Below are 115343 nucleotides of genomic sequence, written 5' to 3'. Positions count from 1 at the left end.
TACGTTCAACACTTTCTAAACTTGCGCCACCAAACTTGAAAACCTTCATATGATAGTTTATCTTCTATTAAAAAATTATTTGGCAAAGTAAGACAAGTTTAGAATTGTTTTAAAATCTGTTTACGGATAAATGACATTCCCGTTAAAATAGTGGCAATTCCTTTAATTTCGTCCGTACAACCTAACGTTATGAATCTTAAGCAAAAAGTAATGACCCTGGATGAATTCACCATTCAGGAGTTGCGGAATTATCCGGGAGCCACCGGACAGCTATCCGGTTTGCTGCGCGATATAGGGCTGGCAGCGAAAAGGGTAAATGTGGAGGTAAATAAGGCTGGTATTGCGGATATCCTGGGAGAAGCCGGCAGAACCAACGTGCAGGGCGAATCCGTGAAAAAGTTAGATGAATTTGCCAACGACCAGTTTATCAGTTCCCTGGAAACCAGCATCTATTGCTGCGGGGTAGCCTCTGAGGAAAATGAAAACTTTATCCCTTTCCATGATGAGCACTCCAAAAAATCAAAGTATGTGGTACTCCTGGACCCATTAGATGGTTCCAGTAACATAGATGTCAATGTATCTATTGGTACCATCTTCTCTGTATATCGCCGCCTCAGCCCGGAAGGAGAGGAATGTGAGCTGGAAGATTTCCTGCAGCAGGGGATCTATCAGATTGCAGCCGGCTATATCATTTATGGCTCTTCTACCATGATGGTATATGYTACCCGCCGCAGTGTGCAGGGCTTCACGCTGGACCCTTCCATCGGAGAATTCTGCTTGTCGCATCCTAACCTGAAATGTCCGCCGGATAGCGATATTTTCTCCGTTAACGTTGGCTACTACCACTTATATGAAGAAAAGATCCGCAAGTCCATCGATCATTTCATGGCCCGTACCGAAAACGACCGGATTTATCGCCATCGTTTCGTTGGATGTATGGTAGCGGAAATACACCGTACGCTGATCCAGGGAGGTATTTTTATGTACCCTGCCTTCGGCAAATATTCCTCCGGACGTCTAAGACTTTGCTACGAGTGTAATCCGATGTCCTTTATCATGGAGAAAGCCGGTGGCGTGGCTATGGCCAATAGTAAGCAACGCCTGCTGGAACTCAAGCCTGCGCAGCTGCACCAGCGCATGCCTATTTTCATCGGGTCCAAAACCATGATGGATACCTGGCAGCATATCATCAACGACTAACATCAAAAAAACACATAAAAAAACGGTGTACCCGGAATACAAAATATTCCAGGTACACCGTTTTTAATTTCTGGTACAACAGTTGTTAAACATGAGGCTGTTTTAATAGTCTTTATATTAACCATTATTTATTTTTAATTATTAACCATTTTTATCTATGTTGATTTTGAAGAACCAACGGATCTTAACGTTACTGGTTGCCATGTTTGCTTTTTTCCAGGCCAGCGCGTGTTCACGTGCCACCACCCGTTCGGCAGACAGCAGTAACACCGGCGGTAGTATGACCGACCAAATCCTCTACTACACCAATAAGTTCCGTCAGTCCAAAGGGTTGAAGCCTTTACAGCTGGATGCCACCATCAGCCAGCAGGCACTCCGGCATAGCCGCGACATGGCCAATGGCAGCACCGGCTTCGGACACGAAGGATTTGAAGAACGGGTAGCCAACGTCTCTAAAAAAATGGGTCGCGTTTCCAGCGCCGCTGAAAACGTAGCCTATGGCACATTGGACGCGGAAGCAGTGGTCAACGGCTGGATTAAAAGCCCCGGCCACCGCAAAAACATGTTGGGTGACTATACCCTGATAGGCATCGGCACCGCCGACAAAGGCAGAATCACTTTCTTTACGCAGGTTTTTATAAAGCAATAATTATAGAGCAGAAAGCATAAAGCCTAAAGCAAAAAGCCATCGAAGCGAATATTAAGTGCGGAAATTTAATTTATAACCGCCAGGGTCATTCGCTTCGGTGGCTTTTTGCTTTAGGCTTTATGCTTTCTGCTCCACTTTTACTAATTTGCCCCCATGGAAAAGAAAAAGATCATTGAGGTAAGTAACCTGGTTAAAAAATACGGGGACTTTACCGCGGTAAAAGGAATCAGCTTTGAGGTGTATGAAGGGGAGATCTTTGGCCTGTTAGGCCCAAATGGTGCGGGTAAATCAACTACCCTGGAAATTATTGAAACACTTCGGGATAAGACGGAAGGAAAGGTAATTGTTGGTGGCTATGACCTCGACAAAGATCCCAATGATATAAAGAAAATCATCGGTGTACAGCTGCAAAGCTCCGGTTATTACCCCGGACTGAATCTGGTGGAACTGATTGAAATGTTCGGTGGCCTCTATAACCAGCCGGTATCGCCCATGGAACTCCTGGGAATGTTTAACCTGGAAGATAAGGCCAAAGCGAAATTCAAAGAGCTTTCCGGTGGTCAGAAGCAACGTTTTTCCATTGCTACCACCCTGATCAACAAGCCTCAGATCATTTTCCTGGATGAACCTACTACAGGACTGGACCCCCAGGCCAGACGCAACCTTTGGGATCTGATCCAACAGGTACGCAGCCAGGGTACTACCGTAGTCATCACCACCCACTACATGGATGAAGCTGAATTCCTCTGCGATCGCTGCGCAATCGTTGACAGCGGACGTATCATTGCCATCAACTCTCCGGATGCACTCATCGATCAACTGGTATCTTCTGGCTTCGAAAGACAAAAAGAAGTGAAGAAAGCCAACCTGGAAGATGTGTTCATTCATTTGACAGGTAAGGATCTGCGCGAAGAATAAAAATCAATTTCCGATGGAAGCATTGAAATATCCTATTGGCCGTTTTGTAGCACTGCCGGAATATACCTCCGCTATGCTACAGGGGTTTATTAAAGACATCCACTATTTACCCCAGCTGATAGAAATAGCAGTGCAACAACTGGATGAATACCAGCTGCAAACACCTTATCGCCCTGAAGGCTGGACCGTAGCTCAGGTAGTGCATCACCTGGCCGACAGTCACATGAACGGGTATATCCGTATGAAGCTGGCTCTCACAGAAGAACAACCTATCATTAAACCATACGAGGAGGCCGCCTGGGCGCTATTGCCGGATGTGAAATTTACCCCCATTAATATGTCCATCACGCTGTTACATGCATTGCATGCCCGCTGGACTTCCCTGATGGAACATTTAACGGCAACGGAGTGGGAGCGGACGTTTATTCATCCGGCCAACGGCACGCAACATAATTTAAAGACCCATGCCGCCAATTACGCCTGGCATGGAAAGCACCATCTGGAGCACATACTGCGCCTGAAGGAAAGAATGGATTGGTAAAAGCATTGATATCATGAATATGGATTGGAAATTATTGTCCTCAGAATACCTGTTTAAAGACGCCTGGCTCACTGCCCGTAAGGACAAATGTGAAACACCCTCAGGTAAAATCATAACGCCTTATTATGTACTGGAATATAATAATTGGGTAAATGCTTTTGGGTTACGGGAAGACGGACAGGTAATTATGATTCGTCAATACAGGCATGGAGTGGGCAAAACTTTGCTGGAAATTCCAGGCGGTACCATGGACCCCAGTGATCCATCTCCGCTGTTTGCCATGCAACGTGAAATGCTGGAAGAAACCGGTTACGAATTTAAAGAATGGATACCATTAGGTACTATTGCGCCCAATCCTGCGTCCAGCAACAACTATACATATATGTTCCTGGCTACCGGCGGTGTAAAGGTGCAGGAGCAACAGCTGGACCACAACGAAGAAATTGAAATTGTAACGATGCCGCTGGGAGAATTGCAGCAACTGGTATTGGATAACAAGATCGAACAGAGTCTGCACACTACCTGTATCTTCTACGCGTTGCTGCATCTGGGAAAAATGGGCATGAAGTAGTTTACATCACTTCTGCCACTACAAAAAAGCTTCCACATACCAAGATCAGATCATCCCGCTGGGCATGTTGCCTGGCCGCCTGCAGGGCTGCCTGCACAGAAGCATGGGCGTGCCCGTGTAATCCACTGGTAGCAGCCATTTCTGCCAGCGCCACTTCATCGAGGGCACGGGGAATTTGCGCCTTACAAAAATAATAATGAGCAGTAGTGGGAAATAAAGGGAGTACTTTTTCTACTTCCTTATCTTTTACAAAACCTACTACAATATGCAGCTGTTGATAGTTGACATGTCCCAGTTGCTCCATGATTTCACGGATACCAGCTTCGTTATGTCCTACGTCGAGTACTGTAAGTGGATGCTGCTGAATGACATCCCAACGGCCTCTTAAGCCCGTGAGCTTTTTTACATGCGATAGGGCAGCACCTACCTGTTCCCAGGTAATATGCCATCCGTTTAGTTGTAACACTTTAACGGCAGATAATACCCCCATCACATTTTTCTCCTGATACTGACCATTCAGGTCCAGTTGTAACTGCCGCATTTGCTGCTGGCGTGTATCCAATAACGTTATATTCAGGTGACTACCGTCAATCGCACTGGACGACTCCATCCACTCCTGGTCTGCAAAGTGGATAGGCGCATTCAGGGCCGCAGCGGTATCAATAAAAACATCAGCTACTTCTGACTGTGTTTCACTGATGACTACCGGTACACCCGTTTTGATAATGCCCGCTTTCTCTTTGGCAATCAGTGGGAGGGTATCTCCTAAAATATTTTTATGGTCAAAGCTGATATTTGTGATCAGCGACAATTCCGGTGTAATGACATTAGTACTATCCAAACGGCCGCCCAATCCCACTTCTATKATGGCAATATCCACTGCCTGTTCCTGGAAATACCGGAAGGCCATGGCTACTGTTAACTCAAAAAAAGAAGGTTGTATGTCGCCAATATGTGACCGCATTTGTTCTGTAAAACGGATCACAAATTCTTCTGGTACTACCTGCCCATTGATACGGATACGCTCTCTGAAATCCAGCAGGTGGGGAGAGGTGTACAAACCAGTTTTGTAGCCTGCCTGCTGAAAAATGGCTGCCAGCATATGACTGGAAGACCCCTTTCCATTGGTACCGGCAACATGTATGGTTTTGAAGTGGTGTTGCGGATGATCCAGTATCTCCAGCAACGCCAGGGTATTATGTAAATCTGATTTAAATGCACTGGCGCCAACCCTGGTGAACATGGGCAGCTGCGCGAAAAGATAGTCCAGCGTTTCTTTGTAAGAGGCCATATTGCTAATAATTAACCGGGCAACCCAGCTGGCCTTTGCCACCTTTGCTATCGCCCCGTTTGAACATGCTTGAATTTAATCGCAAAGCTACGAAAGCCGCCGCATGATCGATACGCTTTTCAAAAAGGTTGGTAAAAAGCGTGGAAGAGCCCAGCAGTAATGGTCCTATACGAAACGCTGCGCCAATATCGGCCTGGCCGTTATGGTTGATGGTCATCGGCAGGTAGGCGCCGAAGATGCGGGTTTCATAGCGAGGAGTAATATTCAACTGGGTGAGTGCATAAGTTTTACTGATATCCGTATGACCACCAGTTAACGCAATTACTACTTGTGTGCTTACAAAAAAGCGTCCGTCGATATTGTAGTCACCCATCAGATTCAGGGCTGTAGGCAACGTCATGTTGAAAGTTGAATCAGTAGGCAACGGGGTAAAATATTTGTTCAGCCGGCGTGCATATTGTTGCAAACTTTCCTTTTTCCGGTATTCAATATCTTTTGGTACTACATGGTCTTTCACCAGGCTAAGATCCGTATTAATGGCTCCTTTGGTGTACTTGATGGCGCCAATGTCTGTAATGGAAACGCCTATACGAAATTTGTAATCGTCGGCATCCGAGTCCTCGTAAGCGCCAAAGCCGCCATTGTCCGGGCGGTATTCGTATATAACACCGATATCAGCGCCTACACTGGCATTGTTAAACAGACTCAGGTTGTTTTGCGGAGATGATTCCCAGTGGTCCAGTTCTTTGCTATAGCCATAGTGTAGCGTTCCGCTGGTAATAGAGGCGTCCTGGTTATTGTTGAGGCGGAATTCGGCATTTTTCACAGAAGCATAACCCGCTGCCACGCCACTCAGCAATTTTACGGTAATACCAGCTTTCCAGCGGCCATTATAAGTTTCTTTCAGCACCCTGGCATAGCTGAGTCCCAGTTCATGCCAGAGATGGGCGCTGACGCCTGTTTGCGGAATACTTAAGGTGGCGCCACGAAAGCTGGGGTTCGGATAATCTACCCCGAAGAAATTAGCAATAGGGGTCGTTAAATTTCCGATATTACCACTGCTACGCATGCGCCATACAAATGACACCGATTGCTTTTCGTCGATGGCATATAATACAGAGGGCAGCATTACTTCAGCCATTGCCCAGCCATTTTGTTTTCTGTTGGCGCCTTGATCCAGGAAATAGTCGCGGTTGCGACGGAGCGTATCCGGCATACTGAACAACACCGATTTGGGTATGCTCACATAAGTGTTACCGGCATTCACGTCTACCCCCACAATATTAACATCCCATTTATAACGATAACCTGCGGCGCTGGCAGGATTGGAAAGTACGCCGTAAATACCCGCGTGGTTGCTGTTGTTGTACCCGGGGAAAGTTTGTGCCATAGCGGCATAAGTCAGTAGTAGCAGTACCGACGTGCTGAAAAAGATACGGTTAAGTCTTACAATCATCGCTGGCGATAAAAAATAGGTTTCTCGAAATGACACGAAAATCTTGCAATTATTTGCTCTTGACATAGGTAGAGTTATAGGAAATCCTGATCCGGTTCTTAATACGGCGATAGCATAAATAGTTGGCTACACAATACCTAAAACGCGGTAATTATTACTCAGCTTTAAAATAGAAACGTATGGTCCCGAACTGTTCTTCAGGAGCATCCGGGTTAGCATTATATTTCAGTTGTCCGCTTCTGGCCGCTTTTTTCGCAATTTCTATCAGCTGAGGATTGCTGATGGTGGAACCTTTCATACTAAAAGTGGCAGAGGTCACATTTCCTTGTTGGTCTACTTTTATATTGATCGCTACATAGCCGGTTTCTGTACCATCATAGGTTACTTGTGGTCTTCCAATGAGGCTTCTTCCGTTGAGATGGAAATCGGAACGTCCGCCACCGAGGCCGCCTCCCGTATATCCACCGCCGTTAGGGTTGCCGCCCAGTTGGCCACGATCGCCGGGTTTGCCGGTATTTCCTTCTCCGGTAGCATTGTTGGAGCCGTTGGCATTGTTACCACTGTTGGCATTGTTGCCGGTACCGCCGCCAAATACCGCTTTAGGTTTAGGTGCAGGTGGCGCCGGCTTTGGAGGTGCTTCTGTTGGCTTTTTGGCAGGTTTCACAACAGGCTTGGGTTCCAGTTTTTTAGGAAGTTCTTTGGGCTTTTCAACTGGTTTTTCCGGTTTTTTTACTTCCGGTGCATCTTCCTCATCCTGTGTGGCTATATCCTGTGGAGGTTCGCTGGCATCTTTAGGAGCAGTAACAGGGCTTTCGGCAGGTGCTGGTTCTGGCGCTGCTGCGCTGGGAGGATTGGGATTCAGTGGTTGTTCCGCTCCCATTCCTTCGTCAGAGGTACCCAGATTTACTTCCATACCCAAATCCTGGTCGGGCAGGGGCGGAGGAGCAGAAAAGCCGGTAAATACAAGCGCTACTAACAGCAACGCATGAACGCCGATAGTAATGCCCAGTGCCTGAATATTTTTTTTACCGTTTTTTTCCTCCATGATAACCTTATTGAGCGCCTGTTTAGACCAAAGTTAATGTTTTGATCCAGAAAAAATAATCACTCATCAAAAGATGAATTCCGGATCTTTGCAAAAACTGTGCTGTTAATCTGGTTTTTGCTATTATTTTTTCGCCAATTTTATGAACCTCGCAAAGCAAACTATCCGTCTTTATCAGAATGCCTATACCGGCCTTTCTCCCGCTACCTGGTGGTTATCACTCGTGTTGCTGATCAACCGCAGTGGTACTATGGTCATTCCTTTTATGACCGTATATCTCACAGAACATCTACATTTCTCTATTGCTCAGGCAGGCCTTGTGATGGCTTGCTTCGGTTGCGGTGCTATTGTGGGCGCCCTGTTGGGTGGCTGGCTTTCTGATAAAATTGGCTTTTACCAGGTACAATTCTGGAGCCTCTTCTCTAACGGATTATTGTTCCTTTTATTGGGTCAGATGCGCACGTTTGAGCAAATATGTATCTGCGTATTTGTGATGAGCTCCGTAGGTGATGCTTTCCGGCCGGCCAACAGTATTGCGGTAGCGGCATATAGTGTACCTGAAAATCGTACCCGTTCTTATGCCTTGAACCGGTTGGCCGTGAACCTGGGTTGGTCGGTAGGTCCTGCTGTAGGCGGTATTCTGGCCAGCTTCAGTTACCAGTTACTTTTTTGGGTAGATGGATTTACCTGTATGGCTGCCGCTATATTAATGCGTATTTTTCTGCCGCCGGTGCCTGCACCGGCTAAAGCGGAAAAAGCAAAGGTGATAAAGGAAGATAAAGTCTGGAAAGACGCCATTTATCTATGGTTCCTGCTGTTTGCTACCGTAAATGCCATTTGCCTGTTCCAGTTCAGCAGCATCGTTCCGTTATATTTTAAAGACGTGATGCACATGGAAGAATGGCAGATTGGGCTGAACATGTCTATCAACGGTATTCTCATTGCGTTGGTAGAAATGATCATGGTATACCGGCTGGAGGGCACCAGACCTAACCTCCTCTTCGTCACCAGAGGTGCCATGATGGTGTGTATCTCCTACCTGCTGCTGAGCGTATTGCCACCATTCTGGGCCGTGGCAGGCCTGTTTATGCTTGTGATTACCTTCGGGGAAATGTTCTGTCTTCCTTTCATGAATAGCTTCTGGATTGCCAGAAGCAAGGACCATAACCGTGGCCAGTATGCTGCGCTGTATACCATCTCCTATTCGCTGGCCAATATCGTATCGCCTACCACCGGTGCGTTTGTGGTGCAACACCTGGGATTCAGGCCCTGGTGGGCGCTTACCGCTCTGGGTTGTGTGCTGTCGGGGACTGGCTTCTGGTGGCTGCAAAAGAAGGTATCCGCCCGCAAAGCGGTAACAACAGCCTCCAGCCTGGCATAGCACGGGGAAGAAGCGCGATTTATAGCCGGGCATATGGTTAAAATTGTTAAAGACTTTACAATTATTGTCCTCAAAAGGCTAATTTTGCGTAAAAAGTAGTAAAATTGGTTAATGAAAGTAATTCAATTTACTGTTCCCGTAGCCGAGCAAGGAGCGGTAGTAATACAGGAAGATATTCTCCCATACTTCTATAATTACCTGCATCGTCATAAGGAGGCACAGGTGACCCTCATCATTAAGGGAGAGGGTACACTCATCGCCGGCAACTACACCCAGCCATTTAAAGCCGGGGAAATTTATGTGATTGGTGCAAACCAACCGCATATGTTTAAAGGAGATGCCCGATATTTTGAAAATTTACAGGAGAAGAATATTCACGCCATCCATATTTTCTTCGATCATGAACAGGCGTTGCAGGGATTGTTTTCCTTGAAGGAAATGGAAACCGTTCGCAAGTTTTTACAACTCACGGCCAACAGTCTCCAGCTACCTGCGGAACACGCTGAAAAAATAGGGGCAGATATTTTAAAAATCTCCCGGCTGAGTGGCGCAGAACGACTCCTGGCATTTGTAGGTATGCTGGTGTATTTCTCCAAACAGGTAAAGGAATGGAAGTCTTTATCCACGGGCTTTTCCAGGCACTCCTACAGTGAGTCGGAAGGATTGCGCATGAACGATATTTACCAATATACACTGGAACATTACGCAGAAAATATCTCACTCGGACAAATTGCAGGAGTAGCACATCTGACTACCTATGCCTTTTGTAAATACTTTAAGAAACATACCCGCAAAACCTATCTTGAATTTTTGAATGAAATCAGGATTAATGTGGCTTGTAAGAAAATCATTAATGGAGATTTCGATAGCATTGCTGCGGTAGCCTATGCAACCGGCTACAACAATCCCATCACTTTCAATCGGGTATTTCGTAAGGTAACAGGTATGTCGCCCTCGGCGTATGCAAGGCAGTATCGGTTTGAGGAAGTAGAAAGTTGATGTAGGAGCGAAAAGGATAAAGCCGAAAGCAAAAAGCTATTAAAGCGAATGACCAGAGCGTATGAGTAATTTAAATACTCGCTCTGGTCATTCGCTTTAATAGCTTTTTGCTTTCGGCTTTATGCTTTTCGCTTTCCTAATGTGCGAAATCCTGCATATAATCGCCGGTAATACGCTCCATTGGCGGATTGAAATAACCGAATTTAAGATCCGGGAATTCTTCATGAATCAGTTCCTGTAATTGTTTCACGCCTAAACATTCCCCGGTTTCTGTAACACCCAGTTTACCCAGGTACCAATCCGGATCAATGTTGAAGTTACGCCACTGAATCATGTTCAAACCGGTTTCGCGGATCAGTTTACGCAGCGCTTCGTATTCATCTGCGCTATCGGTCATCCCCGGAAATACAAAGTAATTGATCGATGTCCAGCCACCAAATTCATGTACTACTTTCAGGCTTTCGATAATGTCTTCAAAAGCATAGTTGTTAGGACGATAATAAGGCGTATAATATTTTTCCTGAGCAGAATTCAGACTTACGCGGATGCTGTTCAAACCTGCTTCACACAAGGCTCTTACCGCATCAGGCTTGCTACCATTGGTATTGATATTAATACTGCCTTTAGGTGTATGTTTACGTATTTCAATAATAGACTCGCGGATGGTTTCCCACATCAGTAAAGGCTCACCTTCGCAACCCTGGCCAAAGCTCACGATAGGGAAGGGCGCAGTTTCCAGGTGTGGTACTGTGTATTCTACGATTTCTGCTGCTGTTGGTTTAAAACGTAAGCGATCTTGTGTAGAAACAATGCTTTCTTCTTCCGGTTGGAATGAAATGCAGCCAACGCAATTGGCATTACACGCAGGGGAGGAAGGAATCGGGCATTCCCATCTGCCCATAAAATAATTACGCGCAGCAGGGCACTCATAAGTCAGGGCGCAATTCTCCGCCAGATGTTGTACCAGTCGGTTATGCGGATAGGCTTCTACCAGCGTTTTTACACCCTGTTTCACCTTTTTATCATCGAATCCGGCGCATTCCTGGCGGATATCGGCTTCAATACGGGTAGCAGGTACATAGAACTTACCATCCAGCCAACCCACTGCTGTGTAGCAAAACAGCGGTAACGTAGGCGCATCAGGCATGGTTTCGTAAGCTGCCAGGTAAAAACCGGTATGTGCCGGCGGAATGAAGGCTGCTACCGCCCATCMTTTATCACAAAGCTGCATATCGCCGGTGGTGGCATTGATGCCAATACCACGGCGTCCTGGCAACTCATACAAATTGCCTCCTTCCGGTAATTCGATCCACTCATCTGCTTCCACCGGCCATGCATCCCAGCCACTGCGGCCAGTTACATGCATGCTGGTATCTTCAAAAATATTCCCTTCACCGTCAGAATATAATATGTAAGGTGTCTGTTTTAACATTTTGTGATTTTATGGTCTGTAGACGGAAACAGCTACTGAACCCTGGTCTGAAAGAAGGTATTTAACGCCGTTCTTTGCTCCTGGCCTGGTTCATCCAATATTTCCAGCTGCAGAATCTTGTTATTTTTAAAGTCTATTGTCAGTAGGTCGTTCCGCAAAATTACGTTATTCAGCTCGTTCCAGCCAACCAGCTTTTTAGAGAAGGTGGTGGGGAGTGTAATACCTGTCGTATCCATTTTTACGTAGGAGGGCTGGAAAATTTTATATTCCATCCAGCCTACATAGGCCAAACCAACGCCTGTCAGGAATAAGAACAAGCTGCTCAGCGGCTGCAGGTGCGACAAAAAGTACAAACTACCTGTGAAACAAATCAACGCTTCTATCATCCGCGCTACGATATTGGCTTCTGAAAACTGCTTAAACCGCTTCATGGTAAATGGAAACGCAATGGCCAAAAAGCCTACTACCAAGAAAAAGACGACCAGGAACCAGTTAGGCTGCGGACTGCGGTATACGCCAATCGCATTAATCAGAAACAGGATACCTACCAAACCGTGCATCACCGGTAATAACCGGATTCTGCTGCTGGTGTTGGGATGCAGGATACGCAAACTATGCATGTACTGGAATGTAAGATTAGGAATTAGAACTGATCAACAGATTACACAACTTGAACAATATGCGGGAACCTACGTTCGCATCCCATTCGTCGTGTGAAGCGCTCACCTCGTTCAGGTCAAACCCAATCAGCTTGCGGCCACTGGCCAACACCCGCTTAAACAGGTAGTATATCTGTTCTACTTCAAAACCACCCGCTACCGGTGTACCGGTATGCGGACACAATTTAGGGTCCAGTCCGTCAATATCAAAGCTGATATATACCTGCTGTGGCAGTGTAGCTACAATGCTGTCGCAGATCGACTGCCAGGTTTCCCCTTCAAATTGTCTTTCTTTGATTTGTTTATCGAAGAAGGTCACTACGCGGCCTTCGCTGTTATTAATATAATCTACTTCTTCTTCACAATAGTCGCGGATACCCACCTGTACCAGCTTCGACAGTTGTGGTACTTCTGCCAGGGCATTGTACATAATGGAAGCATGCGAGTAGGTAAATCCTTCGTAAGCATCACGTAAATCGCAGTGTGCATCGATCTGCAGGATACCAAAGTCGCCGGCATGTTCACCCATCGCTTTGAAGAAGCCCAGCGGCGTGCTGTGGTCACCGCCTACCAGTCCTACCAGCTTGCCTTTTTCCAGCAATGCTTTGGTTTGGTTGTATACCCACTCGTTCATGGCACGGGTACCGTTACCAACGTCTACCAGTGTTTTCTTCAGAAATTCATTTTCAGAAATATCACCCCCTTCAGTCAGGAATTTCAGGTACAGCTCCGCTTCTTTACGCAGGTAATCACTGCGCAGCAACAGGTGCTTATCTGGTTCACGCATGTAGAAACCTTGTTTCCAGCCATCTTTTACATCAGCGTCATAAAGATCGATCTGGAAGGAGGCCCTGAACATACGTTCTGGTCCACGGGCAGTACCATTATTATAGGATACCGTTACTTCCCAGGGCACAGGTAATAATACCAGCCGGGCTTCTTCCTCAGAAAAAGGTAAGCCAAAAACGTTGTTGGATAAAAGACCAACTGAGTTAGGGTCAAATTGTGATAAATCTGCCATGATAAAATCGTACTTTTCTAAATTCCGCGCAAAGATAGGATTATGTTTACTTACAGGCGCCCTTCTGATAAAAAGAATTGCCTTTTATATAAAATTTGTCCGAAGAAGGTCATTTTGACTTAATTTTGCCGATTAATCGGAAACAATTAGAGGATAGGAAAAAGCAATAGAGGTAAGGTGCGCACTGATAAAGGGTTTTGCTGTTTGAATCAAATCAATAGGGAAGATAATTTTCATATGAAAAAAACAAATATTATTCTGCTGGTGGTAATTGCGGTAGCAATTGGAGTGATAGTAACAATGGTGGGGGATTTCAGTACCTATGAAACTTTCGCAACAGCCCGTGAAAAGGAAGGAAAGGAGTTTCACGTGATCGGGAAACTCGATACCCTGAAAGCCATGAACTACGATCCCATCAAGGATGCTAACTTATTTAGCTTCTATGTACACGATAAAACCGGGGAATCACATAAAGTAGTATTCTACGGAGCCAAGCCAACAGACTTCGAGAAAGCAGAATCCATTGTACTCACTGGTAAAATGGAAGGAGGCGAGTTTCATTGCAGCAAAATACTGATGAAATGCCCTTCTAAATATAAAGACGACCAGGTGGTTGTCGGTAACAAACAACTTTAAAGTAATTATTTGCACCTTTTGAAAGTTGCCCGGTTTACACTGGCATCAACAAGTATTTCAAAATGGGCAATGCCGGAATATTCACATCTCAGAGGAATTTTATGAAGTTTGTAGGGGAACATTTATTGCCAGGCCAGATCGGCCACTTCTTTGCCATACTGGCATTTGTAGCATCTATAGTAGCCACCGTGGCTTATTATAATGCCGTTAAATTAAAAGAACCTTCTTTACAGGAATCCTGGAAACGACTGGCCCGCTGGTCTTTCGTGATCCAGTCAGCCGCCGTAATCGGTGTTTTCTCCTGCCTGTACTATATTCTGTATAATCACTTTTTTGAATATAAATACGCATGGCGCAATACCTCCCGCGACCTGCCTATCCAATATCTTTTATCCAGCCTCTGGTCCGACCAGGAAGGTAGCTTCCTGCTCTGGAGTATCTGGAACAGTATACTGGGGATTGTCCTGATCCGTACTTCCAAAAAATGGGAAGCACCGGTAATGACCATCTTCTCACTTGCTCAGCTGATTATGGCCAGCATGCTGCTGGGTATATTCATCCTGGGGTACAAAGTAGGTAGCAATCCGTTTATGCTCCTGCGTCAGGCGCCGGAAAACCAACTGGCACCTATTTTCCAGACCGCTGATTATATGCAGCATATTCATGATGGGAATGGCCTGAACGTAACCCTCCAGAACTACTGGATGGTGATTCACCCGCCTATCCTGTTCCTGGGTTTTGCATCCATGATTATTCCTTTTGCCTTCGCTTTTGCCGGAGTTTGGACCCGCGATTACACCGGTTGGGTAAAACCAGTACAGCCATGGGGCCTGTTTGCCATCGCTTTGTTAGGCACTGGTATTATGATGGGCGCCGCCTGGGCTTACGAATCCCTGAACTTCGGTGGTTACTGGGCCTGGGACCCGGTAGAGAATGCGTCTCTGGTGCCCTGGATCACCATGGTAGCCGGCGTACACACCCTGCTGGCTTATAAAGCTACCGGGCACTCGCTGAAGTCTACCATCTTCTTCTTCTTCATTTCTTATGTAATGATCCTCTATTCCTCCTTCCTTACCAAAAGTGGTGTGTTAGGAGATACTTCTGTACACTCCTTTACGGATATGGGGATGACAGCACAATTGCTGTTTGCGATGCTGGTATTTACGGTACCATCTATTACATTGCTGATCATACGCAGAAAGGAAATTCCATCTGTGAAGAAAGAGGAAAACAGCTACTCCCGCGAGTTCTGGCTGTTTGTGGGTTCCCTGATTATGCTGATTGCCGCTATCCAGGTAACATTCACTACCTCTATCCCGGTATGGAATAAGCTGATGAGCTTCACCGGCCTCAAAGGACTGTTTAACACAACCGATATTGCGCCGCCATCAGATGTTATTTTCCATTATAACAAAATTCAAATCTGGATTGCTATTGTACTGGGCATATTAACCGCCATTGTACAATTTATGAGATATAAGGATACCCCACGTGGAGAGATTACCAAAAAACTGGCGATTCCTACACTGGTGGCTTTACTGTTGACGGGCCTGATCGCCTGGAAAGGTACCATCACCTTCGATAAATACGGCGCCGGATTTCTCACCGCTATTTACATGATGCTGTTTGCCAGCATTTATGCCATCGTGGGCAACATCGTTTATATTTTCTCCGGCCTGAAAGGCAAGTTGAAAAATGCGGGTGCTTCCGTAGCACATATCGGTTTCGGTATGGTGCTGCTGGGTATACTCATTTCTTCCGCCAAAATGGAAGTAATATCATACGACCGGATGAAGATGCTGAATGACGGCTTCTTCAGAAAAGAAAGCAAGCAAAATCCGCGTGAAAACATCATGCTGCCAAGAGATGTACCGGTACAAATGGGCGACTACCACGTTACCTACGCCGGCGACTCTATTGCAAAGGGCGATGCGAAAACTTATTATAAAGTAAATTATGAGAAGAAGGATAAAGCAACCGGTAATATCGTAGAAAAATTCACTCTTTATCCGGATGCGTTTGTGAACAGGAAAGAGAACTCTATCTCCTCCAATCCTGCTTCCAGACACTATCTGACAAAGGATATTTATACCTACGTATCTGCTGCACCTAACAAGGAAGAAGAAGCGAAAGCGGATACTACACCGTATGTATCACACCTGATGAAACAAGGAGATTCCGTATTCTTCTCCAAAGGATTTATTGTACTGAAAGGATTGAACACCAAACCGCAAAGCCGCAATTATGTTCCGCAGAACGGCGACCTGGCAGTAGGCGCAGAGCTGGAAGTGTATACGCAAACAGACGACCACTTTAAATTACAGCCTATCTACTTTATCCGCGACAGCAGCTACCAGTACAGCGTTGAAGATACACTGGCGCCGCTGGGACTGAATGTAAGGTTCGCTAAGATTATGCCCGCAGAGAACAGAATTGAACTGAAGGTAAAGGAAGCCGCCGGTTTCAGCGATTATATTGTGATGAAAGCCCTGATATTCCCTTATATCAACGTTTTGTGGCTGGGTATCATCATTACCGTGATAGGTACCTTTATGAGTATTTATCAGAAAGTAAGAAGAAGATAGGCACTGCTTATATTTTATAAGAAGAAATCCTCCGGTGGCGATGCTGTCGGAGGATTTTTTCTTTATTAAAATTCAGACCCGGTGTGCGCCATTTCAGAATTCTTATCTACATTTAATTATTAAATGTCCTTATGATGCGTAGGTGGTTGCGTATAGCCCTCATCGTTATAGCCACGCTTGCAGTGGTATACTTGCTCGGCCCCAAACCGGCTGATCCGGTATATAACCACGTGTTACCACCCGTACCTTCCGCCGGCCCTGCGCTGGAAGCTTATATTCACAACAAGGAAGCACAACACCGGCTGAAACCGGATAATGAAGCACGTATTGTCTGGTATGATTCCCTGCATCGTAAAACACCGTATGCCGTGGTTTACCTGCATGGCTTTTCCGCCAGCCAGGAAGAGGGGAATCCCGTGCATCGCGATTTTGCCAAACGTTTCGGTTGTAATTTGTATTTATCACGACTCGATGGGCACGGCATAGATACTTCTGATCCATTGTTACACATGACTGCAGCAGGATTATGGGAAGATGCAGAAGAAGCATTGAGTATAGGCAAAGCACTGGGCGACACGGTGATCCTGATGGGCACCTCCACCGGCGGAACACTGGCGCTGCAACTGGCTGCCGCCTATCCTCACGACGTATATGCGCTGCTGAATATGTCGCCCAACATTGCTATCAATGATAAGCTGGCGTTTCTGGCCAATCATCCATGGGGACTACAGCTGGCCAGGTGGGTAAGTAAGGGGGATTTTCGCCGCGGCACAGATACGGACACCACCCGCGCGAAGTACTGGAATAACAGCTATCGCCTGGAAGCCGTGGTACAACTGCAAAATCTGCTGGCATCCACGATGACACGCGCCACATTTGAAAAAATACAGCAGCCCGTATTGAATCTCTATTATTATAAAGATGAAACCCACCAGGACCCAACCGTAAAAGTATCTGCTATCCTGCAGATGGAACAGGAGCTGGGAACGCCCCCTGCTATGAAAGCAGCCATTCCTATTCCGGGCGCCGGCGCTCATGTAATGGGCTCTGCACTCACTGGAAAAGATCTGCCTGCAGTAGAGAAAACAATCAGTGACTTCGCCATCAATAAGTTAAGAATGACGCCGGTTCAGTAACACTATTTAGTTAGGTGCAAATCTGAAATCTTTTATAACTTGTGGTAACATTCTATATTTAAGCAACGTTAAGTAAACTATGCGCCTTCGTTTCAAACAAATCATCGTTTCTGTTTTCCTGGTACTGGGGATATCCCTTTGCCATACAGGTGCGATGGCTCAGGAGGCACATGGCGCGGATGTTATCCCGTTGCACGCCATCGTAGTAGGGAAAGATACCATCCCGGTGATCACCCTGGCCATATTCGATGTGGTGGAAAAAATGCCCAAAGCCCTCCGTAAAGAACGCGAACGCTGGAGCCGTTTACGGAATGCCGTATATGTTACCTACCCTTACGCCAGATCTGCTGCCAAAGTGCTGAAAGACGTGAACGCCAGCATGACCAACATGAATAAAAGAGAACGCAAGGCTTTCCTGGCTACCAAAGAAAAGGAGCTGAAAGCCCAGTTTGGTGATAAACTGGAGAATCTCTCTGTGTACCAGGGTAAAGTACTCATGAAACTGATCGACCGTGAAACAGGTCAGAACTGCTATGAGATTATCAAAGAATTGAAAGGTGGATTTAATGCCCGTGTGTGGCAAACCGTTGCTTTCTTCTTTGGTGGAAATCTCAAAAGTGATTACGACAAACAGGAAGATAAAGACATTGAAATCATAGTACAGGAGCTGGAAATGTACCAGCACTACCGCGCCTATAATTAATTCATCTACCTTCGTAAGATTCGCCTTTAACCCAACCGTTTTTATTATGATGAAAGTATGGATCTTACTTATTAGCTCACTTTTTATGTTCACAGGTGCTATGGCGCAGGCCGTGGCAGACGATGATCCGGTATATGTGCTGGACAGCGTGGTGGTGACGCAGGCGGCCATTGGCCAGGTATCTCCGGATCGCATTGGTGTGATTACTATTGCCAAAGGGTCTAAAGCGGTACTGAAATATGGCAGCCAGGCGGAGAATGGGGTGGTATATATAGAAACCAAACCTTTTGCCCGTAAAAGAGTACAGGTGCTGTTAAGYGGCAAATCTCCCCAATACGATAGTTTGCTGCACAAATACGGGAACGACAGTTCATTTTTATATGTCGTAAATGGTCATCCCATGGAGCCAGCCAATGAAACGCTCTTCATGACATTGGATCAGAAAACCTTCCGCTCCATAAATATTATTACCAAGGACAATGAGTTGATGAAGACGCATGGGAAACACGAGGCCGTTATCGTGATTACCAGCTCAGAAGAGTAATTTATTTCCCATCTTTGCACCTCAATTTACAGCATATGAAACTAGATATACTGGCCATAGCCGTGCACCCGGACGATGTAGAGCTGGGCTGCGCAGGCACATTGATGATGCATGCGCAACAGGGGATGAAAGTTGGGGTAGTAGATTTGACCCGTGGTGAACTGGGTACCCGTGGTACACCAGAGCTGCGCATACAGGAAGCAGCAGCAGCGGCAGAAATTATGGGACTGGAGGTAAGAGAGAATCTTGGCCTGGCAGATGGATTTTTCAGAAATGATACCATGGAGCAAATGGCGGTGATTACAGCCATCCGTAAGTATCGCCCCGATATTATACTGGCTAATGCCATAGATGATCGTCATCCGGATCATGGCCGCGCCGCCAAACTGATATCTGACAGCGCTTTCATGGCAGGGTTACGGAAAATCGAAACTACCTTGGACGGACAACCACAGGAAGCATGGCGTCCTAAGCAGGTGTTCCACTTCATACAGGATCGCTATCACGAGCCTGATTTTGTGATAGATATTAGCCCGGTAATAGACCGGAAGCTGGCTGCTATCAAGGCTTTTACTTCTCAATTTCTGGCAGCGAAAGATAATGAGCCGCAAACCTATATTTCCGGCTCCGGCTTTTTTGATAGTGTGGTATACCGTGCTAAAATGTTCGGTAAAATGGTAGGGGTGGAGTATGCAGAAGGCTATACCTCCGCTAAAAAGATTGGTGTCCGTAGTTTTTCAGACCTGATTAACATTACCACCTGATAAGGTGGAAGACATAAAGCTCCTGGGTTTGGAGCAGAAGCGGAAAGTAAAAACAATGGTTTTTGCTTTCCGCTTTCTTTTTTCCGCATTTACTTTTAGCTTTATAGAAGGTGAGAAGAGCGGCTTTTGCTCCCGTCATCCAGTCAACCGCTTTGTTTACAGGTGCTATAGCACTTATGCTTTCCGCTTTATGAGAAAACTATCCATCCTGGCAGTACTGCTGATTGTTGTCTTTACCGCCAATGCCCAGAAAACAGACAAGGCGCTTACCGCCATTTTAACGCCTCTTTTAAAGGACTTTCACGGACAGGTGGGTGTTTATGTACATCACCTGAAAAAAGACCGTACGGTGGCTATAAATGCGGATACCACGTTTCCTACTGCCAGTATGATTAAAACCACCATTCAGGTGGGTATTTTTAACAAGCTGGCCAAGGGTGAGCTGCAATACCATCAAAACCTGGTGTATCGCGATTCATTGTTGTACAAGGGAGAGGATATCCTGGGTTCATTCCGTGATAGTGAGCAGATAGCGTTGGATAAGGTGGTGATGTTGATGTTGACGATGAGCGATAATACGGCCAGTTTGTGGCTGCAGTCGTTGGCCGGTGGCGGATTAACGATCAACCAGTGGCTGGAGGAGCATGGGTTTGAGCATTTGCGGGTCAATTCCCGGACCAAGGGACGGGAGGCTGCCCGGCAGGAATATGGATGGGGGCAAACCAGTCCGCGTGAAATGGCGCGGCTGATGGAGATGGTATACAAAGGGGAGGTGATCAGCCCTGTTGCGAGTGAGCGGATGTACCGGAATCTTACGCGCAACTATTGGGATACGCAGGGATTGACACAGGTACCCCCAAACGTTCGCACCGCGTCGAAAAATGGCGCGGTGGACGAATCTCGTTCTGAGGTGATTATGGTGAATGCACCTCACGGCGACTATGTATATTGCATTATTACCAAAAATAACCAGGATCAGCGTTGGACTCCTGATAATGAGGCGTGGCAATTGTTGCGGAAGGTGGGTTTTGCGATTTGGCAGCACTATGAACCGGACAGCCAATGGAAACCCGACCCCGCGTTGGGGCAGTTTTAGATACGGTCAATGCGACCCGCTAAACACTAAATGAACAGATCTCGTGTAGCATCAAATTCATCGTGTTTAATGATACTGTTTTTAATAAACGGAATCAAAGCAAGTCCAATCGTTATAACCACCAGTAAAAAGTATTTTTTCTTCATTTCCATGCTAATTGTGTTAAAAAAGTTCCACTTATATAACTAAATAACGTGCCAAAATGTTACAGAAATACCATGAAAATGTTAACTCCAGGATATTTTTTTTGAGTATATAAGCGGAAATTGTTTGATTGCCCCGACCACGCCCGCGGAAAACAGATATATAGAGAAATTCAATGCCACATTTTTAAAATCTATTTGATTACTAATGAATGTAATGTGATCTTTGCGCCGTCAAAAAGCATAAAATCATTAGTCTGTAAATCAAAAAGAGAATAGTTATTATGAAAAATGTTATCTTATCCGTAGGGTCAGAGTTTCCCGAATTCAAAAAAACGGCAGTTGTATCTATCGAAAAAGGTAAAGAATTCTATGAATTGTCTTCTGAAGAACTGAAAAACTCCGGCAAATGGATGGTGATGTTCTGGTGGCCTAAAGACTTTACTTTCGTATGTCCTACTGAAATCGCTGAATTCAACAAACACGCACAGGATTTCGCTGACCGTGATGCAGTATTGATCGGTGCTTCTACTGACAGTGAGTTTGTACATGCTGCCTGGAGAAGAGATCATGAAGATCTGCGTGGTCTGCAGTTCCCAATGCTGGCAGATACTTCCAAATCCCTCGCCACTGAACTGGGTATCCTGGAAGCAAACGAAAAAGTTGCTTACCGTGCTACTTATATTGTAGATCCTCAAGGTATTGTACGTTGGGTTTCCCTGTACGACCTGTCTGTAGGCCGTAGCGTAAAAGAAGTGTTACGTGTACTGGATGCACTGCAAACAGATGAGCTGTGCCCTTGCAACTGGACTAAGGGAGAAGCTACCCTGGCTGTTTAATCATTAAGACATTTTTTATTTTACTGATGGAATATTTTGCAGGAATCCGTTCCTGCAAAATATTCAACCGGTAAAATCATGAAATAAAAAAAATACATATTATGTTTGCAACTACGAATCAGGATACGGCAGTACAATTACTGGAAGCGGTGGGTTTGACAAGTGAGCAGGTATCCGGTAAATTGCAGTCACTCGCAAATGTGGATGCGCGTTACTTGAAGGATCTGAAGATCAATGTGTCTAACTCTCTTGCGGCAGCAACGCTGACGAAGAAAGAGGCTTATATGATCGGTGTAGCGGTTGCGGTGAATGAGAAACATGCGGTGTTGCAGGCAGCTTTTGAAAAGCTGGCTACCCAGGAAGGAGCAACGGATAAAGAAATCGCAGAAGTAATTAGTTGTACTTCCCTCATGAATGCCAATAACGTATTTTATCGTTTCCGGCATTTTGTGAATAAGGAGTATTATACCAATACCCCTGCCGGTATCCGGATGAGCATCATGGCTAACCCGGTATTAGGTAAAGAATTTTTTGAGTTGTTGAGCCTGATGGTTTCTGCCCTGAATGGTTGTGAAATGTKCGTGACTTCCCACGAAGAAGCGTTGTTAAAACATGGAACGGATCAACAGCGGATTTTGGAGTCGGTAAGATTAGGTGCTGTTTTACGTAGCCTTGTTGTATTATTGTAAATTATTTTTTTTCGGCAAAAGACAGATGAAAATTTGCCTGATAATCATTGATTATCAATCTTTTGCATTGTGTTCACATCTTAGGTAAAAGCCTTTTATAAGGGGCTTTTAATGTACTTGTGAATAAATTCATTTAATAATATTTGCAAAATCCATAAAAAATTTGGACTTTTGCATTCCTAAATTTTTAGATCATGGCAAGAGTATGTCAGGTGACAGGAAAGAAGCCGATCACGGGTCACCATGTTTCCTTCTCCAACATTAAGACAAACAGAAGGTTTCTTCCTAACCTGCAAAAGAAACGTTTTTTCCTGGCAGAAGAGGACAAATGGATATCATTGAAAGTATCTGCTGACGGTTTAAGAACCATCAACAAGAGAGGTTTGTATGCAGTTGTGAAGGAATTGCGTGCAGCTGGTCAGGAAATCTAATTCTAAGACTCACTTAATTTGTAATACACAATGGCAAAAAAAGGTAATAGAGTACAGGTAATTCTGGAGTGCACTGAGCACAAGACTTCTGGTCAACCAGGAACTTCCCGTTATATCTCTAACAAGAATAAGAAGAATACTCCTGAGCGTCTGGAGTTAAAGAAGTACAATCCTATTTTAAGGAAAGTTACTGTACACAAAGAAATTAAATAAGTAATTGTTGATGGCGACTGGCTGTATTTACATACCAGCCAATGAGCCATTTAACTATAAAAACAATAGAATACAATGGCAAAAGTAGCTTCAAAAAACTCGAAGGTTAAAGATGCTAAAGCAGCAGCTGAGTCTAAAGTATGGACCAAGGTAATCAGAGCTGTACGCTCTCCTAAAACCGGCGCTTATACTTTTAAAGACGCAATCGTACACAAGGACAAAGTTCTGGAGTACATGAATCAAAAGTAATTCGGCTTTACTAATAATACTGAAAGGCTGTCCCGTTATACGGACAGCTTTTTGTATTTGGTCCAACTGTTAGCTTTTAGGCTAATGCAGCGAAAGAAGGAGCGCTGAAAGATGACTTATGCTTATCTTTGCAGCTATCACTAACAGCTGACTGCTAAAAGCTAACAGCTATTACTTATCTTCGCAGCATTAACTAACTGCTAAAAGCTAAAAGCCAAAAGCTGTTTCGACCCAACTAAACTAAACTATGAGCTTTTTCAATAAACTATTTTCCAGGGAGAAGAAGGAAAATCTGGATCAGGGTTTACAAAAAACCAAAGAGAGCTTCCTGAGTAAAATAGGACGCGCCATTGCAGGAAAGTCAACGGTAGATACCGAGGTATTGGATAATCTGGAGGATGCCCTTATTTCTGCAGATGTTGGCGTAGATACCACCGTAAAAATCATTGACCGCATTGAACAGCGTGTAGCTAAAGATAAATATCTGGGAACCAGTGAGTTAAACAGGTTGTTGCAGGAAGAGATTGCAGCTATCCTGGTAGATGCCCCGGATAGTGGATTTCGCGATTTTGATGTACCCGCCGGTAAAAAGCCTTATGTGATCATGGTAGTAGGCGTAAATGGCGTTGGTAAAACCACCACCATCGGTAAGCTGGCCTATAACTTCAAGAAAGCTGGTAAATCAGTGATGCTGGGCGCCGCGGATACTTTCCGCGCAGCTGCCGTAGATCAGCTGACTATCTGGAGTGAAAGGGCAGGAGTACCTATCGTGAAGCAGCAAATGGGTTCAGATCCCGGAGCCGTAGCTTTTGACACCGTGCAGAGCGGCGTCTCAAAAGAAGTAGATGTAATTATTATCGATACCGCAGGTCGTTTACATAACAAACTCCATTTGATGGATGAGTTGGGTAAAATCAAGCGGGTAATGAAGAAGGTGATTCCTGATGCCCCACATGAAGTATTGCTGGTATTAGATGGATCTACCGGTCAGAATGCACTGGAGCAGGCCAAACAATTTACGGCCACTACAGAAGTAACCGCGCTGGCTATTACCAAACTGGACGGTACCGCCAAAGGTGGGGTAGTATTGGCCATAGCCAATCAGTTCAAAATACCGGTAAAATACATCGGTATTGGTGAAAAAATGGAAGATTTACAGGTGTTTAATAAAGAATCTTTCGTGGATTCACTCTTTAGTGTAAATTCTTGATTTTGTGATGTTTGTGAATGTTATCTCCCAATTGGCATAAATCCTGCCTGCTATTTACTTTACATAAATCATCGTTCGGGCTCCGTTACAGGAGCCCGGCATTTTCGTTAACTTTCAACCAGATTCTTTGTTTAATAAATAACACTGCTTTCCTTAAATTTGGATAATTGTTCCCTTTTTGTACCCTTTTTAACAATTCGTAAGTATGATAGTACAGCACATAGATCGAGTTGAAGATATTACACCAGCGGAATTCAAGAAGAACTACTACACTCCACGTAAACCTGTTATTATCTCAGCAGGGGGCCTTAGTAAAAACTGGCCGGCTTATACAAAGTGGACATGGGATTATTTCAAATCAATTGTGGGAGACAAGACAGTGGGGGTATATAACAATGAACGCGCCGGCGAAAATACCCTGGTGAACGGAGCGGATGATTACATTTCTTTTGGTGAATACCTGAATATGGTGGAACGGGGACCGGTCGCCCTCCGCATTTTTCTCTTTAATATTTTTCAACACGCCCCTCAGCTGGTGGAAGATTTTCCCTGGCCAGACCATTTATCTTCCGGCTTTTTGAAGAAGTACCCCATGCTGTTTGTAGGAGGCGCTGGTTCAGTGGCACATATGCATTATGACATTGACCTGTCGCACATCTTCCATACCCAGTTTCTGGGCCGGAAACGGGTACTGTTGCTGGAAAACAATCAGGCGCCCTTTATTTACCGCATGCCCTTTACGGTAGAAAGCGCTGCGAACTTCGTAAACTGGCATGAAAAGCTGGATATGGAGCAGTTCCCCGCGCTGGAACATGCCCGTGGTTATACCACCATTCTCAACCATGGTGATACCATGTTCATGCCGGCTGGTTACTGGCATCATATGGAGTACCTCGATGGCGGCTTTGCCATGAGTTTACGCGCACTGGACCCCACTCTTTTAGGTAAGTTAAACGGGCTTTACCATATAGTTGGGCTGAGAGGAATGAACAACCTGATGATTAAGATGGCCCCCAAATGGTGGTATCATTATAAAAGGAAACTGGCCAGAGCACGTGCCGACAAGGCGTTGCAGGCCATGGGTTAGTAAGCATTATCTCTTATGCTAAGTGACTAAACAGCAGTTACTTAGCATAAATTTCTAATTGTCAATTCTTTTCGCTACCTTTGCACCTTCCTTATTTCAACCCCCACTAAGACTCAAGTCACGTACAGTAAGTCTGCTGTTAAATTCAATTAGTGTCTGTGTGTCTTCGTGGCGGTAGCGGCGCAGAGAATGCCTGTCCGCTTGTTAAAAACAATTCGCGCTTGAAGACAAAAACTTTAAAGAAAGACAAGGTTAATATTATTACGCTTGGTTGTTCCAAGAATATGGTGGATTCGGAGGTATTGAGCGGACAGCTCGTTGCCAACGATATCGACGTAGTGCATGAAAGTGCCAAACGTGACCACAATATTGTGGTAGTGAACACCTGTGGTTTTATTGACAAGGCCAAAGAAGAATCGATTAACACTATTCTGGAGCAGGTAGAACTGAAACAGCGAGGCAAACTCGATAAGGTATATGTTACCGGATGTTTGAGTGAGCGTTATCGCGGTGATCTGGAATCGGAAATTGCCGGTGTAGACGCCTGGTTCGGTACCATGGAATTGCCCCTGATCCTCAAAAAATTTGATGCAGATTATAAAGCAGAGCTGGTAGGAGAAAGATTATTGAGTACCCCATCTCACTATGCTTACCTGAAAATAGCAGAAGGTTGTAACAGAACCTGTTCTTTTTGTGCTATTCCACTGATGCGTGGTTCCCATGTTTCCAAACCTATTGAAGAGTTGGTATTGGAAGCAGAAAAACTGGTGAAATCAGGTGTAAAAGAAATTATGCTGATTGCACAGGAACTGACTTATTATGGTCTGGATCTGTATAAGCAACGTCGCCTGGGTGACCTGATGCGTGCGTTGGCAGGCGTACAAGGGCTGGAGTGGATTCGTCTCCACTATGCTTATCCCACCAAGTTCCCGATGGAAATTCTGGATGTGATGAACGAGTTCCCCAATATCTGCAACTATATTGATATGCCATTGCAACATGCCTCCAATGCCATGTTAAAAGCAATGAAGCGTCAGATTACACGCGAAGAAATAGAAGAACTGGTACATAATATCCGTGCAAAAGTACCTGGCATCTGTTTACGTACCACCCTGATTGCTGGTTTCCCCGGCGAAACAGAAGACGACGTAGAAGAACTGAAAGGCTTCCTGGAAAGAATGCGTTTTGACCGTGTTGGGGTATTTACCTACAGCCACGAAGAAGGCACCAGCGCCTATGCACTGGAGGATAATATTCCGGCAGAAGAAAAGGAGAGAAGAGCGCAGGAAATTATGGAAGTACAGCAGGAAATCTCTCTGGAAAAAAATCAGGAGAAAGTAGGGAAGATCTTTAAAGTAGTAATAGACAAAAAAGAAGCGGGCAGATATCTGGCCCGTACCGAGTTTGATTCGGTGGAAGTAGATAATGAAGTGATCATCGACACGAACAAGCGCCTGAAACCAGGTGATTTCGTGGAGGTTCGTATCACCAAAGCATTCGACTACGACCTCGAAGGAKAGCTGGTGTAAGAGCATTTAGGGGTTAGCATTTAGCTATTAGGTGCGCGATTTATATAGCTAATTTTAACTGCTAAGCGTTCATGTGAGTAGCCAATAGTAAACTGCTAGGGGCTAAAAAAATATTTCTAACAGCTGATAGCTAACTGCTAAAAGCTATATCCACAGCTCCCGACGGAGCTTGATTAATGCAAATCAATGACAACATTTGAATCACTGGGCTTACAAGAGCCTATTTTGAAGGGAATTACGGACCTGGGCTTCGTTTCCCCAACTCCCATCCAGGAACAGGCAATACCGGTATTGTTAGGAGGTGACCGCGATTTCGTAGGTCTGGCCCAGACGGGCACCGGTAAGACAGCAGCTTTTGGCCTGCCTTTACTGCAACAACTGGATCTGAAAATAAATAAACCTCAGGGCCTGATTTTATGCCCTACCCGTGAACTCTGTCTCCAGATCACCAATGATCTGAAAAATTTTAGTAAATATCTCGGCGATGTAAGCATCGTAGCGGTATATGGCGGTTCCAGCATTGTACAACAATTGCGCGAACTGAAAAGAGGTGTACACATCGTAGTGGCCACTCCAGGTCGTTTACTGGATATTATAGACCGTGGCGCCGTTAATTTTGATAACGTTCGTTACGCAGTACTGGATGAAGCAGATGAGATGCTGAACATGGGATTCCAGGAAGATATCAACAGCATCCTGTCCAACACACCAGAAGGTAAAACTACCTGGTTGTTTTCGGCTACCATGCCACAGGAAGTTCGCCGTATCGCCAAAAAATACATGGAAGATCCGTTTGAACTGACCGTAGGTAGCAAAAACAGCGGTAACGTTAATATAGAACACGAATACTATGTAGTGCGTCCGCGTGAAAAATATGCGGCCCTGAAACGTATCGTGGATTTCAACCCTGAAATTTTTGGTATCATCTTTACCCGTACCAAAATTGAATCACAGGAAATTGCTGAGTCGCTGATTAAAGATGGCTACAACGCAGATGCACTGCACGGCGATCTGACCCAGCAACAACGTGATAAAGTAATGAAACGTTTCCGCGAAAGAGCACTGCAGGTGCTGGTAGCTACTGACGTAGCCGCCCGTGGTATCGACGTGGACAACGTTACGCACGTAATTAACTACGATTTACCGGATGACGTAGAAAACTACACCCACAGAAGTGGTCGTACCGGTAGAGCAGGAAAATCAGGTATCTCTATTGCTATCATCAGCAGCCGTGATACTGGTAAAATCCGCCAGATCGAAAGAGTTATCCAGAAGAAATTTGTAAAAGCTGAAGTACCAGATGGTTTCGCAGTATGTGAAAAACAACTGTTTGGCCTGGTACATAAAGTACATAACGTAGTAGTAAACGAAGAGCAGATTGAACCTTACATGGAACGCATCAACGAAGAGTTTGCATCCATGACCAAGGAAGATCTGATCAAACGTTTTGCTTCCCTCGAGTTCAACCAGTTCCTGGAATACTACCAGGATGCGCCTGATCTGAATGCAAAAGACGACAGACGTAGCACTACTTTCGGTGAAGAAAGAGGTCCACGCAGAAGCGATGGCAAATTCACCCGCCTGTTCATCAACCTGGGTTCAGTAGATGATTTCAACCGCGGCGATATGCTCCGTTATCTGTGTGATAACACCGGCTTACGTGGCAACAAAATTGGTCGTATCGATCTGAAAGGTGTTTATTCCTTTTTCGAAGTAGAGAACGAAGAGTTATCTAAAGTAACAGAAGCGTTCAAGAAAGTGGAATACAATGGCCGCAGTGTAAGAATTGAAATGTCGCAGGATGGCGACAGACGTCCACGCACAGGTGGTGGCGATCGTGGTCCGCGCAGAGAAGATGGTCCGCGTAAAAGAAGCTGGAGCTCTGAAGGTGGCAGCCGCCCAGGTGGTAGCCGTCCAGGTGGCGACAGACGCGAATCTTTCGGTGGCAGCAAGCCTCCGTACAAGAAGAAATACTAATCCGGTTAACGGAGTAGCGATATAATAAAAGGTCATCTCACACGGGATGGCCTTTTTTATTAGTACCTCCGCAACCTGTTTATCATGTTGCTCAAAAAAATATTTCCCCCAATCATTTTTTAATTATTTTAGAGAACGTATTGTATAGCAGCACCTGTATTTTTCCGACCCTGTAAAGCACCCTTTTATTGCTGAATAGCGAACACGATATGGAATGGAGCCGTTTGAAAAACGGTGATGTAATGGCGTTAGAAGCCATTTATCGGGCGCATGTCCAGGCAATGATACGATTTGGGCTGAAAATAACGGATGATATAGATCTGATCCGCGACAGCATACAGGATCTGTTTCTTGAAATCTGGAAGCACCGGCAAAATCTGGCTGATACCGCACAGCCCCGCTTCTATTTATTCCGGGCGTTACGTAATAAGTTGGTTAAAGTGCAGGGAAAACAGTCGTACGTAAGTGAAAGTGAAATGCAGCTGGCTTTCGACAACTTAAGCGCAGAACATATTGAGTTGGAAATCATGAGCAGGGAAGGTGCTTTGCAAACCGCCCAAACATTGAAACAATTGCTGGAAAAGCTCCCCCAACGCCAGCAGGAAGCCGTTTTCCTCCGCTTCTATCAGAATATCCCTTACGAAAAGATGGCCGAGATCATGAACATGAATTACCAATCGGTGCTTAACCTGATGCAGCGCGCATTACAATCTCTCAAAAAAGGATATCCGCACTTTTCTTCCAAAAAATAAAAAAAAAGTTGCCGAAAGGTGAGTATATAAATCTAATTACAGACATTACTGTATAGACACCGCTATTGCTATGGATCAATCCGAAGAAAAGATACAGGCACTTTTGCTCGACAACCGGTTTGTTGATTGGGTAGCCAATCCCAACAGCCCTTATGCGGGATATTGGCAGGAATGGCTGGCGGCTGATCCTGAGCATGTATTGCATGCTGCCGCGGCCAGAAAATTTCTCCTCGATCTCCAGCTGGCAGAGGAGGAGACAGGGGCTCCTGTTAACGAGGAAGGAATTGAGCAAATGCTGGATCACATCAAAGCAGGCATCGTAACAACACCAGTAAAAAAAACGTATACTATCTACAAATACATTGCCGTGGCGGCCGCAGTAGCCGGACTACTACTATTAGTGAAGCTGGTAAAGTATCCGGAGCATACTGTTGCAGTAGAAACGGAAAAGCCCATGGCCTATAATGGAGAAGTGATTCGCTACAATGGTAATAAAAAAGATGAATTACTTTTTCTGCCGGATGGCTCTAAAGTAGTGCTGGCCAGTGGCGCCAGAATAACCTATAACCTGTTGATGAATGGAGACAAGCGGGAAGTAACGCTGTCCGGAGAGGCATTTTTTGATATTGCGAAAAATCCCCAACAACCTTTTTATATATACACAGATAAGGTAGTAGTAAAGGTGCTGGGCACCAGCTTCCGTATCACCAGTTCGGGCCAACAGGAATCAGTAGCCGTGGCGTCTGGCAAGGTATCCGTATACCTAAAAGGGCAAGACCTGGAGCAGTTAGCCGCCAAAATTGTGTTGCCGCAACAGATCTGTACTTATTCTAAAGAGCAGTCGGGACTGGTAACCACGACCAATACCCATCCTATGGAAGCCACCAATGTTCTGGAACAAAACAGCACATTGAATTTTGAAGATGCCCGGTTGGACACCGTTATTAAAACGCTCGAGAAAATGTATGCTATCCCTATCAGATACAATGCAGAGGCATTTGCCAATTGCTATCTGACTATTTCATTAGGGAATGAAAGTCTGGAAGATATGCTGAAAGTCATTACAAAAACTGTAGACGCATCCTATACAATCAGTAACTATGGTATCATCATAAAAGGAAATGGCTGCCATTAGTGAGGGCTGACAGAGACAAATGCACGTTTAAAATTTAGCAGGAGCAATCACTTCGTTATTAAATAATCTGTAAAAAAAACTGACAACCAGGATCAGGCGGACTTCCCATGGATATACTCCGCTGAATCGCTATGCACATATACATCTTCAACCACATTCATGATCGCTTAATCGTTTTAGTTATGAAAAAATTTCACTTTTATTGTAGCACGATGTCTTTCTTTATGAAGGCAGCCCTGATACCTTATTTTCTGACACTGGCCTTTCCCGCGGGTGCGGCTTCAAAACCATTGTCAGAGCAGGGGATCTTAGAAAAAAGAATTTCACTTTCAGTGAATAATGAAGCCTTTCGTTTGGTATTAAATAAAATAAGTACGCTGGCCAATGTAAAGTTTTCTTATACCCGTAATACGATACCTGAAAAAGAAAAAGTTTCTCTGTCGGCAAAGGAAGAAAAACTGGGAAAAGTATTTACAGACTTATTCAGTCCGTTTGACATACGCTTTGAAGCCATCCGTAATCAGATTGTATTAAAGAGAGACCGGTCGGACGATGCAGAGATAGCAGTATTCTTATCGGAAAGTATGGATGCAGTTAACACGCGACCCATAAAAGGTACAGTGAAAGATGCTACGGGCAGTACTATTCCCGGTGTCACCATTGCTATTAAAGGCACCTCCAAAGGCACTACCTCCGATGCGAATGGTAACTTCTCGCTGGAAGTGAATGAAGGGGATGTGCTGGTGATCACGGGAATCGGATTTAAGCGGAAAGAAATACCGATTACAACAGCATCTGCCTATGGTGTTATACTGGAAACAGATCAGCAGGCATTGGGAGAAGTGATGGTAACAGCGATGGGCATAAAACGCACTCCCCGCTCCCTGGGATATGCTGTACAAAAAGTAACCGGCAATGATATTACAGTGGCCCAGGCGCCTACTATTGCCCAGGGTTTGATGGGTAAGGTGGCCGGGTTAAATATCAGCCAGGCATCCGGTGGCGTAGAAGGAGGTTCTTCCCGTTTAGTGATCCGCGGTAATACCACGCTTACCGGCGATAACAGAGCACTGATTATTGTTGATGGCGTTGCGTTGAACAATGACCCGATTAACAATAATAAAAATAATGGCGGCGGTGGCGCCGTTGGTACGGAACAGGGCGCTGATGTTTCTTCTTACAACGACTGGGGAACAGGACTGAATTTCATTAATCCGGAAGATATTGAAGACGTAACCGTGCTGAAAGGCCCTGCAGCGGCTGCATTATACGGCGCCAGAGGTGCCAATGGGGTGATCCTGGTGACCCGCAAAAAAGGAGAGAAGCGGAAAGGCTTAGGAGTTGACTACTCTTATTCCAATCGTTTCACAAAAGCATACGAGTACCTGGATTTCCAGAATAAATACGGTTCAGGATTAGTAGGTTCCCTGTGGACAGCTAATCAGGAAAAACAATTTCCGATAAAAAATGGCAAACGCACACAGATTGGTACCTATACCGGTAGTTATGCTGCCGGAGATTATCAAACCGGTGCTTATGGCATGTTACCCTATAATAACAGCACACAGGCCTGGGATCTGTTTTCCTTCCCCAGTGGACTTTCCTGGGGCCCTCGCTTTGATGATAAAGATATTTTATGGTATGATGGCGTTACCCGTTCTTATTCTGCGCAGCCGGATAACTGGAAAGCATTTTTCCCCAATGGGAATGTAAGTCAGCATAACGTATCTGTTTCTGGTGGCGGCGATGTGGGTACCGTACGTTTTTCTTATACAAGAGATGACAGTAAGGCAAATATTCTTAACAGTAATTACAAGAACAATACGTTCAACATTGGTTCCAGCCTGAAGATCAGTAAGAAATTGTCGGCAGATATCACAGGTAGTTATATAAATTATCAACGTTTGAACACCCCACCCGTAGGCGCCGGCGCTTTTATGGCCGGTTTTTCCTACGCGGCCACGCGTGATTATCGTTCCGATGTAGAAATGTTAAATGACTTCGGATTGAATGGTACCCAACGGGATGTTACTAACAGCAGCAACTTTCCTGCAGGTGCGCCGGCGTATCCTTATTATTCTTACATGGCGAATTCCTTCTGGAATATTTATAAAAACAATACCGTATTTAACCGGAATCAGTTAATCGGTGGTATACGGTTGACATCTGAACTGACCGACTGGTTAACGCTAACCGCACAGGGAAGTGTTGATAATTCCAGTGACGGAACAGAGATCCGGGAATATCCTAAAAACATACAAGGTACTACAGGTGCTTACAAGGAAGCCATGGCCCGTAATTTAAGCCGCAACCTGAATGGAATGGCCAGAATATACAAGGATGGACTATTTACCAAAATGTTCAATGCCAGCTTCACCGTGGGAGGGGAATCTTACTACCGGAAAGATTATATCGTGAGCAACAAAACCAATGGGGACTTCATTAATCCTTTCGTTTTTGCTTTGAATAATGGTGCAGATGCACCTGGTGCCGCGGAAGAAACACGATTTGCGAAAAAGATTAATTCTGTTTTTGGCTTCCTGGATCTGTCTTATCAGAACTACCTCTTTTTGCAGGTAACGGGAAGAAATGACTGGTCATCCACATTGGTTAAAGGAAACAATGCTTATTTCTATCCGTCTGCTAATTTAAGTTATGTATTTACGGATGGTATTGCAGCGATGCATAACATCTCCTGGCTGAACTTTGGAAAGCTGACGTTGTCTTATGCCGAAACCGGTAGTGACACAGATCCGTATTCTGTTTTTAATGTGCTGAATACTGCCGCCTTTAATAAGCAGGCCGCTCAAACGTATCCTTCTATGCTGAAGTTCCAGGGGATACAACCACAGCGGAGTCGCCAATACGAAATTGGATTAAGTACAGCTATGTTCAACAGCCGTTTGAATGTGGAGATCACTGCTTACTCCATGAAAACCTTTAACCAGATATTGACCAATCCGTTACCTATTTCGTCCGGATTCAACAATATTCAATTGAACAGAGGTTCCCTGGGTAACAAAGGAATTGAGTTTGTGATCAGTGCGTCACCGGTGCGTACCAGGGATTTTTCCTGGAATGTATCTGTGAATGGTGCGCATGCCCAGAATAAAATATTGGCTCTCGACAATGGTATTGAAGAGTTGACACTGGGTACTTTTTTTGGCGGTAGTGGTATTTCCCAACGGGTGAGGGTAGGCGATAATTATGGTACCCTCTACGGTAAAGACTATACGTATAAGAATGGCGAAAAAGTAGTAAAGCGTGCTGTGAATCCTCAAACCGGCGCATTATTGAGCTATGATGTAAATGGTAAAAACTATGTTGCCGGTACGCAGTGGGTACTTACCGACAAAGAAGTGCCTATTGGTAATTCACAACCATTTTTAACTGGTGGTATTGCGAATACTTTCAGGTATAAAAACCTGTCTCTATACGTGATGATGGACGGTAAATTTGGAGGGGATACTTATTTCGGAACCTATGCGGCCGCAATGGGTAACGGCCTGCTCAATGAAACCGTGAAAGAACGCGATGGCGGCGGTTTACCATTGGTGTATCCTGATGGTACGAGTGCCAATACCGGCGTGAATTTCGGAGGCGTATTTGCAGATGGAAAGCCCAATACGGATGTGGTGAGTTATCAATGGTATTATCTCGGTACTTATTCCTCCTGGAATCACCTGGGTGTACCCCGCTCTGCTGCTGTATTTCAGAATAGCTGGATGAAGTTGCGTGAGCTGGCATTAACTTATCAGCTACCACAAGCATGGGTAAAGAAAACCAGGTTGCTTCAACAGATGAGCGTTTCCCTCATAGGCAGAGATTTGTTCTATCTCTTTACCACCATTCCAAAAGGATTGAATCCGGAGGGCGTAAACGGTATTGGTAACGTGCAGGGTATCGAGTATTCCTCTATGCCACGTATCCGTTCCTTTGGTTTTACAGTGAAAGCATCTTTATAATACCAAAAACATTCCATGATGAAGAATATACAACGATCTATATACAGTATGTTGATAGGCGCTGCCCTCGTAGGAACAGGGTCCTGTACAAAAGACTTTGACGAAATCAACAAGCCTTACAAGCAGGCAGACGAACAAACCGCTTCTATTCCCGGTTTATTTAACGGTTTGGTGTCTTCACTCGGCAAATATGGAGATGATGCATTGAATGTAAGTCTTCTTTATCCGATTACGAATCAGCAGGCGCGTCAGAATACAGTGGCGCCTTATATTAACTATAGCGGTACTTTCTGGAGCCAGTATTACCCGGATTTGCTGAATTATAAAGCGCTGCTGAAAAAGATTGCGGAACAACCTTCTCCGGGGGCGTTTGATAATGTACGGCATATGGCCACTGTACTGCTGGCATCGAAAACGTTGCGTATGCTGGATTATTATGGAGATATTCCCTATTCGCAGGCTTCCAGTTCACGTGATGGCGTTGCGTATTATCGTCCTGCTTATGATGCACAGCAGGATGTATATAAGAGTGTGCTACAGGGTTTGAAAAATGCGGCAGATAGTATTACGGCAGATCCTTCGCAAACCAGCATTGGCGCTTCAGAGAGTTACCTGAAAAATGACTTTACGGCCTGGAAGAAGTTTGCGAATGCATTACGTTTACGCTATGCCGTTAGACTTTACAATAAAGAGAATGCCTTTTCTTCCGCCATTATTAAAGAGATTCTGGAGGGGAATAAGCCATTGCCAGCCAATCAGTCGGCCACTGCTTTGCAGAATGATAATTTCGGGTTATGGCCCAACCTGATTGCCGGCGCCAGTGGCGCCATATTGGACAGATTAAGCAGCAAATGGGATTCTTACCGGGAGCTGTCTATTTCCAATATCCGGATGAGCAGTAATGTATGGAACCAGATGTCTTCTTCGAATGATGCTTCTGGTAAAGACATTTATGATCCGCGGTGTGTGATATTCTTTATGACCAATAACGATGATAAGTGGGTACCGCAACCCCAGGATGGTTCTGTGGCAGACGGCGGGCGTCCGTTTGATAATGGAACAGAAAGAAAGGCGATTGGCAGTGATCCGCAAAACAAATTTGCTACGTTTAACTATTTCATCGCCTACGATCGTCTTTATTACCCTATCCTCGTGATCACCGAAGCTGATGTACATTTCCTGAAAGCGGAAATTTACCAGCGTGGGATGGGTGTGACAAAAAATACGGCGTTAGCCAAAACGGAATATGAAGCGGGGTTAAAGGCTTCCGTTGATTTCTGGTACGCTTATACGCAGCAATCGCAAATCTGGCTGCAAAAACCGCCGGTACCGAATGCTGCAAAGATAAATGCATTTATTAATCATCCTGCGGTGGCTTACAATGGTGCCAATGACGCTGATGCCCTGACAAAAATTGCCACGCAGGCCTGGCTGGCTGCCATGTTCCAGCCGGCAGAGTCCTGGGCTATTGTGAGAAGAACCGGGCTGACGCCTAAAGATCCGCATTACAATCCGGGTGTCTTTAACAAGCTGCCTTATCCCGACGATGAAAACGTGAATAACCACGAAAACTGGCAAAAAGCCACCAAAGGGGCGACCCCGGCAGAGCAGGTAGCCACAAAAGTTTATTGGATGCAATAATTGCAAAATCAGGATTGTGACCAATTAAAGAGGCTGCCAGAGAATATGGCAGCCTCTTTTCTTTTAAAAATAACTGTTTCCCGGGATCTTCCATTTTCCCAAATTTTACCTACCTTGTTTAGAACACATCCAATTCACACGTTACTATGATCGGAGATACTAATCGCGCTTTACAGTATGTTGAACCGTTTACCCTATTTTCTTCCACGGACATTACCCTGTTTCAGGCCGGGTCACATTACCGGCTATACGAAAAATTTGGCGCGCACCCTATGGAGGTGGAGGGAGCCAATGGCACCTATTTCGCAGTATGGGCGCCGGATGCTGCTTTCGTTGCCGTAATGGGCGATTTCAACGAATGGGACCATTACACGCATACCCTGCTTCCCCGTTGGGATAGTTCCGGTATCTGGGAAGGGTTTGTTCCGGGTGTAAAAGCGGGATCGCTTTATAAGTATTTTATCAGATCACACAGTGGAGAGGAGTTAATTAAGGGAGATCCTTACGCCAATTATTGGGAAGTACGTCCTAAAACGGCTTCCGTAGTATATCCGCTGGATTATGAATGGGATGATAAGAAATGGATGACACAGCGGGCGCAGCGCAATTCACTCAATAGTCCTTTTGCAGTATATGAGGTTCACCTGGGTTCCTGGCGTCGTCCGGACCCGACTGATCCGGAGCGGGTATATTCTTACCAGGAAATAGCGGAGATGCTGGTGCCATATGTGAAGGAAATGGGTTTTACCCATGTGGAGTTGATGCCGGTGATGGAGCATCCATTCGACGGTTCCTGGGGATATCAGCTCACGGGTTATTTTGCGCCTACCTCCAGGTATGGCACGCCGCAGGACTTCATGGAAATGGTGGAAGCCTTTCACCTGGCCGATATCGGCGTGATCCTGGATTGGGTACCTTCTCATTTTCCGTATGATGCGCATGGATTGTACCGTTTCGATGGGTCTCATGTGTATGAATATGCGGATATGCGTAAGGGTTATCATCCGGATTGGAACAGTTATATCTTCAATTATGCACGGAATGAGGTGAGGTCTTTCCTGCTGAGTAATGCGGTGTTCTGGTTCGACCGGTTCCATGCGGATGGCTTGCGGGTAGATGCTGTTGCGTCTATGATTCACCTGGATTATTCCCGGCAGCGCGATGCCTGGGTACCTAATGAGCTGGGGGGCAATGAAAATCTGGAAGCAATTAGTTTCCTGAAGAAGCTGAATGAAACGGTGTATGCCTTGTTTCCGGATGTTCAAACCATTGCAGAAGATTCCACTTCTCACTATGGTGTTTCGCGGCCTACATTTATGGGGGGATTGGGTTTTGGGATGAAATGGATGATGGGCTGGATGAATGATACCCTGGATTATTTTAAGAAAGATCCTATTCATCGCAAGTGGTATCAGAATGATCTGACCTTTAGTTTGGTATATGCTTTTGGAGAGAATTTCATGTTGCCGTTGAGCCATGATGAAGTAGTACATGGGAAGTCGCCGATGCTGTATAAAATGCCGGGAGATGACTGGCAGAAGTTTGCCAATCTCCGTTTGCTGTATGGTTATATGTATACGCATCCGGGTACCAAGTTATTGTTTATGGGGGATGAGTTTGGGCAAACGTCGGAGTGGAATTATAAAGGGGAGTTAGATTGGCACCTGATGAAACATGCGACCCACAAGGGGTTGAAAGCATTTGTAAAAGATCTGAATCAGTTATATATCAGCGCTACTGCCTTATACGAACAGCAGTTTGATCCGGCCGGATTTGAATGGATAACCGTAAATGATTATGATAATTGCGTGTTGGCATATGTTAGAAAAGGAGTACAGCCGGGAGATATATTACTGGTAGTGTTGAATATGACACCGGTAGTGAGAGAGAACTATCTGATCGGCCTGCCGGTAGCGGGAGCCTGGGAGGAAGTGTTGAACAGCGATGCGGCGGTGTATTATGGAAGTGGGGTAGTTAATACCGGCGTGTTAAACACCGTCAAACAAACTTATAACGGTAGAGACTATACGCTTTCTTTGCGTTTGCCTCCATTGGGTGTAACGATATTGAAGTTGCAGTAGGGGGGAAGGTCATCCAGGTATACCATTCCCGGTTAAAAATAATTTAATAGTGCTAAAGGCTTGTCTTGCAAGAGACAAGCCTTTTTTTTCGGCTAAATTTTTGTTCCGGTTAAACCTTCTGATCTTAATCTCATCTATTATCAGGCTGCTCCGGAGCAGCAATAATGCCAAGGGATGGAACGTTTGATACAATGCGTAATCGTTCAGCCAAATCAATACAAACCATATATTTTTATTAGACACTAAAAACCATTCATTTATGAAAAACTTTCTCCGTAAGCCGGGGCTTGGTTTAGCATTGGCAATTGTGATTGCCTTTTCCATTATGGAGTCCTGTTCAAAGGACAATTCGGCTTCCACCCCCAATACGCCTGCGAATCAGCAAAAAGTAAGCTTATTCCTTTCTGATGATCCAGGTCTTTTTGATAAGGTATTATTGGATATCCGGAAAGTAGAAGTGTTGGTAGATACGTGTGGAAAAACAGATGATGACGGATGGAACGATAGAGACAGATGCTGGTGGGATGAAGATGGAGATCATGATAGAAAGCCTAAGCCAGACAGTTGCCAGGTGTGGGATTCATTGGGTATTCACCCCGGTATCTATGATCTGCTGACCCTGCGTAACGGTTCAGATACGCTGCTGGCGGGTGGTCATGTTCATAAAGGCACTATGGAACGTATCCGTATTACTATTGGCGATCAGAATTCCCTTGTGAAAAATGGTGTTACTTATCCGCTGAAATCTGTATCTGGTCAATCAAAGATTATTGTAAGAGTACGTCATGATGAATGGGATCAGCTGAGTTCTGATGACCTGCAGCTGTGGTTAGACTTTGACATACAACGCTCTATTATTGATGTAAGAAACGGCCGTTTCATCCTCAGACCCTACATTAATGTATTCACTATTCTGAAAATGGGTAGCCTCTCTGGTCGTGTAACGCCATGGGATGCGTATCCGGTGGTTTCTGTGTACAACAGCAACAACGATACTTTGTATGCGTTGCCATGGAGAGATGGTAATTACAAGGTACGTGGCCTGAAAGTAGGCAACTGGAATGTATTTGTGAATGCTTCCAATGGTTACAAAGACACTACCATTACCAATGTGAGCATACAACGTGGTAAAGACACCAGGGTCGGCGATATTAAGCTGCACAAATAATTGAGATAAACCCTATCATATCCTGCTGTTGGCGATCCTTCGCCGGCAGCAGGATATTTTTTATATGTGGAAAATATCTAACTTGTGCAAAACATTTCCAGATGATACAAAAAGCGTTTTTATATCTATTGCTGCAGATAATAGTGATCGGCAGCTGTTTAGCACAGGTGAAAACCAACCAGCGCGATGCGCAGGGACGTAGGCAGGGACGTTGGGTGGAAGAAGTAGGGGAAGTCAGAGGTGAGCCAGGCTACAGCTGGGAAGGGACTTATAAGAACGACCGTAAAGAAGGCGTGTGGAAGAAAACGACATCTATCGGGAATTTAATAGCAGAAGAAACATTTAAGAATAATGTGCTGGATGGCTATTGCCGGTATTTTTATTCCAATGGAAAACCAAGTGAGGAGGGCGCCTATATTTCTACGGAAGTAGAAGGGCAGCGGGATACGATCATGATCATTGATCCGGTTACCAATGTGGAAACACCTACAGAAATCATCAGGAAGGGCAACTCTGTGCGTAATGGTGTATGGAAACTGTATGATGAAGAAACCGGGAAAATAGCAAAGGAATATTACAAACGTGGTGAAACCGTTACTGCTGGCGAGTTGGGAGATAGTACTATTGAAGCGCCGGCGCCGGTTAAAAAGGCGGTGTTGCAGCTGCCGCACGAAAATGAAGGCAAACATAAAAAGAAAGGATAAACAGATTATTTAAAAATGAACAGCGGAAAAGCTAAAATGAACAAAAAGATTTGTCCATTTTAGCTTTTTTTCTGTAATTTCATTTTAAGGATGTTGATCTTCTGGAACCCCAAGTCCACGAATTCTTTTTATTGCTTAATCCTTTTAATTTGTTTGTATGAAAAGCCTAAGTATCAACCAAGTGGAAAATCCACAGGAATTGCACGGAATTGACTATAACGCGACTGACAAAATGGAAATCCTTTTCAGGGCCATATTTATCTTTTTAGTGTTTTGTGCATTGACATCGATTATCTTTCTATCTTTTTTATATTAATCAAAATATTTAAAAAGTGTTGTCATCAGCAACACGTATAAATTCAACGGCGCCATCCGGATTATCCGCATGGCGCCGTTAGTTTGGATACCTGTCATCAGCAATTGCTAAATTGATTTTCTTTGCTGCAACTCCCTGTGGTAAGGAGTTTGAGGCGAATTTATTTTTAAATGTTTGTTTGACATTCTTAATTCAATGTTAACAACCTATTCATTTTGTTCATTGTGACTTTCAAGGCCGCAGACATTTTGTACAGTCAGATTTAGCATCTACTTTCGTATCTCTAAAGTTGGCATAGGTTATGAAACCGGCGCGAGATCTCTATCTGAAGTGCCTTTTCTTTTTTCACTTTAGTAGCCCATCAACTCATTGTAATCTCTTCAAAATTTCTAGGTACCACAAAAGAAACCGTATTATTTGCCTGCAGATTTTCCGGCAGTAATGCTAACGGTTGTCCATCTACCATCAGTAAAGAAGGTTGAAACGGTAAGCCACGCACCGTAATGCGGTGATGCGTATAAGACGTTTCATAATTCACGTAAAACTGTTTCTTCAGATGGAAGCGTTGCGGAGTAGATTGCTGCCGGAAGCGGATAATATTGTATTGCCCGTTTTTATAACCATAGTGATCACCTGCATCTTCATACAATACACTCTTCACTTCCTGGTCGCTATAATATACCTGTAGCAGCATTTCTGTTACCGGTTTTTCCTGCGTGTATTGCATATCCGGGTACTGGGGCAATACAGCGCCTGCCTTCACAAACAGCGGCATTTCATCGAGTGGCGTAGGGACCGTTACTGCCTGCGCGCCGGTATACAGGCGGTCATTCCAGAAGTAGTACCAGTTGCCAGCCGGCAGGTAAACAGACTTTTCTTTCATGCCTTTTTCACTGACATGACTCAGCAACAAGGCATCGCCAAACATAAATTCGTGCGAGCAGTTATAAGTAGCCGGATCATGTTGTGCCACAAAGGCCAGCGGGCGCAACATCGGCGTACCATGTGTGGCATACTGCCAGAAGGTAGTATATAAGTACGGTTGCAACCGGTATCTTAACTGAATAAACTTAGTCACTACTTTTTCATAATCCGGTCCAAAGCTCCACGGCTCCTGATTAAAACCAGTTTCATTACTGGCAGAGTGTGTTCGCATCAACGGATGGAATACTGCCAGCTGAATCCAGCGGGTATAAAGTTCGCCGTCCGGTTCGCCAATGAAACCACCAATATCACTACCGGTAAAAGAGATACCGGAAACGGATAAACGCTGACACTGTACGCTGGCCAACCACAGGTGTTCCCAGCTGGATACATTGTCGCCGGTCCATACAGACGACCAACGCTGTGCACCGGAATAACAGGAACGGGTAATGAGGAAAGAGCGGTGCGGCATCAGGTATTTTTTCATACCAGCGGCAGTCGCCTTACTCATCAGGTGACCATAAATATTATGTGCTTTCCGGTGACTTACTTCTTCGCCATCATAGTCGTGCCGTACATCTTCCGGGAAGGAGCCCATTTCAAACACCGCCGGTTCGTTCATATCGTTCCACACGCCGCGTACACCGGTTTCAGCCAGACTTTTAAACAGGCTGCTCCACCATTCGCGAACTTCAGGATTGGTATAATCCGGGAACACACATTTACCAGGCCACACATCTCCCTCCATCAGGGCGCCATCGGCCCGCTTACAGAAGTAGTTATTTTTGATGCCTTCTTTATATACGCTGTACTCCGGATCTACTTTGATGCCGGGATCAATGATCACTACCACCTTAAATCCTTCTGCTGCCAGTTCTTTAATGAGGCCTGCCGGATCAGGAAAATATTCCTTACTCCAGGTAAAACAGCGGAAGCCATCCATATAGTCGATGTCCAGGTAGATCACGTCACAAGGGATGTTGCGTGTTCGGAATTCTTTGGCAATCTCTTTCACCCGGGTATCCGGATAGTAGCTCCAGCGGCATTGGTGATATCCCAATGCCCACAGGGGCGGCAGCTCTGGTGTACCGGTAATTTTTGTATAGGATTCGGCCACTTCCAGCAGGTCGGGACCGTAAATAAAGTAGTAGTTCATTTCTCCACCACGCGCCCAAAAGCTGCAGGCATCTTCTCTTTCCTTACCAAAATCGAAAATGGTGCGGAAGGTGTTGTCGAAGAAAATACCATAACCAATGCCATGGTGTAAACCATAGTAGAAGGGAATATTGCGGTAAAGCGGATCGGTGTCTTTCTGGTAGCCATATGCATCGGTACCATAATTTTCCAGCCGTTTGCCCCGGAGATTCAACTCTGTAGGCTTATCTCCCAAACCATAAAAACATTCGCCTTCCTGTACCAGTTTACTACAATACTGGATTTTACCACCTTTGAGCAGGTAATGCTGCCAGTGGTAGCCCATTTCATCCTGGTTGATCACTTTTCCTTCTTTGTCGGAAATGGTGATGCGCAGGTTATCACGGGCAATAAATACCCGGAGGACATCGGTATATATCTCAAAAGTTTCTTCCCATTCTTTTATCCCAAAAGAAATGGGTGATTCTTCGAGTGTGTCACTGGTAGCGTAGGAAAAATCTCTTTGGAAAGTGCCGTCTGCAGCATATCTGAAGCGAATAATTTTGTCGGCAATAACCCTTATTTCCAGTATGGTTTCGGTCGTATAAAAGCAAAAATAATTTCCTTCTTTTTTCCATTCCCTGATACTATCGGGATAGTGCTTGGCACCGTATTTACTTGACGAGGTTTCAACTTGCATAATCTCTTTTTCTGGATCTAACAGGTCTTAAATTACATAAAAAATCAAAGTAGTTATAGTCAATTCGCGTTCGATGCTGATATTTCTGCGTTTACCCTTTAAATTGTATGGTTGGCAAAAAATACTGTGCAATGAATAAATTACTTATTAACTTCATATTAATAAATATACTTTTTGCTTTAACCTATTTTAATGGGTGCACCTTTCCAGGAGCACCTTTTTGTTAATAACTCAACGGGTACTGCTTAATTGTGCAATATCCTTTCCTGCCAGGAACACCCTGGTTCCTTTTCTGGCCCTGGCCACCACATTAAAATTACCTCCCACGCTTTTCCAGTTACGGCCGCCATCTGCTGAAATGTCGGTACCGGAAGTACCGGTAGCAATTAATATTTTTGGTGAGATGTAAGTCACACCGGAGCGAAATCCGCCTGGAGCAGTAACAGGTGCATACCAGTTGCGACCGCCATCATTGGTGAGCATACAATTGTTTTTACGGGCAGTATCCAATTTATAATCACCGCCTACTGCGACCCCTGTTTTGTTATTCAGAAAGGCAATGGAGAATGCGCCTGTAGTTGGCGTACCCTGCACCACCGGAATCGTATAGGCCTGCCAGTTATCATCCAAAACGAAAAGACGCGCTACACTGCCACCGGTGGCAAAATACACTTTCTTTCCGGGAAAGGTAACCATACTGGTACCGCTGGCAGCAAAAATAGATTCGCCGGGAGTAGCGGCAGGGGCGGCGGAAGGAGCATCCGCTTCCCAGGATTGTCCGCCATTATGTGTGCGGATGACAGCAAATCTATCTCCCAAAGGATCTCCGATGGCGATGCCTTCCTGGTCGTTAAAAAACTGTATGGCGTCAAAGAAAATGCCCGGGCGATCATCGAAGTATACGCGTTTCCACGACGTACCTCCATCTTCCGTTAAAAAAATATGCGCAGGAGCACCGGCATTCAAAACAATGGCCTTACGGGCATCAAAGGCATACAAGGAGCGCCAGTCGCAGCTATCACAGCCAGGTACCACCGTCCAGCTCCAATGGGCGCCACCGTCCGTACTTTTTCCTACCTGGCCCCCCGTACCAGAAGCCCATACAATATTGTCCGTCACCACACTCAGGCCCCGGATACTTTTCACAGGAGGATGTGCAATGACGTTTATCTGGTAATTGACCGCCGGCTTTTGTGCTACCGCCGGTAAGCCGGTACTCCCGAAATAAAACATTGCCAGGAGAACACGGTAAGCCATGCGCCAGCGCTTGTCAGCGGTAATTGGCCACGGTAAGGTATTTAAGGTGATTAAGCGGGCATAGCGGCTGCTTGTCTTCATAAAGTATATCATTTATTTCCAATCTGTTATCAGGAAGAAAATTACAAAATTGCTACAAAGTGTGGTACAGATTTATATATTTGCAAATTACCTAACCTGCTTACTCAATAAATAACTATAGTGCATCAACCGCATCGTTTAAAAATGTTCATCCTATGCTGTATTTGGGGACTTTTCTCCGGGCAACTGCATGCACAGGATAAACCGTACATTTTCGACAGCTACAGCGTCAACGATGGACTTTCACAAAGCACCGTATTCGATATTACACGGGATGATCAGGGATTTATGTGGATTGCCACCAGGGATGGTATTAACCGTTTTGATGGCTATACTTTCAATGAATACCGGTACAAACCGAGTACCCTCTATAAAGCCGGGGAAGGCAAAGGTGAACTGGTGCCCAGGGGCTCTACCGGCAACCGGGCGGTGATCAACCGGTTTGATCTTAAAGGATATAAAGGATTCTCTTTTTATAAAGATAGCCGTCAACAGCTGCTGCTGGCACATAACAACGGTATCAGCGTGTATGATAAGTATCGTAACAGTTTCCGGACCTTGCTGGAAGATACCTCCAATGTAAATGCCCGGGAGCGCGACAATAACGTGAAGTTTGCGATACTGGGAGAAGATACGGCCAGCAACTCCTTATGGGTATGGCGCCCCATGAAAGGGCTCTACGTACTGGACAATACTACCTACGCTATTCGCCGTATTATTCTGTATCCGCCTCAGTTCCGCCAGCGGGGAATATTGCCGTCAACGGTGATAAAAGATGGCAATACCATCTGGATGAATGGGGAACCGGGCGAATTGCTGTCGCTTAATATCAAAAATCTGCGGCTGGCCACTTACTGTTTGCCCGGGATAGGGGCGCAGCCGGTGATGCGGAATCTGAATAAGGATTCGATGATTATTGTGAGCGCCGGGCATGTTACCATCTTCAATAAACAACGGAATAAATTCAGTGACCTCGCTTTCGACATGAGCAACGAAAAAGGGGAGCCCTTTATTCCGGCCGTCACGGAAGTAGATCAGTTTGGGAATGTATGGATCGGGGGAAATAACGGCGTGTTGATTTACAGTATTACCCGCAATGAAATTTTGCGGCATATTGTGAGCTTTAATACGTTTGAAACGCGTTCATTTAATGATGTTTCCTACCTGTATCGTGATATTTCTGATAATATGTGGGTAGGCACGGACGGCGACGGACTGAAAAAATATTCTCCTCATAAAAAAGTATTCAATCTTTACCGGTCGCCCTTCATTACGCATAACATGGTGCAGGCCGTGTATAAGCATGACGACGGCAAACTCTATGTGGGCCTGATGCGCGATGGAATGAATGTTTATGAAGATGGGGGAAAATTCCTGGAGCGTATTTCCAATGAATTATATCCCGGGAAATTTCCGGCGAACGACCTGGGGGCTATCTGCCGGGAAAATGCAGACCATTTGTGGTTACATTTTGCGGGCATGCACATCGGGTTGTTTAACGTACAAACCAAATCGTTCCAGGACCTCACAGGGAAAGTAACCGCACTGGGACTGCCGGCGCAACGTGCTCCGTTCCCATTTTTGTTCAAGCGCACCAATGGTGAAATATACTTTAATTACGGCGGTTACCTGCTGATGTTCGACAATAACGTCAAAGGCTATGAAGTGTCAGTAGTGCACAATTTCGCAGATGAAATGCTGACTACTTACTATGAAGATTTCATGGGTAACCAGTACGTGGGTACGAAATCGGCCCTGTACGTTAAAAATGCAGTGGATTCCCGCTGGAGATCTATCCCATTGCCGTCAGGTACTTCTGTAAAATCAATTAATAAGAATGCGCACAAAGAGTTGCTGGTAGCCACTAACAAAGGACTCTTTATCATCGACGAAGCCGGTCGCATCAAGCAACATTACAATAGTTATGATAACCCGAAACTGATCAATGACTACATGTATGGGGTGTTATTGGACGATAAAGATAGAATTTGGGTGAGTCACAATAAGGGGTTATCGCAGATTAATCCGTTAACAGGAGAGATCACTACCTATAATTATGAAGATGGGCTGCAGTCGAACGAGTTTAATACCGGAGCATTTTACAAATCTATAGACGGAGAGCTGTTTTTCGGGGGAATTCGCGGGGTAAATGGATTTTATCCAAAGAATTTCCGGGACAACCTGTCCAATTCAAAAGTAATTATCCGGCGCATGGAAGTGCTGGATAAACCTTATGAGTCGGATACGGCGGTTTCCTTGCTGAAGAAAGTAGAGTTGCCGTATAATCAGAATACGATTGCCATTGAGTTTGTGCCGCTGGAATATACTAATCCGTTGAAAAACAAGGTGCAGTATAAACTGGAGGGAGCGGATGAGGATTGGGTGCAGGCAGGTACATTCAGGATGGCGCGTTATACCAATCTGCATCCGGGCAGTTATATTTTTAAAGTAAGAGGATCGAATAATGATGATATCTGGAGTACGATTCCTACCACGTTGGAAATTGTAATTAAGATTCCGTTTTGGCAGTCGCTGTGGTTCCGCTTCCTACTATTACTGTTGCTGCTGGGTATTGCCTATTATTTTTCCACCCTTTACCTGGATTATAAAATACGGCACGAGAAGTTGAAACTGGAGAAGGAACAGGCGGTAGATCAGGAGCGGGCGCGTATTTCCAGTGATATGCATGATGATCTTGGCTCCGGGTTATCCACCATTCGGTTGTTGAGTGAGGTAGCCAAACGGAAAATACAAGATCCGGCGCAAACACGGGAGGTAGAACGTATTTCTGAAACGGCCGGGGAGATGGTGGATAAAATGAGTGAGATCATCTGGGCCATGAGTTCTTCTAATGATTCGCTGGCTAACCTGATCGCCTATATGAGAAGTTTTGCGGCAGAGTTCCTGGAGCATGCGCATATTACACATCAGTTTTACATACCGGAAAGCATTCCGAATATCAAGCTGAGCGGAGGTACCAGGCGAAATATTTATCTGGCAGTGAAAGAATCATTGCATAATGTAGTGAAGCATGCGAAGGCAACAGAGGTGATTGTAGAAGTGAAAGTGCACAAAAATATGACGATCATGATCAAGGATAACGGGAAAGGATTTGATCAGGAAAAGGTGAGGTTATTCGGTAATGGTTTAAAAAATATTCAGAAGAGAATGATATCTGTAGGGGGTAATGCGGATATTTCCTCGAACAATGGAACAATAGTTTTTCTCGATATCCCACTAAATTAACATACATTTGTTTTTAATAACATTTAAGTGTTATAATTCCTTAAAACATGACGGTATACTCAAAGAAGAAGTCCCAGGATAACATGGACACTATCACTATTGCGATAGTAGAAGATAATCATGATATCCGCACGGCTATGGAATTGCTGATTAATGGTTCTGACGGTTATGCCTGTGTAGGGACTTTTAATAATGCAGAAACCGCAGTAGAACAGATCCCTCAATTGATGCCAAATGTAGTACTGATGGATTTCAATCTGCCAGGTGGTATGAATGGTATTGAATGTATTGCGCAGTTGAAGCGGGAGCATCCCGATATGCAATTTATGATGCTGACAGTATATGAAGATGACGATAAGATCTTCATGGCGCTGGAGGCTGGTGCGAGTGGATATATTCTCAAGAAAACATCGCCGGGCGAATTACTGGAAGCCATTCGTGATTTATATGATGGTGGTTCTCCTATGAGTTCGCAGATCGCCAGAAGGGTGGTAGCGTTTTTCCAGAAGCAGGCCAAACCGAATCCTGCGTTGGAAGCACTCACTACGCGTGAAAAAGAAATCCTGGACCAGTTGTCCAAAGGATATCTGTACAAGGAAATTGCCAGCAACCTGTTTATCAGTATTGAAACGGTAAGACGCCATGTACACAACATCTACGAAAAACTGCACGTAAGAAGCCGTACAGATGCGGTGAATAAATATTACAACCGATAAGGCGGAAAGCATAAAGCTTAAAGCAAAAAGCTATTGTAGCGAGTTATTAATGTACTTTGATTATTCGCTACAATAGCTTTTTGCTTTAAGCTTTATGCTTTTTGCTTCAGCATCATGCTTCTCTTCAGCAAATGCACCGTTAGTACTACTGCTGCAATCAATAAACAAGCAAGTTTAAATACTAAACCAGTTTTCATAGGATAGGGATTATACGGTTAATAGGTTTAATACCTTAAATATTAGACATAACACTCCCTGATGGCTATTGCCAGACTGATGTAACTTGTTGCGGATATTGTAAAAAGCCGGTGATAAATTGTAATGACAGTATTAGCGCATCATTTGCCAGGAATCAAATTTCCGGATCAAACGGAGGAATTTGTTACCAATGCTATTTTCTTGCTCTTTTTTGATGAAATAGGTAGCTACAAACGCTACTAAAACTACTACGGTGAGTAGGGTAAGGAATAGTATTTTCATAAGGACTAGGTTAGGTTTTCTCTGTAAAGTTGACTTACGTAAATATAGATAATATTTTGATATAACAATTATTTCAAATAAATTTTTTTCATACCATTTTCATGTGATCTACTTTTAAAATACCCTGAAAAGAGGATTATCTCCCGAAAATATAAAAATTATAAGTCTTAATCAGCTGGTTATTAATAGCGTAAGCATAGTGCATAACTTATACTTGGGATGATTCAATGAATCCTTTATTTTTGCCAGCAATCTGATTTTGCTAAAAGATTTAGTATCCTTGCAGATTATTAATGAACCCTTGAAACAGTAATATTTAGGAAATTTTAATATATTATGGCAAATACGGACAAAACGGATAACAAAGATCTATTTGCTTCCTATACGGAAGACTCCATACGGTCGCTGGACTGGCGGGAGCATATCCGCCTCCGGCCTGGTATGTACATCGGTAAGCTGGGAGACGGCTCCAGTATGGATGATGGTATTTACATCCTGCTCAAAGAGGTAACAGACAACTGTATTGATGAACATACTATGGGCTTTGGTAAGCAAGTAGACATCAAGGTAACAGAACATCATGTAACCATCCGGGATTATGGACGCGGGATTCCTTTGGGAAAAGTGGTGGATGTAGTGAGTAAGATCAATACCGGCGCCAAATACGACAGTAAAGCCTTCCAGAAATCAGTGGGATTGAACGGGGTGGGTACCAAAGCAGTGAATGCACTGTCGAGCTACTTCCGCGTGCAATCTGTTCGTGACGGCCGCATGAAAGTAGCGGAGTTTGAAAGAGGGGTACTGATTAAAGAACACAAAGAAGCCGCTACCACAGAACCTAATGGTACCCTGGTAACGTTTACACCAGATGATACCGTATTCAAAAATTACCGCTTTATACCAGAATTCCTGGAAAACCAGATCTGGAACTATTGCTTTTTGAATGCGGGTCTTACCATTAGCTTCAACGGGAAGAAATATATTTCTAAAAATGGTTTGCTGGACCTGTTACAGCGTAAAACCAATGAAGAAGATCTGCGCTATCCCATCATTCACCTGAAGGGAGAAGATATTGAAGTAGCCATCACCCACGAAAGTCAATACGGAGAAGAGTACTATTCATTTGTGAACGGTCAGCATACCACACAGGGCGGTACGCACCTGGCAGCTTTCCGTGAAGCATTTGTAAAAACGGTCCGCGACTTTTATAAAAAGGATTATGAAGCAACGGATATCCGGGCTTCTATTTGTGCTGCAGTGGCTATCCGTGTACAAGAGCCGGTGTTTGAATCGCAAACCAAAACCAAACTGGGTTCCCAGGTTGTTTCAGAAGGAGGTCCTTCTGTAAAGGCATTTGTACTGGAGTTCCTGTCCAAACACCTGGATGATTACCTGCACCGCAACTCTGCTATTGCAGAGGCGTTGAAGAAACGTATTGAACAAAGTGAGCGTGAACGTAAAGAGCTGGCAGGGATTAAAAAACTGGCCAACGAAAGAGCAAAGAAAGCCAATCTGCATAACCGGAAACTGCGCGACTGCCGCTTACACCTCAACGATGAGCTGACCGGAAAAGATAAAGCAGAACAGGAGACACGTCGCCTGGACTCCACCATCTTTATTACAGAAGGTGACTCCGCCAGTGGATCTATCACTAAATCCCGTAACGTGGAAACACAGGCGGTATTTAGCTTACGTGGTAAACCGCTGAACAGCTACGGTTTAACGAAGAAAATTGTATACGAAAATGAAGAGTTCAACCTGCTGCAACACGCATTGAATATTGAAGAAGGCCTCGAGGGACTGCGCTACAACAATATTGTGGTAGCTACCGATGCTGACGTAGATGGTATGCACATCCGTTTGCTGCTGCTGACTTTCTTCCTGCAATTCTTCCCGGACCTGGTGAAAAACGGACACGTTTATATCCTGGAAACACCATTGTTCCGTGTACGTAATAAGCAGGAAACGATTTACTGTTATACAGAAGAAGAGAAACAAAAAGCCGTGAAGAAACTGGGCAATAAGCCGGAGATCACGCGCTTTAAAGGTTTGGGAGAAATTTCTCCGGATGAATTTGGCCGTTTCATTGGGGAAGATATTCGTATTGAGCCGATCATTTTATCGAAAGATATACATGTCCAGAAATTACTGGAATACTATATGGGTAAAAATACCCAGACCCGTCAGGAGTTTATCATCAACAACCTGCGGTATGAAAAGGATTTAATTGAAGAAACAGTATAGTAAGGCATATGGGCTTAATACACATTGTTTTTGGTCAACCTTCGGTTCCGGTGCTGGGAGAAGCGATTGCGATGGATGAGAAAATGAGCGGGGAGATACTTTGTTTTGAAGATGACCTGTCTGTTGGACCCTTGTTCATACTGGACACTAAAGAAGGCAGAGCCGGGCGTAAAATGTTCTGGCAGCAGCTGGCGGGTATATCGCCGGCGCCCACCCCGGAAGGAGATGCACCAGTGCCTGCACCTGTAGTAGAAGAAGCGCTGGAAGATGCAGATCGCTTTAGTGCATTGAAGGCTCAACTGAAGGAAGATCCTGAACTGGAAGTGTGGATCTGGGCCGGACAAAATGCCCGTGATGTTTGTGGCTATTACTGGCTGGTGAGTCAGTGTTATGACTTCGCCGGACGTATACATATCATCTACCTCAATAACCTGCCCTTCCTGAATGAGAAAGGGGCGGTATTTTATCCAACACATCTGCATCAGATATTGCCTAAGGAATTTCTGAAGGCGAAGAAACTGGCGCGTGCCATTTCACTGGCGGAGTATGAACTGGATGGAGATGAATGGCATCGGTTAATGAATGAAAATGCCGGCATCCGTTTACTGGAAGGCGGCAAAAAAATAAAAGGAGAGCCTACCTTGTTTTATGATAAGGAACTGCTGACGCAAAGTGGAAAAGATTTTGTGAAAGCATGGCGCGTGGTGCAACAGGTAACGGGTAAATTAAAATACCCTGTGATGGACCAGTTCCTGGGCTGGCGGCTGAAAGAGCTGATCCGTGAAGGTAAACTGGATAGCAAGGGGGAATTAAAAACCATCCGCGATTTTGAGGTGAAGTTGCCTGGTGAAGGTGGAGAAAGTATCCCGGCGGAAAACACTGAAAATCCAACTACCCTATGATAAAGGTAACCTCCCTGGACCTGTTGGGTGCAGATGACCGCGGCAGCGGCTATTTCTGGAACTGCAACCGCACTGGTGATTTTATGGTATGTTACCGTAACGCCGGTAGCAGCAGCGGACAGCACTACCACGAAGGAAAAAGTGATAACAAAAATCCGGAAGTACTTTATCTTTTTACCGGCAAAGCCGCTATGCACTGGTGTCCGCTGGATGGAAAAGAAATTGTGGTAACGGAAATAACTGCGCCGGCCAGAGTAGAAGTGCCGGTAAATGTATGGCATCAGCTGATAGCGATAACAGATTGTTGCTTTATAGAACTGAACTCCCTGGAAGATGTGCAAAAGGACAGTATCCGTATTTGGAGGGAGGATTTTGAAAAAATGATTAACGTAAAACCGTAAGTGTATTATACATGGACATGGAAAATAAAACACCAGACGAATCTCTGCACAATGTCATCCACGTGGGGGGCATGTATGAGAGCTGGTTCCTGGATTACGCCTCTTATGTAATTCTGGAGCGGGCAGTGCCCAGCGTGGAAGATGGGTTGAAGCCCGTACAGCGTCGTATCCTGCACGCCATGAAAGAAATGGATGATGGCCGTTTTAATAAAGTGGCAAACGTCATCGGACAAACGATGCAGTATCACCCACACGGGGATGCTTCTATCAGTGATGCTATCGTTAACCTCGGTCAGAAAGACCTGCTCATCGAAACGCAGGGTAACTGGGGCGATGTCAGAACCGGAGATGATGCAGCAGCAGCCAGGTATATTGAGGCTCGTTTGTCGAAGTTTGCACTGGACGTAGGTTTTAACCCTAAAACTACTTCCTGGCAACTGAGCTACGACGGTCGTAAAAATGAACCCCTCGCATTACCAATGAAGTTCCCGCTGTTATTGGCACAGGGAGCAGAAGGTATCGCCGTAGGGTTATCTACCAAAATATTACCACACAACTTTATAGAGCTGATAGACGCATCTGTGAAGTACCTGCGTGGTAAGAAATTTGAGTTGTTCCCCGATTTCACTACTGGCGGAATGATCGACGTAGCTAACTACAACGATGGTAAACGCGGAGGTAAAGTACGTGTACGCGCACATATAGAAGAGAAAGATAAAAAGACCCTGCTGATAAAGGATGTACCTCATGGTATCACCACTACCCAGCTGATGGAGTCTATCGTGAAAGCCAACGACAGTGGTAAAATCAAGATCCGTAAAGTAGTGGATAATACCGCTGCAGACGTGGAAATTGAAGTGCAGCTGGCGCCTGGTATTTCACCGGATATCACCATTGATGCACTTTACGCATTTACCGATTGCGAAATATCCATTTCTCCGAATGCCTGCGTGATTGTAAATGATAAACCACAATTCCTCACCGCTTCCGATTTATTGAAAGCGTCTGCTGACTACACCAAAGACCTGCTCAAACAGGAACTGGAAATTAAGCTGGCAGAACTGCAGGAAAAATGGCATTACACTTCCCTGGAAAAAATATTCTTCGAAAAAGGTATTTACAAGGAGCTGGAGCAAAAGCATAAAGACTGGGAAGCTGTACTGGTAGCGATCGACAAAGGATTTAATCCGTATAAAAAGCAATTGAAACGCGACATTACCCGCGAAGATATTGTGAAATTAACGGAGAAGCCTGTACGTAGAATTTACCGCCTCGATATCAATGAGCTGAACGAACAGATCAAAAATATTGAAGGAGAAATCAAAGAGGTAAAACATCACCTGGCTAACCTGGTAGATTATACCGTTGCTTACTATGATAACCTGCTGAAGAAATATGGTAAAGGCCGCGAACGCAAAACCCTGATCAAAACTTTTGATACCATACAGGTAGCGCAGGTAGCCATTGCCAATACCAAAATATATGTAAATCGTGCTGACGGATTCATTGGTACTTCTCTGAAGAAAGATGAGTTTGTGGCAGATTGTTCTGACCTGGATAACATCATTGTATTCCGTCGGGATGGCAAAATGCTGGTAACGAAAGTAGCCGACAAAACCTTTGTAGGTAAGGATATTATTCACGTGGACATTTTCCGCAAGAATGATGAACGCACCACTTACAACATGATTTACGTGGAAGGTAAAACCGGTGTGAGCTATGCGAAACGTTTCAATGTAACCGGTGTTACCCGCGACAAAGAATACGAGCTGGCACACAAAGGAGAGAAGAATTCTAAAGTGCATTATTTCACCTCCAACCCTAACGGAGAAGCGGAAGTAGTGACTATTAAGCTGAGCCCGAACTGTAGCGCGCGCAACAAGGAATTTGATATGTTCTTTGAAACTATTGCTATCAAAGGACGTAGCTCTATGGGGAACGTGGTAACCAAATATCCGATCCGTAGTGTGAAGTTCAAAGAGAAAGGGGTATCTACTTTGGCCGGACAAAAGATCTGGTATGATACAGAAACCGGTCGTTTGAATACAGAGGAACGTGGCGTGTACATTGGAGCTTTTGAAGGAGAAGACAAAATTTTTGTCGCCTTCAAGAATGGTACTTATGAGCTCACCAACTACGATCTCACCAACCGTTATGAATCAGGAGATGTTGTCTACATCGAGAAATTCAACCCGGAAAAAACGGTGACGGCTATCTATTTTGATGCAGACAAAAAGCAGTTTAATGTGAAACGTTTCCGTATTGAAACGCAGACATTGAATAATAAATTCCTCTTTATTAAAGAAGGTATGGCTAACTACCTGGAAATGGTAACTACCCATACGCAGCCAATTGTATTGCTGAAAACCGGGAAGAAACGGAGTCCGGAAGAAGAAGAAATAGATCTCTCTGAATTTGTGGAAGTTACCGGCTGGAAAACAGTAGGAACAAGGATTGCAGGCGACGACCTGATTAGTGCAGAGTTGCTGTCAGAAGATGAGGACCCGGACCCAAATGAAGACGGGCCAGCTGGTGGACAGGGAGAATTGTTTTAAAGAGCTGAAAGCATAAAGCGAAAAGCAAAAAGCTATTAAAGCGATTGATAAGAGCGAAGAGTAATTAAATACTCGCTCTTATCAATCGCTTTAATAGCTTTTTGCTTTTCGCTTTATGCTTTCAGCTCTTCCTAGATCTTGCCTCCCATGTTTTTGATAATTATTTCAAGGAAGTCGATCGTAGCGAGATAGTCTTCTATAGAAGTGCCGGTAAGGATTTTCTTATAGTTCTCGTCCTGGTCAGCCGCTATTTTCGCAAATTCGCTGGCTCCGAGCGGCGTAAAAGAATACAGGTCCTCATTTTGCTGCACCCAATTACGGGCCACCAGCGAGGCTAATATCCCATCCAGCTCAGATTCCGTGAGGAACCTGTTTACCTGGTAGTAATAAAGTTCCCGGCTGATTTTTCCGTGTACGTCAATTTGTTTGAGTACCTGCCAGTGAAATCTGTTGATTCCAAAAGTTTCAAAGGCGTTGTTGATGTATTGTGTAATCAGGCTGTCAGCTTCTTTCAGGTACCAGCCGATTGGTAGTTTATGTTTAATGTCAGAAGGCATAAAATGTATTACTCTTTAACAGGTGTGGTAATTTCAATCATGATATTATCAAAGGTCATGTAAAAACCGAATGTTTTGCGCATGGGCTGCGGTGCTTGTTCCAGCACAATACCGCCGTCCTGCAAACGCTGGTACATGGCCATTACAGCTTCCTGGTTGTCCAGGTAAAAGCCGATATGAAAGGCGTCCGGGTAGGTATGGTTTTCTTTGTCGTTGAAGCGTTGATTCATCAGTACAAGTAAAAAACCATCGCTGCCGGTTAACACGGACAAGCTATCATTGAGTTTTGGGTCGGTGCAACGGAAATTAAAATAGGTTTCAAAGAAGGTGCGTGTTGCAGGCACATCTTTTACAGTGAGGTTTAAGTGATTGAGTTGCATAAGTATAAAACCAATAAATGAATGTTCGCTCTTTTATAGTGCAAATATAAAAGAACAATCGTTCTTTTTAATAAAAAAGGTGAAATTTTTTTTTCGGGAGATAGATAACGCCGCCATCACTTACTGCTGCGCTTCAGGCACGATGCCCGCAGCAGCCATATGGTTTTCATTTTCGGGTTTGGGTTATTGTTTTTTCTTTTGTGTGGGTGGTTTAGGTGTTTCCTGGTAATCTTCTGCTGATTTAGGCTGGGTCATAATCTTTTTCTTCTGATCCAAAGGTTGTGGGGTAGGGGCGCCCTTGCCCATCGGGATGGCATCATGAAAAATTTTATCGACATGCATCCATTTTCCAGCTTGCCACTTAAAACCTTCGTAGTCCATATCAGATACGTAGGTGAACTTCTTCATGGGCTCATTGGTCTCTGAAATGAGATGATCATATACAATCATGTTCAGCTCCTTGTTATAATTGAGGGTGGCTGTACTTTCTTTTTTATACTCTATGATAAAGCGGTTGCGGGTGGGCTTTGGGGTGCTGTCTTCCGCAAAGCTGAAAAAAGGTCCGCCCAGCACAGGTTGCCCGTTTTTGAAAGTGAGCATTTCCACGATCTTCTTTTGACTGCGGGGATTATTGCCATCCCAGCCAAAGAGCGTATAAAATTCCTGGTTAAAATAATGGCGGTGTATGATGTTGTAGTACAGGCAACCATACCAGTATTTATTATCCGTAATGGTATCTGTATTGGTGATATAATCGGAGGCATCGAAGAGGGGAAACAGCTTGAGTGCACCGTCTGGTGTATTCATTTGTATGGCCCCAAAATGCCGGTAAAAGCCATTTTCTCTTTCCAGTGCCCAGGAGAATATCCGGAAAGCGCTGTCCTGTGGATATTGAATAGAAATGGTTTTCAGCGAGTCAAATGGAAACTTAAAAGAGTGTTGGGTTTTTAATGCCCGCACCAGCAGAGGGATGAAGGCGTCTTTCGCTCTTTCCCGGCCATCATCACCTTTACCATCAAAGATAAGCTGGCTGAGTACCCGCAGCGTATCCTGGTCCCGTTTTAATTGTTTTATGCCTGCGGCATCTGGTTGTTGCGCGTAGGTCAGTAAACTGGTGATCAACAGTAATAGCGACAGTAATGATTTTTTTGCCATATCTATTATACGATTCGGGAAAGGAATTATTGTATAGCCTGTGCAAACTGCAACAGGTTTTGGAATCGCTGGTCAATAAGCGGATGCGGAAACGGTATTTCTGGACGGGTAGATGGAATAAATACGGTTTGCATGCCCAGGCTTTTGCCAAATTGCATATCGCTCAACGTATTGCCTACCATGACTGCCTGCGTAAAATCGATCGCCGGGAAATCCTGTTTGGCTTGTAAACCCATACCGATCGCCGGTTTGCGGCAAGGGCTGCTGCTATCCAGGTCAGGGCAAAAATAGATGTTATCTATTCGTCCGCCCTGCTGCTCAATTTGCTGTAGCATGTGCGCATGAATTTCCTGAAGTCCTGCTACGGTGAGTAAGCCGCGACCAATGCAGCGTTGATTCGTCACCACCAGGATACGTTCAAAATGTTTGGCCAGCAATGGCATGGCGTCCAGCACGCCTTCACTGAATTGAAACATATCCGGACGAAGCACATATCCATCACGAATTTCCTCATTGATCACTCCATCCCTGTCTAGAAATAACGTCATGATACCAATACTTTTTGGGCGGCCTCGTAATCTTCCGGAATGCCGATATCGATGAAATAAGTATCGCTGACAAAGCCATATAAGTGGCCCGCAGCGGCGCCTGGTTCCAGGACTTCCTTCTCAAAAGAAAACTTTTCCGGTAAAGACAAGCTATGTAAGAAGTCGGTATTTGTCAGGTAAATGCCTCCGTTGATCAGTCCTGCCGTGCAGAATTGTTTTTCGTGAAAAGCGCTGATTCGCTGTGTGGCGTCCAGTTCTATGCTCCCGTAGCGGTCAAACTGCTGCATGGGTTTCAGTGCCAGTGACAGCCGACTTTGCCGGTCGTGATGAAATTGGGAAAATGCAGCCAGGTCCACATCGAAGTAAGTATCGCCGTTAACAATAAAGGCTTCTTTACCTTCCAGTGCAGGTAAGGCATGCAGTATACCTCCACCGGTGCCCAGTGGCTCCGGCTCAACGGTAAAGGATACACGTAGCGGCAACGGGGTGCTGTTGCACCAGCTAATCACTTGTTCTGATAAGTAACCCAGCGACAATACTGCATGGGTGATCCCTTGTTTATGGAGATATTGCAGCAGGTAGTATAAAAACGGATGATCGCCCAAAGGCGCCATACATTTGGGCTTATCAGCCACTACGCTACGCAGGCGTGTGCCTAAACCTCCGGCAAGTACAATACATTCGTGCACCATTAGGCAAACAGGTTGTTTTCTACTATTTCACAAATGATATGTCCTACTGTGATATGTGCTTCCTGTATGCGGGGCGTATCTGTAGAGGGGATATTGATCAGGTAATCGCTTCCTGCTTTCATTTTCCCGCCGGTGCTGCCAGTCATGCTCACCACAATCATCCCTTGCTCTTTGGCCACCTTGATGGCTTCCAGCAGGTTCACGGAATTACCGGAAGTAGAAATGGCTACCAGCACATCGCCGGGGCGACCAATTCCTCTCAGGATGCGGGCATATACCTGGTCGTAACCATAGTCGTTGCCTACCGCCGTCATATACGAAGTATTGCAGTGAAGTGCTTCTGCGTACAACGGCATACGGTCTTTATAAAAGCGACCAGAAAATTCTGCTGCAAGGTGCTGTGCATCTGCTGCACTGCCACCGTTACCACAAAAGAGAATTTTGTGATCCGTTTGCAGGCTGTGGGTGATGGTATCTGCTACTACTTTTATGGTGTTCAACAGTGGCTCATCCTGGCAAATGGCTTCTTTTACCGTTATACTTTCGCGGAGCTTGTCGATAATGTGTTGTTTCATGAAACAGGTTTTTTGATTTGGTGTAGCCTTAAATACTCCAGGTTTGAATACCGTGGTTGGTAAAGGTATAGCGTTTTACATCGCCACCAAAACCACTCAGGGCATCTACTACAGCAAAGCGGGTATTTTTAGGGCAATAGAAGATCATAAAGCCGCCGCCGCCTGCACCCGAAATTTTACCACCGCTGGCGCCGGCTTTGCGGGCAGCGTCGTATATTTCATCGAGTTGGGGATTGGTAATACCTTTGGCCATCTTCTTTTTATATTCAAATCCGTAATCCAGAATTTCACCGATTTTGTCGATGGTACCCCGTAGTAATGCTTMTTTCATCATGACCGCCTGTTCTTTCAGGTGGTGCATGGCTTCAATGGAAGCATCTTTTTTATCGGTAACGTTTTTTTGTTGCTCTGAGATGATGGTAGACGATAAGCGGCTGGTAGAGGTGTAGAATAATACCAGGTTGTTTTCCAGCTCATGCAGGTTGGTTTCCTTGATGCGGAGCGGGTTTACAATTACTTTGTCGCCCTGGTAAAACTCCATGAAGTTTACGCCGCCAAAAGTGGCTGCATACTGATCCTGTTTACCACCGGCCTGTTGGAGGTCTTCCCGTTCAATAGAATACGCGAGGTGCGCCATGTCATACTCTCCCAATGGCAATTTCAGCCATTCTGCAAAAGCGCCGAGTACAGCCACTACCAATGTAGAAGAAGTTCCCAGGCCAGATCCGGCGGGAGCATCTACAAAGGTGGTCAGTTTAAAACCAGTKGCGGGCAGTGAGCCATAATCCTTTTGTACGCGGTTAATTACTCCTTTGAGAATATCCAGCGTACCATCTAACGGTAAAGGATATACGGCATCATAGGAAGCAGTTTCTCTTCTGTCKGCACACTCGAAAACGATTTTACCATCCGTGCGTGGTTCTATAGCAGCGCGGGCATATAAAGAGATGGTAGCATTGAGAATGGCGCCACCGTATAAATCCGAGTACGGACTTACATCTGTGCCACCACCGGCAAGGCCTATACGTAGAGGAGCTTTACTTCTGTATATCATGGTCTTTTTTTTGAGCTAAAAGCTGAAAGGAGAAAGCAAAAAGCTATTGAAGCGGGTGATAAAAGCGAAGGGTAGTATTGCAAAAATCCTCTACTATCAATCGCTTCAATAGCTTTTTGCTTTCTGCTTTCAGCCTTCTGCTAAATGATGTATTTCTTTCGCCAGCCGGCTCCAGGAATATTGTAATTTTTCTTTGCGCAATGCGGCTACCATATCAGCTTCCCGGTTGTCCACGAAGTATTTTTCAATGGCGGCAGCAATGGAAGCAGGATCAGGTTCCGCCTGGAAGCCGACTACGCCATCCGGCACCATTTCTACCAGTCCGCCTACATTAGTGACTACCATCGGTTTTTCGAAATGGTAGGCAATCTGTGAAATGCCGCTCTGTGTGGCGCTTTTGTAGGGTTGTACTACCAGGTCGGCTGCACAGAAATAATTTTTAACGGCTTCATTGGGAATGAAATCGGTGTGCATCAGCACGCGATCACCCAGTTGTAATTTATTAAGTAGCTCCAGATAAGGAGCAGCATCTTCATAATATTCTCCGGCCACGATGGCGTGAACATCCAGTTTTTTCATGCGCTCATCTGCCATGGCTTCCAGCAGTAAATCCAGCCCTTTATACTGGCGAATGAATCCAAAAAACAGGATATATCGTTTGCCGGGTTGGAGTTTTAATTGTTCTCGGGCAGCTTCTTTGGTAATCAGTGCGCCGTAGTTATCGTAAATAGGATGGGGAATGAGCGACGCTTTCTTTGTTGGCTCAAACACGCGCAAATCGTTTAATACCGACTGGCTCATGGCTACGAACGCATCTACCGGCTTCAGGAAATATTTGGTAAAAGCCACATCGCCAGGGCGTTTTTCATGTGGTACTACGTTATCCAGTACCGCAATAACTTTGGTGTGTTTGCGCTTCCCCAGGCGCAGCAGTGAACCCAGAGAAGGCCCCATAATAGGTAGCCAGTATTTGGAGATGATAATATCCGGGTTCATTTTCCGGATTTTGCGGCCTACTATTAACCAGTTCAGCGGATTCACAGAATTGATCAGCCGTTTAATGGTCAGGTGTTTCGGTGCAGGGTCTGTAGAGAATTGGCTTTTGCCAGGGAAAAACAGCTTGGGATACTGGAGGGTAAACGTCCATATTTCTACCTCGTCTGTTTGCTGTAATTCTTCTGCCAGCCGCTCGTTATAAGCAGCCAGCCCACCCCGGAAGGGGTAGGCTGTACCTAAAATAAGTATTTTCTTTTTGTTAGCCATAGTGTCAGATTACGAATAATGAATTACCGGATTAAAGCTGGCGGTCTGCGAGCTTCGACAGTTGTAAATCGTCATCCGTAACATTTTGGGTATGATCCATCCGTTCTTCTACCAGGTAAGAATTACGCTCGGTAGCGTTGCGGGTAACCAGTTCACCGATAAATCCGGTCAGGAATAACTGAGAACCGATGATCATACATAACAGCCCCAGATAAAACAGGGGTCTGTCTGTCATATTTACTTTATCAAAAAATATTTTTGCCACGGCCAGATAAAGGGCGATCAAAAAACCTCCAAAGAACGACAGGGAGCCCAGGGCGCCAAACAGGTGCATCGGGCGTTTGCCGAATTTGCCGATAAACATGATGGTCGCCAGATCCAGAAATCCGTTGATAAAACGTTMCAGTCCGAATTTAGTAACACCGTATTTACGGGCGCGGTGCTCCACTACTTTTTCTCCGATTTTACGGAAGCCATTCCACTTGGCAATGACTGGAATATAGCGGTGCATTTCACCGTATACTTCGACGGACTTCACCACTTTTTTGCGGTACGACTTCAAGCCACAGTTCATGTCGTGCAGCTTTACACCGCTCATGCGGGTAGTGGTAAAGTTGTATAGTTTAGAAGGCAGATTTTTAGTAAATGCGTTGTCGTAACGTTTCTTTTTCCAGCCGCTCACCAGGTCATATCCATCTTCCATAATCATGCGGTATAACTCAGGAATTTCATCGGGGCTATCCTGCAGGTCAGCGTCCATGGTGATGACAACATCTCCCTGTGCAGCGCTGAAACCTTCATTCAGTGCGGCAGATTTACCATAGTTGCGTTGAAATTTGATGCCTTTGATATGCGGGTTTTGTGCAGCCAGTTGCTGAATGACTCCCCATGAGTCGTCGGTACTACCATCATCTATCATCCACACTTCGTAGGTGAAGCGATGTGCATCCATGACTTTCTCAATCCATGCCGCCAGCTCTGGTAAAGATTCTTCTTCGTTTTTTAAAGGAACGATTACGGATATGTTCATCTTAATAGAATAGTATTATAATTGCTGCCCCGGGGCTGGTTTCTTACGTATGATCAGTGAAATAATCGCTGAAATAATAAAATAGGAAATCACCAATTTCAGGAAATCCATGAATGATTTGGCCAGGCCTACATGGAAATCTGTTTTTGCCAGTTCATCCAGTTGTTTGTCTATTTCCTCCTGTGGCGCCTTAAATCGGTGCAATAATTTTGCCGTAGATTCCAACAGGTTTTGTTTCAACGCATCTACCAGGTTTGGATCAATGTATTTATACAGGATATACTGGTATACAGTGATGATAGCTGCCCCAATAATAAAAGTAGTAAATACCGGCTGCAGTGCTTCTTTAAAAGAGATCAGCCCGCCCTGTTGTTTTTTCTTTTCTTTTCCGGCCAGTACTGCAAATACAATAAAAACCGTCATTTGAATAAGACCATTCCACCAGGAGAATAATATTTCAGGTCCCAGCACGTAAGTCAATACGTTTAAAAATACAATGACAATACCACCTACTATTCCCCATTTCAAGCCTGGGTTAGAGTTTTGCTGCATATAGGTTAATTATTTATGTGAAAAACGGGTCCATTCACAGTGGCATATACTTTACCCTTCAGTTGTTCGCCAATATACGCTGAATTTTTGGACCGGGAAGCAATATGTGCACTGGTAAACTGCCAGTTAGTTTCCGGATCAAATATGGTCAGATTAGCGGTGGCGCCTTCCTGTAGTACGGGTTGTGTGAGTCCGAATATTTTACGTGGCTGGGTAGTCAGCATATTGATCAGCTGCTCCAGTGGTAATTGGGGCAGGTATTGTCTGAGTACGCCGAAGGTGCTTTCCAGACCGATCATGCCATTTTTCGCATATTCAAATTCCACTTGTTTGGCATCCCAGTCCTGTGGCAGATGATGAGTGGCGATACAGTCGATAGTGCCATGTAATACGGCTTCCTGCAAAGCTTTCACGTCATCTGCGGTACGCAGTGGCGGGTTTACTTTCAGGTGGGTATCGTAATTGATAAGGCTGGCATCAGTGAGCGACAGGTGATAAGGCGTAACAGAGCAGGTTACTTTTACGCCATCTGCTTTGGCGGCAGCAATCAGTTCCACGGCTTTGCGGGTGCTGATGCCGGTGAAGTGAATGCGGGAGTCGGTGTATTTAGCCAGTTCGATATCCCGTTGTATAATCAGTTCTTCGGCCAGTGCTGGTTTACCCGGCATACCGAGCTGTGTGGAGTAAATGCCTTCGTTCATGAGTCCGTGGGCAGAAATGCTCTGGTCGTCAGGTAGTTGTATGAGGGTACCGTCGAAAGCTTTGATGTATTGGAGGGCTTTCAGCATTAGCCCCGGCGATTGTAAAGGTTTCAGGCCATCAGAGAATGCTACGGCGCCTGCCTGCTGCATTTCATACATTTCAGCCAGACCGGTGCCTTCCAGATTTTTCGTGGTGGCGCCAATTGGCAGAACGGTGGCTGCCGAATGGCGTGTTCTGCTCAGTACATATTCGATTTGCGGTTTGGTATGCAATGCCGGCTGGGTGTTAGGCACAATCATCACGGTAGTATATCCACCGGTGGCTGCTGCTTTGATGCCGCTTTGCAAATCTTCCTTGTGTTCCTGTCCGGGATCGCAGAAATGTGCGAAAACATCCATCCAGCCGGCGGAAACATGCAGGTTATCACCTGAAATGACCGTCGCACGTGCATCTTCAAGGTTGTTTCCCACMTGTTGAATGATGCCGTTCTGAATAGAAATGTCTTTTTGCTGCCCGTGCAAGGGAGAGGAAGGCGCTATAATCTTTACGTTCTTGAGTAGTATGTGCATGCTTTACGTTCTATACCTGTCCGAAAATACGGGGCAAATGTAACATAAAACTGTTAATTGTTGAGGGGGAGCCCAGACTTTTCAGGGCCTCGTTCAGGTTGGTATGATAATTGAAAATGCAGGGGTAGTAGATCAAAATAACGAATGATGATTGACTATCTTACTAACCTCGTAGCTCGGATATGCGACCGCTCAGATCAATTGCATAATGGCCAGACCACCAGCTGGCAGGCGCTTCGTGAGGCGGAGCAACTCGCAAATCATGCATATATTCCGCTGCTGTACCAATATATTGACCAGGAATCCGACAAAGATAAACGCCGGGCCGCTTTATTTATCATCACCCAGCTCTCCAGAAATACAAATGACCCTGAAGTAATCCGGTTCTTATTGGATCGCCTCAGGATAGAGCAGGACGCAGATATGATTACAGCCATTCAACAGGACCTCGAACGGGGCCTTACTATTCCGGGATATATCAACCTGGAACCATTGTTCAATAATACCTTATCCGTTAATAACAATATACGCCGTTCCGCCCTGCTGGCACTGAAAGGCACCCATAATCCGGCGGTGGAAGACTGGGCATTGTCCCTGTTAAAACGTACGTCCAACGAGTACGACATCTACTATATTACATTACTGCTACATAAGATAGGCACCCAGAAAAGTGTTCCTGCCTTACGCAGACTGCTGGAACACCACCGGCAAGATGTTAAAAGTCTCGCTTTCGCTGCCATGGCAGACATTGAAAAGGAAAAAGAAGCGATGTTTTATCAGCGCTATCTGCTGCGGGGACAGTTGAAATTTGAGGCCATGGAGGCTATCTACAAGTATGCAGATGAAAAGGCAATACAAGCCGTGACAGCACGTATTACAGAGCTGTTATCGAAAAGACGAAGCAGCGCCCGGATGACCATAGAAACCGTGAAGAATGGATTTACAGACCTGATGCTGGGCATGGAGTTTTTATTCCGGTTCCGTACCGCAAAAGCGGAGATCAAAAAAACATTCTCCTGGATCACCGAAACAAGAGCCGATTATTTACTACCCGAAGAAAAAGAATGGGTGAGAAGACATCTGGTAAGTAACCAACAGGCATAAATATTTCTAATGATAGCTAAATGCAGTGGGGGACCCGTTTCCTCGCTGCATTTTTTGTTGAACGGCAGGGATGCTAACGGCGAATGCCTTAATTTAGCTTCCCAAAAAGAGAGATGAAGAAAGCTTTTCTATTGCTTTTGACAGGATGGATGACCAGTGGGTTGTATGTAACAGCACAGCAGCGTCAGTATACCATGGCAGAAGCTACCAACGGGCTTCGGCAGCAACTGGCGCCGGAACGGCTAAAACAGTTTGAATGGGTGCCTGGTCAAAATGCGTATAGCCAGATGGTAGTTGCCAATGGGAGTGTAGCCTGGGTAAAGAATACCCTCACTGGTAATGCCATTAAAACGGATACCTTACTGCGACTCGCAGATCTTAACCAACAATTATTTGCCGCAAAGCCTTTGCGTGGATTACCCCCTATGCACTGGATATCTGCTGATAATGTCTGGTTTAGCGTGGGAGCTGTACTGTATAAAGGCACCTTGCAAAATGGCGCCATGCAGTTCTCCCGCTGGTGCGAACTGCCGGAAGCAGCAGAAAATATCACGGTGAATACTAAAAGTGGCCAGATTGCCTGGACCGTAAAAAATAATCTCTTTATTCGTACCGCAGATGGGGCCGTACAAACAATTACCAACGATGCAGATGAAAATATCGTGAATGGTAAAAGTGTACACCGCGAAGAATTTGGCATCGACAAGGGCATTTTCTTTTCTCCCAAAGGTGATCTGATAGCGTTTTATCGCATGGATCAGCGCATGGTGAAGGATTATCCGATCATTGACTGGTCTGTTACCCCGGCGCACAATAACAATATCAAATATCCGATGGCAGGCGGCACTTCTCACGAAGTAACACTGGGTGTTTATCAGCCATCTACCCAAAAAACTATTTTCCTGAAAACAGGTGGACCAGCAGATCATTACCTGACCAGCGTTACCTGGTCACCAGATCAGCAGTTCGTATATATCGGATTGCTGAATCGGGAACAAAATCACTTGTGGTTGAATCAGTATAGCGCCACCACTGGTGATCTGGTAAAAACACTGTTTGAAGAAACGGATGTGAAATATGTACATCCTACACACCCGCTTACTTTCGTACCTGGCAAGCCGGATGAATTTATCTGGTTCAGTGAAAAGAGTGGATACCAGCATTTATATCTCTATAACAACGAGGGCAAGCAGTTAAAGCAAATTACATCTGGTGATTGGTTGGTAAATGAGTTGGTAGATGTKAAACAAAATGAGGTGATTTTCACCGCTTCGAAAGATGGACCGATGGAGAAGCATATTTATGTTACCAATTACCGCAAACCAGCCAAAGCCGCGGCTTATGCGCGCCTCGACAAAGCTGCAGGATGGCATGATGTACAGGTGAGCAGTGATGGCAGCTATGTTTTGGATACTTATAGCGCCGGCACTACGCCTTATGTGGCCAGAATCGCCGCTACTTCCGGTAAATGGGAGCAAAATCTGATCACGGCAGCAGACCCACTGAAAGATTTTCAACGTCCTCAGATCAGACAAGTGACCCTGAAAGCAGATGATGGTACGCCGTTGTACGGTAAACTGATATTGCCGGTGAATTTTGATTCTACCAAAACTTATCCGGTGGTGGTATACCTGTACAATGGACCGAATGTACAATTGATCCGCAACACCTATCCTTTCAGTGGCAACCTCTGGTATGAGTACATGGCACAACATGGCTATGTTATTTTTACAATGGATGGCCGAGGTAGTGATAACCGTGGAAAAGCCTTTGAACAGGCTACTTTCCGACAGTTAGGTACCGTAGAAATGAATGATCAGTTACAGGGCGTTGCGTATCTGAAATCACTGCCTTACATTAATCAAAAGAAGATGGGCGTACATGGTTGGAGTTTCGGCGGTTTCATGACTACCTCCCTGATGTTGCGCCATCCTGGTGTGTTTCAGGCAGCAGTAGCGGGTGGTCCGGTGATTGACTGGAGCATGTATGAAATTATGTATACGGAACGCTATATGGATACACCCCAGGAAAATCCGGAGGGTTATGCCAATGCTAATTTGCTTACAAAAACTAAAAGCCTGCAAGGGCACCTGATGCTGATCCATGGCACCAATGATGATGTAGTGGTGTGGCAGCATTCACTGGATTTCATCCGGGCTTGTGTAGATAATGAAGTGCAGGTGGATTATTTCGTATATCCGGGACATTTACACAATGTACTAGGAAAAGACAGGGTACATCTGATGCAGAAGATCACGGATTATTTTGATGCAAATCTAAAGTAGCCGAAAGCTAAAAGCGGAAAGCAAAAAGCTATTGTGGCGAGTGATTATTGCGAATATTTAACCGCTTTAATCACTCGCCACAATAGCTTTTTGCTTTCCGCTTTATGCTTTCGGCTTTTTTATTATCTTTCTTATATAAAAACAGTCAACAATGAAATATTTATTCCTGGCAATGGGTCTGTTGTCATTTTCCACGTTATGTGCCCAACAGAAAAAGCACAAGGTATTGTTCATCATTGCGGATGGAATACCTGCAGATGTGATTGAGTCGCAACCCACTCCCAACCTGAAACGCATTGCCAAAGAGGGCGGCTATTGCAGGGCATATGTAGGGGGTGAAAAAGGTGGATACTCGCAAACGCCTACCATCTCAGCAGTGGGTTATAACAGTTTGCTGACCAGCACATGGGTAAATAAGCATAATGTATGGGATAATGATATTGCCGCACAGAATTATCACTATCCCAGTATCTTCCGTTTTTTTAAATCGGCTTATCCGAATGGGACTACCGCTATTTTYTCTACCTGGTTAGATAACAGAACAAAGCTGGTGGGAGATGGATTACCTCAAACAGGCGGCTTACATATCGATCATGCGGTAGATGGTTTGGAGCATGATACGGTGCAGTTTCCGCATGATAAAGACAGCTGGTATACGCATTTGATTGATGAAACGGTAGCTGCAAAGGCCGCGGAATATGTAAAGAGCGATGCACCGGATATGACCTGGGTATATCTTGAATATAGTGATGATATGGGGCATCGCTATGGAACTGGCGAGCGGCTGGATACAGCAGTACGTATGACAGATGATATGGTGGGAAAGATCTGGGATGCCATTGAATATCGTCAGCAGCATTTTAATGAGGATTGGCAGATTTACATCACCACAGATCATGGTCGTGACGCGCATGGAGGGCATGGTCATGGTGGCCAGTCAGATCGCGAGCGCACCACCTGGATTGTTACTAATGCCAAAGGATTAAATACTTATTCAAAAACGGTGCAACCGGGTATTGTAGATATACTGCCTTCTATTGCCCGTTTCATGAATATTAAGATGCCGGTTGAAAATGTGCGGGAACTGGATGGAGTACCGTTAACAGGTACTATTTCACTGGCACAACCTACAGCAGTAGTGGCAGGAGATATGTTGCAGTTAGGGTGGAAGTCGTATGATAAAAAAGGCAAAGTAAAAATATGGGTGGCAACAACGAATAATTATAAAACCGGCGGACATGATACCTATCAGTTACTGGGAGCTATTCCGGTGTCAGCAGAAAAAGCAGCAGTAAGCGTGAAAGGCTTGCCTGCAGGGTTTTATAAGGTAGTGTTGGAAGCGCCGTTGAATACTGTTAATCGTTGGGTTGTACAGAAATAATAGCATAAAGGCAATTTAAGGGCTTTACGCAAACGCTTGCGCTGATAACGCAAGCGTTTGCGTACATGGAATGTTAAAAAAAACGTGTAGAATCGTTGTAGCAATTAATAGAACAGTGAACTTTTTTTAGAACAGTGAATTTAGCCCGAAAAGCAGCATAATAGACAGCGAACAATGAAGTCGATTACCTGTGCCACGGTTATCTGCTGTGGCAGGGTTATCGATAAGCGACCCTACTTTAGCGGTGATGAATCACCAGTTGTGACTCCATAATAGTGCGTTGATAATCGTTCAGCGCATGTTCTCCATTCAGAATGGCCAACAGCATGTTAGTCGCCGCCTGTCCCTGTTCGTAAGGGAATTGCTCCACAGAGGCCGCAGGAGGAAATGCAGTATAACCGCTTACCGGTGTATTGGCGTAAGATACAAAAGTTATATCCTTATTTATTTCCAATTTTTGTTTGAGGGCATATTGTACGGCATCCATGGCTACATAGTCGTTGAAGGTAACGATGGCGGTTACTTTTCTTTTGAGCGACAGCAGGTATTGCATGGCTTCTTCCGTACCGGCGGCGGTAAGATCGGCATTGACGATCAATTTAGGATCGTATTTCAGGCGATGCTTGTGTAAGGCACGGCTATAGCCGGCAGCGCGTTCTTTGCTGGCCATCATGGTTTCGGGGCCATTGATCATACCAATAACGCGGTGGCCTTGTTTTAGCAGGAAATCAACTGCCTGCACTGTACCGGATTCGAGGTTACACGATACAGAGTGCATATTGGGCAGATCCGGAATGCGATCAAAAAATACTACCGGGATACGCGCCTGTTGCAGCATTTCAAAATGTTCGTAGTTGCTGGTATTTTTTCCGATAGAAACAATGCAGCCGTCGACCCGGTGCTGTTTCATGCTTTGAATGATTTGTTTTTCCCGGGCTTCATCATCGTGTGATTGGCCCAGCAGTACAGTATAATTGTTACTATAGGCGGTATCTTCAATACCACTGATAGCGCTGGCAAAAAAAGCTTCAGACAGTTCTGGTAAAAGAATCCCTATGGTGAAGGTTTTCCCTTGCTGGAAATAGATAGCTGTTTGGTTGCGCTCGTAATTCAGTTCAGCAGCCAATTCTTTCACCCTCGTTTTGGTTCTCAGCCCTATACTGTGATGATCATGTAACGCCCTGGAAACCGTAGATACAGAGATATTCAGCCTTTTTGCAATTTCCTTTATTGTTGGTTGACCCGAAGAAACCACCTTTCTCATACATTTCAGCAATTAATAGAAAATAGATACAGCATGTACTCTGGCGGACAAGTTACTTAGATATTGGAAAACATTAACTTTTTTTTATGAATAAAGCAGATTTAACAGGCGTAGACGGTGTTTCTACATGCCGTGGCAACAATTTTCCAGGTTTCTAATCGCTTTATAACGAACTGATGGGTGCTTCGGCCTATTATTTGCTGTTAAGCGGATACTTCCATTGCATCCCTAATAAATCATATATACTTTTTTGTTAGATTATTTAAATATAACATTTTTATGAAAGTAGTACAATTAGCCTTGCCGGTAGCTTTGGTAACCATTTTCGCATCTTGTTCCGCTCCTAGAAAATTGCGGGAGTCGCAGGCAAGAAATGCGCAACTGGATAGCTTGTACCGTGCTACCTATGGTAAGCTGAGAAATTGCGAAGAAGATGCAGCACGCGCGGCCGCTTCGTATAAGGATAAAGTAACGAATCTGACGGAGCAGCAGKAACAATTGAAAACCAATAATTCCCAGATGCTGGATCATCTGAAAGAACTGTCTGTTATCTCCAGTTCCCAGGCAGAAAGTATAAAAAAATCACTTGACAATATCGGCGCAAAAGACGCTTATATCAAGGATCTGCAATCTGCTATCGCTCGTAAGGATTCCCTGAACATGCAGCTGGTGATGAACCTGAAAGGCGCTATCGGTAATATGGATGATAAAGACATCAACATTAAGGTAGATAAAGGCGTGGTGTACATTGATATCTCCGACAAACTGCTGTTTAAGAGCGGTAGTTATGATATCAACGACAGAGCAAAAGAAGTACTTGGTAAAGTTGCCAAGGTGCTGATTGCACAACCGGATATCGAGTTCATGGTAGAAGGTCATACAGATAACGTTCCTTATCGTCCGAATGTATTACTGGACAACTGGGATCTGAGTGTGAAAAGAGCTACTTCAGTGGTACGCATCCTGCAAAATCAGTATAACATTCCGCCAGCACGTATGACTGCCGCTGGTAGAAGTGAATACCTGCCGGTAGCCTCCAATGATACACCAGAAGGTAAAGCAGCGAACCGTAGAACCAGGATCGTGATATTACCACAACTGGATCAGTTCTTCAAGTTACTGGAGAAACCAGCGAACTAATTAAAGAGCCGAAAGCATAAAGCGGAAAGCAAAAAGCTATTGTAGCGAATGATCAAAGCGAATTAATAATATCCGCAGTAATCATTCGCTACAATAGCTTTTTGCTTTCCGCTTTTTGCTTTCTGCTTTCTGCTATATTTGCCCTGCATAAATATTTAAGTATGAAAGAACCTATGTTTTGTGATCCGGTGAGCGGAGTTTGTGAGATCCCGGGTCTGGCTATTACAGATGCTACTGCTACCGATGGCTTGCAATCGGCCGAGAAGCCGTTAAAACTGATTTATTTTACTGATCCCATCTGTTCTACTTGTTGGGGGATAGAGCCGCAATGGCGCCGCTTAAAACTCGAATATGGGCATGTGCTGGATATCAGTTATCATATGGGCGGTCTGCTGCCAGGCTGGGATGTATACAGTTCCGGAGGAATCAGTGGTCCATCAGATGTGGCGCATCACTGGGATGAAGTAAGCCTGCATTATCAGATGCCTATTGATGGGAATGTATGGCTGGAAGATCCTCTGCCATCGTCTTATCCGCCATCTATGTGGTTTGAGGCGGCGCAGCAACAGGATAAACATCGCGCAGTGATTTTTTTACGGCGTATGCGGGAATTGTTGTTTATGGAAAAACAAAATATTTGCAAGCCGGAACCGGTGTTAAAATCGGCTGCTTTCGCAGGTCTGGATATTCTGCGGTTACAGCAGGATTTTGACCAGCAGGGAAAGGCGTTATTTGAAGCAGACCTGGCGCTGGGTAAGCAGCTGGGTGTGCGCGGTTTCCCCTCTATCTTTTTTATTGATCAAAGTGGCCGTTCGGAATTGGTATATGGTGCTAAGCCTTACCAGGTATTTACGACCGCCCTGCATAAATTATTACCGGAGGCAACAGCCAGGACTTATGCCAAAAAACTGGAGCTGTTTACCTATTTTCCTACGCTTACTACTAAAGAGTATGCCGTATTGAATGAGCTGTCTTTTGATGCTGCTGAGATGCAGTTAAAAGGTTATCAGGAGGAAAATAAAGTGTGGGTGAATACTATTGCAAGCGGACAGCTGTGGGGGCTGACCAGTACTTTATAAAGCGGGGGCGCCGGGCGCTGCAGCCGCTTTTTTCTTGCCAAAGAACCAGGTAGCACTGAGCAATCCATAGCGGGATAACACAGAATTGCGTTGTTGTTCTATATAGCTGAATGTTTGCCTGGTGAGCAGCGCCTGATTTTCCCGGAAGAGATCGTATACGTATAACTTTACGAGGAGGCTTTTATCCGATAAAAACGCTTTGGAAATCCAGGTGTTTACCACCACAAATTGTTGCCGCTGATTGGTATTATTGTAGTAGGTAACAGCCGCGCCGTAGTTGATGTTGAGGGGGAGAAAGAAACTGGCGGATGCTGACAGGTAATAATTGGTGTAATCATAGTATTTGTTGTTCTGAATAGAGTAGGCGTTACCGATATACTGTACATGAAAGGTGCCTTCTATTTCCAACAGTTTTTTATAGCTCCAGGAGCCGTTTAGCATTTGCGTGATACCAATAATAGAGGTGTTGTTTTTGATTTGGTTGACAAAAGAGATGGTGCGACTAAAACGGTTTGCCATCATGTAATTTAATGTGAGGCCGGATTTGCTGAACCGCCTGCCGAGGGTAATGTTATGGCTGATGTCATAGTTGCCATTTATATTGACCAGCGAGCTGATTTGTTTGCCGGATGAGTCAGAGGTAACAGAAGGGGTGGTTTCATTTTCGGGTATATTGAATCCTACACCGGTGTTGAAGGTAAGGCCATCTACGCTAAACGACTGGTAGCTGATATTGCCTGAATTATTGATGGTTGGTTTCAGATCCGGATTGCCAAGTTCAATGTACAAGGGGTTCTGGATGGATATCACCGGTAACAAAGCAGTGCCTGTATTAGGAATCCGGGTATCTCTGGAGGCATATAAACTGAGTGATTTGTAGTTGTTGATTTTGTAGGTCATGGAAAGGTTGGGGGCGAAGTAGTTGATTCGCTGGTGGTATTCTTTCCTGATTGTATAATTATTGCTGACAGAGCTGGCGCTATTGTATGCCAGCTGTATTTGGCCCTGTATTTTATTTTTATTGACAGCAATGCCGGCGCCTAATATGTGAATAGTGTATCTGTTTTGAAAGTCGTAGGTCAGTGGTTTATTAGCGATATCGTATCCTCTTTTGATGTTATCGAAATCAAATGCCTGCTGATTGCTTTCTGTGAGGGTATTGGTGTATCTGTAAGTTGTACTTAGATAGAAGCCATTACTGATGGGATATTGATACCCAGCTCCCAAATTGATTTTCCGGATATTTAGTTTGTTAAAGAGCTGTTGGTTGATGGTATCTGCCCAGTTGGTTGCCTGCAGGAAGTTCAGGTTGTAATTGTTTTGATTGTCGCGTGTATTATTTTGTTCTACATTGATATTAAGGCTAGCGGTGCCCAGTTCTTTACTGAACGTATGCATAAAGCTACCGCCCATATTAAAGGATTTCCTTTTACTATTTTGTTTGTTGAGGGTATTTCCCAAATTAATGGTGTCATTATTTTTTCCACCCAGTGAGATATAATTATTATCGTTGGTAATGCTGCTGTTTTCCAGGTTGCCGGAAAAGTCTGCGGTGATGAGGTTGTGCTCATTGGGTTGCGATATCAGGCTGGCATACAACATATTAAAGCTACCGTTGTTGGTGCCCTGGGAGCTGCTATTATAGCGGAAATTGCTGTCCGGTAGTATATTGTCGCGTTGCACGAACTGGTTGTTTTGCATGTTGAAGTCGGTATACCAATAGTTTGCCGTCAGTTTCGTTTTTTTGCTGAGATCAACAGAGATGTTTCCCCGGGCATTGGTTTTAGTGGCTATTCCTCCATAACCATCCAGTTGCTTTTGCTCTTCGTCGCTGGAGGAAGGGGCGGTAGCCGTGTTGATGTTATTGTGGATGGCGGTGGCAATGATCTGTTTATTGTCGCGGAACATGTTGGCGAGACCAGCAATATTGTAATGATCGTCTGAACCGTATCCTCCGCCTATGGATCCATTGATTCCTTTCTTTAGTTCTTTTTTGATGGTGATGTTAATGACTTTCTCGTTTTTCCCACCTTCCTGCAAGCCATCTAATCCTTTTTTATCTGCTATCTGTATTTTATCTACCAGGTTGGCCTGTAGTAGCTGGGATATTTTTTGTGGGTCGCCGGAAGAGTTAGCAGCTGTTTGAAATACGGGTCTGCCATCCACGTAAAACTCATTGATTGGCTTGCCCAGGTAAAGAAATTTTCCGTTGCCATCAATTGAAAGGCCGGGGATCTTTTGTAGCAGGTTTTTCACGGAAGCATTTTCAGCGGTTGGGAAGTCACTTGCGGAAAACTCAATAGTATCTTTACGAATGGTGAAGATGGGTTTGTTGATTTTAATGCTGATGCCGGTGAGGGTAATAGCATTTCGTGCCAGTCCGGTTTCTTGTAGCGAAAGGCTATGCACTTTCATTTTTTCAGTGATGGAAATTGGAATGGTAGCCGCTGTGTATCCCATGTAGCTGATGGTAAGCATGAAATTGCCGGTAGGTATGTTTTTTATCTGAAAGTTACCAGCTTTATCAGATTCACCCTGTCCTTTCAAAATCGATTTTTCGGCAGTAAACAGCAGTACAGTCGCTCCTTCCAGTGGTTTTCTAGTATCCTTGTCATATGCCAATCCTTTGACTTCTCTCTGCGCAAATACAGCCAGATGAATGTTGGTTAGTAAGATGGTTAACGTTAAAGCGAATTTTACCATTGCACGGATTTGGTTGAGAATATAATTTTATGCAATGGTAACCCCTGTCTGCAAACGATTTGTAAATCAGGACCAAAGGTTCTCAAAAGGATGAAAAAGCGATTAAAATGAAATCAGATTAACATTTCGTTTGCAACTTTGGCCGTTATTGATTGTTAAAGCGTTAATTTGTTAACGCCTGTCTCTCTCGGAAGCATGATAGCGGTACTTGATAATATCATGATCAAAACTCGTCTTATGAATACTCCAGCTTTGGTAAAATCTTTAAAGGACATGTTGCTGAAAGCAAATGCCCACGTCACATTTGCGGATGCGGTAAAATCGTTGCCGGTTGCAATAAGAGGAACGGTACTGCCACATATGCCCTATAGCATCTGGCAGCTGGTGGAGCATATCCGCATTACACAATATGATATCCTTGATTTCTCGCGGAATCCGGACTATAAGGAAATAGAATGGCCCAAGGCTTACTGGCCGAAAGCTACGGCGCCGGCGGATGATGCGGAGTGGAAGCATAGCATCAGTCAGATAGATAAAGACCTCCACGCATTTATTGGGCTACTGGAAGCGCCGGGAGCGGATATATTAAGCCCGTTTCCATGGGGAAACGGGCAGCATTTGTTCAGAGAAGCTATTTTGTTAATCGATCACACCAGTTATCACACGGGTGAAATTGTAGCCCTGCGCCGGAGTTTAGGCGCCTGGCATTAGCAGGATTATACGCATTTCCACAGGCAATCTGTAAACCAGTGCTTCCTGTCGAAGAAACGGGCCACAGGTTTAAATCCCGCGAAGGCGGCCAGTTGGTCTATTTCTTCCAGGCTATACTTCTGGGAGATTTCCATGTAAAGCGCTTCATTTTCTGCGAAGTTGACGGCGAAGTCATCACCAATATGCACGACCTGGTCTTCCAGGCTGATCAGAAAACTCTTACAGGCACCGGTTCCGGGGTCGTAAGTAGGGAAGTGATCAAACCTGGTGATGTCAAAATCCGCTTGTAGTTCCCGGTTAATGCGATGAAGCAGGTTGAAATTGAATGCACGGGTAACGCCGGTGCTGTCGTTGTACGCATTCAGGATTACCTGCGGATGTTTTTTCAGATCAAACCCGGTGAGCAGCAAGTCGCCTGGTTGAAGGTACTGCCGTAGTTGCTGACAGAAATTACTGGCAGCTGTTACGCTGAAGTTGCCGATGTTGGCGCCCATAAACAGCAATACTTTTTTGCGGGAGGTATACCGGTTTGCTTGTTGCAGCATGTGGAAATATTCGCCATGCAGGCCGTGGAGCCGCAGCCCTGGCAGTTCTTCGGGGAGCGACTTCTCCAGTTGCTCAATGACGTTGCCGGATATATCTATCGGAAAATACGTATAGTCTACTCCGTTGTTCAGCAATTGGCGGAGCAGGTGTACGGATTTGGTGGCATCACCGGCGCCTAATTCCACGAGGTCGAACTCACCAGCGTAGTTTTGTAGTGCAGTGGCTATTTGTGCCGATTGGGTACGGAGAATTTCCATTTCGCAGCCAGTCAGATAGTATTCATGGCATTGCATGATTTGCTGAAAGAGGGCATCGCCGGCGGCGTCATAGAAATATTTAGGGTCCAGGTATTTCTGCGGTGCGCTGAGGCCCTTTACTACATCGTGATAAAATGTGTCGGTGGCGGGCTTCCGCTTACACGTCAGCATTGTTGGAATTACAGTCATACAAGGGTTTTGATGTTCGAAAGTGAATTTGTCTGATTACAGTGGACTGTCTCAAAAAATTCTTTTCATTTCATAACGATTGCTCAATCATCTTGCCAATCTGATCCCGGTAAATTGCCATCTTAGTGAAGGATGGAAAAAATTGCGGTAGGTAATGCGGCTGTGATTAGGCGACGTCACCTCTGCTCCGCCTCTTAGCACCATCTGGCTTACCATGAATTTACCGTTGTACTCGCCAATGGCTCCCGGGGCTTTGGCAAAGCCAGGGTAGGGCAGATAAGCACTTTCCGTCCATTCCCAGCGAAGTCCCCAGTTTAGCTGAGGCGCAGCTGCCTCCCATTCAAATTCTGTGGGTAGCCGGGCATTTTTCCACGCGGCATAGGCCGCTGCTTCATAATAGCTGATATGGGTTACCGGAGCATCCGGCATTAAGGGCTGCAGCCCCTGCCAGGTGTAATGCATCCATTGGCCCTCTATATTGTACCAATACATGGGCGTTGTTACCTGGTTATTTTTTACCCAATCCCAGCCCTCTGCATGCCAGTGCCTGAAATCCTGGTAGCCACCGGCCTGGATAAAGTCGAGATACTCGGTGTTTGTCACCAGGGCATGACTGATGCTGTAATCTGTGAGATATACTTTATGTCTGCCCAGTTCATTATCAAAACAAAATCCATCTCCCGAAAATCCAATATCATATACACCAGCACCCATATTTAACCACGAACCGGGTTGATTGTTCACCGGGATCAGATCTTTCCGGGCCGGGTCATATGCCGGAAATAACGGATTATGTCCCAGGATGTACTTAATATCGGTGTATAATAGTTCCTGGTGCTGCTCTTCATGGTTTAATCCTAATGTAAAGAGTGCCTGTAGTTCCGGTGTCAGTGTGGTGCTATCCAGGAAAGCCAGCATGGCTTCATCCACATATTTGCGGTAACGCATAATGTCTTCCACTGCAGGGCGGCTGAGGTTTCCGCGGTTAGTGCGGATGACCCGCGCACCTACAGATTCATAGTAGCTATTGAAGACATAATTGTATTGCGGATCAAATACCGTATAGTCTTTAGCGTTAGGTAGCAGTATGAATGTTTCGAAGAACCAGGTGGTATGGCCCAGGTGCCATTTGGGCGGACTTACGTCTACAATAGGTTGTACAACGTAGTCTTCTGTTTTCAGTGGCGCGCAGATATTTTCTGTTCGCCTGCGCACGGTTTCGTAGTCTTTTTGCAAAAGCATATTACAGGTGGTTACTGTTGGTTCACGTAATGGGTAAATGCGGAGATACTGGTGATATGTAATTTTTCCGCATCTGCTCTGCGCATCATCAATGCGTAGGTGTTATTAAATCCGATAGGTTTAAGCCATTTGATGGCATATTGTTTTTCAAATCCGGTGCTTACATAGTCGTATACTTTTTGCGGGTCGCTGATAATACTGTCTGTTACCTGTTGTGGCGCCTGCAATATTACCAGTAGGCCAGTGCCGGTGTATTCCGGGTACATATCTATCTGGTTATTGGTTAAGGCATCGAATACTATTTTTGTGCCACCCAGACCGGTTTTGGTAACCGCAGAAAGATCCGTATATCCTTCAATCAGCATTTTATACATATTGGCGAGGATGTAGCCGTCGCCGAATATTTTGGAGCCAATGCGGATGCTGCCTTTGCTGCCCGTGCCTGCCGGTTTCCATAATTTTTGCGCTACCAGGAAGTCTTTGGCCACTTTCTCCGGATTCTCTTTCAGATAGTCGACGTGGTAGTTTAATTCCGTCATAATGCTATCATTAATTGTACCAGACAGTCGGTTGAGTGCTGGTTCCAGTTCCGGGTATTTTTGCAGCGTTTCGTTGCGTACAATGGGAGCGGCGTAATAAGGAGGAAAGATATGTTTATCATCTTCCAATACCATCAGATCAAATGCTTTTACACGGCCATCGGTGCTGCTGCCACTGATTACGTCCAGCTTTTTTTCATAGGCCGCTTTATACATGATCATATCGCTGATGACGAGTGTGGGTATACGTAAACCGTATACTGACTTCAGTCCGAGGTTACCATCTTTCCGGCCCATGAATTCGGGTGTAAATCCTGCCCGCATTTTGGAGTGATAGGTGTCTGGCAGCAGGTAGAAAGCCGATAGCCCCAACAGGATAACGGGCAGGAGATACAGCGTTTTACGTGCTTTACGGACGTTGATATGCTGCAGCAGCGACAGCAGCCAGTCGAATAAGATGGCCAGTAACGCTGCTGGTATGGCGCCCGCCAGCATCATGTGGGTATTATTCAGTGCAATACCGCCGAAAATAAATTCCCCGAGGCCGCCGGCCGCAATGTAGGCCGCCAGTGTAGCTACGCCTACGTTGATAACCGTGGCGGTACGTATTCCGGCCATTATCACAGGGAGGGCTAATGGCAATTGTACTTTATAGAGCAGTTGTCGTTTGCTGAGTCCCATGCCGGTAGCCGCTTCTGTTACGCTGGGATCTACCCCATTGATACCGGTGAAGGTATTGCGTACAATCGGCAGCAACGCATAGAGGAATAACGCTACGATGGCTGGTTTTGGGCCAATGCCGAGCAATGGAATCATGAACCCCAGCAGGGCGATGCTGGGAATGGTTTGCATCACGCCGGCAAATCCCAGTACCCAAACCGACAGCCTTTTTCTACGTGTAATCAGAATGCCGGCAGGTACGCCGATGGCTACGGCCAGCAGTACGGATATAAAAGTAAGACCGGTATGCGTAAGGGTTTGTTCCAGCAATTTGCCGGACTGTTGTTGTATAAAATCCAAAAATGTTTCCGGTGTTTCCATGCTGCCGTATTATTTTTTGCAGGCAGCTATTGCCGCCATTAATCCATTCCCGTCAATTACTTTTTGTTCCTGTTGATACACCACCGTCGCAGGGCGGGAAGTCAATGTTTCCAGGGCTTCCCAGCAGGTGCTTTCGGCTGTTAGTGCAGCCGTGCTGTCCGTGCTGGTATGCGCCGGAAGCCATGCCCAGAGCTCTTTAATGGTAAGGGCTTTTAATTCCAGCTGCAGGCGCTGCGGATCAAGGAAGGAGCGTACAAAATCATTGGCGGGACGAAACAGCAGATCTGCCGGTGCGCCTATTTGTTGAATGCGTCCTTCGTTCATGAGGCAAATGCGGGTACCCAGTTCAAACGCTTCTTCTATATCATGGGTGACCAGTATAATTGTTTTGTTATTGATTTCATCGAGGGCTTTGAATTCTTTTCGTACGCTGATACGGGTAAGCGGATCGAGTGCACCGAAGGGTTCGTCCATCAGCAGTGCGGGCGCATCAGCGGCCAGTGCGCGGGCCAGGCCAACGCGTTGTTGTTGTCCGCCGCTGAGCTGATGTGGATAGAGGTCCGCATAATCATTAGCCGGTAATCTTAGTTTGTCCATTAACGTTTGTGTACGTTCGTGGATACGTGTTTTATCCCATTTCAGCAACGTAGGTACGATGCCGATATTTTCACTAACGGTATAGTGAGGAAACAAGCCGGTGTTTTGCAGCACATAACCAATGCTGCGGCGAAGTGTTTCTGCAGGTAATTGTCGTACTTCCGTTCCATTTACATAGATGTGGCCGCTGCCGGGCTCCAGTAGCCGGTTGATCATGCGCAGGGTAGTGGTTTTACCACAACCGCTGGTACCCAGTAATACCAGTGTTTCACCTGCCGCTACTTCAAAGGAAATATCATTTACCACTTTTTTTTCCGGGCCGAAGTTTTTCGAGACATGATCCAGTTTAATCATTTGCTTTATAGGGTAATATGGGGAAAAACTTGCTCAATCTGAAGCCTATTTTTCCAGGGTCATAAAGAGGTTGTTCAATGATTCCGCGTATAGCGGATGTGCAAACACCATTTCACGTAGTTGTGTGGCAGTGATACCACCCAACATGGCCATTTGTAACAACGACATGATTTCTCCTCCTTCCGTACCAATTACAGCGGCGCCCAGGATGGCATCTGTTTGCGGATGTACCAGTGCTTTCAGGAAGCCTCTCGTTTGTCCGGTTTCTATGGCTCTTGCTACTTTGTCCATAGAAAGATGGGCAATTTTAAAGGGAATGTTTGCTTTCATCGCTTCTTTTTCGGTCATGCCTATACGACCCAGTTGAGGATCGGTAAACATGCAGTAAGGTACCTGTCGTGATTTGACGGAAAAGGTACCATTTTCAAACAGATTTTTGTAAATAATGAGGTGATCATTGTAAGAAATATGTGTGAAGGCGGGGCCACCTTTTACATCTCCCAGTGCGTAAATGCCTGCTGCTGTTGTTTCCAGCTGATCATTTACCTGGATATATCCTTTTTCATCGGTAAGTATTTGTGTGTGTTGTAATTGTAGTGCGGCGGTTTGTGGCGTGCGGCCGGTTGCCACCAGTATATGCGTGCCGGTGAGTGTTTCCCGGTTGGTGCCGGTAACAATATCTACGTGGATCTCTTTCCCTTTTTTAGTGACACGTTCTGCCTGTGTACCGGTATAGATTTGCAGTCCTTCAGATTCCAGCATTTTTTTTATCACAGCGGCTACATCGGGGTCCTCTCTGGATACCAATTGCGGCGATGTTTCAATAACAGTAACGTTGCTGCCTAAACGCTGATAGAGTTGTCCCATTTCCAGTGCCACATAGCTGCCGCCCAGTATAATCAGCGAACGGGGAACTACTACTTCATCGAGGATGGTGGTAGAGGTGAGGTAGGGAACGTCTGCTAAACCTGGAATAGGTGGTATATGCGGCGTAGTGCCGGTATTGATAAAAATATGATCTGCCGTAAGGAGTTGTGTTTCGTTATTATCCATGGTCACCTGCACGGTTTTGTTATCTGTGAAGGCTGCGGTGCCGTGGAAGTAAGTAACGTCTTTGGTATGTAGTCCTTTGGCCGTTGATGCGCGAAATTCTTCCACTATATTATTTTTCCTGGCTACAATAAACGGGAGATCTACTGTGTAGCCATGGCTATGCACTCCCCATAGTTTGCTGTGAAAAACGGTATGCGCCACTTTTGCGCAGGCAATCATGGCTTTGGTGGGGGTACAGCCATCGTTGATACAGGTGCCGCCGGGGTAGCGTTGTTCCACCATTGCTGTTTTCCAGCCTTTTGCTGCCATCTTTTTTGCCAGCGGGTTGCCACCCTGACCAGATCCAATGACAATTGCATCAAATTTTTGCATATGGAGCGTTTTAAGGAGCGGGGCCAAAGATTATACCAATGGAATGTAGGAAAATTTTGGGAGCTTTTGGCCATTGGCTTTTAGCTTTTAGCAACAAAGGATCATCTTCGCTGCATTTTGCTAAAAGCTAAAAGCTAATGGCTAAAAGCCATATAATGCTTATCTTTGCCGCCTGCTGCGAAAAAACATAGATTTTGGTAAAAATTGACAACATAACGCTACCTGATTTTCCTTTGTTACTGGCTCCTATGGAGGATGTCAGTGATCCACCGTTCCGGGCAGTGTGCAAGGATGCCGGCGCTGACCTGATGTATACGGAATTTATTTCCAGTGAGGGATTGATTCGTGATGCCATCAAGTGCCGGAGGAAGCTGGATATTTTCGAATATGAGCGCCCGGTAGGGATACAAATCTTTGGTGGAGATGAGGATAGTTTGGCGATGGCCGCCAAAATCGTGGATGTTACCAGTCCTGACCTGCTGGATATCAACTTCGGTTGTCCGGTGAAGAAAGTGGCTGGAAGAGGCGCTGGTGCGGGGGTATTGAAAGACCTGGACCTGATGGTGCGTTTAACATCCGCATGTGTAAAAGCCACCAAGCTGCCCGTAACGGTAAAAACGCGGTTAGGCTGGGATGAGGACTCCAAAAATATTGAAGAAGTAGCAGAGCGTTTGCAGGATGTGGGCATCAAAGCCCTGGCTATTCATGGCCGTACCCGCTGCCAGATGTACAAAGGACAGGCAGACTGGGACCTGATCGGAAAAGTAAAGAATAACCCACGTATACATATTCCCATTTTTGGTAATGGCGACATTAACAGTCCGCAGAAAGCACTGGAATACAAGAACCGTTATGGCGTAGATGGCATCATGATTGGCCGTGCTGTGATTGGTTATCCATGGCTGTTCCGTGAAATCAAGCACTATGTAAATACCGGTGAATTGATGGCAGGGCCAACCCTGGAAGAACGTATTGCCGTGAGTAAAAAGCACCTGCGTTTATCTGTGGAATGGAAAGGACCGGTGCAGGGCATCAATGAAATGCGTGGTTGCTACGCTAATTACCTGAAAGGATTGCCCGATATCAAGCAATTCAGGAGCCGCCTGGTGACCCTGAAAACCGTAGAAGAAGTAGAAGCGGTGCTGGATGAAATAGAAGCCTATTACAAAGGCATTGAGCTGGCAAATGCGCCTATCGAATTGATTGACTATCACCAGAATTGCCCTTTATAGGCAGATATTTCCTTTTGATATTTTTATAGGTAGAAAATTTTATGATATAACAAAACTTATTATGCGTTTGTTTTGTTATATCATAAAACGTTCCTGATGTTCAGACATTCCCTTATAGCCATCGCGCTGGTTTGTAGCTTAACAAGCCTTTTTTCCTGTGACTCATCTCCCAAAGAAAAACCTGTGGTGAACAATACAGCTGCTGTTGAACCGGACGATTCCGAGGTGAGGGATGTGCCGTTTAAAGAGCAACGGCAGATTGAAAGAGTTGTATTGGAATTTTGCGAGTATTTCGACAATGGCAACCTGGATAAATGTGTAGCGTTTATGGATGATAATATCCGGGGAGAAATAGATGGGGTGAAGTTGCGGGGAAAGAAGAACTGGACCGCCAAAATAGACTCTTTACTGATGAGTACCCGGAATACGCATTTCCAGCCCCGGCATATGATTACAAATATGCAGTTTTTTCGTGGAGAGAATGATACCATAAAAGTAAGCATGTATAGTTCCTGTTTATGGACTGATTTGACCAATGGGCAGATACAGCTGATGTCAGTAGGTTATTATAAGGGCAAGGCGGTGAGAAAGGATGGCAAATGGCTGATAGCCGTATTGAATTCGTTGCCCGACAGCCGGCTGGTGAAATGGTTTTATCATGATGTAGCCGGAGAAGAGGAGCTGGCCAAATAATAGCGCATGGTTTTTCGCAATAAAAGAAATGGTGAAGGAGTAATTCCTTCACCATTTTCATTTTTATTTCACCACTCCGTTACTGATATTTTCAGGGACGGTTTGGTAGCCCTCAAACGTAAGCGAGGCGGATGCCCGGCCGGAAGAGAGTGTACGCAATGCCGTTATGTACCCGAATAATTCAGATAGTGGTACCAGGGCGTTGATGGTTTGCAGTTGCGCCTGCATGTCGATGTGTTTGATCACACCGCGGCGTCTGTTCAGGTCGCCGGTAACGGCGCCGGTATATTCTTCCGGCATGCTTACTTCCACGTTCATCCAAGGTTCCAGCAGGCGGGGTGCCGCCTGGGTGGCAATCTTTTTGAACCCGATGATGGCGGCTGTTTCAAAGTCCAGCGCATGCGAGTCCTTATCATGGATTCTTCCGTCGAGTAATCTGACACGCATCGATTTCACCGGGTAACCCGCCAGGGCGCCATTCAGCATGGCTGATTCAAATCCTTTGCTGATAGCAGGAATGAATTCTTTGGGTATAACACCACCTTTTATTTCGTTGATGAATTCCAGTCCGGGGGTATCATCTTCTTTAGGCGACAGCTCAAAGGATATTTCCGCAAAATTACCGGAGCCACCATTTTGTTTTTTGTATACTTCGCGGTGGGTAACGGCTTTCGTGAATATTTCCTTATACGCAATCTGCGGTTTGCCTTTGTTGACTTCCACCTGGTATTGCGATGCCAGCTTTTCCAGCACCACTTCCAGGTGGAGTTCGCCCATTCCTTTCAAAATCGTTTGTCCGGTGGCGTTATCTACGGCTACGCTGAGCGTAGGATCTTCATCCAGCAGGCGTGCCAGGGCTTCACCGAGTTTGTCGTTGTCTTTCGACAATTTAGCTTCAATCGCATATCCAATCATAGGTTCGGGGAAGCTGATTTTTTCCAGCAACACCGGATGATCGGGATGTGAAAGGGAGTCACCGGTTTTTACTTCTTTCAAACCTACTACTGCGCCAATGTCGCCGGCGCCTATTTCTTCTACGCTTTCAAATTTATCAGACATGATACGCATTAATCGGCTGATCCTCACTTTGCGTCCGGTGCGACTATTCCAGAGTGTATCTCCGCTGTGCAGGGTGCCTGCATATACACGTACTAACGTTAACTTGCCTACGTAATCATCCGTGATGATTTTAAATGCCAGGGCAGCCAGTGGAGATGTTTCACTCACAGGTATCTGCACGGGTTCATCTGTTTCCGGATTGACAGCCTTAATGCTGGCGATGTCCGATGGCGCGGGCAGATATAACGCTACGGCATCCAGCAGCGGTTGTATGCCTTTATTTTTATAGGCAGCACCAGCCAGTACGGGTACCGCTTCCATACGAAGTGTGGCGCCGCGAAGCGCACTGTAAAGATCTGCTGCCGTGATGCTTTCCGGGGCTGTGGTGTATTTGTTTAACAGCGGCTCGTCCAGCAGCGACAATTCTTCCAGTAGCTCATGCCTGGCTTCTTCCGCAGCAGCGAGGAGTGCCGGTGGTATATCTACCGTGTTATATGTTTTACCATCCGCAGTATCCCATATCATGGCTTTCATGGTAATGAGATCAATGACGCCGGTAAAATCATCTTCGGCACCAATGGGTATTTGCACGGGTAATGCATTAGCGTTTAGGCGTTCCCGTATTTCATTGACTACCCTGCGGAAGTCGGCTCCCTGCCGGTCCATTTTGTTGATGAACGCAATGCGGGGAATGTTATAGTGATTGGCCTGATGCCATACGGTTTCCGATTGCGGTTGCACGCCGGAGCGGGCACAGAATACGGCGATGGCGCTGTCGAGCACACGCAGGGAACGTTCTACTTCTGCCGTGAAATCCACGTGGCCGGGTGTATCAATAATATTGATCTGCCAGGTGTTATCCTGGTATTTCCAGTAAGTGGTGATCGCAGCAGATGAAATAGTGATACCTCTTTTTTCTTCCTGTGGATCGCTGTCCATCACGGTATTGCCTTCGTCTACATTGCCCAGTTTATGCGTAAAGCCGGTGAAGTAAAGCATGCGTTCTGTGAGCGTTGTTTTACCTGCGTCGACGTGTGCCATGATACCTATATTTCTAAAATCTGCTAAGCGTTTCATATAATTTGCTGTTTAAAAAGGGAATTAAAAAAGCCTCTCATCGGGTAATGAGAGGCTTTTGCRAACATGCAACAGGAGGCCCTGCATTACCGGTAATACCGTGTAACTGACAATGCTTTAATAATAAATTTCCTGTTGGTGTTGTTCATTACTGATCGTTAATTTATTTGGAAAATTGGGGGTGGTGGGGGAAGCAAATAAAAAGGCCTCTTCGGATGAAGAGGCCTCATGAAAATATTTCAGGAGTTATATATTAACCTCTCATATCCGGGATGGATTTGCCTCCCCGTCTTGAATTAAGACAATACAAGTACTTGCAATTACTGCTCTGATAACAGTAGCTGTGTGCTTAGTTGTCTGATATGTGAGATTCGTTTTCATCATTTTGAAATTGCTCCGCAAAGATACTTTAATTATATTAAAAAAGCTAATTCGTAGTGCATGATAAAAAGAGCGCGGTGATATGACGACCTCTTTTTCGCATCTTTTTACAAAAAAATCCTGCTTATTTACCAATATAAAGGGGAAGAAGGGAGGTACCTTTGCGTTTTATCATTTACAAGGTGAACGGAAACCGTAAGTCCGGTGTTATTGTAGACATCATCGGACTCATTTTTAATCACCATAAAACTTCCCAGATGAATATTACAGACCTCAGGGGCACCGTATCGCTCGCTAATGGCGTACAGATGCCTTACTTCGGATTAGGTGTTTTCAAAACAAAGGATGGACAGGAAGTAATCGATTCTGTTACTTATGCACTGGATGCAGGTTATCGTCATATTGATACCGCGGCCATTTACGGCAATGAAGAAGGAGTGGGGATCGCGATAGAAAAAAATGCGACCAACCGGAAAGATATTTTCCTGACCACCAAAGTATGGAATGCGGACCAGGGATATGATAGCACGTTAAAAGCTTTTGATACGTCGCTGGCGAAACTGAAAACAGATTACCTGGATCTTTACCTGGTACACTGGCCCGTGAAAGGGAAATACAAAGAAACCTGGCGTGCACTGGAGCAACTATATGCGGATGGACGTGTGAAAGCGATTGGTGTAAGTAACTTTTTACAGCATCACCTGGAGGACTTATTCCAGACCGCAAAGGTAATACCTATGGTGGATCAGCTGGAGTTTCATCCTTACCTGGTACAGCAGCCACTGTTGGACTTCTGCCAGCAGCACAAGATACAATACGAGGCCTGGAGCCCATTGATGCAAGGTAAAGCTTTTGAAGTGCCGCTGCTCAAAGAACTGGCGGCCAAATACAAGGTGTCTGTTGCGCAGCTGGTATTGCGTTGGGATTTGCAGAAAGGCGTGGTGACCATTCCTAAAAGTATTCGTAAGGAAAGGGTGATATCCAATGCCGACATTTTCCATTTCAACATCAGTGAAGAAGATGTACAGCGCATTGCTGCGTTAGATCGTGGGGAGCGTGTAGGCCCCGATCCGGATAATTTTAATTTTTAATAGCGTTAGTTCCAGACTGATAACCCGGTCTGGAACTTTTTTCTTTTCAGGATATCGCTGCAAAGAGGCGATCAATATCTTCCTTATTATTATAGAAATTAAGCGCTACTGTTAACCGGTTATTTTTATACCTCGCCATGATATTGGCTTGTTCCACTTTTGCATACTGTTCCGGCGTAATTTCCAGTAATTGAATAGCAGAGCGGTTTTCCGGCGCATAACCCGATAGCCATTTAATGTGGTGTGCTTCGGCTTGTTGCCCCAGGTAAGCTATCAGCCCCTGTATGTAATCAGATATATCGGCAATGCCTATACGTTGCAAATACTTTAATGCATATCCAAGCAGCAGGATATTAAGGAAAGGCGGTGTACCTGTTTCAAAGATCAACGCATTTTTCTTAGGTGTAAACTTCGTGTAGTCTTTTACGAGAGAGAAGTCCGGTTGTTCGTAATCCACGCTGTACCAGCTTAATGCGGCCGGCGGATATTTCTCAACGAGTTGCCTGGATACATACATCGCGCCGCTACCGTAGCCTGCGGTCACCCATTTGTAGCCATGAAAGATGAGCACATCAATATTACATTCCTGTACATCTATCTCATTTACTCCGAAGGATTGCGTGGCATCCACAATATGAATGAGCTGATGCTTTTTACATAGTTCACCAATTTCTTTCAATTGTTGGCGGAAGCCTGTTCTGAACATCACATGGCTGGTGATCAGTATTTTGGTAGCGGGTGTAATTTTTTGTGAGATGGCATCCAGCGAAATGGTACCGTGATCATCGCTATTGACCAGGTGCACCGGGTGGCCATGGTGTAGCCATCCCACGAAGCTGGTGGGAAAATCATCCCGCATACTGATGATTTCGTAGTGCTTTGGAAACATGCCCTGGAGTAAGGTCATGGCATGTGCGGTGTTAGTGACGAAGGCAATATCATCTGGGGTAGCGCCGATCATGTTCGCAATCAGTTGTCGTACTTCCGTGGCCTGATGATCCCAGCCTGGCATTACCATGCGGCCTTTTTCGCTCAATTCGGTGAGTAGTGTATGGGCGTGTTGTACAAGGGGCGTACTTACTGGTCCGCCGCCATTGGTAAATAGGTACACGCTGTTATTGGTTACCGGGTAGTCTGCTCTGATTATTTCCCATTTATTCATATCGTCAGGTTATACTATTTTATTAATTCCTGTACTATATTAAGCAAATTAAATCAGTGGGCCCTCAGGCTGGAATGAATATCTTTTTTATGTGATAACTTGCAGCAAGGTTGGTTATATTTCATTAATAATTTAAGGTTTTAGCATGAGGAGAAGACAGCTTTTCATTTTTTGTTCAATTGTGTTTCTGACAGTTATTAAAGCGGTGGCCCAGCAGCAACCGGTTTTCAGGAATACCGCCGCTCCGGTCAATGAACGGGTCAATGACCTGTTGCATACGCTGACGCTGGCGGAAAAGATTTCACTGCTGGGATATAACAGTCCGGCTGTACCGCGACTGCAGCTACCGGCTTATAACTGGTGGAATGAAGCTCTGCATGGTATTGCCAGAGGGGGAGAAGCCACGGTGTATCCGCAGGCGATAGGTCTTTCCGCCACGTTTAACGCTGCGCTGGCGCGGGAAGTAGCCAATACTATTTCCACGGAGGCCCGTGCCAAATATAACCTGGCGGTGCAACAGCACCGGCATGTACAATATATGGGGCTGAATTTCTGGACTCCTAACATCAATATTTTCCGTGATCCCCGTTGGGGCCGCGGGCAGGAAACCTATGGAGAAGATCCTTTCCTGACGGCTACTATGGCCGGCGCCTTTGTGAAAGGCTTACAAGGCGAAGTGCCAGGCGCTTTAAAAACAGCTGCCTGCGCCAAACATTTCGCGGTGCACAGCGGTCCGGAAGCGGGTCGTCATAGTTTTAACGCCATTATAGATGAGAAGGATTTGAGAGAAACCTACCTCTATGCGTTTAAAAAGTTGGTAGATGGAAAAGTAGCGTCCATTATGTGTGCTTACAACCGGGTCAACAGTGAACCCTGTTGTACAGGTAATACCCTGTTGCAGGATATCCTGCGGCACGAGTGGAAATTTGGCGGACAGGTAGTGACGGACTGCTGGGCGCTGGATGACATCTGGTTAAGGCATAAAGCCATTCCTACCCGGGAAGAAGTAGCAGCTGCCGCTATCAAAGCAGGCGTAAACCTCGACTGCGCCAATATTTTACAGGATGATGTGATGAACGCTATTAAAAACGGCCGGCTTACGCAGGCCGACGTAGACAGTGCCCTCAGCGCCAGTTTACGTACCCAATTGCAGCTGGGATTGTATAATGCACCCGCGGAGAGTCCTTACAGCCGCTATGGCGTTGACAGTGTGAATAATGCCTACCATGCCGGTCTGGCCCGGCAGGCAGCCCGCGAAAGTATGGTATTGCTTAAAAATGATGGCATCTTGCCTTTGCAGCAGGAGAAGTATGCCTCCATGCTGGTAACAGGTTCCAATTCTGCCTCACTGGAGGCGCTGATGGGCAACTACCATGGCGTATCGGGTAATATGGTAACCTTTGCGGCTGGTTTAGCCAAAGCTGCGGGTCCTGGTATGGCCATGCAATATGATCAGGGCTGTGACTTCACAGATACGCTGCATTTTGGCGGTATCTGGGCTTCTGAGAACTGTGATGTAACGGTAGCCGTGATTGGCTTAACTCCATTGCTGGAAGGTGAGGAAGGCGATGCCTTTTTATCTGCCTCCGGTGGCGACAAAAATACGCTGAGTCTTCCCCGCTCGCAGATCCTGTTCATGCAAAAGCTGCGTGCGGCGCATAAAAAGCCCATCATTGCGGTGATTACTTCCGGAAGCGCGGTAGATGTGTCGGCCATTGCGCCATATGCAGATGCCGTTATTTTGGCCTGGTATCCGGGTGAACAGGGAGGAAACGCCCTGGCGGATATCATCTTCGGAAAATATTCGCCCGCAGGGCGACTGCCGGTTACCTTTTATCATTCCCTGAACGACCTACCAGACTATCAGGACTATAGCATGAAGAACCGTACCTATCGTTATTTTAAAGGGAATGCGGCTTATCCGTTTGGTTACGGTCTTAGCTATACGAAATTTGATTATGCCTGGGAATCAGCTCCGGTAAAGCAATATCGCAACCGTGATACCATTCGTGTAACCGTAGCCGTTAAAAATACCGGCGCTTATGATGGAGATGAAGTAGTACAGGCGTATATCACCTATCCGAATATGGAACGTATGCCGGTAAAGGAATTGAAAGCATTTAAAAGGGTGTCTGTAAAGCAGGGCGGACAGGAAGTTGTGCAGTTGGAAATACCTGTGGCGGAGCTGCAGAAATGGGATTTAACCCAACACGCCTGGAAGATATATAAAGGCACTTATCAGATTAATATCGGCAAAAGTTCAGCAGATTTTGTGCTGACACGCGCTTTTAATTTGACAGGAAATTAAGAGATGATGATGAGCGGTTGTCTTATCCGGTATACGCCGGATAAGACAACCGCTTTTATTTATACCATACGGTCCACTACTTTTTTCAGGGTGAGCCCCTGTATAATGATAGAGAACAATACTACGAAGTAGCTGGCAGAGAGGATGATTTCTTTATAAGGCGATTCCGGTAACGACAGCGCCAGCGCTACGGAAATACCACCCCTTAATCCCGCCCATACCAGGATAGAGATACTTTTATAGTTAATATTCAGCGTACGTTTTAATAGTATAGACGGCACCGTGATACTCAGCGCACGGGCAATCAGTACAAACAAAGCCGCCAGCAAACCGGTAAACCAGTAGTTTTTTAAGAATGGCATGATCACGATTTGCAGGCCTATCATCACAAACAGGATGGTGTTCAGGAGTTCATCTATCAGGCTCCATACGTTATGAAAATAGTGTTGCATATTTTCCGACTGTTTGGTACCGAGCGAAGTATTTCCTAATATCAATCCGGCTGATACGGCCGCCAGCGGTATAGATACGTGTAACATGGCGCCCAGTACGGAGATCACCATCACCATGGATAAAGATACCATCACGATGATCTGGAAATCATCTACCCGTTTCATGGTGCGGTAGGCAACAATAGCGGAAATTACGCCCAGCAAAATTCCGCCGAATACTTCCTGTGAAAAAAGTGCGGCGGCATGCGCCAGTGATACGTGGGTATCTGCTTGCCCCGCTACTTCTTTGAGGATTACAAACAAGAGGATACCGGTACCATCATTCAGTAAAGATTCGCCACCAATAATGGTTTCGAGCGCAGGAGGTACCTTTGATTTTTTCAGGATAGAGAGCACTGCCACCGGATCGGTAGGTGAAATCAGGGCGCCAAAGAGCAGACAATATACCAGGGGAATATCAATGTGCATCAGCTCTGTGGCCCAATACAGCAGGAATCCAAATATAAAAGTAGATCCTATTACCCCCACGGTACTGAGTACCAATACGGGATATCGTTGTTCCTTTAGCTTGTTGAAATCGAAATGCAGGGCGCTGGCGAAGAGCAGGAAACCTAACATGACATCCAGCAGCGTACCGGTGAAATCGATACCGTTGGTCAGATCTTTAATGAAGGTAAAAGCATCCGGAAATATTTTACCTGTTAATGAAATGAGTAAAGATAATAGGAGTGAAACCACGATCACGCCGATGGTTCCGGGCAATTTAATGAAACGGTTATTGATGTAGGAAATTAACGCGCTAATGGTAACTAAAGCCGTTATGAGTGTAAAAGTGTTCATAAGCCAATCGAATAATGCCAGTTAAAAAATCAGGTTCCTAATGATGCTACAGTTTTTTCCGGGGGGCTTTAAAGATAGAAAAAAATGTGGCAAATGATCATCTGACAAGGCACTTCGACTTATTTTTTCTTCGAAGACTTAGCATCCGGGTTAAAATTTAATGCCATTTTAATCCAGGGTTGTAATTGTTTTTTGGTGTTGACGGCGTCTTCGGGGATACGAATATATCCTTTCATGACTCTGCCKCCCATGGTCATTTGTTCGGCGCCGGGAGCATCAGCGAGGATGCTTTCTACTTTTGTTGGGTCTATTCTGATCAGGATGGTGTCTTCGCGGGTACACACGCACATTTTTTCGTTTACCATGAAGCAGAGTCCACCAAACATTTTCTTTTCTTCTATGTCGTTGGTGGCTGCTGCGAGGAGTTCACGGATGCGGTCGGCCAGTTTTTCATCGTAGGACATGTGTATAGTTTTTGGAGATATTAAAGATACAATTTCTCTTTAATTGCCGTAATGCGCTTCCAGTGTTTCCCGGAAGTGCGCCAGGGCTTCGTATACATTGTCGCGTTGTATATTGGTAAAGAAAAGGTAGGCCCTGTTGGCGGTTTTATCAATATGAACTTCTGTGATAAAGGTGCCGGGATTCCCCGTATTTTCTGATAACAGGTGACCGGCATCGCTGGTATGCCAGAACCAGCCTACGGCGAAAGTCGGGAGGCCATAGTGGAGGAAGGTAAATTCGTTGGCATTGAGCAGGGAAGACTTTCCAGCAAAGCCTTTCAGTTGTTCCTGAATATACCGGGCGTAGTCGGGAAGGGTGATATTGATGTTACCTGCCGCCATCAGCCAGTTGAGTTTATAGTTGCTGGCGGGGGCTTCTGGTTGTCCGTTGGCATTGTAGCCCCAGGTTTGGGTGCTATCGGGATAATTGGGTGCACCAAATGCGAAGTGGATGTGCATGGATTGCCCGAGGTCCTGAATGAGTTGTGGATAGCTTTTATGCGATGCTTTTTCGAGCATCACGCCGGCCAGTGCAAAGCCTGCATTGGTCAGGTTTAGCGCAGCGGTATCAGTTACAGGCGGTTGTTGCAGCAGCCATTTTACAAATTCATAGCGTTGTTGCGCGTCGTTGCCCCTGATTTGTTGTTGGGTAGGCGCGGCATTGGTATAGGTATAACGCGGCAGTTTATTGCGAAAAGTGAGCGCCTGCAGTAACGTAATATCGTGATAAGCCTGGTGACTCCCTTTTTTGAGTTCCGGGAAAAGGGTGAAGAAAGGAGTGTTCCATGCAATCACATGCTGTTTTACCAGCAGGGCGGCCACCATCCCGGTGATGGCTTTTGTGTTGGAGCCAATGCGGAAGCGATCGTTTAAGGTAGCAGGGATATCGCCTTTTTTATTGCCCAGCATCTCTATTTCCAGGATACTATCGGCGGATATCACAGCGTAGCMCAGCGCAGGAATGGCGTATGCTTTCCGGATGCTATCGGCGAACGGTTTGAATGACTGTGCCCGGGCCGTGAAAGACAGCAGGAGTAAGGCGAGGGTAGGTATCTTCATAAAATAAAAAAGCGAAATGCTTAGTGTGCCATGGCGGCGCCAACAGTACCGGTGGTCACCGCGGATTTAATGTTTCTGCTGCAAATTATTAAAATCATTAGTGCCACCAGAGACGATCCAAACATGGTAACGGCCATTGGTGTAGCGGTATGTGTGTTGTATAAGCTCACCACGGTAGATGCCAGGGACCCAATCCCCATCTGGATAGCGCCCATCAATGAAGAAGCGCTGCCGGCATTTTTAGTGAATGGCGCCAGTGATAAGGCCGCGGTATTGGGATTGATAAAACCGAGACAGCAAAGGAAGGCAAACAATAACACAATGATGCCCGCCAGCGATAACCAGTTGTTCCAGGCACATACCACGAAAATAAGTCCGGTAATGGTTTGTGCGGCTAACGCAACAGGAACGATTTGCTGGCTGGTAAAGCGTTTCAGTAAAATACTATTCACCTGACTGGAGCCAATCAATCCAATCGATAAAAAGGCGAAAATCCAGCCATAGGCTTTATCGCTTAGTTGATAAATATCCATGAAAACCTGTGGGGAAGCGGATACATAGGCAAACAGTCCGGAGAAAGAGATGGCGCCGGCAAAGCAATACGTATAGAATTGTGGCTCACTGATTACTTGCAGGAAATTATTGATGATGGGCCTGGGTTTGAGCGACATCGACGTGTCGGGCTTATAGCTTTCCGGCAGCCAGAAAATGGTAGCCAGTAGGATCAGCGCACCTATTACACCTAATACGAGGAAAACAGCATGCCAGCTGAAAGCACTGGTGACATAGCTTCCTACTGTAGGAGCAATCATGGGTGAAGTACCTACTACCAACATCAATAGTGCAAATACTTTTGCATTTTCATTCACAGGAAAGAGATCACGCACCATGGCTACGGAGGCCACCGCCGCGGCACAGCTGCCGATTGCCTGCACAAAACGCAGCAGGATCAGGCTATTGAGCGACGATGCATAAATACAGCCTATGGACGAGAGTACATAGAGTATCAATCCGATATATAAAGGTTTTTTTCTGCCGAAACGGTCCAACAGCGGGCCATACAGCAGCTGTCCCGCTGAAATACCCACGAAGAAACTGGAAAGTGACAGGGCCACCCTTGCAGGATCTACCCCCAATTCCTTGCCTATAGCCGGAAAGCCGGGCAAGTACATGTCAATGGAAAATGGTCCTAAAGCAGTAAGTGTACCTAATATTAAAATGAGCGAAATATATTTCGATCGGGAGTGTTCGTTGGCCAAGGTAAATATCTCTTTAAAAAATGCTCCGCAAAAATAAATATAAAATGCGAGGCATACCGGTTACAATTGTCTGCTTCCTGTCAATATCATGTTACCTTTTTATGACGCTTTAATGTTGATCAGAAAATCATACAGTGGAATTTCTCCGGTAACGTTTAGCTTTTTACGAAGCCGATACCGGCTGGTTTCCACGCCCCGTACGGATATGCCCATAGATTGCGCAATTTCTTTTGTAGTGAGATTTAAACGTAGGTATGCACATAATTTGAGATCTGTTGTACTGAGTTCCGGAAACAATTGTTTTAGTGTGCGCAAGAAGTTGTCGTGTACTTCATCAAAGTGTTGTGAAAATTGTGCCCAGTCTTCTTCATTATTTTCTGCTTCTTCAAACAGCCGTAGTACTTTTTTAAAATTAGGTAGCAGGGTTGCATCATGTAGTTTTTTGACGCTCTCTTCAAATTCTTCACGGATGTTGGACAGCAGCTTGCCCTTCTGTACCTGGTGCATGGCAGCAGTCGCCAGTTCCCTGTTTTTATGTTGTACATCTGCTTCCAGTTTTTCATTGCGCAGCTGCATCAGTTGTTTCTCATTTCTTTCTAATTCCAGTTGATGTTGGAAGATCAGGTGTTGTTGTTCCTGTTCGTGTTTTGCTTTTTGTGCGGCGAATTTCTTTTTCTGTCTGTGAATCAGGAAGGCGATGAGTGCCAATAGCAATAGCAGGTAACAAACCCATGCTGCGTACGTTTGATACCAGGCGGGTAAAATGGTAAAGCTATAGGCGGCCGCAGGAGAAATATTGCCGAGGTTATCTTTCGCTTTCACCTGAAACGTGTAATGACCGTAAGGAAGATTGGTATATTCTTTCTCGGTTTTGCTGGTCCATTCGCCGGGTTGCTTATCGAAGCCTGCCAGTTGGTAGCTATAAGTGATATTGTTTCCCTGTTCGGCTGCAGGAGCGGTATATTCAAAATGAAAACTATTGTAGGTATGTGGCAAGGCTGCTTCCTCCGCTGGATGGGCAGTGTATCCGCCAAAAAGTAAGGTGTCTTTTTTACCGCTGGCTTTTACTTGTCCGATTAACACGGATAGTTCACCACCATGGTTATTATACTTTTTGTAGTTGAGTTGATAAATACCTTTATCGCCGGCGAAGAAAATATTTTCATTGTTGTAAGGATAGATGAATGGAAACCCGCTGGTAATTTTTCCTTCCAGTTCCGGAAACCAGGTCACCTTGTTACGCGCGGCATTGATAACTCCGGTTTTTTTCTCTGATACCAGCCAGATATTTCCACTGCTGTCTGCTGTAAGGTATTGTACGAGGCGGTTTTTTAAGAGTGGATAGAGGGTAGGAGAAGGGATGAACTGTTTCAGGCTGTCATCATATTCATAGATGCCCTGTGCGGTACCGGCTATGATTTTATCGCCGATACGGAATATATAGTTGTTATTGTTGGAAGGAAGACCATCTTTTTGTGTAAGTAGTTGGGCACGTAAGGTCGTGTCATTTTGAAGTGTGAGCTGGTACACGCCCCGATAAGGGTGGGAAGACCAGATCCGGTTTTTATTATCGAGGGCCAGGAAACGCAGCGTTTCAGACAAGCCATTAATATGCCTGACCAGAGGGGTGTTATGGAATTGGATAGTAGCCAACCCATTATAAGTACCTACAATGATGTTATTGCCCATTGACAGGTATAGCCAGCAGCCGATGTCTTTCAGAATAGGAGCGGCTTTATTATCGGCAATCTCAAAGGTGCCGTCCTGGTGTGCCATTAGTAGTCGCTGATCAATAGCAGTCAGATGCCATACCTGTCCTTTGGTGTTGGCAACCGGCTGGAACCCGCCTTTGGAAAAGCTGATATCCACGGCGCTATCCAATGCGGAGCTGTACAAGCCATCAGAGGTACCAATGTACAGCCGGTGGTTAAATACCTGTGCTGCGTAAGTGGTAACAGCATTGTGTTTATCGGGTAAGATTTGTTTGATGGCGGTGTTGTAACGGATTTGGTCAATACCGTTGTCCAGGGCCAGCCAGATATTTTGTTGGGGATCGCTGAACAATTTAAGGACGTTATTATTTTGCAGTCCTTCTTCCATGCTGAATTGCTGGATCACCTTTCCATTGGTACCGTCTATGATGTAGCTCCCTTTCGAAAAGGTGCCGATGGCCAGTTGATCCTGAGGCATCGTAATGGCGCAGTAAATACGACTGGTGCGAAGTATATCATCGGCGGCCGTGTGGAAAGGAATTAGTTGCTGGTGGCTGACTTTAAAAAGGCCGTTTTTTTGCRTGGCAAGCAGCAGGGTATCTTCCTTTTCCTGGAGGATAGCCGTTATCATAATTTGTTGCCCACTGGTTTGCGGACATACACTTTGCCATTTACCATCCGTTAGTTTAACGAGTCCCAGCTGATGGTCCTGCGCATATAGTCCATAACGGGTGCTGGCCATGATTTTCCATTCCCATGGCGCGTTATATACCTGTATTTGCTGATGGCGGTATTCAAATATTTTAGTATTGCTTCTGAAATATACACCGTTGTTGTATAGGGCAATATTCCAGATGTCTGCAAATTGTGCCTGTCCGGCAGGAATATTTTTTTTGAGAGATGTATAAGCGAGTACGCCGTTGTTGTCAGGATAGAAGTAGCCGAATTCATCTTGCGCGCCAACATAGATATGCCCATCGGGTGCTACTTTCACGGCACGAACGCAGGTATTGTTGGGCATATGGTACAGGTGCCAGTAGCCGCCGTTGTAGGTGATGAGTCCTTCGTTGTTGGCAAAGTACAGGATGCCCCGGTTGTCTATATCTATATCCCAGGTTTGTCCGTTGCCCTGGTATTGTGCTTTGCTGTAGTTAATAACAGGAGGCAGCCCAATGGTGTTTTGTGCACATAGCAGGTGAACATGGAATATACAGGCCAGCAATAGGAGGTACCTCATCGAAAGTGTTTTGCTAAAAGTATCATTTTTTGTTGAAGTAGGGTAGTAGTTACATTGGGTGATTCATAATCAATGGATTAATTGATTTTGAAGTAGAGATGACGTATCTGGAAAAGTTACTTTTTCCATTTTAATATAGATCTTGGAATCCTTATTATTTTCTGAAAAGACATTGTTATGATGCTGAAATTCCACGGACTGACACTCATTTTTTTAATGGTATGCATGGGACATACTAACGGGCAGGGATACCTGAAAACGAAGGGAACCATTATTGTTAACGACCGGAATGAAAAAGTCATTTTACGCGGCATGGGACTGGGCGGCTGGATGCTGCAGGAAGGGTATATGTTCCGGCTGGGTAACATCGGCCAGCAATATAAGATCCGGGCAAAAATCCAGGAGCTGGTGGGGCCGGAAAGAACGCAGGTGTTTTATGACGACTGGTTGAACAGCCACACCACCAAAGCAGATATTGATTCCCTGGCGGCATGGGGATTCAATTCCGTTCGGCTGCCGATGCACTTCAATCTGTATACATTACCCGTAGCCGAAGAACCAGTAGCAGGGCAAAATACCTGGCTGGAGAAGGGGTTTGCTTTAACGGATAGTTTGCTGCGCTGGTGTAAAGCCAATCACCTGTACCTGATACTGGATCTGCATGCTACGCCGGGAGGGCAGGGGAACGATTTGCCTATTTCCGACAGGCACCCCGAACAACCATCTCTCTGGGAAAGCGAAGCTAACCGTAATAAAACTATTGCGCTGTGGCGGAAACTGGCGGAGCGTTATGCCAACGAACCCTGGATTGGTGGATACGATATTATTAATGAGCCCAATTGGGGATTTGAAGATACCACGGATACGCGTGGCCTTAAAGAATCCAAAAACATTCCACTGAAGCAGCTGATGCAGGACATCACCAAAGCGATCCGGGAAGTAGACAAAAAGCATATCATTATTATAGAAGGGAATGGCTTTGGAAATAATTACAACGGCATTTTGCCCACCTGGGATGATAATATGGTATTGAGCTTTCACAAGTACGGCAACTTCACAGATGTATCTACTATCCGGCATTTCCTGGAGCTGCGGGAAAAATACCAGGTACCGCTTTGGCTGGGTGAGTCGGGAGAGAATTCCAATAACTGGTATACACATACCATTGGCATGGTAGAAGGACAGGATATTGGCTGGGCATGGTGGCAGGGGAAGAAAATGGGGAGTAATCAACCACTGGAAATACCGCTGCCTGTAGGCTACTCCGCCATCCTGGATTACTGGAATGGCAAGGGACCGGCGCCTGCGCCGGATGCCGCATGGAAAACGCTGCAGGAATTGGTGCGGAATACAAAAATTGATCATAATATTTATCATAAGGATGTTACCGATGCGATGTTCCGGCAGATACATTCCGCGGAGGCGATTCCTTTTAAAGTGCATGTGATAAAAGATAAAGCCGTGATCCGGGCTGTAGATTATGATTTAGGAAGAAATTTATCTGCTTATGCCGACATGGATACGGCCAGTTACCATTACACACCAGGGGTAAATACACAAGGCAACCGGGGATACAGCTATCGTAATGATGGCGTGGACATTCAAAAAGACGGTGATGACTTTGTGGTATTTCATATTGAAAATGGAGAATGGCTGCAGTATACGGGCACTGTTACCGCACCGGGTACTTATACGCTGCAGGTTAGGCTGGATAGCGACGGCGGTCATTTTAGTATCACTGATAATGGCAAAGCATTGGCTACGGACAAGGCTATTCCTGCCAATATCAAAGGCTGGCAAACGGTGGAAATCAAAAATATTCAATTGGCGAAAGGAGTGCATCCATTGCGCATCCGTTTTTCAGAAGGGATAGGTCGCTTCAGTGCGATCACTTTTGCAAAGCAATAGCTGTTGTTAACTGCTGGATTTTGAAGATGTGAAAAGCAGGGCAGAAGGTTGTGTAACGCTACATTCATAGTTTTTCTGTCCTCTTTTTGCATCTCTCAAAATATTGAAATTTCCGTTCTGTAAAGGTTTTTAGCCCGATGTACATTTGACGTAGCCCTAAATTTTGTTACCCATCCAACAAGTCGCAAATTTATGCCACTTGATAAAATTATTCCGCGTGATCCATTAACCCGTATTTGTTCACCTTCATTTAACAGTAAATTCCATGAAAACGAAATTGTTGATTATTGGCGTAGGCTCGTTCCTGTTAGCCGCCATTCTCATTTCCGCCTGTACCAAAGAGGCGAAGAAAACTGCAGCCCTGCAACCCCTGAAAACCAAGACTGCTGCTGCGGCAGTGCAGGCAGCCGCTACTGCTTACCAGTTAATCTGGTCCGATGAATTTGATGGCAGCAGCGTCAATACTTCCAAATGGTCTTTTGAAACAGGACCAGGTGTTAATAACGAAAAGCAATATTACCAGGCGGCCAACGCCTCGGTGAGTAACGGCAACCTGGTGATTACTGCCAAAAAGCAAAGTGTCAACGGTTGGGCGTATACCTCTGCCCGTATGAATACTGCCGGACATTTTACCACGAAATATGGCCGCATTGAAGCGCGTATTAAACTGGCTTCCGGGCAGGGCTTATGGCCCGCCTTCTGGATGCTGGGCAACAACATTGGTTCAGTAGGTTGGCCCAAATGCGGAGAAATAGATATTATGGAGCAGGTGAATACCAGCAATACTATTTATGGCACTATTCACTGGGATGCCAACGGGCATGTTTCCTATGGAGGTAATACCAGTACCACTATTACTGATTACCACGTATATGCGGTAGAGTGGGATGCCAGCGCCATCAGATGGTATGTGGATGGCAATCAATACGCCACGGCCAATATCCTGAATAATATCAACAGCACCGAGGAGTTTCACAACGATTTCTTCATCATCCTGAATATGGCTGTGGGTGGTGATTTCCCGGGGCAAACGATTGACGAAAGCAAGTTGCCGGCCAATATGTACGTGGATTATGTGAGGGTGTACTCCATGACCAACAGTGGTGGTACCGCACCCATAGGCAGCACCATTACACTCAAAGGCTTTAACAATGCCTATGTGAGCGGAGAAAACGGCACCCAGCCGATGACCTGCAACCGGGCTACCGCGCAGGCCTGGGAGCAATTCCTGGTGGAAGATGCCGGTGGTGGTAAAGTGGCACTGAAAAGCCAGGGCATGTATGTATCGTCCGAAAACGGCGTAAACCCTATTACGTGTAACCGTACTAGTGTGGGCGATTGGGAAAAATTTGACTGGATAGTGAATTCGGACGGTTCTATCTCTCTAAGGGGCAATAATGGCAAATATATATCGTGTGAAAACGGCACACAGGCCATGACCTGCAATCGCGCTACTATTTCCGGATGGGAAGCATTCCGGTATTAGTTTTTTTTAGGGTGATGGATCAGGGCTGGCTGTATTTACAGCCGGCCCTTTTTTAGGCCCTACATAATAAGTTTATTGATTAGGAAAATTGAATATATATTTGCGCATCGTTAATATCTGTCGTCGATGCACTTGCCAGCTTTGAAAAACCTCTGCGTATCGCTATTGCTATGCCTTTTATTGCCTGCTGCCTTAAAAGCACAGGAGGGAATGCCTGCTACTGTTCGCCCCTGTGGCGTAGATGCCCTACAGGAGTTATGGCGCAAAGACGCATCTTTCCTGGCCCGGGAACGGGCTATTGAACAGGCCATCTTACAAAAACAATATGTGCGCATACCAGGAGCACCGCGGAAAGCACCAGGACTGGTTGTTTTACCCGTAGTATTTCATATTATCAATGAAGACCCCACCGCTTATACGGATGCAGAAATCGTGGCGGCACTCAAGCTATTAAATGATGCTTATGGCGCCACCGGTGCATTTACCGGCGCCCGTACTGATACTAAAATTCAGTTTTGCCTCGCTAAAACAGCACCAGATGGTGGCAAAACTACCGGTATCGTGCGTGTCCACTCTTATTTATCGGACTTCGACAATGAAATGGAAGGAGGCGATCTGACCGCTCTGGGCAGATGGGACCCCAGCAGTTACGTGAACATATGGGTGGTAAAGGATATTAAGTCGGAGTACATGCAAAGCTTTTCCTGCGGCCAATGGACCCGCCTGAAAATGGGCGGCTATGCCAGCGCTGGCGGCGACATTGTAGTAGCCGGCGTGAGTGTGGGCTTACTGGCGCATGAAATGGGACACTATCTGAGTCTATTGCATACTTTCGGTAACCTGGATTGTAAAAATGATGATTGTTTGGTAGATGGAGATAAGGTGTGTGATACACCGCCGGAGAAAACGATTACCGGAGGCTATGCCTGTAGTGTACCCCAAAACTCCTGTAGTACAGATACGCTGTCTGGCTTCACCACAGATGTGCCAGACCTCCCCGATAACTTCATGGACTACGGACAGGGAACCGGGTGCATATTGTCTTTTACAGCGGGACAGGCAACGCGCATGCATGATTTTATAGATGTGGCTTTAACGGGTATGCTGACCAGCACCGTTTGTAATGAGCCCTGTACCGATAATATCAGTGCCAGCTTTACAAGGGACAAAGATTATCCGGTAGTAGGAGATGTGGTTACTTTTACCAGTACCAGCACCGGCGGAAATACTTATAAATGGCTGGTAGACGGCGTAGCTGCTGGTAATGGCCCTACCATGCAGCTGACGGTTACTGCGAAGAAAAATTATGCGGTTACATTGCGTGTATCCAATACCGGTAGTACCTGTTTTACTGCAGCCAACGATGTCGTATCTGTTAGTTGCGGCGTAGTAGCCCGCTTCTGGCCCAGTAAAAGAGTCATCGCTTCCAAAGAAGATATTCAGCTGGACAGTGTTTATTTTAATAATCGTTCCCGCAACGCCACCAGCTGGAGCTGGCTGATGAGCAATGATAAAGGAATGACAGAGCAAATGATTAGCACCGATGAACAGCTGAAATATGTTTTTAAGATACCAGCCGTCTATAAGGTTCGTTTAGCCGCTACCGATGGTCATTGTTTTGATACAACTAACGCAGTACAAATCAGAGTAGATGACCCTACCGCAGATGGTGCGGTGTATGTTACCAAGATAGAATGCTATCAGCAAACCAAAGTTAAAGTCACGTTTTATGCCCACAATTTTGGTTATCAAACGATTCCTAAAAATACGCCGGTGACTTTTTATGATGGAGATCCGCGGGTAACAGGCACACACAAATTAACTACCTGGCCTTTATCAGAAGATATCCCCGGGAAATGTTCCACAGGCTGGTTGTCGGCAGTGGTAGACGCAGGACGCGCCGGCATAGATACACTGGGCGTAGTACTGAATGATGATGGTTCCTCTTTGCCTCCCATGTTCACCAATACCACCGTGGTAGAAACGAATTATAATAACAATATCAGCGTAAAGCACGGCTTTAAATTTAAGGTAGCTTTAGATCCGGCTGACTATACACTCACACCGGAGCAACAGGTGGTACTGCAACCCAAAGGCACTAATGGCACTATACAAAGCGGCAAATGGACGGGAGATTATCTCAGTTGCACTAACTGTGTGGATGCTACGTTTACTGCTCCTTACAGAAAGGATACCGTTACTACGGTACAAGTGCTGGCCTATACGCAAAATGCCTGCTACGACAGCACTACCGCCAAATTACATATTCCTGTAGTGGATGACTATACGGTGCAGATGAAAAATGTTGATTGTGCCAGTGGCAATAATTTACATGTCGATTTTTCGCTGTGTAATTTATATGCCAAAGGAAATATTCCTGCACAGCTAACGGTATCATTTTATGACCGGTCGCCTGCCGATCCAGCTGCTGTATTGCTGAGTAATGGCTTTATTACACCGCTGCAGAGTACTGCTGCCTGCGCAGATTATGGCAGTTATATCAAACCCACCAACACCGGCGATGTATATGCTATTGTGAATCCTGATCGCACTGTACGTCCACCAGAAACGGGGTTGAATGAAACTAATTTTGATAACAATATGCATCGCTGGCAATATAAAACACCGGCGGTATCTGTATTCCCCAAGGATTCTATTGTGATGCGGAAGGCGACGTTCCCATTGTATTATAAAACAACCGCCTTTACACCTGCCAGTATTTTGTGGTCAAACGATGACGCCTATACGCTGAATTGCTATACCTGTGCGGAGCCACAGGCAAAGATGAAAGACAGTGCTTTTGTAAGCCTGCAGCTGACGAATAAATACGGCTGTGTGATAAAAGATAAGCAGTATGTACGCATCTTTCCACCTGATTTTACCATCCAGCTGCAGAAAGCAGAATGTTATGATAACGGGCACGTGCTGGTGAACTTTAAAATATGTACCGGTAATGGATACGACAGTATTCATGCCGGCGTACCGGTATCATTTTATAATGGTGATCCGGGCAGTGAACGCAGTATGTTACTGTCGCCTTTGTTTTATACCCCGGTCACAGCCGGTGTTTGCTATGATTTTACCAGTGTGCTGAGCGCTCCCAATAGTGATGCTATCTCGGCGGTTGTGAATAAGCAAAAGGATTTCGTGAAACGTGAAACGGACTATACAAACAATCAGTCGGACCTGTTGTATACGCCGTTTAGCGTTAGTTTACGGCCTTCGCTGATAGAATTACCCCGTCCTGCTGCGGTGAATCTGCATGCGTTAGTGGAAGGTGGCCCTGCCACTTCTTATGCGTGGACACCCGCCAGTGGTTTGTCCTGTACTGCCTGTGCGTGGCCGGTAGCCAATACCGCTTCGTCTATGCGTTATACAGTTATTGCGGGCAACCGGTATTACTGTACAGATACTGCTTCGGTGTATATTAAAACCTCCGTGGCAGCGGGCGTAACTATGCCGAATGCCTTTACTCCTAATGGCGATGGGCAGAACGATCGGTTTTACGTGATTGGTGGCTGGGATATTAAGCAGCTACGGAATTTTAGCATTTATAACCGGGTAGGGAATAAGGTATTTGAAATGCAAAATACGCCTGCGAACGACAGAAGTTATGGATGGGATGGTAATATCAAAGGGCAACCAGCGCCGATCGGCACTTATGTGTATATGGCAACCGTAGAGTATCTGGATGGTACCACGCAGTTGATCAAGGGCGTAGTGACACTGATCCGTTAAATTAGTTATTCCACAGCACCTGTTTAACGCCTTCATCTGTTTGTATGTCGGCGATAAGTTTGCCAACAATGGCTTTGTCGATGCTTTTGAAACGAACAACAATATAGAACAGGCTATCAGCTTGTTCTATATTACAGGACATCATATTGAGGGCAGTGTTTTGAAAGAGTTTATCTACCACTTCCAGTGATTTGCTTCTTTCCTGTGTGATGATGCGAATGGTTTTCTGTTCAAACCGGGAGAGAAATTTTCTTTCTATGGGTTGCAGTAGCCAGAGAATGATAATCGCGATGGCAGTAGCTATAAAAGCCGCTGCGTACATACCTCCACCCGTGGCCAGCCCGATGGCGGCTACCGTCCACAATCCTGCAGCGGTAGTAAGCCCTCTGATCACGCCTTCTTTCAAAAACAAAATAGTACCCGCGCCAATAAATCCAATACCACTGATGACTTGCGCAGCTACCCTGGAGGGGTCCAGTACTACGTTGGGAGTGCCCAGCACATCGGCGAAGCCATAGGCAGACACCATCATGGTAAGCGCGGCGCCTACGGCTACCATCATATGTGTTCTCAGGCCGGCAGCCCAATCCTTGCGTTCTCTTTCCAGTCCTATTATGCCACCAAAAATTGCGGCCAGCGCTAATCGTTGTAATATTTCTGTCCAGGGTATCATACTACTAATTTACGTAATAATGTGTTGTTATTATTTCAGTCGTATAGGCGTTGTGTTAAAGCTTTTAAAAATTGTATCTTGGAAGACATCATTACATTTTCCATATGCTGGTACGTATGATTTCCCTTGCGTTTTTGACGGCTTTGCTGGTGTCTGTAACGGCACAGGCACAAGTAAAACTGCAAACGGTATCGCCGGAAATGACGGGCGCCGGAATAACGCAGGTACACACGCCTCATCTGATAGCAACGCCGGCGGCGCAGCAGGATCGTCATCAGTTGCTGGTGATGATACCTGGTACCGGTGGTAATGCTGATGCCCTTCCCTTCCGGGTTTTCGACAGCAGCTTTGCCGCCATGGGATATTATGTAGTGACGTTGGATTATCCCAATAATGTGATTACCACCACTTGTTCCAAAAGTGAAGACAGCACCTGTTTTGATCATTTCCGGCAGGAAATTATGTTCGGTACACCGGTGAGTGATAAGGTAGTGGTAGATACAGTGAATAGCCTGGTGAACCGGTTAACGAGGCTGTTGCAATATATGGCTGCAAAGGATGTACGTTGGAAGGCGTTTGTAACAAAGGGGCAACCCCGCTGGGATAGGATCATTGCTGCCGGACATTCGCAGGGAGCGGGTCATGCCGCTTACATGGGCAAGCAATTCAAATTGAGGGGTGTATTACTATTTTCCGGTCCGCAGGATTACCTGGTGAATTTTAATATGCCTTCGCGCTGGCAGCGGGAGAGCGGGCGTACACCGGTGAACCGGTATTATGCGTTTCTGCATGTCAGAGATCCGTTTAATTTCAGCTATCAGGTGGCAGATGTGACCGCCATTAATCATCAGCAGGCAACAGATACAACGATGGTGCAGCCGCATGTAGCAGTGCGTTCTACCCGTCATATACTGGTAACGGATACCGATAAAGCAGAGCCGCACGGTTCTACGCTGGGGTTGCAGTTTTTACCGGTATGGCGGTATATGATTATGGGAGCGATTCGCCAATAAGATTTTAATAAAAAAGAAAGCCGGTTCCCAGTGAAGGACCGGCTTCTCTTTATTCATCACACACTATCAACTACACAGGAAATGGTTCTAATGCATGGTTCCTTTTTCCTTAAAGCGGGCATGCCAGCTAAGGGCCTCCTGTAAAAGGTGAGGTGTTTGTCCTCCTGCTTTACAGGCATTGGTAAAATAGTCGTTCAGTTCATCACGATAGCTGGCGTGGGCGCAGTTATTTATCAGTACACTGGCGCGTTCCCGTGGAGCCAGTCCACGGAGATCGGCTAATCCGTTTTCTGTTACAAAAATGTCTACGTCGTGTTCTGTGTTGTCTATATGCGAAGCCATTGGCACCAGGTGTGAAATGGCGCCGGCTTTGGAAGATGACTGTGCAACAAAGATGCTGAGGAAGGCGTTCCGGGCGAAGTCGTTAGAGCCGCCGATTCCATTCATCATATGGGTACCACCGATATGGGTAGAGTTTACGTTGCCGTAAATATCGCATTCAATGGCGGTGTTGATGCTGATAACGCCCAGCCGGCGTATTACTTCTGCCGCGTTGCTGATATCCTGTGGTCGTAATACCAGGTGTGGCTTGTATTTCTCAAAATTGTTGAACACGCGGTGATAGCAATCCTGGGATACGGTGATAGAGGAGGCAGATGCAAAGTTGAGTTTGCCGGCATCTATCAGGTTAAAGGCGCTGTCCTGAATCACCTCGGAATACATGGTGAGGTCGTGAAAGTTGCCGTCTATAAATCCTTCCATCACGGCATTGGCTACTTTGCCAATACCGGACTGTAAAGGTCTGAGGGAATGAAGGAGCCGTCCCTTTTTTATTTCGTGATCAAAGAACTGCAGCAGGTGTGCGGCGATGGCGCGTGTTTTGTCATCGCGTTCATTGATGGCGGCAGGGCTATCGGTTGTTTCGGTGAATACGATGGCGACAATTTTAGCCGGATCAACGGGGATGGCGCTGGTGCCGATGCGTGTACCCGTTTCCGTTATTGGAATGAGCTGTTTGTTGGGCCAGGTACCGGCAGAAAAAATATCGTGTATCCCCTGCAGTGAGAGAGGTACCGACGTATTTATTTCCACAATGATTTTATCGGCGGCTGCGGCGAAGGTGGGAGAGTTGCCTACTGATGTAGTGGGCACAATGCTGCCATCTTCATTAATCATCAGAGCTTCTATAATAGCGATATCGATGCCCGGAATAATTTTTTCATGGATGATTTCTGCGCTTTCGCCAAGGTGTTGATCCATGAACAGCACTTCACCGTTGTTGATGCTTTGGCGGAGGATAGGATCTACCTGGAAAGGCATTCTCTTTTGAAGCACGTGTGCCGCAGCCAGCAGCCCATCTGTACCGTGGCCCAATGAGGCGCCGGTGAKGAGGGTGATCTGCAGGGGATCTGTGGCAGCACGTGCTGCCAGCGCTTTTAGTACGGCTTTGCTATCGCCCGCTTTGGTAAAACCACTGGATGCCACCACCATTTTATCCTTGAACAATCCTGCTGCCGCTGCTGCAGTTGTGATCCTGTCTTCTAGCCCTGTTTTTTTGATTCTGTCGTTGTACATGGTGCGTGGAAATCGCAGTTGTGATTTGAGACAGCAAAAATACGCAGCGGTTTGCTGGCCGATATGCGTTTTGGGGTCAATATTTTGTTTAATCCGGCCATTGCGATTTTGAATAGATTTTGTTATATTTAGTTGAGCATCAATATCTATTATCCACTATTTAAAATCCCCCCGTCATGAAGAGAATTGTTCTTGCCATTTCATGTGTTTGTTTTCTGGGCGTCGCCTCCGTGCAGGCGCAAAGTATTTTAGACCAGGCTAAAAAAACGGCTGGTAGTGTAGCCACTGGTAATTCCTTTGATGTAGRCAGTATTGCGAGCAGTATTATGGGGCAGCTCACACCTTCATTGGCACTCACTGGTGCGCAGCAACCGAAAGTACAGAATTTGCTGACGGGTTTTCTGAAAAAGAAAGCAGCGATACTACCGCTGCAGCAATCTAACCCCAGTGCCTATACGTCGAAATTCGGAGGCTTGCAAAAAGGTATTTTTTCGAAATTGAAAACATTATTGACGCTGAGTCAATATACCAAGTTTCTGGGGCTGAAGCCCAAAACGAATGACGCTGCAAATGTGTTGTCACAATTGTTCTATTGAGCTGAAAGCATAAAGCGGAAAGCAAAAAGCTATTGAAGCGTATATCACTCGCTTCAATAGCTTTTTGCTTTTCTAATATACGCTTCTTCTTTTTCCATTATCTTCGCGGCCGTTCGAATTTACTATGCCAAAGAAGAAAAAGAAGAATCAAGGATTCAGTAGTTTAGCCGTTGTTGTTATACTATCTATCGCTGCTTTTGCAGTAACAACCTGCTCCCGGAAAATCGCGGGAGATAAGCCCGTTAAAGAGAAGCATACTACCCGGAAAACATCTCACAAAAAAAATAGCAAGCCACGTAATGTTACTCCTTTGCTGGCGGAAGACTTTGAGGCAGGGTCTAAAACTAATTATAACAATGGGGAGGTTGCTTTATCCAGTGGTACCTGGAAATTTAAGGATGCAGTAACCGGTGGACTGGAGGAAGATCACAAAACTGGTGATCAGGCGTTGCGTATCCGCAACACGGGTATGGCAGGAATGAATTTCGATATTGCAGTGAGTGGAACGGTAACGGTTACACTAAAATATGCCTTATATGGTGCCGACGAAAAAGGAGAGTGGGAATTGTGGGCATCTGTTAACCAGGGGCAGAGTTATTTTCGTGTAGGGGATGCCGTGAGTGTTACTTCCACGGTTTTGCGTACTGCTACTTTTACGGTGGCGGCTACCCGCACCATCCGTTTTGATATCCGTAAAACGGACAAAGGTAATAGCAGGCTGAATTTTGATGTATTTCGGGTAACAGCTGGAGGAAAGGTGGAAACGGGTACGCCTGTTACCAAGCCTGCGGATGGTGACGATGATAATATGTTGCTGGGTAATCCGAGTGAAGCAGTAGCATCATTGGTGATGGCCAATAACTACCTGATGGATAAAGGGTATTACAAGTTATCCTATAATAGTGAGAAAGGAACGCCTAATTGGGTCAGCTGGCACGTGTCGCGCCGGGATCTTGGGAAAATGGCCAGGGCCAATGATTTCAGGCCGGATGCAGATCTGCCTGGCGACTGGTATCAGGTATCGCAGACCAGTTATATTGGCAGTGGTTTTGACCGTGGCCATAATTGTCCTTCCGGCGATCGTACTGCCACCAGGGCTGCTAATGAGGCTACATTCCTGATGACGAATATGATTCCGCAGGCACCTTATCATAATCAGCATTTGTGGAAGAATCTGGAAGATTATACGCGGGAACTGGTAATGGATGGCAATGAGGTGTATGTGATCATGGGCAGTTATGGCAGTGGTGGTATTGGCAGCAAAGGAGTGGCGAAAGCAATAGATCGTAACCGGGTGAATGTGCCGGATCATATCTGGAAAATTATGGTTGTTTTACCAGAGGGAGGTAACGACTTAAAGCGTATCAATAAAAATACACGCATTATTGCGGTGAATACACCGAACCGGAATGATGTGAATACGAAATGGTCTGCTTACCTGACTTCTTTAGAAGAAATAGAAAAAGTGACCAAATACAAATTATTGGATAAAGTGCCACTGGCAGTGCGTCAGGAGCTGATGAAGAAGGTCGATGGGGGGGAGTAATGATGAAAAAATATTATGTGGTTATGATAATTATGTTATAAATTGCATAAAATTATTATGTTTTTATAGTTTAAACCCTTTTAACCATAAAATAGTCATGATAAGTTTTAGAATGGCCAGTTTGGCACAATTTTGTTGAAAGTCTGTAGCAACTTGTAACTTATTGTATCCTTGAAACGTTTATAAGTAATAAGCTAACTTAAAGTATAACTGACCAATTTATAGCGGAATGGACCTACACATTTCCTGAGTAAAAGAAGACTAAAAGTGCAATTATCCAGGCACACGATAGAGAGGCATACTGCGTAATAAATAGCTATAAAGGAGCGTTATACAATGGAAAGATAGCGACGTGAGCATTTTAAACATTAAATTTATATTTAATCAATATGGAGGAAAGAGTGTCGGTAGCCTTACTTGTTACAACATACAACTGGCCGGAAGCCTTAAAGCTGGTGCTGGAAAGTGTACTGGTTCAAACCGTGCTCCCCGATGAAGTGATCATCGCGGATGATGGCTCCGGAGAATCTACCAGGGCTGTTGTAGATGCTTTCAGACAGAAGACGTCCATTCCGGTTAAGCATTTCTGGCATCCGGATGAGGGTTTTCGAAAAACGATTATCATTAACCAGGCCATTACTGGAACATCATCAGATTATATTATCCAGATCGACGGCGACATTGTGATGCATGAGCTTTTTATAAAGGATCATATCAGTGAAGCAGAAAGAGGGTATTTTATCCGGGGTAGCAGGGTATTGCTGCCAGAGGAGATCACAAAGAGATGTTTGGTAAGTGGTAATTTTGAGCCAGTGTCAACMTTTAGTAAAGGGGTACGTAACCGGATTAATTCGCTTCGCATTCCATTCCTGGCCCCATTGGTGATTAAGAAAACAAAGCGTTCGAGAAACTGGATTGGCTGTAATTGTGCTTTCTGGCGTGAGGACTTTTTGAAGGTAAATGGGTATAATAACGAGCTCAAGGGTTGGGGACATGAAGATATTGAACTGGCTGCCCGCTTTATCAATTCTGGTCTTTATCAGAAGAAAGTGAAGTTAAAAGCAGTTTGTTATCATTTACATCATCCGTTTAGTTCACGCGTACACGAAAATGTTAATTACCGGGTTTACCTGGATACTTTAAATCAAAAGATTGCTTATTGCTCCAATGGTTACCACCATCAGCTGGCTACAGAAGGAGTATAAAATATAAAGTATAAAGCTATAAAAGCGAATGACCAGAGCGGGTATTTATTACTCATACGCTCTGGTCATTCGCTTTTATAGCTTTAAGTCTGCTGGCTTATGCTTCTTCTTCCGTGCTGATAAACGTCTGCATATCGATCAGGCGTTTGTACATACCGTTATTATTAAGGAGCTGCTGATGGTTACCTTGTTCGGAAATTTGTCCGTTGTCCAGCACTACAATGAGATCTGCATTTTGAATGGTGCTCAAGCGGTGAGCAATTACCAGTGAGGTACGGTTCTTCATGAGATTATTAAGGGCATCCTGTACCATTTTTTCGGATTCGGTATCCAATGCAGAAGTAGCCTCATCCAGCAACATCAACGGTGGATTGGAGAGTACCGCCCGGGCAATACAGATACGCTGACGTTGTCCACCAGACAGTTTGGAGCCTTTATCCCCGATGTTAGTCTCATAGCCGTTTTCCGTATTCAAAATAAATTCGTGTGCATTGGCAATCCGGGCTGCCGCTTCGACTTCAGCAGCGGTGGCTGCAGGCTTGGCAAATGCAATGTTATTAAAGATCGTATCGTTGAAGAGGATAGATTCCTGGTTCACCACCCCCATCAGGGAGCGGAGAGATTCCATCGTGACGGACTTCAGGTTTTTACCATCTATGAGTACGCTACCTTGTTTAGGGTCCAAAAAGCGGGGAATTAAGTCCATCATTGTGGACTTACCACCACCGGAAGGACCTACCAGCGCAACGGTGCTACCTTTAGGAATGGTGAGATTAACATTATTGAGGATGGTTTTATCGGTATAGGAAAACGATACGTTCTCGAACCGGATGTTATCTTCAAAGCTAGTAAGAACTGTTGCGTCCGGTGCATTGACAATCTGCGATTTTTCATCTATGAGGCTTAATACCCTTTCACCTGCTGCAATACCTGTGTGGATACTGGTGAAAGCACCTGAAATAGCCTTCGCTGGGCGCATGACCTGGGAGAAGAGCGCGATATACACGATAAAGGTAGATGCATCCATCTCCCCCTGGTTATTAATAATCAGAGAACCGCCATATAATACGATACCCGCCACCATCATTACTCCCAGGGTTTCTGACACTGGAGACGCCATCTGTTGTCTTTTAGCCATGTCGCGGGAAATCTTTGAGTACTTGCGGTTTTGTTTGTCAAAGCGACTGGTAATAAAATCTACTGCATTGAATGCTTTCACGATCCGGATACCATGGAGCGCTTCGTCCAGGTAGCTAATCATTACACCATAAGTTTCCTGAGCAGAGGAGGCCTGTGCTTTCAGCGTTCTGACAATTCTGCTGATAATGAGTCCGGCCACCGGAATCACCAGCATGGAGACCAGCGTTAATTTATAAGAGATCAGGAACAGCATCACCAGGAAAGAGATGAGGCTGGCAGGTTCTTTAAATAATACCTGCAGCGTACCTGTTACCGTATATTGTACCACTTGCACGTCAGAAGCGATTTTAGAGATGATATCTCCTTTTCTTTCGTTACTGAAATAGCCAAGGTGCAGGTTCATGACGTTATTGAATACACTTTTGCGCAGGTTTAGCAAGGTCTGTATCCGCAGGCTTTCCATAGTACGTTCTGCAAAGTAACGGAACACGTTCCCCAGCAATACAGAAATGCCAATAACCGCGCATACAAATTGTAAACTGGTCAGCTGTCCGTATTTGTGGGATACAAGCGTGGTGTAGTGTTTGAAAACTTCGAATATTTTGAAGTAACTATCCGGCATTGGCGTTACATCTGTGGAGGGCGTTTTAGTAAATAAGGTATCAAGCAAAGGCGCCAGCAGCGCCAGATTTAGCGTGTTGAATAATACTGCGAGCAATGTGCAGATGATATAGGGGATTGCAAATCTGTTAATTGGTTTAGCAAATGATAAAAGCCGGAAGTATGTCTTCATATTTAAATAATAATCGTAAATGATTAAGTGCCGCATAAAAAAAACCGCATCGTTGCTGATGCGGTTCCTTAAGTTTTTAATTTCCTATTTATCAATAACTTAAAGAAATATTTTTCGGACGCACTTTAAATCCTGCAGCTCACCAGTCAACGCTGCAATCAGGGGGCAAAAATAGCCCTTTTGGCTTAATTGTCAAAAGATTTGGCGGGGTGGCATGGCATCTCTTGATAAAAATAGCCGTCCCATGGGACGTGTTTACTGTTGTGCCAGTATTTTCAGTGCTTCCGTGTCTTTATAAGTAATCATCAGCGCTTTCATTTTATCTTTTAAGCTGGCGATCAGTTTTTCGTATTTTTTTTGCCCGTAGAGATTATTGACTTCATGCGGATCTTGTTGGAGGTCGTATAGTTCCCAGCTATTTGATTCGCCGTAGAAGTGTACCAGTGTATATCGTTCTGTGCGGATGCCGAAATGTGGATATACGTGGTGTGGCTCCGGGAATTCATAATAATGATAATAGGCTTCTTTTCTCCAGTTTGCTTTTGCCGGATCATTTTTCAGCAGGGGCAGGAAGGAGGTGCCTTGTATATCGGCAGGCACTTTTACGCCGGCCATTTGCAGGAAGGTAGGGGCCCAGTCGATGTTTAGCATCAGCTGAGGGATGGTGGTGCCCGGCTTCACTACCCCGGGATATTTAATAATGAAAGGAGTACGGAGGGATTCTTCGTAGATAAAGCGTTTATCAAACCAGCCATGTTCACCCAGGTAGAAGCCCTGATCCGAAGCATATACCACTACCGTGTTCTTTGACAGGCCGGATTTATCGAGGTAATCCAGCAGCTGCCCGATGTTGCGGTCGAGCGACTTCGCCGTAGCGAGGTAGTCTTTCAGGTAGCGTTGATATTTCCATTCTACCAGTGCGTCGCCGGAAAGGTGCAGTGCATCAAACTCTTTGCTGATTTTGTTTTCGTAGTAGTTGATATACGCCTTTTTTTGTTCAGGTGAGAAGCGGCCATAAATGCCTTTTTCGTAGTTCGCGTGTACTTTCAGGTCTTCTTTCAGGCGCATGGTTTTATCGATGGTCATGTCCTGGTTTTGTGCGGCCAGGCGGTTTTTATAGTTGTCTTTGAAGGTAGGCGGCAGCGGAAATGTTTTGTCGTCATAGACGCCGAGGTCTTGAATATCGGGTAGCCATTCGCGGTGGGTGGCTTTTTCGCCCACTACGAGGAAGAATGGTTTGGAGGTATCGCGGTTATTCAGCCAGTTGAGCGACAG

92 protein-coding genes (2 of these 92 only partly in view) are annotated in these 115343 nt (G+C 45.4%); 53 read left to right on the top strand and 39 right to left on the bottom strand.

The window, feature by feature from the left end; translation table 11 throughout:
• Nucleotides 1–49 carry the start of an aspartate kinase gene (locus AC1DFM_RS08935; RefSeq protein ID WP_477076365.1) on the bottom strand. The gene continues 1220 nt to the left of window position 1, outside the view, so only the first 49 of its 1269 coding nucleotides appear in the window; it begins with the start codon at nt 47–49; its stop codon lies off the left edge, out of view.
• Nucleotides 50–189: 140 nt separating this feature from the next.
• On the opposite strand from AC1DFM_RS08935, the gene fbp reads away from it, so the two are divergent.
• The 5 genes from fbp (at nt 190) to AC1DFM_RS08910 (ending at nt 3879) form a co-directional block, all read left to right on the top strand.
• Nucleotides 190–1200, top strand: coding sequence for a class 1 fructose-bisphosphatase (gene fbp / locus AC1DFM_RS08930; RefSeq protein ID WP_477076364.1), 1011 nt, complete (start codon nt 190–192; stop codon nt 1198–1200).
• Nucleotides 1201–1357: 157 nt separating this feature from the next.
• On the top strand, nt 1358–1849 hold the full coding sequence (locus tag AC1DFM_RS08925; RefSeq protein ID WP_477076363.1) for a CAP domain-containing protein: 492 nt from the start codon (nt 1358–1360) through the stop codon (nt 1847–1849).
• Nucleotides 1850–2002: 153 nt separating this feature from the next.
• Complete coding sequence (locus tag AC1DFM_RS08920) at nt 2003–2767, top strand: ABC transporter ATP-binding protein (protein WP_477076362.1); 765 nt, start codon at nt 2003–2005, stop codon at nt 2765–2767.
• Nucleotides 2768–2780: 13 nt separating this feature from the next.
• Complete coding sequence (locus AC1DFM_RS08915) at nt 2781–3308, top strand: YfiT family bacillithiol transferase (RefSeq protein WP_477076361.1); 528 nt, start codon at nt 2781–2783, stop codon at nt 3306–3308.
• A gap of 13 nt (nt 3309–3321) precedes the next feature.
• Nucleotides 3322–3879: an NUDIX hydrolase gene (locus AC1DFM_RS08910; RefSeq protein WP_477076360.1), complete on the top strand. Its 558-nt coding sequence runs from the start codon at nt 3322–3324 to the stop codon at nt 3877–3879.
• A 1-nt stretch (nt 3880) separates the two neighbouring features.
• Here AC1DFM_RS08910 and AC1DFM_RS08905 read toward each other — a convergent pair whose 3' ends face one another.
• From AC1DFM_RS08905 to AC1DFM_RS08895, 3 genes are all read right to left on the bottom strand, one after another.
• The gene (locus AC1DFM_RS08905; protein WP_477076359.1) at nt 3881–5170 is read right to left on the bottom strand and encodes a bifunctional folylpolyglutamate synthase/dihydrofolate synthase; all 1290 of its coding nucleotides are present in this window, start codon (nt 5168–5170) and stop codon (nt 3881–3883) included.
• 4 nt (nt 5171–5174) lie between these two features.
• Nucleotides 5175–6626: a DUF5723 family protein gene (locus AC1DFM_RS08900; RefSeq protein WP_477076358.1), complete on the bottom strand. Its 1452-nt coding sequence runs from the start codon at nt 6624–6626 to the stop codon at nt 5175–5177.
• 154 nt (nt 6627–6780) lie between these two features.
• On the bottom strand, nt 6781–7671 hold the full coding sequence (locus tag AC1DFM_RS08895) for a hypothetical protein (RefSeq protein WP_477076357.1): 891 nt from the start codon (nt 7669–7671) through the stop codon (nt 6781–6783).
• A gap of 142 nt (nt 7672–7813) precedes the next feature.
• Between AC1DFM_RS08895 and AC1DFM_RS08890 the strand changes: the two genes are divergently transcribed.
• The gene (locus AC1DFM_RS08890; RefSeq protein WP_477076356.1) at nt 7814–9052 is read left to right on the top strand and encodes an MFS transporter; all 1239 of its coding nucleotides are present in this window, start codon (nt 7814–7816) and stop codon (nt 9050–9052) included.
• A gap of 111 nt (nt 9053–9163) precedes the next feature.
• On the top strand, nt 9164–10051 hold the full coding sequence (locus tag AC1DFM_RS08885) for an AraC family transcriptional regulator (RefSeq protein WP_477076355.1): 888 nt from the start codon (nt 9164–9166) through the stop codon (nt 10049–10051).
• Nucleotides 10052–10187: 136 nt separating this feature from the next.
• Here AC1DFM_RS08885 and AC1DFM_RS08880 read toward each other — a convergent pair whose 3' ends face one another.
• Genes AC1DFM_RS08880 through AC1DFM_RS08870 form a run of 3 tightly spaced genes read right to left on the bottom strand, consistent with a single transcriptional unit; the run spans nt 10188 to nt 13163 of the window.
• Nucleotides 10188–11483: a radical SAM family protein gene (locus tag AC1DFM_RS08880; RefSeq protein WP_477076354.1), complete on the bottom strand. Its 1296-nt coding sequence runs from the start codon at nt 11481–11483 to the stop codon at nt 10188–10190.
• Nucleotides 11484–11515: 32 nt separating this feature from the next.
• On the bottom strand, nt 11516–12103 hold the full coding sequence (locus AC1DFM_RS08875; RefSeq protein WP_477076353.1) for a hypothetical protein: 588 nt from the start codon (nt 12101–12103) through the stop codon (nt 11516–11518).
• A gap of 16 nt (nt 12104–12119) precedes the next feature.
• Complete coding sequence (locus AC1DFM_RS08870) at nt 12120–13163, bottom strand: agmatinase family protein (RefSeq protein ID WP_477076352.1); 1044 nt, start codon at nt 13161–13163, stop codon at nt 12120–12122.
• 237 nt (nt 13164–13400) lie between these two features.
• Here AC1DFM_RS08870 and AC1DFM_RS08865 point away from each other — a divergent pair, with 237 nt between their 5' ends.
• The 23 genes from AC1DFM_RS08865 (at nt 13401) to AC1DFM_RS08755 (ending at nt 40440) form a co-directional block, all read left to right on the top strand.
• Complete coding sequence (locus tag AC1DFM_RS08865) at nt 13401–13799, top strand: cytochrome c maturation protein CcmE domain-containing protein (protein WP_291921763.1); 399 nt, start codon at nt 13401–13403, stop codon at nt 13797–13799.
• 101 nt (nt 13800–13900) lie between these two features.
• Entirely contained in the window at nt 13901–16384 is a 2484-nt protein-coding gene (gene ccsA / locus AC1DFM_RS08860) for a cytochrome c biogenesis protein CcsA (protein WP_477076351.1), read from the top strand.
• A 131-nt stretch (nt 16385–16515) separates the two neighbouring features.
• Nucleotides 16516–17520: an alpha/beta hydrolase gene (locus AC1DFM_RS08855; protein WP_477076350.1), complete on the top strand. Its 1005-nt coding sequence runs from the start codon at nt 16516–16518 to the stop codon at nt 17518–17520.
• 79 nt (nt 17521–17599) lie between these two features.
• Nucleotides 17600–18223, top strand: coding sequence for a DUF4294 domain-containing protein (locus tag AC1DFM_RS08850; protein WP_477076349.1), 624 nt, complete (start codon nt 17600–17602; stop codon nt 18221–18223).
• 46 nt (nt 18224–18269) lie between these two features.
• A complete protein-coding gene (locus AC1DFM_RS08845; RefSeq protein WP_477076348.1) occupies nt 18270–18767 on the top strand; it encodes a hypothetical protein in 498 nt (165 codons plus the stop codon).
• A gap of 35 nt (nt 18768–18802) precedes the next feature.
• Complete coding sequence (gene bshB1 / locus AC1DFM_RS08840) at nt 18803–19531, top strand: bacillithiol biosynthesis deacetylase BshB1 (protein WP_477076347.1); 729 nt, start codon at nt 18803–18805, stop codon at nt 19529–19531.
• Nucleotides 19532–19721: 190 nt separating this feature from the next.
• The gene (locus AC1DFM_RS08835; RefSeq protein WP_477076346.1) at nt 19722–20627 is read left to right on the top strand and encodes a serine hydrolase; all 906 of its coding nucleotides are present in this window, start codon (nt 19722–19724) and stop codon (nt 20625–20627) included.
• 427 nt (nt 20628–21054) lie between these two features.
• Nucleotides 21055–21609 carry a peroxiredoxin gene (locus tag AC1DFM_RS08830; RefSeq protein WP_211974173.1) on the top strand — a complete coding sequence of 185 codons (555 nt, stop codon included), beginning with the start codon at nt 21055–21057 and terminating at the stop codon, nt 21607–21609.
• Nucleotides 21610–21710: 101 nt separating this feature from the next.
• Nucleotides 21711–22298 (top strand): carboxymuconolactone decarboxylase family protein, encoded by a 588-nt coding sequence (locus AC1DFM_RS08825; RefSeq protein ID WP_477076345.1) that lies wholly within the window; start codon nt 21711–21713, stop codon nt 22296–22298.
• A 194-nt stretch (nt 22299–22492) separates the two neighbouring features.
• Nucleotides 22493–22729 carry a 50S ribosomal protein L28 gene (gene rpmB, locus AC1DFM_RS08820; RefSeq protein ID WP_089759466.1) on the top strand — a complete coding sequence of 79 codons (237 nt, stop codon included), beginning with the start codon at nt 22493–22495 and terminating at the stop codon, nt 22727–22729.
• Between the two features lie 30 nt (nt 22730–22759).
• Nucleotides 22760–22942: a 50S ribosomal protein L33 gene (gene rpmG, locus AC1DFM_RS08815; protein WP_089896023.1), complete on the top strand. Its 183-nt coding sequence runs from the start codon at nt 22760–22762 to the stop codon at nt 22940–22942.
• A gap of 75 nt (nt 22943–23017) precedes the next feature.
• On the top strand, nt 23018–23191 hold the full coding sequence (locus tag AC1DFM_RS08810; RefSeq protein ID WP_477076344.1) for a DUF4295 family protein: 174 nt from the start codon (nt 23018–23020) through the stop codon (nt 23189–23191).
• 247 nt (nt 23192–23438) lie between these two features.
• On the top strand, nt 23439–24401 hold the full coding sequence (ftsY, locus tag AC1DFM_RS08805) for a signal recognition particle-docking protein FtsY (RefSeq protein ID WP_477076343.1): 963 nt from the start codon (nt 23439–23441) through the stop codon (nt 24399–24401).
• 205 nt (nt 24402–24606) lie between these two features.
• The gene (locus AC1DFM_RS08800; protein WP_477076342.1) at nt 24607–25488 is read left to right on the top strand and encodes a cupin-like domain-containing protein; all 882 of its coding nucleotides are present in this window, start codon (nt 24607–24609) and stop codon (nt 25486–25488) included.
• Between the two features lie 221 nt (nt 25489–25709).
• Nucleotides 25710–27017: a 30S ribosomal protein S12 methylthiotransferase RimO gene (rimO, locus tag AC1DFM_RS08795; protein ID WP_477076341.1), complete on the top strand. Its 1308-nt coding sequence runs from the start codon at nt 25710–25712 to the stop codon at nt 27015–27017.
• Nucleotides 27018–27203: 186 nt separating this feature from the next.
• On the top strand, nt 27204–28994 hold the full coding sequence (locus tag AC1DFM_RS08790) for a DEAD/DEAH box helicase (RefSeq protein ID WP_477076340.1): 1791 nt from the start codon (nt 27204–27206) through the stop codon (nt 28992–28994).
• Between the two features lie 209 nt (nt 28995–29203).
• Nucleotides 29204–29746 (top strand): RNA polymerase sigma factor, encoded by a 543-nt coding sequence (locus AC1DFM_RS08785; RefSeq protein WP_477076339.1) that lies wholly within the window; start codon nt 29204–29206, stop codon nt 29744–29746.
• Between the two features lie 70 nt (nt 29747–29816).
• A complete protein-coding gene (locus tag AC1DFM_RS08780) occupies nt 29817–30881 on the top strand; it encodes a FecR family protein (RefSeq protein ID WP_477076338.1) in 1065 nt (354 codons plus the stop codon).
• Nucleotides 30882–31063: 182 nt separating this feature from the next.
• Nucleotides 31064–34846 carry a SusC/RagA family TonB-linked outer membrane protein gene (locus AC1DFM_RS08775; RefSeq protein WP_477076337.1) on the top strand — a complete coding sequence of 1261 codons (3783 nt, stop codon included), beginning with the start codon at nt 31064–31066 and terminating at the stop codon, nt 34844–34846.
• Between the two features lie 15 nt (nt 34847–34861).
• Nucleotides 34862–36487 carry a SusD/RagB family nutrient-binding outer membrane lipoprotein gene (locus tag AC1DFM_RS08770; protein ID WP_477076336.1) on the top strand — a complete coding sequence of 542 codons (1626 nt, stop codon included), beginning with the start codon at nt 34862–34864 and terminating at the stop codon, nt 36485–36487.
• 146 nt (nt 36488–36633) lie between these two features.
• Nucleotides 36634–38568, top strand: a complete 1935-nt coding sequence (gene glgB, locus AC1DFM_RS08765) for a 1,4-alpha-glucan branching protein GlgB (protein WP_477076335.1) — start codon at nt 36634–36636, stop codon at nt 38566–38568.
• Nucleotides 38569–38827: 259 nt separating this feature from the next.
• On the top strand, nt 38828–39736 hold the full coding sequence (locus tag AC1DFM_RS08760) for a DUF4382 domain-containing protein (RefSeq protein WP_477076334.1): 909 nt from the start codon (nt 38828–38830) through the stop codon (nt 39734–39736).
• A 101-nt stretch (nt 39737–39837) separates the two neighbouring features.
• Complete coding sequence (locus AC1DFM_RS08755) at nt 39838–40440, top strand: toxin-antitoxin system YwqK family antitoxin (protein WP_477076333.1); 603 nt, start codon at nt 39838–39840, stop codon at nt 40438–40440.
• A gap of 677 nt (nt 40441–41117) precedes the next feature.
• On the opposite strand, the gene AC1DFM_RS08750 is transcribed toward AC1DFM_RS08755, so the two are convergent.
• Both AC1DFM_RS08750 and AC1DFM_RS08745 read right to left on the bottom strand, forming a co-directional pair.
• On the bottom strand, nt 41118–43514 hold the full coding sequence (locus AC1DFM_RS08750) for a glycoside hydrolase family 31 protein (protein ID WP_477076332.1): 2397 nt from the start codon (nt 43512–43514) through the stop codon (nt 41118–41120).
• 231 nt (nt 43515–43745) lie between these two features.
• The gene (locus tag AC1DFM_RS08745; RefSeq protein ID WP_477076331.1) at nt 43746–44852 is read right to left on the bottom strand and encodes a hypothetical protein; all 1107 of its coding nucleotides are present in this window, start codon (nt 44850–44852) and stop codon (nt 43746–43748) included.
• 144 nt (nt 44853–44996) lie between these two features.
• On the opposite strand from AC1DFM_RS08745, the gene AC1DFM_RS08740 reads away from it, so the two are divergent.
• Nucleotides 44997–48098, top strand: coding sequence for a ligand-binding sensor domain-containing protein (locus AC1DFM_RS08740; protein WP_477076330.1), 3102 nt, complete (start codon nt 44997–44999; stop codon nt 48096–48098).
• A gap of 47 nt (nt 48099–48145) precedes the next feature.
• Nucleotides 48146–48814: a response regulator transcription factor gene (locus AC1DFM_RS08735; protein WP_079468073.1), complete on the top strand. Its 669-nt coding sequence runs from the start codon at nt 48146–48148 to the stop codon at nt 48812–48814.
• A 330-nt stretch (nt 48815–49144) separates the two neighbouring features.
• Here AC1DFM_RS08735 and AC1DFM_RS08730 read toward each other — a convergent pair whose 3' ends face one another.
• A complete protein-coding gene (locus tag AC1DFM_RS08730; RefSeq protein ID WP_291921868.1) occupies nt 49145–49294 on the bottom strand; it encodes a hypothetical protein in 150 nt (49 codons plus the stop codon).
• Between the two features lie 336 nt (nt 49295–49630).
• Between AC1DFM_RS08730 and AC1DFM_RS08725 the strand changes: the two genes are divergently transcribed.
• The 4 genes from AC1DFM_RS08725 to AC1DFM_RS08710 are packed head-to-tail and all read left to right on the top strand — an operon-like array spanning nt 49631 to nt 55396.
• Nucleotides 49631–51538 carry a DNA topoisomerase IV subunit B gene (locus AC1DFM_RS08725; RefSeq protein ID WP_477076329.1) on the top strand — a complete coding sequence of 636 codons (1908 nt, stop codon included), beginning with the start codon at nt 49631–49633 and terminating at the stop codon, nt 51536–51538.
• Between the two features lie 8 nt (nt 51539–51546).
• Nucleotides 51547–52440, top strand: a complete 894-nt coding sequence (locus AC1DFM_RS08720; protein ID WP_477076328.1) for a DUF1835 domain-containing protein — start codon at nt 51547–51549, stop codon at nt 52438–52440.
• On the top strand, nt 52437–52841 hold the full coding sequence (locus AC1DFM_RS08715; RefSeq protein ID WP_477076327.1) for a hypothetical protein: 405 nt from the start codon (nt 52437–52439) through the stop codon (nt 52839–52841). Before AC1DFM_RS08720 ends, AC1DFM_RS08715 begins: the two co-directional genes overlap by 4 nt.
• Before the next feature lie 17 nt (nt 52842–52858).
• A complete protein-coding gene (locus AC1DFM_RS08710) occupies nt 52859–55396 on the top strand; it encodes a DNA gyrase/topoisomerase IV subunit A (protein ID WP_477076326.1) in 2538 nt (845 codons plus the stop codon).
• Nucleotides 55397–55527: 131 nt separating this feature from the next.
• Here the strand turns inward: AC1DFM_RS08710 and AC1DFM_RS08705 are convergent, their stop codons facing one another.
• The 11 genes from AC1DFM_RS08705 to AC1DFM_RS08655 form a co-directional block, all read right to left on the bottom strand.
• Nucleotides 55528–55953 carry a hypothetical protein gene (locus AC1DFM_RS08705; protein ID WP_477076325.1) on the bottom strand — a complete coding sequence of 142 codons (426 nt, stop codon included), beginning with the start codon at nt 55951–55953 and terminating at the stop codon, nt 55528–55530.
• 8 nt (nt 55954–55961) lie between these two features.
• On the bottom strand, nt 55962–56333 hold the full coding sequence (locus AC1DFM_RS08700; RefSeq protein WP_477076324.1) for a VOC family protein: 372 nt from the start codon (nt 56331–56333) through the stop codon (nt 55962–55964).
• Nucleotides 56334–56516: 183 nt separating this feature from the next.
• The gene (locus AC1DFM_RS08695; RefSeq protein ID WP_477076323.1) at nt 56517–57488 is read right to left on the bottom strand and encodes a hypothetical protein; all 972 of its coding nucleotides are present in this window, start codon (nt 57486–57488) and stop codon (nt 56517–56519) included.
• Nucleotides 57489–57514: 26 nt separating this feature from the next.
• Nucleotides 57515–58036, bottom strand: a complete 522-nt coding sequence (locus tag AC1DFM_RS08690) for a D-glycero-alpha-D-manno-heptose-1,7-bisphosphate 7-phosphatase (RefSeq protein ID WP_477076322.1) — start codon at nt 58034–58036, stop codon at nt 57515–57517.
• On the bottom strand, nt 58033–58728 hold the full coding sequence (locus AC1DFM_RS08685) for a nucleotidyltransferase family protein (RefSeq protein ID WP_477076321.1): 696 nt from the start codon (nt 58726–58728) through the stop codon (nt 58033–58035). The genes AC1DFM_RS08690 and AC1DFM_RS08685 overlap by 4 nt, the downstream gene beginning before the upstream one ends.
• Nucleotides 58728–59303: a D-sedoheptulose-7-phosphate isomerase gene (locus AC1DFM_RS08680; protein WP_477076320.1), complete on the bottom strand. Its 576-nt coding sequence runs from the start codon at nt 59301–59303 to the stop codon at nt 58728–58730. The genes AC1DFM_RS08685 and AC1DFM_RS08680 overlap by 1 nt, the downstream gene beginning before the upstream one ends.
• 28 nt (nt 59304–59331) lie before the next feature.
• Nucleotides 59332–60357 (bottom strand): GHMP family kinase ATP-binding protein, encoded by a 1026-nt coding sequence (locus AC1DFM_RS08675; protein WP_477076319.1) that lies wholly within the window; start codon nt 60355–60357, stop codon nt 59332–59334.
• Nucleotides 60358–60486: 129 nt separating this feature from the next.
• Nucleotides 60487–61620 carry a glycosyltransferase gene (locus AC1DFM_RS08670; RefSeq protein WP_477076318.1) on the bottom strand — a complete coding sequence of 378 codons (1134 nt, stop codon included), beginning with the start codon at nt 61618–61620 and terminating at the stop codon, nt 60487–60489.
• Between the two features lie 31 nt (nt 61621–61651).
• Nucleotides 61652–62650: a glycosyltransferase family 2 protein gene (locus AC1DFM_RS08665; RefSeq protein WP_477076317.1), complete on the bottom strand. Its 999-nt coding sequence runs from the start codon at nt 62648–62650 to the stop codon at nt 61652–61654.
• Between the two features lie 15 nt (nt 62651–62665).
• Nucleotides 62666–63202, bottom strand: a complete 537-nt coding sequence (locus AC1DFM_RS08660) for a DUF4199 domain-containing protein (RefSeq protein WP_477076316.1) — start codon at nt 63200–63202, stop codon at nt 62666–62668.
• Between the two features lie 5 nt (nt 63203–63207).
• Nucleotides 63208–64473 (bottom strand): dihydroorotase, encoded by a 1266-nt coding sequence (locus AC1DFM_RS08655; RefSeq protein ID WP_477076315.1) that lies wholly within the window; start codon nt 64471–64473, stop codon nt 63208–63210.
• A 144-nt stretch (nt 64474–64617) separates the two neighbouring features.
• On the opposite strand from AC1DFM_RS08655, the gene AC1DFM_RS08650 reads away from it, so the two are divergent.
• The 3 genes from AC1DFM_RS08650 (at nt 64618) to AC1DFM_RS08640 (ending at nt 69243) form a co-directional block, all read left to right on the top strand.
• On the top strand, nt 64618–65577 hold the full coding sequence (locus AC1DFM_RS08650) for a HEAT repeat domain-containing protein (protein ID WP_477076314.1): 960 nt from the start codon (nt 64618–64620) through the stop codon (nt 65575–65577).
• A gap of 113 nt (nt 65578–65690) precedes the next feature.
• On the top strand, nt 65691–67862 hold the full coding sequence (locus tag AC1DFM_RS08645; RefSeq protein ID WP_477076313.1) for a S9 family peptidase: 2172 nt from the start codon (nt 65691–65693) through the stop codon (nt 67860–67862).
• 151 nt (nt 67863–68013) lie between these two features.
• On the top strand, nt 68014–69243 hold the full coding sequence (locus AC1DFM_RS08640; protein WP_477076312.1) for an alkaline phosphatase family protein: 1230 nt from the start codon (nt 68014–68016) through the stop codon (nt 69241–69243).
• A gap of 238 nt (nt 69244–69481) precedes the next feature.
• Here AC1DFM_RS08640 and AC1DFM_RS08635 read toward each other — a convergent pair whose 3' ends face one another.
• Nucleotides 69482–70507, bottom strand: a complete 1026-nt coding sequence (locus AC1DFM_RS08635; protein WP_477076311.1) for a LacI family DNA-binding transcriptional regulator — start codon at nt 70505–70507, stop codon at nt 69482–69484.
• A gap of 279 nt (nt 70508–70786) precedes the next feature.
• On the opposite strand from AC1DFM_RS08635, the gene AC1DFM_RS08630 reads away from it, so the two are divergent.
• Complete coding sequence (locus tag AC1DFM_RS08630) at nt 70787–71647, top strand: OmpA/MotB family protein (protein WP_477076310.1); 861 nt, start codon at nt 70787–70789, stop codon at nt 71645–71647.
• Between the two features lie 161 nt (nt 71648–71808).
• Nucleotides 71809–72726, top strand: a complete 918-nt coding sequence (locus AC1DFM_RS08625; RefSeq protein ID WP_477076309.1) for a DsbA family protein — start codon at nt 71809–71811, stop codon at nt 72724–72726.
• Here AC1DFM_RS08625 and AC1DFM_RS08620 read toward each other — a convergent pair.
• Nucleotides 72721–75429 (bottom strand): outer membrane beta-barrel protein, encoded by a 2709-nt coding sequence (locus tag AC1DFM_RS08620; RefSeq protein ID WP_477076308.1) that lies wholly within the window; start codon nt 75427–75429, stop codon nt 72721–72723. The two genes, AC1DFM_RS08625 and AC1DFM_RS08620, sit on opposite strands and share 6 nt — an antisense overlap.
• 237 nt (nt 75430–75666) lie before the next feature.
• On the opposite strand from AC1DFM_RS08620, the gene AC1DFM_RS08615 reads away from it, so the two are divergent.
• Nucleotides 75667–76140, top strand: coding sequence for a DinB family protein (locus tag AC1DFM_RS08615; RefSeq protein ID WP_477076307.1), 474 nt, complete (start codon nt 75667–75669; stop codon nt 76138–76140).
• A gap of 5 nt (nt 76141–76145) precedes the next feature.
• On the opposite strand, the gene AC1DFM_RS08610 is transcribed toward AC1DFM_RS08615, so the two are convergent.
• From AC1DFM_RS08610 to AC1DFM_RS08590, 5 genes are all read right to left on the bottom strand, one after another.
• On the bottom strand, nt 76146–77132 hold the full coding sequence (locus tag AC1DFM_RS08610) for an L-histidine N(alpha)-methyltransferase (protein WP_477076306.1): 987 nt from the start codon (nt 77130–77132) through the stop codon (nt 76146–76148).
• Between the two features lie 87 nt (nt 77133–77219).
• Complete coding sequence (egtB, locus tag AC1DFM_RS08605; RefSeq protein ID WP_477076305.1) at nt 77220–78374, bottom strand: ergothioneine biosynthesis protein EgtB; 1155 nt, start codon at nt 78372–78374, stop codon at nt 77220–77222.
• 11 nt (nt 78375–78385) lie between these two features.
• The gene (locus AC1DFM_RS08600; RefSeq protein ID WP_477076304.1) at nt 78386–79954 is read right to left on the bottom strand and encodes an ABC transporter permease/substrate-binding protein; all 1569 of its coding nucleotides are present in this window, start codon (nt 79952–79954) and stop codon (nt 78386–78388) included.
• Between the two features lie 9 nt (nt 79955–79963).
• On the bottom strand, nt 79964–80905 hold the full coding sequence (locus AC1DFM_RS08595; protein ID WP_477076303.1) for an ABC transporter ATP-binding protein: 942 nt from the start codon (nt 80903–80905) through the stop codon (nt 79964–79966).
• A 45-nt stretch (nt 80906–80950) separates the two neighbouring features.
• Complete coding sequence (locus tag AC1DFM_RS08590; protein WP_477076302.1) at nt 80951–82330, bottom strand: mercuric reductase; 1380 nt, start codon at nt 82328–82330, stop codon at nt 80951–80953.
• A 194-nt stretch (nt 82331–82524) separates the two neighbouring features.
• Between AC1DFM_RS08590 and dusB the strand changes: the two genes are divergently transcribed.
• Entirely contained in the window at nt 82525–83562 is a 1038-nt protein-coding gene (gene dusB, locus AC1DFM_RS08585; RefSeq protein ID WP_477076301.1) for a tRNA dihydrouridine synthase DusB, read from the top strand.
• A gap of 96 nt (nt 83563–83658) precedes the next feature.
• A complete protein-coding gene (locus AC1DFM_RS08580; RefSeq protein ID WP_477076300.1) occupies nt 83659–84255 on the top strand; it encodes a nuclear transport factor 2 family protein in 597 nt (198 codons plus the stop codon).
• Nucleotides 84256–84318: 63 nt separating this feature from the next.
• Here AC1DFM_RS08580 and fusA read toward each other — a convergent pair whose 3' ends face one another.
• Nucleotides 84319–86391, bottom strand: coding sequence for an elongation factor G (gene fusA / locus AC1DFM_RS08575; RefSeq protein WP_477076299.1), 2073 nt, complete (start codon nt 86389–86391; stop codon nt 84319–84321).
• A 563-nt stretch (nt 86392–86954) separates the two neighbouring features.
• Between fusA and AC1DFM_RS08570 the strand changes: the two genes are divergently transcribed.
• Complete coding sequence (locus AC1DFM_RS08570) at nt 86955–87863, top strand: aldo/keto reductase (protein ID WP_477076298.1); 909 nt, start codon at nt 86955–86957, stop codon at nt 87861–87863.
• 46 nt (nt 87864–87909) lie between these two features.
• Here AC1DFM_RS08570 and AC1DFM_RS08565 read toward each other — a convergent pair whose 3' ends face one another.
• Nucleotides 87910–89025 (bottom strand): aminotransferase class V-fold PLP-dependent enzyme, encoded by a 1116-nt coding sequence (locus tag AC1DFM_RS08565; protein WP_477076297.1) that lies wholly within the window; start codon nt 89023–89025, stop codon nt 87910–87912.
• A gap of 145 nt (nt 89026–89170) precedes the next feature.
• Between AC1DFM_RS08565 and AC1DFM_RS08560 the strand changes: the two genes are divergently transcribed.
• The gene (locus AC1DFM_RS08560; protein ID WP_477076296.1) at nt 89171–91333 is read left to right on the top strand and encodes a glycoside hydrolase family 3 N-terminal domain-containing protein; all 2163 of its coding nucleotides are present in this window, start codon (nt 89171–89173) and stop codon (nt 91331–91333) included.
• Between the two features lie 59 nt (nt 91334–91392).
• Here the strand turns inward: AC1DFM_RS08560 and AC1DFM_RS08555 are convergent, their stop codons facing one another.
• From AC1DFM_RS08555 to AC1DFM_RS08535, 5 genes are all read right to left on the bottom strand, one after another.
• Nucleotides 91393–92625 (bottom strand): cation:proton antiporter, encoded by a 1233-nt coding sequence (locus AC1DFM_RS08555; RefSeq protein ID WP_477076295.1) that lies wholly within the window; start codon nt 92623–92625, stop codon nt 91393–91395.
• 119 nt (nt 92626–92744) lie between these two features.
• Nucleotides 92745–93089, bottom strand: a complete 345-nt coding sequence (locus AC1DFM_RS08550) for a TfoX/Sxy family protein (RefSeq protein WP_477076294.1) — start codon at nt 93087–93089, stop codon at nt 92745–92747.
• Nucleotides 93090–93128: 39 nt separating this feature from the next.
• The gene (locus tag AC1DFM_RS08545; protein ID WP_477076293.1) at nt 93129–94187 is read right to left on the bottom strand and encodes a serine hydrolase domain-containing protein; all 1059 of its coding nucleotides are present in this window, start codon (nt 94185–94187) and stop codon (nt 93129–93131) included.
• A gap of 20 nt (nt 94188–94207) precedes the next feature.
• A complete protein-coding gene (locus AC1DFM_RS08540; protein ID WP_477076292.1) occupies nt 94208–95446 on the bottom strand; it encodes a Bcr/CflA family multidrug efflux MFS transporter in 1239 nt (412 codons plus the stop codon).
• 99 nt (nt 95447–95545) lie between these two features.
• The gene (locus AC1DFM_RS08535) at nt 95546–98395 is read right to left on the bottom strand and encodes a triple tyrosine motif-containing protein (RefSeq protein WP_477076291.1); all 2850 of its coding nucleotides are present in this window, start codon (nt 98393–98395) and stop codon (nt 95546–95548) included.
• Nucleotides 98396–98572: 177 nt separating this feature from the next.
• Between AC1DFM_RS08535 and AC1DFM_RS08530 the strand changes: the two genes are divergently transcribed.
• The 3 genes from AC1DFM_RS08530 to AC1DFM_RS08520 all read left to right on the top strand — a co-directional run bounded on the left by AC1DFM_RS08530 (nt 98573) and on the right by AC1DFM_RS08520 (nt 105527).
• Nucleotides 98573–100303 (top strand): cellulase family glycosylhydrolase, encoded by a 1731-nt coding sequence (locus tag AC1DFM_RS08530; RefSeq protein ID WP_477076290.1) that lies wholly within the window; start codon nt 98573–98575, stop codon nt 100301–100303.
• Nucleotides 100304–100568: 265 nt separating this feature from the next.
• A complete protein-coding gene (locus tag AC1DFM_RS08525) occupies nt 100569–101789 on the top strand; it encodes a family 16 glycosylhydrolase (protein ID WP_477076289.1) in 1221 nt (406 codons plus the stop codon).
• Between the two features lie 126 nt (nt 101790–101915).
• Nucleotides 101916–105527 (top strand): T9SS type B sorting domain-containing protein, encoded by a 3612-nt coding sequence (locus tag AC1DFM_RS08520; protein ID WP_477076288.1) that lies wholly within the window; start codon nt 101916–101918, stop codon nt 105525–105527.
• Between the two features lies 1 nt (nt 105528).
• Here AC1DFM_RS08520 and AC1DFM_RS08515 read toward each other — a convergent pair whose 3' ends face one another.
• Nucleotides 105529–106200 carry an MgtC/SapB family protein gene (locus tag AC1DFM_RS08515; RefSeq protein ID WP_477076287.1) on the bottom strand — a complete coding sequence of 224 codons (672 nt, stop codon included), beginning with the start codon at nt 106198–106200 and terminating at the stop codon, nt 105529–105531.
• A gap of 104 nt (nt 106201–106304) precedes the next feature.
• Between AC1DFM_RS08515 and AC1DFM_RS08510 the strand changes: the two genes are divergently transcribed.
• Nucleotides 106305–107213: a BPSS1187 family protein gene (locus AC1DFM_RS08510; RefSeq protein WP_477076286.1), complete on the top strand. Its 909-nt coding sequence runs from the start codon at nt 106305–106307 to the stop codon at nt 107211–107213.
• A gap of 87 nt (nt 107214–107300) precedes the next feature.
• On the opposite strand, the gene AC1DFM_RS08505 is transcribed toward AC1DFM_RS08510, so the two are convergent.
• Entirely contained in the window at nt 107301–108788 is a 1488-nt protein-coding gene (locus AC1DFM_RS08505) for a succinate CoA transferase (protein ID WP_477076285.1), read from the bottom strand.
• 176 nt (nt 108789–108964) lie between these two features.
• Here AC1DFM_RS08505 and AC1DFM_RS08500 point away from each other — a divergent pair, with 176 nt between their 5' ends.
• The 3 genes from AC1DFM_RS08500 (at nt 108965) to AC1DFM_RS08490 (ending at nt 112135) form a co-directional block, all read left to right on the top strand.
• Complete coding sequence (locus AC1DFM_RS08500) at nt 108965–109384, top strand: hypothetical protein (RefSeq protein WP_477076284.1); 420 nt, start codon at nt 108965–108967, stop codon at nt 109382–109384.
• A gap of 124 nt (nt 109385–109508) precedes the next feature.
• Complete coding sequence (locus AC1DFM_RS08495) at nt 109509–110930, top strand: DNA/RNA non-specific endonuclease (protein WP_477076283.1); 1422 nt, start codon at nt 109509–109511, stop codon at nt 110928–110930.
• Between the two features lie 389 nt (nt 110931–111319).
• Entirely contained in the window at nt 111320–112135 is an 816-nt protein-coding gene (locus AC1DFM_RS08490; RefSeq protein WP_477076282.1) for a glycosyltransferase family 2 protein, read from the top strand.
• 97 nt (nt 112136–112232) lie between these two features.
• Here AC1DFM_RS08490 and AC1DFM_RS08485 read toward each other — a convergent pair whose 3' ends face one another.
• Nucleotides 112233–114068 (bottom strand): ABC transporter ATP-binding protein, encoded by a 1836-nt coding sequence (locus AC1DFM_RS08485; protein WP_477076281.1) that lies wholly within the window; start codon nt 114066–114068, stop codon nt 112233–112235.
• A 255-nt stretch (nt 114069–114323) separates the two neighbouring features.
• Nucleotides 114324–115343, bottom strand: partial view of a sulfatase family protein gene (locus tag AC1DFM_RS08480; RefSeq protein ID WP_477076280.1) — the 3' portion only. It continues 501 nt past the right edge of the window; only the last 1020 of its 1521 coding nucleotides appear in the window; its start codon lies beyond the right edge, outside the window; it ends in the stop codon at nt 114324–114326.

It is taken from the genome of Chitinophaga sp. 05T412, assembly GCF_056396465.1.
This window is presented reverse-complemented; position numbering and strand designations above follow the sequence as displayed.

Bases quoted from the DNA above. Each gene is read 5' to 3' on its own strand.
- AC1DFM_RS08925 (WP_477076363.1), top strand. From the start codon at position 1,358: ATGTTGATTTTGAAGAACCAACGGATCTTAACGTTACTGGTTGCCATG.
- AC1DFM_RS08920 (WP_477076362.1), top strand. From the start codon at position 2,003: ATGGAAAAGAAAAAGATCATTGAGGTAAGTAACCTGGTTAAAAAATAC.
- AC1DFM_RS08915 (WP_477076361.1), top strand. From the start codon at position 2,781: ATGGAAGCATTGAAATATCCTATTGGCCGTTTTGTAGCACTGCCGGAA.
- AC1DFM_RS08910 (WP_477076360.1), top strand. From the start codon at position 3,322: ATGAATATGGATTGGAAATTATTGTCCTCAGAATACCTGTTTAAAGAC.
- AC1DFM_RS08900 (WP_477076358.1), bottom strand. From the start codon at position 6,626: ATGATTGTAAGACTTAACCGTATCTTTTTCAGCACGTCGGTACTGCTA.
- AC1DFM_RS08895 (WP_477076357.1), bottom strand. From the start codon at position 7,671: ATGGAGGAAAAAAACGGTAAAAAAAATATTCAGGCACTGGGCATTACT.
- AC1DFM_RS08890 (WP_477076356.1), top strand. From the start codon at position 7,814: ATGAACCTCGCAAAGCAAACTATCCGTCTTTATCAGAATGCCTATACC.
- AC1DFM_RS08885 (WP_477076355.1), top strand. From the start codon at position 9,164: ATGAAAGTAATTCAATTTACTGTTCCCGTAGCCGAGCAAGGAGCGGTA.
- AC1DFM_RS08875 (WP_477076353.1), bottom strand. From the start codon at position 12,103: ATGCATAGTTTGCGTATCCTGCATCCCAACACCAGCAGCAGAATCCGG.
- AC1DFM_RS08870 (WP_477076352.1), bottom strand. From the start codon at position 13,163: ATGGCAGATTTATCACAATTTGACCCTAACTCAGTTGGTCTTTTATCC.
- AC1DFM_RS08865 (WP_291921763.1), top strand. From the start codon at position 13,401: ATGAAAAAAACAAATATTATTCTGCTGGTGGTAATTGCGGTAGCAATT.
- ccsA (WP_477076351.1), top strand. From the start codon at position 13,901: ATGAAGTTTGTAGGGGAACATTTATTGCCAGGCCAGATCGGCCACTTC.
- AC1DFM_RS08855 (WP_477076350.1), top strand. From the start codon at position 16,516: ATGATGCGTAGGTGGTTGCGTATAGCCCTCATCGTTATAGCCACGCTT.
- AC1DFM_RS08850 (WP_477076349.1), top strand. From the start codon at position 17,600: ATGCGCCTTCGTTTCAAACAAATCATCGTTTCTGTTTTCCTGGTACTG.
- bshB1 (WP_477076347.1), top strand. From the start codon at position 18,803: ATGAAACTAGATATACTGGCCATAGCCGTGCACCCGGACGATGTAGAG.
- AC1DFM_RS08835 (WP_477076346.1), top strand. From the start codon at position 19,722: ATGAGAAAACTATCCATCCTGGCAGTACTGCTGATTGTTGTCTTTACC.
- AC1DFM_RS08830 (WP_211974173.1), top strand. From the start codon at position 21,055: ATGAAAAATGTTATCTTATCCGTAGGGTCAGAGTTTCCCGAATTCAAA.
- rpmB (WP_089759466.1), top strand. From the start codon at position 22,493: ATGGCAAGAGTATGTCAGGTGACAGGAAAGAAGCCGATCACGGGTCAC.
- rpmG (WP_089896023.1), top strand. From the start codon at position 22,760: ATGGCAAAAAAAGGTAATAGAGTACAGGTAATTCTGGAGTGCACTGAG.
- AC1DFM_RS08810 (WP_477076344.1), top strand. From the start codon at position 23,018: ATGGCAAAAGTAGCTTCAAAAAACTCGAAGGTTAAAGATGCTAAAGCA.
- ftsY (WP_477076343.1), top strand. From the start codon at position 23,439: ATGAGCTTTTTCAATAAACTATTTTCCAGGGAGAAGAAGGAAAATCTG.
- AC1DFM_RS08800 (WP_477076342.1), top strand. From the start codon at position 24,607: ATGATAGTACAGCACATAGATCGAGTTGAAGATATTACACCAGCGGAA.
- AC1DFM_RS08790 (WP_477076340.1), top strand. From the start codon at position 27,204: ATGACAACATTTGAATCACTGGGCTTACAAGAGCCTATTTTGAAGGGA.
- AC1DFM_RS08785 (WP_477076339.1), top strand. From the start codon at position 29,204: ATGGAATGGAGCCGTTTGAAAAACGGTGATGTAATGGCGTTAGAAGCC.
- AC1DFM_RS08780 (WP_477076338.1), top strand. From the start codon at position 29,817: ATGGATCAATCCGAAGAAAAGATACAGGCACTTTTGCTCGACAACCGG.
- AC1DFM_RS08775 (WP_477076337.1), top strand. From the start codon at position 31,064: ATGAAAAAATTTCACTTTTATTGTAGCACGATGTCTTTCTTTATGAAG.
- AC1DFM_RS08770 (WP_477076336.1), top strand. From the start codon at position 34,862: ATGATGAAGAATATACAACGATCTATATACAGTATGTTGATAGGCGCT.
- glgB (WP_477076335.1), top strand. From the start codon at position 36,634: ATGATCGGAGATACTAATCGCGCTTTACAGTATGTTGAACCGTTTACC.
- AC1DFM_RS08760 (WP_477076334.1), top strand. From the start codon at position 38,828: ATGAAAAACTTTCTCCGTAAGCCGGGGCTTGGTTTAGCATTGGCAATT.
- AC1DFM_RS08755 (WP_477076333.1), top strand. From the start codon at position 39,838: ATGATACAAAAAGCGTTTTTATATCTATTGCTGCAGATAATAGTGATC.
- AC1DFM_RS08750 (WP_477076332.1), bottom strand. From the start codon at position 43,514: ATGCAAGTTGAAACCTCGTCAAGTAAATACGGTGCCAAGCACTATCCC.
- AC1DFM_RS08745 (WP_477076331.1), bottom strand. From the start codon at position 44,852: ATGAAGACAAGCAGCCGCTATGCCCGCTTAATCACCTTAAATACCTTA.
- AC1DFM_RS08740 (WP_477076330.1), top strand. From the start codon at position 44,997: ATGTTCATCCTATGCTGTATTTGGGGACTTTTCTCCGGGCAACTGCAT.
- AC1DFM_RS08735 (WP_079468073.1), top strand. From the start codon at position 48,146: ATGACGGTATACTCAAAGAAGAAGTCCCAGGATAACATGGACACTATC.
- AC1DFM_RS08730 (WP_291921868.1), bottom strand. From the start codon at position 49,294: ATGAAAATACTATTCCTTACCCTACTCACCGTAGTAGTTTTAGTAGCG.
- AC1DFM_RS08725 (WP_477076329.1), top strand. From the start codon at position 49,631: ATGGCAAATACGGACAAAACGGATAACAAAGATCTATTTGCTTCCTAT.
- AC1DFM_RS08720 (WP_477076328.1), top strand. From the start codon at position 51,547: ATGGGCTTAATACACATTGTTTTTGGTCAACCTTCGGTTCCGGTGCTG.
- AC1DFM_RS08715 (WP_477076327.1), top strand. From the start codon at position 52,437: ATGATAAAGGTAACCTCCCTGGACCTGTTGGGTGCAGATGACCGCGGC.
- AC1DFM_RS08710 (WP_477076326.1), top strand. From the start codon at position 52,859: ATGGAAAATAAAACACCAGACGAATCTCTGCACAATGTCATCCACGTG.
- AC1DFM_RS08705 (WP_477076325.1), bottom strand. From the start codon at position 55,953: ATGCCTTCTGACATTAAACATAAACTACCAATCGGCTGGTACCTGAAA.
- AC1DFM_RS08700 (WP_477076324.1), bottom strand. From the start codon at position 56,333: ATGCAACTCAATCACTTAAACCTCACTGTAAAAGATGTGCCTGCAACA.
- AC1DFM_RS08695 (WP_477076323.1), bottom strand. From the start codon at position 57,488: ATGGCAAAAAAATCATTACTGTCGCTATTACTGTTGATCACCAGTTTA.
- AC1DFM_RS08690 (WP_477076322.1), bottom strand. From the start codon at position 58,036: ATGACGTTATTTCTAGACAGGGATGGAGTGATCAATGAGGAAATTCGT.
- AC1DFM_RS08685 (WP_477076321.1), bottom strand. From the start codon at position 58,728: ATGGTGCACGAATGTATTGTACTTGCCGGAGGTTTAGGCACACGCCTG.
- AC1DFM_RS08680 (WP_477076320.1), bottom strand. From the start codon at position 59,303: ATGAAACAACACATTATCGACAAGCTCCGCGAAAGTATAACGGTAAAA.
- AC1DFM_RS08670 (WP_477076318.1), bottom strand. From the start codon at position 61,620: ATGGCTAACAAAAAGAAAATACTTATTTTAGGTACAGCCTACCCCTTC.
- AC1DFM_RS08660 (WP_477076316.1), bottom strand. From the start codon at position 63,202: ATGCAGCAAAACTCTAACCCAGGCTTGAAATGGGGAATAGTAGGTGGT.
- AC1DFM_RS08650 (WP_477076314.1), top strand. From the start codon at position 64,618: ATGATGATTGACTATCTTACTAACCTCGTAGCTCGGATATGCGACCGC.
- AC1DFM_RS08635 (WP_477076311.1), bottom strand. From the start codon at position 70,507: ATGAGAAAGGTGGTTTCTTCGGGTCAACCAACAATAAAGGAAATTGCA.
- AC1DFM_RS08625 (WP_477076309.1), top strand. From the start codon at position 71,809: ATGAAAGAACCTATGTTTTGTGATCCGGTGAGCGGAGTTTGTGAGATC.
- AC1DFM_RS08620 (WP_477076308.1), bottom strand. From the start codon at position 75,429: ATGGTAAAATTCGCTTTAACGTTAACCATCTTACTAACCAACATTCAT.
- AC1DFM_RS08615 (WP_477076307.1), top strand. From the start codon at position 75,667: ATGAATACTCCAGCTTTGGTAAAATCTTTAAAGGACATGTTGCTGAAA.
- AC1DFM_RS08610 (WP_477076306.1), bottom strand. From the start codon at position 77,132: ATGACTGTAATTCCAACAATGCTGACGTGTAAGCGGAAGCCCGCCACC.
- egtB (WP_477076305.1), bottom strand. From the start codon at position 78,374: ATGCTTTTGCAAAAAGACTACGAAACCGTGCGCAGGCGAACAGAAAAT.
- AC1DFM_RS08600 (WP_477076304.1), bottom strand. From the start codon at position 79,954: ATGGAAACACCGGAAACATTTTTGGATTTTATACAACAACAGTCCGGC.
- AC1DFM_RS08595 (WP_477076303.1), bottom strand. From the start codon at position 80,905: ATGATTAAACTGGATCATGTCTCGAAAAACTTCGGCCCGGAAAAAAAA.
- AC1DFM_RS08590 (WP_477076302.1), bottom strand. From the start codon at position 82,330: ATGCAAAAATTTGATGCAATTGTCATTGGATCTGGTCAGGGTGGCAAC.
- AC1DFM_RS08580 (WP_477076300.1), top strand. From the start codon at position 83,659: ATGTTCAGACATTCCCTTATAGCCATCGCGCTGGTTTGTAGCTTAACA.
- fusA (WP_477076299.1), bottom strand. From the start codon at position 86,391: ATGAAACGCTTAGCAGATTTTAGAAATATAGGTATCATGGCACACGTC.
- AC1DFM_RS08565 (WP_477076297.1), bottom strand. From the start codon at position 89,025: ATGAATAAATGGGAAATAATCAGAGCAGACTACCCGGTAACCAATAAC.
- AC1DFM_RS08560 (WP_477076296.1), top strand. From the start codon at position 89,171: ATGAGGAGAAGACAGCTTTTCATTTTTTGTTCAATTGTGTTTCTGACA.
- AC1DFM_RS08555 (WP_477076295.1), bottom strand. From the start codon at position 92,625: ATGAACACTTTTACACTCATAACGGCTTTAGTTACCATTAGCGCGTTA.
- AC1DFM_RS08530 (WP_477076290.1), top strand. From the start codon at position 98,573: ATGATGCTGAAATTCCACGGACTGACACTCATTTTTTTAATGGTATGC.
- AC1DFM_RS08525 (WP_477076289.1), top strand. From the start codon at position 100,569: ATGAAAACGAAATTGTTGATTATTGGCGTAGGCTCGTTCCTGTTAGCC.
- AC1DFM_RS08520 (WP_477076288.1), top strand. From the start codon at position 101,916: ATGCACTTGCCAGCTTTGAAAAACCTCTGCGTATCGCTATTGCTATGC.
- AC1DFM_RS08515 (WP_477076287.1), bottom strand. From the start codon at position 106,200: ATGATACCCTGGACAGAAATATTACAACGATTAGCGCTGGCCGCAATT.
- AC1DFM_RS08510 (WP_477076286.1), top strand. From the start codon at position 106,305: ATGCTGGTACGTATGATTTCCCTTGCGTTTTTGACGGCTTTGCTGGTG.
- AC1DFM_RS08495 (WP_477076283.1), top strand. From the start codon at position 109,509: ATGCCAAAGAAGAAAAAGAAGAATCAAGGATTCAGTAGTTTAGCCGTT.
- AC1DFM_RS08485 (WP_477076281.1), bottom strand. From the start codon at position 114,068: ATGAAGACATACTTCCGGCTTTTATCATTTGCTAAACCAATTAACAGA.